A 115343-nucleotide genomic window follows, 5' to 3' on the forward strand; every position below is an offset into this window, starting at 1 on the left:
AGCCATATATATTTCTCCTTTCTAGTTAGTTACTTTGCTGTTTACATTATTGCCCGGGTAAACTTTTGCCTTTTCCTCACCACGAAGTACACGTAAAGCTCCTTCTGTTAAAGCTTGTAACTCATTTTCACCAGGATGTACAATGACATCTGCAATCCAACTAATTCGATCTGAAATTAGTTTTACGAAACCTTTTCCGTATGCTAAGCCACCAGTTAATATGATTGCATCGACTTTCCCGGACAGTACTGCGCTAGCAGAACCGATTTCTTTGGCAACTTGATATGCCATGGCATCGTAAACTAGAGCTGCATCTTCATCGCCTTGATCTATCATTTTTTCTACTTGAACAGCATCATTAGTGCCTAAGTAACCGACAAGGCCACCTTGTCCGACGAGCTTTTTCATTATTTCTTCACGATAATATTCACCAGAGAAACATAAAGAAACAAGGTCACCAACTGGAACTGTTCCTGCACGCTCCGGGCTAAAAGGTCCATCTCCGTGTAGTCCGTTGTTCACATCAACTACTCGACCATTTTCATGAACACCTACTGTAATACCGCCACCCATATGTGTCACAATTAAATTTAATTCTTCATATTTCTTCCCTAAATTTTTGGCAACACGGCGAGCAACAGCTTTTTGATTTAATGCATGAAAAATACTCTTACGTTCAATTAGAGAAAAGCCCGAAATTCTAGCGATATCCGATAATTCGTCAACAACGACCGGATCGACAATAAAAGAAGGGATATTTAGTCCTGTTGCAATTTCATAAGCTAAAATACCACCAAGATTGGAAGCATGTTGGCCTGAGTAGCCAACTTTTAAATCTTCTAGCATATCATCATTTACCGCATATGTGCCACCTTCGATAGGGCGTAATAAGCCACCACGACCACATACAGCACTTAATTTAGAAATGTTAATACCTTCCTCGTCTAACGTCTCTAAAATAGTTGATTTCCGAAATTCGTATTGATCAAAGATTGTTGCATACGAATTGATAGTATCGCTATCATGACGTATTGTTTTTTCAAATATTGATCGTTCATTATCGAAAACACCGATTTTTGTTGAGGTTGATCCTGGGTTGATTACGAGAACTCGATATTCTTTTTCATTCAAAGTTGAAACCTCCAGTAAAAACCGGAAAGAAGGATTAACCCTCTTTCCGTATCCTTTTCTGTTTATTATTTACGATGACTTAAAATATGTTTTTCGTTTTGTAGGAACTGACTACGAGAATTTCTCACTCGTTCAATTCTTTCTTCTGCCAGACGATCTGCAGCTAGGTATGTTGGGATATTGTCACGTTTAGCAATTTCAATTACACGCTCAATGTTGTTGTAGATTGTTTCTACTTTTTTCATCGCACGGTCGCGGTTATATCCATAAAGCTCATCTGCAACGTTAATAACACCACCTGCGTTAATTACGTAATCAGGTGCATAAACAATGCCCATTTCATGAATAATGTCACCGTGACGAGTATCTAATAATTGGTTATTCGCTGCTCCAGCAATAACTTTTGCCTTAATTTGTGGAATTGTTTCATCATTAATAGTTGCACCAAGAGCACATGGAGCATAAATATCGCATTCTACGCTATAAATGTCTGCTGGATCAACAGCTTTTGCTCCAAATTGTTCTACAGCTCGTTGTACAGCTTCTTTATTAATATCGGTAACGATTAATTGTGCGCCTTCTTCATGTAGATGACGACATAAGTTAAATGCAACGTTTCCTATACCTTGCACAGCTACTACTTTTCCTTCTAAAGAATCAGTACCGAACGCTTCTTTCGCAGCTGCTTTCATACCACGATATACACCGTATGCCGTTACAGGTGAAGGATTACCAGAAGAACCAAATGCAGGTGATACACCAGTAACATAATTAGTTTCCTCATAAATTAAATCCATATCTGCAACTGTAGTACCAACATCTTCTGCTGTAATATAACGTCCGTTTAAGCCTTGAATGTATCGACCAAAAGCACGGAACATTTCTTCATTTTTATCTTTACGTGGGTCTCCAATTATAACTGTTTTACCACCACCAAGATTTAATCCTGCAGCAGCATTTTTATATGTCATACCTTTTGCTAAGCGTAGTGCATCTTCAATCGCAGCTTCTTCTGATTCATAAGTCCACATACGTGTACCACCTAAAGCTGGTCCTAATGTTGTGTCGTGAATAGCGATAATTGCTTTTAAACCTGAAGTTTTATCTTGGCAAATAACTAGTTGTTCGTAATCATATTTCTCCATATATTTGAAAATTTCCATGTTAGTATTCCTCCCCAAATTTATATGTTTAAACTGCGCTAACAGCTAAAGCTAATGAATTTAATTTACTCTCTGCTGAATCAGCACGAGACGTTAAAACAATCGGTGCCTTTGCGCCTGTAATAACTGCTCCAACCTTAGCTTTGGCAAAGTAAATAAGTGATTTATATAGGACGTTGCCGACCTCAATTGTTGGTACAAATAATATATCTGCATGACCAGCTACTTCACCAGCTATCCCTTTTTGTTCGGCAGCCAACTGAGATACAGCATTGTCTAAAGCAAGAGGGCCATCAATAATACAGTTTTTTATTTGTCCACGTTTATTCATTTGAGTTAACAGTGCTGCATCAACCGTTGCTCGCATGCTTGGGTTCACTACTTCAACTGCGGCTAAGGGTGCAACTTTTGGCACTTCTACACCTACAGCACGAGCGAAGTTTACTGAATTGTTAACAATTTGAACTTTCTGCTCAATAGTTGGTTCAATATTCATTGCAGCATCCGTAACAAAAATTAACTGATCATAGCCAGGCACTTCAAATGCTGCAACATGTGACAATACATTACCTGTGCGTAGACCGTATTCTTTATTTAATACTTCTTTTAAAATAGTTGCAGTGGATACATGTCCTTTCATTAAGACATCTGCTTCTTTACTAGACACTGCCTTTACAGCAAGTGCTGCAGCTTCTTTTTCATTAGCTGCTTGTACTACTTTTATCTTATCTTCCATTACGGCTAACCCATTAACAGACAATAACTCCATTATCTTTTCTTCATCACCAAAAAGTAAGAAGGAGGCTAATCCTTTTTTTACAGCTTCTGATACTGCCACCATTACTTCCGAGTCTTCTGCAGCAGCGACAGCTACCACTTTAGGAGTCATTTGGGTTGCTTTGTTGATTAATTGTGCTAGTTTCACTTCCAACCCTTCCTTTCTTGCTTACACTTTCATAAATGCAAGAACCGTGCCAACTTTTAAATATTGAAAACGCTTCATTTTTTATTTTTTGACCGTGCATTCCTTTGCAATATATGCAAAATATTGCATGCAACTTTATTCAATTTCGTATTTTTGCATTTTATAATATAAATTACGTATAGAAACACCAAGTTCTTTCGCCGTTTTTGTTTTATTTCCGTTATTTTTACTTAACGTCTTTTTTATAATACCCTCTTCATAACTCTCTAACATTTCCGTTAAGTTTCTGTTTTCCGGGATGAACATTTCTGTTTCTTCTTTTATATCTTCTTCATTTTTCGTGTTTAAATCAGGAATGTGAGATAAATCAATATACAGTTCATGATTATTCATAAAAATGATTGCACGACCTAAAATATTTTCCAATTCCCTTACATTACCTGGCCAATCATATTTCATTAAGTAAGTAATAGCACCTTCGGTTAACCCTTCAATTGTCCTACCATAATCTTGATTAATTTTTTGAATTAAATGGTTACAAAGGGAAGGTATATCCTCTTTTCTTTTTCTCAAAGACGGGATATGAATGGGCATTCTATTTAAACGATAATACAAATCCTCCCGAAAAGTACCTTCCACTATACCTTTTTCTAAATTGACGTTCGTTGCGGCAATAACTCGGACATTTATAGAAATCGGTTTCGTTCCTCCAACACGAACTATTTCACCTTCTTGTAATACCCTTAATAGTTTTGCTTGTGTATTAGCAGATAATTCTCCAATTTCATCCAAAAAAATACTACCATTATTCGCTTCTTCAAAAAGACCCTTTTTCCCTCCATGTTTAGCACCTGAAAAAGCACCTTCTTCATACCCGAATAATTCACTTTCTAGCAACGTTTCAGATATTGCTGCACAATTGACACGGATAAATTTATTATATTTTCGTTCACTTCCATTATGGATAGCGTGAGCAAACAGTTCTTTACCCGTTCCAGATTCTCCCCTTAACAAAACAGTAGCAGGTGTTCTTGCACCTAATTTAGCTTGCTCTACTGCCAATCGCATTTCTTCGGAAGAACCGATAATATCATCAAATGAATATTTCGCTTCAAGGGTTCGGATGATTTGTCGAGCACGGTTTAATTCATTCGTTAAGTTTTGTATTTCTGAAACATCATGAATGACCCCAACACTTCCTTTAAGCTTACCGTCCACGATCACTGGCGCAACATTGACAATTACTTCTCTTTTAGAAGGACCAACTTTCATTTTCACTCCACGAACAGCTCGTCTCGTTTCCAATACTTTCATATGCATACTTTCGCCTTCTGAAATATCGGCAGTAGCTGGCTTGCCGACAACTTGTTCTTCTTTCAAACCTGTGAGCCTAGAGTATGCACGGTTGATCATTAATCCTCGACCGAATTCATCAACTACCGAGATCGCATCATCTGAAGATTGAATAATGGATTCCAGCATAGACTGGATTTCCTTTAAGTTAGTCACTTCCTCCGCTAAATTCATTACTTCCGTAATATCTTTAAATACCGAGAATGCTCCTAATACATTTCCATCTTCATCGATGATTGGACTTCTAGTACTAATTACTCGTTTTCCATTTTCCAGAAGTAATTCGCTATTCTTTTCTACCCTTTTACTATGTAATACATTTGGTAATCTACTTGATGGTATTGTCTCCAAAATATGTTTGTGAAGTGCTTCTTTTTTTCTAACTCCAACAATTTTTTCTGCACTTTTATTATAAAAATTAATAATTCCCGCTGAATCAATTCCAATTAACCCATCGTGTAAATTATTAAAGATTAAATCTCGTTTATGTGACTCTTGTTGAAGTTTCGAAATTAACGCTTCATGCTTTTCGACTAATCTTGCAAATATAGAAGCAACACTTCCTGGAACGAGCACCGTTTTCTTGCCCTTTGCACCTCTAATTGCTTGAAAGACTTCATCTGAGCCAGTTGCTTCAATAATAATGTCGAGATCATCAGACAAATAATCTTGCCACTTAACTCCTGTGTCAATTCCCAAAGTAGTTGCAAACTTTAATCCCGGTGCATCTTCTCTAATGTCAACTATCCTTTTCACTAAAAACATTTCTGAATGCATAAGCATTCTTAGCATTGCAGAACCGCCTTTACCTGCGCCTACAATTAATACAGATTGCATAACAGACCCCTTATCAACTCATAATTTATATAAACCATGAAAAATTTTTCATACCCTTTTTCATTTGATTGAAAATGTTTGCACACTTTAATAATATATGTTATTGCTATTCCTTGCAACAGAATATCTGATATACTTATTTCAGATATTCTAGCATTTATAGGAAGTGAGGCTTTATGAGCTCATGCAACGAATTATTGCATTAACTATTTTAGTGTTGCCAGCATTGTTAGCTGTATTAGGTATTAAATTAATGAGAGATATGATTTTCGGCGTTTTGCACGCTCCTATTCCTTCATTATTGTTACAGTTCGTTGTCGGTCTTTTGTTTTTAGGAATTGGCCTTTGGTTTGTGGCTGGGTTTATATTTTACCGAGATCGAAAACGAAATAAAGTTCAAAATAGGTTTCAGAAAAAATGAGGCTGTCCTAAAAGTCAGTAGAAACTGACTTTTAGGACTTTTTTTGTTCGTTACCTCAATATGGATTTTAAAAATTTTATTAGTTAAGTACAAATTTCCCTATTGCATTGACCATATCACCCCCCCAGTCGTTCCGTAAGGTAAGTCACAAATAATTAAAATAAGCGCCCTCACAAATGTGAAGACGCCGATTACAATTATTTAAGTGGACATGACTCAATTTTTTCTCTAATTTGGAGCGCTTTTTCTGGATAATCCGTGAAGAAGCCGGATACATTCATGGCAAACATCTTTTTCATCGTTCTTTCATCATTCACTGTATACGGACGCACCTGGATTCCTTTACTTCCGGCAGCTTTAACGATCGCTTTAGTAGCAACTCCTTTATTAGGGTGTAAACTTTGCGCCCCTACAACATGTGCATAATTCCACGGTTCAAACAACCCTTCAGAGTATAGAATTGCTTTTTCAATGTGAGGCGCTATCCGATGTAGTTTAGAAATACTATAATGATTAAAACTAGAAAAGATTGTTTGTTTTTCTACTTTATAGAGCTTTACTAGTTCCACTACTTTTTCTTCTAGTCCTTCATAAGCAATTACACTGTTTTTTAATTCAATATTAATAAGTAAAGTCGTCTGACTTGCCCACTCCAAAACTTCCTGTAATGTTGGGATTGGACAAAAATCAAACTGTTTAAATTTAAATACTGCGTTTAATTGTTTTAATTCTTCCATCTTTTTATCTTTTACAAAACCAGAACCGTCTGTTGTTCGGTCAACTTTTTCATCATGTATGACAACAGGAACGCCATCTGAACTCAATTGGACATCCAGTTCAATTCCATCTGCCCCTACTTTTTTTGCTTGTTGAAAACTAATCATCGTATTTTCTGGATGCGTACCAGCCGCTCCTCTATGACCAAAAATTTTAGTATCCATATTTATCCTCCTACACCCTTTATCATTTGCCATCTGCCGAATATTTTAGTACAAATATATTATAATTAGTTGAAAGAGGTGATAAAATGAGACCTTTACAAATCTCTGCAGAAACAGCGCAAAAATTAGCAAAAGCATTAGACGTACCATTAGAACAAGTGATGCACACACCTCAACATATTTTAATTCAAAAGCTTATTGAAATAGAACGCGAAGAAGCAAGTAATCGTAAATAATGTTATACACAAGACAGCCATTACGTGAGATTCATCATTAAATATGGGTGTCTTTTTACTATGCAAAAAACACCCTTCAACTTAAGAAGGGTGTTTGAATTATTCTTTATTATCCTTACCCTCTCAAGAAGCTTTATGCTCCAAGCGAAGTTTATCAGCGACCATTGCGATGAATTCTGAGTTTGTTGGTTTAGCTTTAGACATGGAAACCGTATAACCGAATAAGGAGGAAATAGAATCTATGTTGCCACGGCTCCAGGCTACTTCAATCGCATGACGAATTGCACGCTCCACACGGCTTGCAGTAGTGTTAAACTTTTTAGCGATATCAGGGTATAAAACTTTTGTGATGGAGCCTAAAAGCTCAATATCGTTATATACCATAGAAATTGCTTCTCGTAAATATAAATATCCTTTTATATGTGCCGGAACTCCAATTTCATGAATAATACTAGTAATACTAGCATCTAAATTTTTCGTTTTCGGCTCTGAATGACGTACGAATGTTTGGTGTGAACTCTTGATGATTGGTGCAGCTTTACCACTAACTTGACGAATATTACTTACTAAATGTTCCATATCAAACGGTTTTAATATAAAATAAGATGCGCCTAACTCAACAGCTTTTTTTGTCACATCTTCTTGACCGAAGGCAGTTAACATAATAACATTCGGTTGTTTAGTTAGATTTAATGCTCTCATTCTTTCTAAGACAGCTAAACCATCTAAATGTGGCATAATAATATCTAATATAAGTACGTCTGGGTTACTTTTCTCAAGAAGCTGTAAACACTCTTGACCGTTACTAGCAGTACCAACAACTTCCATATCTTCCTGAGCTGAAATGTAATCTTCAAGCAACCCAACTAATTCTCGATTATCATCTACTACACAAACTTTAGTTTTCATCAAACAAATTTCCTCCTCAGTTCCATAAACATATTTGTCATCTATTTCTATTCTACATATTCATTTCGACAACGCAACAGCATTTCCTCTTATTTTTAAAAAAAATCGTAATTTTTATAGTAAATCTCGTTTTTTCTTCAGTTATCTGCTATTTTCGACTAATTACGATATTTGACACAATGATAGCAACAACTTTGTCGAAAAATCTTTATATTATGTTCATCATACATTAATTTAATCAATAATAAAAGAAAAAACGAGCAGTTTTCAGCTCGCTTTTTCCTCATCCTCTGTATTGTAAATATCAATCCCAGCTTCATTTAACATCCATTCAATATGAACTCCGTATCCGCTTGTTGGGTCATTAACAAATACATGAGTAACTGCTCCAATTATTTTTCCATCTTGAATTATTGGACTACCACTCATCCCTTGAACAATTCCCCCGGTTTTTTCCAAAAGTTTAGGATCTGTTATTTTTATTACCATCCCTTTTGTCGCTGGAAACTTTTGTTCTATTTTGCTTACAACTTCCACATCAAACTCTTCAACTTTATCTTCATCAACAACTGTTAATATTTTTGCTGGACCTTCCTTTACTTCATGCGGTAACGCAATAGGTAAAGCTTCGTCCATTTTTCCATTTTGAATATCTTTGTGTAATTTGCCAAATATACCAAATGGACTATTCCTTGTAATATCTCCAATTGCTTCTCGATCATTTGAAAATCTCGCGAGTTTTTCACCTGGTACACCGTTACTTCCTTTTTCTATCGACGTAACAGTCGAACGAACAATTTGTCCATCTTGAACGACAATTGGTTTCTTCGTATCCATATCAGAAATAACATGCCCTAGAGCTCCATATCTCATTGTTTTTGGATCGTAAAATGTCATCGTTCCAATTCCAGCAGCTGAATCCCTAATATATAATCCTATTCGGTATGAATCTTCATCTTTATCTTTTAACGGTGTTAATTCTGTTTCAATTGTTTCTTGCTCCCTTGCAATTTCTATTTGCAGAGACTCACCTTTTTTTCCTGCCTCTTGGACAAAAGGAGCAACATCACTCATTTGTTCAACGGTTTTGCCATTAATCTTCGTAATAATGTCTCCAACTTGAATTCCTGCAATTTCCCCAGGAGAATGCTTACCGTCAACTGTGTCTACTAAGTGGTGACCAACCACTAGCACGCCAACTGTATTTAGTTTTACACCTATTGATTGACCTCCAGGATAAACTTTATATTCCGGGATTACATCAACATTCATTTGTTTAATTGGAAATCCAGCCATTTCTAACAATACTTTTCCTTGGCCAGTTTTTCTTCCACTAACTGCTACCACTCCATCGTTATGTGAGACATCGACTGATGTGTCTGTCCCACCTACTTTTGCTTGAACTGGTAATGTTGCTGGAAAAGTTATCCCTTGTCCTTCGAAGACGGTTATTTTTGTAGGGATTTGAACATACTCTTTAAATGGTTGGAACACACATAACACCATGATGGAAACAAGGAGAAATGCGCCTATCATTTTTCTCGTTATATCTTTTTTCAACTGTTTCACTCTCCTCGCTCCTAACCCACACCTTTCATGGCTACATTACTAATATTGCCTCTTCTACCCTACATTTATAACTAACTTTATGATAAAAAACATACCCTTTTTGGATAATTTATACTTAGTGATATTTTTTGCATATTTCTTAACTATAATTTCAAGAATATACGTGTGTGAAAGAAAAAAATCAGAAGCACCGAATAAATAAAAAAGTGGTTATACAGGAATGTAATATTCCTATACAACCACGTTAAGCTTTTATTTAATTTCTTTTTGGCGATTAGCGAGTTGTAACAATTCTTTTGCATGTTTTTTCGTAAGTTCCGTAACTTCTATACCTGATATCATTCGTCCAATTTCGTTAACCTTTTCTTCGGTTGAAAGAATGTTAACTCTTGTTTTTGTTCGGTCTTTATCAATTTCTTTACTAATAAATAAATGCGTATCGCTCATTGCAGCGACTTGTGGTAAATGTGAAATACAAAGAACTTGTGATTCCACCGAAACAGAATAAATTTTGTTTGCAATTGCTTGAGCCACTTTTCCACTTACACCAGTATCTACTTCATCAAAAATAATCGATGTAATACCTTGATGTTGGGAAAAGATACTTTTCATCGCTAGCATTATACGCGATAACTCTCCACCTGAAGCAACTCTCGCTAACGGTTTTAACGGTTCGCCTGGATTTGTCGTTAAATAAAATTCTACTGCATCTACACCATTTTTTTGAAATTTATTATGAGAAGTAACGTTTACTTTGAAGTTTGCTTTTTCTAAATAAAGATCTCGTAGCTGTTCGTGAATTTTCTCTTCTAATGTTACAGCAGCCTTCGTTCTAGCTTCAGTTAAAGCTTTCGCTTCTAACAAAAGGTCTGATTCAACCGATTCAAGCTCCTGCTGTAGTTTGTGGATGTGAGAATCTTTATTTTGAATCGTTTCGAGTTCTTCTTCAATTTTTGCCGCATATTCTAAAATCTCTTCTACAGTACTTCCATACTTCTTTTTTAATTGCTTTATTTCACTTAATCGACCTTCTATAAAATCTAAACGTTCTGGGTCATATTCTAATTGGTCAATCTCATCACGAATATGATAAGAAGCTTCTTCCAATTGATAATAGGCATTAGAAATGGTTTCATAAATGGTACCCAATTTTGGATCGATTGCCTTTAGCGCTTCCGTTTCACTCATAGCATGTCCAACCCAATCTAACCCTTTTTGTTCACCATGAAGACTATAATAGCTATTGTTTAACGCTTGGAAAAGTTTTTGATAGTTACTAATTTTATTTCTTTCAGCCAGTAGTTCTTCCTCTTCTTTCGGCTGTAGTTTAGCATTATTAATTTCTTCTAGTTGGAACTGAATTAAATCTAACCGATGTGCCATTTGTTGTTCATTTGTCGTTAAATCATTCAATCTTACCTCTAAACTTTTATAATGATCGTATACGTTATTGTACGCTTCCACACACTTGTTTATCGTTTCATTTCCGAATTGATCTAATAGGTCGATATGTAAATCAGCATTCATTAATTCTTGATGTTCGTGCTGCCCGTGAATGTCTACTAACGTACGCCCAACTTCTCTTAAAACGGAAATAGTTACTAATTTCCCGTTCACTCTACAAACACTTTTTCCTGATGCATGAATTTCCCTACGAAGCACGACCATATTATCATCTAATTCAATTCCAAGCTCATGACAAACGTGAATACATGGATGTTTTTCACTTTCTATTAGAAAAAGACCTTCAATTTCCGCCCTCTTTTCTCCATGCCTCACAAATTCTTGCGAACCTCGCCCACCTGCTAAAAGGTGGATGGCATCAATAATAATCGATTTACCCGCACCTGTTTCACCTGTTAATACCGTTAAACCTTTATCAAACGAAATAGATACCGCTTCGATTATTGCAAAGTTTTTTATCGAAAGTTCTGCAATCATAATACCTCACCTTATTTTTCTTTCTTGTTTTAAAGCATTCCTAAAAACTTGTCTGACAGCTGATTTGCTTCTTCTGGAGTACGACAAATAATTAAACAAGTATCATCTCCACAAATTGTGCCTAATATTTCAACCCAATCTAAATTATCTATTAAAACTCCAATTGCATTAGCATTACCAGGCATTGTTTTCATTACGATCATATGGCCAGCAACATCTAATTTCACGAAAGCATCAAGTAGTGATTTTCTTAGCTTTTGTAACGGGTTAAAACGCTGATCTGCTGGAAGGCTATATTTATAACGACCATCCTGCATTGGAACCTTTACTAAATGTAATTCTTTTATATCTCGAGAAACCGTTGCTTGAGTTACATTAAAGCCTAACCCTTTTAATAAATCGACTAATTCATCTTGTGTTTCAATTTCGCGATTTGTAATGAGCTCCCTAATTTTTATATGTCTCTGCCCCTTAGTCATTCATTGACCCCCTAATATTAAATAATAGCAATTCCTTCTAATATATACCTTTATCGTAAATCAATCATTGAATAATTAAAAGATTTTTTTCTTCAAAATAACTCTAATTTACGAAGAAAAATCAGTATTATGTCGAAAAGTTTCTTTTTTATCGTTTCATAATAATGTTTTCATTAATCTAAAAAATAGGGAATAACTTTTTATAGTTATTCCCCTTTTGCAGCTCGAAGTTGTGCATGTGCTTGGCTAACGACTTCTTCGATCGACTCATTTAATTTTATTTCATTCTTATGGTCTTCACCATAGTAAGAAAGGTGGAGTAAAAATTCAATGTTCCCATCACCACCTGTTATTGGTGAAAACGATAAGTTTTCAATTACATACTGTTGGTTTAAGGCAAATTGAATAATGTCATGTAACACTTGTTCATGTACTTTAGCGTCACGTACAATCCCTTTTTTACCAACTTGCTCTCGACCTGCTTCAAATTGTGGTTTTACTAAGGCAACAACGTCACTACCAGGAACTAAAAGTCCTTTTAAAACAGGTAGTATTAATCTTAGCGAAATGAAAGATACATCAATTGATGCAAACTCAGGCATTCCTTCTGTTAAATCACTTGGGGTAACATAACGGAAGTTTGTTCGTTCCATTACGATAACTCTTTCATCTTGACGTAACTTCCACGCAAGTTGGTTGTATCCAACATCCAAAGCATAGCTTTTTTTCACACCATTTTGCAGTGCACAATCCGTAAAACCACCAGTAGAAGCTCCTATATCTATCATCATTTTGTCTTTTATATTTAAATTGAATACTTTTAATGCTTTTTCTAGCTTAAGGCCACCTCTACTTACGTAAGGAAGTACGTTTCCCTTTATCGTAAGAGGAGCATCAATTGCAATTTTTTCTCCGGGCTTGTCTAAGCGTTCCTCATTCGAATATACTAACCCAGCCATTACGGATCTTTTAGCTTTTTCCCGAGAATCAACTAAACCTCTTTCAACTAGTAAAACATCAATTCTTTCTTTTTTTGTCATGTTGTTATGCCCTTTTTTGTTTTCTTCTTGCAATCGTCTTTATTGTCCGCACAACTTCAGGAGTTGTGAGTCCTATTTCTTCTAATAACGCCTTTACACTACCATGTTCAATAAAACGATCTGGTATACCCATACGTTTAATTGGGGAAGCATAGCCATGATCATTTGCAAATTCTAACACCGCACTTCCGAAGCCCCCTTGTAAAACGGCTTCTTCAATTGTTAATAACGGCATACAATCTTCCAATAAACTATGAAGCATCCCTTCGTCCATCGGTTTAATAAAGCGAGCGTTAATTACTTTAACAGAAACATCCTCTTTTTCTAGAAGTTCAGCTGCTTCCAATGCCATCGGAATGGTTGTACCAAATGTTAAAATTGCTGCATCGCTACCTTCTTTTAACACTTCCCAAGAGCCAATCGGAATTTGTTTAAGCTCTTCGTCCATTTTCACCCCTAGACCATTACCTCTAGGGAAACGTAGTGCAATCGGGCCATCATCATACGTTAAAGATGTATGTACCATATGTTGGCCTTCGTTCTCATCTTTCGGCATCATTAGTACTAAATTAGGCAAGTGACGTAAAAATGCTATATCAAATACCCCTTGGTGAGTTTCTCCATCTTCACCAACTAAGCCCGAACGGTCAATACCGATAAATACGTTTAAATTCGGACGGCAAATATCATGAACTACTTGGTCATACGCACGTTGTAAAAACGTAGAGTATATTGCTAAAAACGGCTTCATTTTTTGAGTAGCCAGTCCAGCAGCCATGGTGGTAGCATGCTGTTCTGCAATACCTACATCGTACATTCTTTCCGGGAACTCACTAGCAAAACCAACTAATTTAGAGCCTACTGGCATTGCTGGTGTAATCGCAACAATACGCTCGTCTTCTCTAGCCAGTCTTCTAACTGTTTCACTTATAACACTACTCCATGCAGGTGGTGCACTAACAGGTTTAATTAAATCTCCTGTTTCTATTTTATATGGACCTGTACCATGCCACGTTCCAACCTTATCTGTTTCAGCAGGCTTAAACCCTTTACCTTTTTTCGTTATTACATGAACGATTACCGGACCTTCTGTTTTCTTCGCATATTGTAAATTCTCAAAAAGCTCCTGATAATTATGACCATCAATTGGACCTAAATAAGTAAAGCCGAGCTCTTCAAAGAACATTCCGCTTACAAGTAAATATTTCACACTGTCTTTAATTCTTTCCGCAGTGGAAGCTAGCTTTCCACCAACTGCCGGAATTTTCTTCAACAGCATTTCTAATTCATCTTTTACCCAATTATACTTTCCAGCTGTTCGTAGTCTTCCTAAAACGCTATGAAGTGCTCCAACGTTCGGAGCAATCGACATTTCATTATCATTCAAGATAACAATCATGTTTTTCTTCTCATGTCCAATATGGTTAAGTGCCTCTAAAGCCATTCCACCGGTTAGAGCTCCATCACCAATAATTGGGATAACGTGCTCTTTTGTACCTTTAATATCTCTTGCCGCAACCATACCCATTGCAGCAGAAAGAGAAGTGGAGGAATGTCCGGTTTCCCATACATCATGTTCACTTTCAATCATTTTCGGGAATCCACATAGACCTTTATATTGGCGTAACGTATCAAATTCACAGGCACGACCAGTTAATATCTTATGAACATATGATTGATGTCCAACGTCCCATAAAAGTTTATCTTTTGGGCTATCAAAAACTTTATGAAGAGCAATAGTTAGTTCTACCACACCTAAGTTAGGACCAATATGTCCCCCTGTTTTGGATAACTTCTCAATTAAAAATTGACGGATATCTGCACTTAGTGCTTCCAACTCTTCCGTTGACATCTTTTTTAATATTTGTGGGCTTGTAATCTTTGTAACATCCAAGAGGGACCACTCTCTTTCCTTACTTTTTTCGTTTTCTTTTTTTCTTATTTTTATTATCCTTCAAAATAGTAATTTTAAAGTTATTTTCTAATAAATGAAACACTTTCCCAGCTTGAAAAATAATGGGAGTTGAATATTTCATTGCTAACGACTTCCCAAATGCTTTACCACCAACAGTAAGCGCAGCTACAACACTTGTAAAAACGACAGAGATAACGTAATGAAAAGCGGAATCCTCTTGATGCTGCATAGAAAGTGTAAATTGAATTACCACTATAGCTGAAGCTGTACCACTAATAATACCAGATATATCTCCAATTACATCATTACAAAAGCTCGCGAATCGGTCGGCATTTCGAACGATATGAATCGATTGTTTTGCACCAAATACTTTTTCTGATGCCATTGCATGAAACGGTGTTTCGTCAGCAGCAGTTGCTGCAATACCGACCATATCAAAAAATATACCAATTAACACAATAATAAAAACGATTAACATTCCAATCGCCCATGTTACGCCAGATAAGAGTAGCGTAGAAACGATTGAAAAAATAGCCGCTAACACAAGCGTGATAACGGCAATCGCTAGACTCCAATTTATTGCGTCTTTAAACTTATTTATCATGTATTCATTTCCTTAATTATATCTATATAGTTTTCCACGTTCCTAATAATATGTAAGTGGAGTGGTCATATATAGAGTAAAGACTGCGGCTTAGGTCCAGTAGGTTTTCCCAAGCAAGTACTCGGTGTCGCCATCCGAGCGGTTCCCCTTTAAACTCACCTTAACAGTGTCGCCAGCTGTTAGACTGGATTACCACTTAGTCCGCACTATAATCCTCTATATATGTCATAAAGGAACAGTCTAGGAGTTTTCCTCCACAACCCTTAACCTTTTCTTAGCCTCTTTTGCAGAGCAGATTTCATATAGCTTAATTAGGAAATAAAAACTGGCCTTGCTTTTAATTCCCTCTGTACCTACAATCCCCTCTAACTCCACTCAAGGCAGGCTACGCTGCATTCTTTTTCCCCATGTAAAAAGAATAAGCAGGTTTATCACCATTCCGCTCCTCTCCCTTTATAAGACGAAAAGCAAAAAATGGGCCTCCGCGGAAGCAGGGTCCACGCCCACATGCCTTTGTGGATCGCCCTACTTCCTTTACTCCCTGCATCAACCCAAAGCTGGGCGCCTCAAGCCGACACAAGAAACTTCATCGATGTGCCCTTTAGCGGATTTTTAGGCCCGCCTTCCAAAAAGGTAGATTGACTAGAATACTGCACCACTCCTGTAAGTACCATAAATTATAACATATCGTTTAAAAACACTCAATCTTGAAAGACTTTAATGGTCTCGGTTACCAATTAAGTCACAAACTTGATGAAGGAGGTCATTTTTCAGTTCGAGAGAGGAAAGAAGGGCTTTTGCCGCACTAATATGCTCTTGTAATTTATCCTTGGCACCTTCCAACGTTAACAGAGATGGATATGTCACTTTATCATTAGCTGTATCAGAACCTACTCTTTTACCTATTTTTTCTTGTTCTCCTTCTATATCTAGAATATCGTCTTTAATTTGGAAAGCAAGTCCTATGTGATAAGCAACTTCTCTTAGTTTTTTGATTTCTTCTTCTGAAGCGTTAGCAAGTGTCGCACCAGCTACTAAACTAAATTCTAATAGCTTACCTGTTTTATGCTCATGAATATAGATTAAATCATTTAAACTTAAACTTTTTCCTTCACCTTCCATATCAGCTACTTGACCACCTACCATTCCTTCAGGGCCTGCTGCCATCGCTAACTCTTCTACTAATTTCATTCCTGTTAACGGGTCTATTTTATATTCCTTTATAAGCCTAGTAATCACTTGAAAGCTGAACGTAAGTAGGGCATCACCCGCTAGGACCGCCATCGCTTCTCCGAACACTTTATGGTTCGTTAGTTTACCACGTCTGTAATCATCGTCATCCATACAAGGTAAGTCATCATGAATTAGAGAATATGTATGAATCATTTCAACAGCAGCTGCCACCGGTAAACCAATTGCTTCATCTTTGCCGAATGATTGCAAAGTAGCCAACAACAATAGTGGTCTAATTCTTTTCCCGCCCGCATCTAATGAGTATTTCATTGCATCCACAATAACAGTAGGTGCATGAAGTTCAGATATATTGGCTGTTAAATATTCTTCTACTAATTGTTTATTTTCTTTGAAAAATTGCTCTAAATTTACTAATTCCATTTATTCCTCCTCCTGTACAGAGAAGGGCTCCAGCTCCCCATTTTCGCGGAGGATTTGTTCCATTTGTGCTTCTACATGCTTTAATCGGTCATGGCAATGCTTAGAAAGATTCATACCTTCTTTATAATAAGTTATAGCCTCTTCTAACGGAACATCCCCATGTTCTAATTTTTCTACTATACGTTCTAACTGCTTTATTGCATCCTCAAATGAAAGTTCATTCTTTTTCTCACTCATCCTTTTGTTCCTCCTTAACACTTTTTACTTCACAGTTTATAAAGCCATTTTGAACATGAATGGACATTTGATCTCCAATTTTCGTTTGCTCTACTCGTTTAATAACATCGTTATTTTCGTTATAAGCAATACTGTATCCTCTATTCATAATTTTCAACGGACTTAATGCATCAATTTGAGATAGCCTTTTATCAAATTCCCATTTCTTCTTTTGCAAAACCTGTAGCATAGCTTTTTGAAGTAATTTCGTTTGACTAGCTACGAGATTTTCTCCATCCGATACTTGTTTTTTCGGATGATGGCGACGAATCAACTCGTGTCTCCGCTCCCATTCGTTTCGTTTCCGTTCTATCGTACGTTTTATGTTGTAGTCTAAAAGTTCCATCATCCGGTCTAATTGTTGCTCTTTTTGTACATATAACTGTTTAGGATTTCTAAATGCATATGATTTTTGGATAGAGGATAGCTGTTCTTTCCGCTTAGAAAGAATGTGATAAGATGCTCTATGTAATCTTGTTTTTCTATCTAATAACTTATCCATTAAGTCTTTTATGTGAGGTACAGCTAATTCGGCTGCCGCTGTCGGTGTTGGAGCCCTTAAATCAGCTACCCAATCTGCAATTGTAAAATCTGTTTCATGCCCAACTGCAGAAATAATAGGTGTTTTCGATGCAAAAATTTCTCGAGCTACTATTTCTTCATTAAAAGCCCATAACTCTTCAATCGAACCGCCTCCACGTCCGACAATTAGCACATCCATATTAAGCTCGTTTGCCTGCTTTATAGCTTGAACAATGGACGGTGCTGCATTTCCACCTTGAACAAGTGCAGGGACAACAATAATTTGAGAAATAGGATAACGGCGCTTAATTGTTGTAATAATATCACGTACAGCCGCGCCAGTTGGCGATGTAATCACACCAATTTTTTCAGGAAAAGGTGGAATAGCTTTTTTATATTTCGCATCAAATAATCCCTCTTCAGATAGCTTTTTCTTTAATTGCTCGTAAGCTAAATATAAGCTACCAATTCCATCAGGCTGCATTTCTTTAATGTAAATTTGGTATTGCCCACTGCCTTCGTAGACCGTTATTTCTCCACGTACTAATACTTTCATCCCTTCCTCAGGTTTAAAAGGAAGGTTTCGATTATTTCCTGCAAACATGACAGCCTGCAGTCTCGCATTTTCATCCTTTAGTGTAAAATACATATGGCCACGACTATGTTGCTTATAGTTGGATATTTCCCCTTTAACTAAAACATCTTGTAAATGAGGATCTACATCGAACTTTCGTTTAATATATTTCGTTAGTGCCGTAACAGTTAAATACTTTTGTTCACTCATTCATAATGCTCCTTTTTGAAGCGTTTTCCTTATAATTTTCAAACAAAAAAAGAGACGAAGAATTTTGTCGTTTTCTTCCCCTCTTAACATATCATATTATGTTGAAACCGAAAAGTAGCAGGTTTTATGTACTACTTTTACTAAGTTTATTTGCTTTTTTACTAGCAGATTGAAGCGTATTTTGAAGTAACATCGTGATTGTCATTGGACCTACACCACCCGGAACTGGTGTAATATAACTTGCAACTTCTTTCACTTCCTGAAAATTTACATCTCCACAAAGCTTACCGTTCTCTAGTCGATTTACACCGACATCAATTACAATCGCCCCGTCTTTAACAAAATTAGCTGTGATAATATTCGGTTTGCCAACAGCAACAATTAAAATATCTGCACGTTTCGTGATTTCTTCCATATTTTTTGTTTTCGAATGACAATAAGTAATGGTCGCGTCTTCTTTTAAAAATAATTGACCCACTGGTTTTCCAACGATATTACTTCGTCCAATAACAACGACATGTTTGCCAGTAATACTTACCTTTAATGATTTAATCATCTCTAAAATTCCGTAAGGTGTACACGGAAGGAACGTTTCTTGATTAATCATCATACGCCCAATGTTGATTGGATGAAAACCATCTACATCCTTTTCTGGAGAGATTTTTTCAATTATAGCAAGCTCATTTATATGTTTAGGTAAAGGCAACTGAACTAATATACCGTCAATAGCACAATCTTTGTTAAAGTCGTCTATTCTATTAACTAATTCACTTTCTGTTAACGAGGTAGGATATTGTTCTACGATACATTTAATTCCCGCTTCTTCACATGCTTTCTTTTTTGCTTTTACATACGAGTGAGAAGCTGGATCGTCTCCTACTAATATTACAGCTAGTGTAGGCTGTACAGATTTAGATGAAATTAGTTGTTCTACTCTTTCTTTAATATAGGATCGTTTTTCTGTCGCTAGTTCTTTTCCTGAAATGATGACTGCTGACATGCAGTTTCCCCCTTACCCTCTAAAGAATGATCGAGCTACTAGGTTTGTATCGTATAAAAATATATTAAGATACTGTCTGCTGAACTTTTGAAAGGACTGCATTTACAAATTTACTCGATTTTTCATCGCCGAATTTTTTTGCTAGCTCTATTGCTTCGTCCATACTCACTTTTACCGGAACGTCATCTAAATACTTCATTTCATAAACTGCAATGCGAAGTATTGTCCTGTCTACGTTTCCTAAACGGTCAAAAGACCAATTTTCTAAGTGGTTCACTATAATTTCATCGATTTCTTGTAAGTTGTTGTAAGTACCTGTTACTAAACTATGTAAAAAAGGATCTGATTGTTCATTATCCTCTAGTACATATTGAATGGCTTCATCCGGAGTTATTTCACTCTTTCCAAATTGAAAAATGGCTTGTAACGCTTTTTCTCTGGCTAAACTTCTTTTCATTTTGCTTTTCTCCTTATATTGAAGTTAAAGAGTATAAAATGATAATAGCACACTTTTTTTTAAAAAAGTATACTATTTTCTTCATTTTTTCACCCAAAACCCAAACATTTTATTATTTTTTTATTATTTTCATTCGTTTTTAGCGGAGTATCTATAAAGACTAATCACACATAAACTACCGATACAATAGATGACGGTATTTTTATAGTAGCTAACAATTTTCTCTTTAAAAAGATATATTCAACGATTCTATTCTTTTTTTCATCTTTTCCGACTATTGTTGCGTTTATACAACGATGATTCCTTCATAAATAGATAATGCACTTCAACAAAGTCAACAACTTTTAACAATAGCAAAAATAAAAAGCCTTGTAAACCGCTCAAGTTTACAAGGCTTTGAAAGTGTTACATTTCTTGATCTACTTCTACTTCTTGTTTTGCTGTTTCGAATTGAACACCAACTACATGAATGTTTACTTCCGAGATTTCTAGAGCTGTCATATTAAATAAAGCTTGACGAATATTGTCTTGGACTTTTTGTGCAACTGTTGGAATGGAAACCCCAAACTTCATTACACAATATACATCTACTTTAATACCTTCTTCTGAAAGGTCTACCTTTACACCTTTACCGTGGTTTTTTTTGCCTAGTTTTTCAACAACACCAGCTGCAAAATTACCACGCATTTGCGTTACACCATCTACTTCAGATGCTGCAATACCAGCTATCACTTCAATTACTTCTGGGGCAATTTCAACTTTCCCAAGTGATTCATGACCACTCATGTCTAACAAGTTTTTTTCAGCCATTATTTTACCTCCTTTTAAGACTCCATCACTTTGTATTTCTCTAAAAACTTCGTATTAAAGTTTCCGTCTTTAAATACTTCGTGATCCATAAGTTTTAAGTGGAACGGAACCGTTGTGTGAACTCCTTCAATAACAAATTCACTTAAAGCACGTTTCATTTTTGCTATTGCTTCTTCCCTCGTAGCACCGTATGTAATGAGCTTCGCTACCATCGAATCATAATATGGCGGAATTACATAACCAGGATAAACAGCAGAATCAACCCTAACACCGAAACCGCCTGGAGGTAAGTACATATCTATTTTACCAGGTGACGGCATAAAATTCTTCTCTGGATTTTCTGCATTTATGCGACATTCAATAGCCCAACCGTTAAAAGTTACATCTTCTTGTGTTAGTGATAGCTTTTCTCCTGAAGCTACACGAATTTGTTCTTTTATTAGATCGACTCCAGTTACCATTTCAGTTACAGGATGCTCTACTTGAATTCTTGTATTCATTTCCATAAAGTAAAACTTACGGTTTTGGTAGTCATATATAAATTCTATCGTACCTGCACCTGAATAGTCTACTGCTTTTGCTGCTTTTACTGCTGCTTCGCCCATTTCAGCACGCATTTCTGGATCGATTACTGGAGATGGAGTTTCCTCTACTAACTTTTGAAGACGTCTTTGGATAGAGCAATCCCTCTCTCCTAAATGAATGGTATTACCAAAATTATCTGCCAACACTTGGATTTCTACGTGACGGAAATCTTCAATGTATTTTTCAATATAAACTCCTGGATTACCAAATGCTGTTGCTGCTTCTTGCTGTGTGATAGATATACCTTTTTTTAATTCTTCTCTATCTCTCGCAACACGGATACCTTTCCCGCCTCCACCAGCGGTAGCTTTAATAATAACAGGATATCCAATTTCTTCGGCAATTTTCACACCATTCTCAACAGATTCAATAACTCCTTGTGAACCCGGAACAATCGGAACGTTCGCTTCCCGCATTGTTTCTCTCGCGATATCCTTTGTACCCATTTTTGTAATTGCTTCTGGACTCGGTCCTACGAACGTAATGTTACATTCACGGCATAACTCTGCAAAGTCTGCATTCTCTGCTAAAAATCCATAACCTGGATGTATGGCATCAGATTCTGTAAGTTTAGCAACGCTAATAATGTTGGTAAAATTTAAATAACTGTCCTTAGAAGATGTTGGGCCTACACAATAAGCTTCGTCCGCTAACTGTACGTGCAATGCTTCTCGATCGGCTTCCGAAAATATGGAAACGGTTTCAATCCCTAATTCACGGCAAGCGCGAATGATGCGGACAGCTATTTCTCCTCTATTTGCAATTAATAGTTTTTTTATCATAAAAGTCTCTCCTTACGCTTGCTTTACTAAGAATAAAGGTTGACCGTATTCTACTAATTGGCCATTTTCTACTAAAATTTCTACAATTTCACCTTTTACTTCTGCTTCAATTTCATTGAAAAGTTTCATTGCCTCTACAATACAAACTACTGAATTTTCGCTTACTTTATCTCCAATTTGAACATAGGCACTTGCATCTGGTGATGGGGATGAATAGAACGTTCCTACCATCGGAGACGTAATTTTGTGTAAGTTCGTATCTTCTACAGGTTTAGTTTCTTCTTTTACTGGTTGTGCTGTTGGTGTTGCTTGTGGCGTAGCTGCTGCAGCGATTGGGGCTTCTACTGCTGCTGGTTGAACTGGCGCCGGTGTTGGAGCAGAAGCAACAACTGTATGTACTTCACCTTTTTTCTTTAGTTTAAGTTTTGCACCTTCTTGCTCGTACGAAAACTCGTCTATATTCGATTGGTCGATTAGTTTAATTATTTCACGGATTTCTTGAATTTTTAACATTTTTATTTCACTCCTAGTTTAAAATGTTTCTATTACAAACAAAAAATAAAATTTCTTTTATATCATACGACAGGAAGCTATGAAATTCAACTTAAAAATAGTAATAGATATTATAACCAAGTACTAACTAGTTCTTTTTTATCTACCTTGAAAATAAACGTATTTTGGATAATACATTTCTTTTTTAGACAACAATGAATGTTGTTATTGGTTTAAGTTAGTCCGTTTCATTTCGCTACAGACACTTGCTTTCCGCGGGGAGATGGCTAGCTTCGGCGGCTAGGTCCGGCTCAAACTTCCCTTTTCCTCCGTACGATAAGTCAACATCAGCTCACTATCGTTCGCTGTGTTTCCTTTATCTCCTGCGGAAAAAGTCCAGTTTGATTGGACCTGAGCGAGCCGCCTACGCTTTTCGTGGAGTCAAGCCTCCTCGGCTTCGCCTGTGGGGTCTCGACCTTCCCTCTACCTCCCGCTGGAGTCAAGTGTCTTTCGCTCCATTCCACTCTCGGTTCTGTATTTTGTGAGGTGAAAAATTTTGGCAACTTATATGAAATCTACCCATTTTCATTCCCATAGTGCAAAATTGCCACTAGCATAGGTGTCTCCCCTTAAAAGTAGGTGCGTTTAAGGAAAATAGCACTTCATTTTTGACAACGTAGTAAGTTGAATTCTACCTTAGATTTTTATGCGATAGAGAAATTTTACTATTCGTTGAAATAGATTTGAGAATTTCAAACAACATTAGAAGCAAGGTAATTTACGGATATATATATATAAGATTCGACGTAAAATGGATATTCCTTTTTTAATTGAGTATTTTATACACAAAAAAGCGCTAGGGGTACCTAGCGCTTTTGGTTTTAGTCGTTGTTTGCAGTTGCAGTTGCTTGGAACTGGATTGCGACGTTTTCGTTACGTACATTTGGGAATTGCTCGCGAATTAAGTGATAAATTTCATTCGCTAATTTAGGTGAACTTTCTTCAGCTTTAAGCATTACTGTAACTTCACCATTAATGACTCTTACTAGAGCATCGTCAATACCACGACTTTTAATTTGTTGTTCTAACATTAATTCTTTACTTTCTATGTCGTGTAGCGCATTTAATTCTTCTTTCGCTTTATTAATTTCATCGATAGAAAGACTAGTATTTGCTGTTACTGCACTTAAATCGTCTTTTTGTTTACTTCTAATATCGTTTAGTTCAAAGCGTAAGCCAGCTAAATCTTCTGCGCTGGAAATGTGTGAAATAACTTCGTTGTCACCTGTAGTATCTGCATCAACATCTGTATCATCTTCTTTAGTAGCATCGTTGTCACCACTTGTTGCATCCATATCTTGCTGTTCTTGCTTATTTTCATCAAATGCTAATTGATCATTCGGACCACCTACGAAATAATAAACGGATAAGACAAATACTAAACTTAACATCGTTAATAACCAAACTGTTTGTTTTTTCAATAACATCTTTTATTCCCCCTTAGTTTTTTTCGGAACTACAGCAACTTTATGTTGAGGTACATCAAGTACTCTCGTTACCGCTTCCACTATCATCTGTTTTATTGTTATACTTTCAGCCCCTTGAGCCACGATTAACACGCCACGAATGGGTGGTTTTTTCGTTTCAATAATAATTGGTTGTTCGTCATTCCCACTTCTAGTTATGACGACTTGTTCATCTTTTGAAACATCCTCCACATTTCGCTTTCCACCATCACGATCTGTTTCTTCCGTTTTTTGATTATGAGTAGACTTATTTGTTTGCAGCACTTTCAGCTCAGAAGCATCGACATTTACAACAACTGTTGCTTCTTCGACACCTTGCATAGCTTCAATTGCTTCTTTTAACTGGTTTTCATAATGTCTTTCATAATCGGAAATCGTCATAGGTGTGTTTTCGGTGTTTTTTTGACTAAAGGCTGGTTGCTCGTTATCGTTTTCATTTTCTACACTTCCTAATGTTGGAACTGATGGATTTGCAGTTAAATTACTCTCTCCAAAAAACAAATTACTGAAAAGCATGAGCCCGACTCCAATTGTAAGAACGACTAGCATATATTGAAATTTGGTGGATTTTTTATCTCCGCTCGATAGGAGCCCTTTTAACCATGGAATAAAGTCTTTACTTTTCTCTTTATCTCCCACGCTCACCTTTTCCCCCCTTCCATTACAACCGTAATTTGAGTACTTTGTATTTGCCACTGCTCGGACAAAAAGCTTTGAACGTTTTCTGTTTCTTTTGCTGGCTTTGGTCGTTCTATCGGTTTGGAGGTGTCAATTGAAACAGGCTCAACTTCTCGAATGGCTGTTACGGAATCTTTTTCTACTAGATAAATTGCGATATGTTCTATTTCGTCTTCTGTATGGTTGACTGGATCTTCCTTAATATCTAAATCTATGTCTTCTACGATTAACCCATACTGCTCCATCAACTCCTCTTCTACTAAATCTTTTAGTTGGACAGCCATTTGTTCTAATTTATATGCACGAGATGAGGCTTGTATTTCTCTTTTCTTCAATTCTGTTGAATTTTTTAATTTTTTTTCTGAAATGATAGATGGATGATCGGAAAAACTAGCAAATAGCTCGTCCATATCTGTAGAAAGTAATTTAAATATTGGTGTTAAAATAATGACGATTAATAGTAATCCAATGACAAGCTTCGTATACTTTTGCATGCTAGAGTTAGGGAGTAGCATATCAATAACAGTTGCTAACAAAATAAATAAGATGATACTCGTAATCCATTCTGTTAAATAACTCATTTTCTCACCCCTAACGCACCATTACGGTAATATTTCCAGCAGCAATAATAATCGTAATACTTAAGAAAAACATAAAAGAAACAATCGCTAAAGCTGCAAAAATATAAATAACACTTTTACTAATAATATCTAAACACGCAATAACTGGACCTCCACCAATTGGTTGCAAAAGTGCAGCTGCTAGTTTATATATAATCGCTAGTGATAAAACTTTTAAAGCAGGAAACGCGGCAATTAGTAATAAAACTACTACACCAAGTATACCGACTGTATTCTTTAAAAGGAGAGAGGCGCTTATTACAGTATCTGTCGCATCTGTAAACATTCTTCCGATTACCGGAATGAAATTACCAGTGACGAATTTTGCCGTTCGAATCGTAATTCCATCTGCTACCGCAGCCGTTGCTCCTTGGACCGAAATAACTCCTAAGAAAACAGTTAAATAGATTCCGAGAATACCAACACTAATATTCCGTAACAATTGTGCTAATTGCGTGACTTTATACTGTTCACTCAATGTGCTTACAATGCTTAAAATTGCCGATAAAAAAAGTAGAGGTAAAACAACGTATTGAATTAATAATCCACTAGTATTCATTAAAAAGATGATAATTGGATGAAAGATTGATGCCGATACAAGGCCACCTGATGAAGCTATGAGAGCTAGCAGTAAAGGCACTAAAGCTAAGATGAAAGCCATCATATTTTGAATGGCATCTGTTGTGTAAGTGATTGCAATATGAAAACTATTCAGTGCGATGATGATTAACACCATAAATACGACGGAGTAGGCTATTTTGCTAACGGCTTTTTGATCAAAAGCATTTTGCAACGTCTGCAAGAACATACTAAAGATTGTTAGTAATATTAAACTTCCAAGTAATTTACCGTTTGTTAACAGTTCATGAAATAAGTATTTTAAAAATCCTTTAAACCATTCGGATAAGGAGAACGACTTGTCCCCTGTTACATAATCAATAAAATCTCCTTTTTGACTTTCTGGCAGAAACCCACCATACTCCGTCATAATTTCATCCCAATATTGTTTAATTTCATCTACTCCTACTCGATCGAGCTGCTCTGTTACAATTTCAGAAGGAGTAGTTGGAGAGGCTTGTACTACAGTAGGTAGAAAAATCAATGCGACGACGAAGAGGGCAACAATTACAACAAATCGGTTCATCTTCTCCCCTCACTTTATTATAGTTTTATGATGGAATTAAATTAATAATTGTCTCAATAATCACAGTTAAGATAGGAATTGCCATCGCTAAAATAAGAATTTTTCCACCTAATTCAATTTTGGAAGCAATGGCACCTTGTCCAGCATCTTTCGTTATTTGGGCACCAAATTCTGCGATGTAGGCAATTCCAATTATTTTTAAAATTGTTTCCACGTAGATCATATTAATGTTGGCGTTTATTGCGATTCTTTCTAGCATTCTAATAACTTCTAAAATTTGATCCACTAAAAATAAAAAAATAACACACCCGACAAAAACTACGAGCATAAATGCAAACGTCGGTTTTTGTTCCTTTACAATTAATGCTAAAAAAGTAGCAACTAAACCGAGACCAACTATTTGAATAATTTCGATAGGTCACCACCCCTTTATTGAAACAAGAAGACCGACTTTATTTTTTTAAATAAATCCTCTACGATACTTGCAACCATAAATAATATATAAATAAATCCTAGTAGCGTTACCCAGTTGGCGTACTCTTCTTTACCTAACTGTTTTAAAACAGTATGCAAAAAAGCTACAACAATTCCTATTCCTGCTATTTTAAATATGACATCAATTTCTATGCCCATCATGCTTCCCCCTATTTTTTACATCAATAAGATAACGAGCAGTAGGCCCGTCAGTAGTCCGAGGCTTTTAACCATTTTTTCGTATTTCGCTTGTCGATCTCGGGCATCTAATTCTTCTCGTTCTAAATGTGTAAGTGCAAGGATAATATGTTTTTGCTGTGTACTTCGATCATGCTGTCCTAGCGTTTCACCAAATTGCTTTAGTATTTCTAGTTCTGCCTTTTTTAGAGCGGTATTCTTCCAAATTTCATCTAAACTACTATTCCAAGCTTCCTTTACACTCTCTTCCGCCTTTCGTAATTTAGTTGCAAATTCTTCAAAAAACCAATTTAGTGGTTTATCAAGCTGTCCAGCTATATTTTTTGCTGCATCCGCTAACGGCATATGTCCATACATTATTTCTGCTTCTAGTGACTGTAAAGCAACCTTTAGCTGTCTTAGCTGTCTAGTACGTTCTGTAAAATGTCGAGCAGCCTCGAGCCCTGCCCAAGAAGTGGCGACTAAAATGAGAACAGCTCCTAATATTTTCATTTTTATACACCTACTTCCCGTAAATTACTTTTCCCTGCTCATCCAATATTCGTTCAATCGACCCAGGACCGTTTGATCTTGTTAACAGTACAAATCGTTTAATCGCCTTTAAATCAAGAATTTTTTTTATTGTTGGCCTTGTTTGCAACTCTTCAAGAGAGCTACCATGTACGGACATTAATAGCCCAACTCCTGCGTTTACAGCTTCCATCGTTGCTATACTATCTTCATCTCTTCCAATTTCATCTACAACAATTACATCAGGACTCATGGATCGTATTAGCATCATCATGCCTTCTGCTTTCGGGCAGCTATCTAAAACATCTACCCTTACACCAAGCTCATGTTGAGGAATTCCTTTCACACTTCCTGCAATTTCTGATCGTTCATCTACAATACCAACCTTACAGGATGGAATAGAACGTTCTTTGTCACCCATGCTCATTATTCTTGCTATGTCTCTTAATAGAGTCGTTTTTCCTGTTTGTGGTGCACCGATTACCATTGTGCTTTCCCATTTTTCTCCATATAAATAAGGGATGAGTTTCGTTGCAATACCTATTTTTTGTTTAGCAATCCTAATATTAAAAGATGAAATATCACGGATTGCCTTAACTTTTCCTTTTTCAGTAATAACCTTCCCAGCAAGTCCAATTCGGTGACCGCCTGCAACCGTAATGTAACCACGTTTCAACTCTTCTTCTAATGCATAAATGGAATACTGACTAATCTTATTTAGAAGTTGTTGCCCATCTTCTTCTGTGACAGTGTAAGGGGGGAAAATCGGGACTCCGTCTGTAATGATCTCTAACGGACGCCTTACTCTTATTCGTATTTCTTCCACTCTTTCTTTAGTCATTGGAGAAAGGTTTTTAATAATAGAACTGATAGAAGTAGGCAGGACTGAAACAATATCATGTAACATTTAAAGTGCTCCTTTTATACCTTTATTACTTAAATGTATGCAGGCTTGACCACCTTATATGCTATTCATCTTTAAAAAATAGATTGCTATTTATATATTCCGTATAAAATAAAACCTACACCTATTAAAATGAATATTAGTTTTGAAAACGAGATTTCATCTGCCAAACTGATTAACCCGATCATCATCGTAGAAATAAAAATTACAGGTCCGACTACAGCTAACATCGAGTTAACAATGATTGCTTTTTTCACATCATTTAACATAAAGATAACGATTGCGGCAGTTATTTCTAATAATCCTGAAAAAAGCCTCAACCCTGCCATTGATAAAACAACTTGATCTACATTTGCGAATAACTTTTTCATCTTAACCTCCGAATTAGTAAATGATTGCAAAAGCACTACTTGTACAACGTATGCATGCGCCACTTGAATAAGAAGTAGTAGGAATAAAAATGTTAATAGGTAGAATATAAATAAAGAAGAATTTGAATTATTAAGGTTTAGATGGGGTTAGGAGTATCGAAGAAATTTAATAGTTTGTCTAAATAATATGGTAATACGTTTTTGTTTATTACCATGGTGAAAAGGTGTATAATGATGAAAACTTATTTAGGGGGCTTGCCGATGAATAAAACAGTTGCCCTTATTATGATTTTTTTAATAACTTGTTACGCTCAAATACTAGTTATTAAATACGATTCACTTAAAGAAATAGTTGTAATCCATGAAAGTGATTCTTCTTTCAACCAAACAGTAAACGGACCTAACATTCTCGATAACGAGATTAGCTTTCACAATACTAATTATTTTCAATATCTTCATATTGTATCTATAACGCTAGTAATATATATTGCAATATATGCATTTGTCCAAATGTATAGACGGCTTCGTTTATTACTGCCATTGTATTATCAATCCAACTATGTGATCTTACCTCTAAACTAATTATTACTATTAAGGAGGTAACTAACATGTGGATTAGATTAATGATAAGTGTATTTTCAGTTACTGCTATCACTCTATTTTCCTATCAAGCTATTGAAATTTTCCATGCTTATGTAGAGTTTTTCAAAAGTAAAAATTAATAGAAGCTAAAGAGGTTGGGACAAAACTAAAACGATCATGTAAAAAAACGAACTATCGCAGAATTAGCGGAGGAAATATACGTAGACTCCTGCGGGAGGAAAGGCATAGGTGAGACCCCGCAGTGCAGAGCACGAGGAGGCTCACCAGCCGCCCGCGGAAAGCGTAGTATATTTCCGGAGCGACTTTCCCCCGATATTCTTTGTTCGTTTTTTACTTTGATAGAAATAGTTGTGTCCCGACCTCTTTTTTTTAATTTCAGAGATTACTCAACACATTACTATATTATGGTAAAATTAGTAGAATAACTCATAATAAATGGAGATGGTTTTATGTTTGATGAGAAAATAGTATCGATAAGAAACCTTAAAAAAAGCTATGGTCCAAAAGAAGTACTAAAAGGAGTATCCTTTGACGTTTTTCGAGGTCAAATAATTGGTTATATTGGTCCGAATGGGGCAGGGAAAAGTACTACCGTTAAATTAATATTAGGTATTGAAGAAGGCTTTAGAGGAGTTATTGAAATTTTCGGTAAAAATATTTCAGATGGAAATATCCAATTTAAGCAGAAAATTGGGTATGTACCAGAAATTGCCGAAGTTTACGATAACCTTACAGGACATGAATATCTTACATTTATAGGTGAATTATATGGATTAGACTTTGAATTGGCCGACTATAAAGCAAGAGAACTTATGGAGTTATTTGGAGTTGGAGAAGTCTATCATTCTCGCATTGCCTCTTATTCTAAAGGTATGAGGCAAAAACTTTTAATCATTTCTAGTTTATTACATAATCCCGATTTATTATTTTTTGACGAACCGATTAACGGATTGGATGCTAATAGTGTCATGATTTTTAAAGAAATAATGACTCAGTTAGCGAAAGATGGAAAAACAATCTTTTATTCTTCACATATTATGGATGTAGTTGAGAAAATAAGTAGTCGCATTATTCTATTACACGACGGGAAAATTTCAGCAGATGGCACATTTGAAGAGTTAAAACTTCAAAATAAAGAAGGAACTTTAGAAGAAATTTTTAATGAACTAACTGGATTTAACGAACATAAAGAGATTGGTTCCAAATTTGTGTCCGTCGTAAAAGAGGTGTAAAAGTGAAAGAGTTTTTTACATTAAAGTTGTTAGACCGTTTTCAATGGGTATTTAATCGTAGTGATATAGATTACAAAATGATGAGAAAACTACTTCAAGTTAAGTTTACGATGGATGGTCGTAGAGTACCTACTATTTTTCAGCAAAACAACCGGAAAAAAGTTGAAACAGATAGTAATCAATACGTTAAGTCGCTATGGATATATGTATTATTTGGTCTTTTCATGATTCCGTTTATTCTTATGGATAACAATTACATGTTTCAAATGAGTTTCGTTTACGGAATATTAATATTCATTATTAGTACATCGCTAATATCTGATTTTTCTTCTGTTTTACTAGATGTTCGTGACAGAAATATATTATATCCAAAACCTATAAATAAAAAGACTATTAGTGCAGCTAAAGCCATTCATGTTACAACTTACTTATGCTTATTAACAGTAGCTATTGTAGGTATACCGTTAATTGTCGGGTTATTTAGACACGGCCTATTATTTTTTCTACTTGCCATTTTTTCTATTATATTTATTGATATATTTGTTGTCGTTCTAACAGCACTCATTTATATATGGATATTGAAATTTTTTGATGGCGAGAAGCTGAAAGATATTATTAATTATGTTCAAATAGGTCTTTCACTTGCGATAATGATTGGTTACCAACTTTTAGCTCGTTCATTCGAACTAATGGACTACATCATTGTGTTAGAACCTGAGTGGTGGCAGCTATTCATTATCCCAATGTGGTACGGTGCATTAATGGAAATTACTTTAGGTAATAGTGTAAATAACTTTTATATACTGTTAGCGTTATTAAGTGTAGCAATCCCTATTATATCCATTTGGTTATATGTTAAATTGCTCCCTACTTTTGAAAGAAATTTACAAAAGCTCACCTATCACGGAAAAGTTAAATACAAAAAGCAACCAAAATACAAGGAATGGTTTATGAATATCATTTGTACTTCAAAAGAAGAAAAAGTATTTTTCCGTTTTGCTAGTTTGATGATGAAAAACGAACGAGATTTTAAGCTTAAAGTATATCCGTCACTTGGCTTTTCGTTTGTAATTCCTTTTATTTTTCTTTTTAATGTTTTCAAAACAGACTCTGGGTTTGATCCTCTCACTAGCAAAGCGTATCTTAATATTTACTTTAGTCTCATCATTATCCCTACAGTAGTATTAATGTTAAATTACTCCGGAAAATTTAAAGGTGCGTGGGTATTTAAAGTAGCACCGTTAGAGGAGTTAAAACCAATTTTCAGTGGAACGATAAAAGCCTTTCTCGTAAAACTTTATTTACCGATTTATTTAACGTTAAGTGTCATCTTTATGTTTATTTTTGGTGTTCGAATTTTACCGGACTTACTATTAGTTTTGGTTAACGCTTGTAATTTCAGTATTATTTGTTTTTATATATTAAATAAAGGACTCCCATTTTCCGAATCCTTTGATTCATCGAACGAAGGAAGTGGAACAATCATTTTTCTTACAATGCTCATTGTTGGACTTTTTGCAGGGATACACCTAATTAGTACACTTATCAATTTTGGACAATATATTTTTATCGTTATTTCGCTAATCAATCTAATCGTCCTCTGGAAAAAAGCTTTCAATAAATCATGGAAAACTCTCTATTCCTAGTTACACCATAAAAAACACCGACCATTATTTTGGCCGGTGTTTTTCTGTTATTTATTTTTTCACTACATAAACCCTTGTTTCATAAGGCTTAAGTTCAAAGTTCGTAATACCTTTATGAGAAGGAACCTCATAATTAGAAAGTTTTAAATTACTTGAAGAAAGTACAATGTTATCAAATTTATAAGTTGCTTCTTCTCCAGATAAGTTACTTATAACGACTGCAGTCGTATCATTTAATGTTCTTGTGTATGCGTAAACTTTATCATCGTCTTCTAAAATGAGGTTGTATATACCGTAAACGAATACTTCTTCTGACTTACGAAGCTTTATCATATCGCGATAATAGCTTAATACAGATGTTGGGTCATTCCACTGAGCTTCAACGTTAATCTTCGTGTAGTTTTCATTTACCCCTAACCATGGCGTTCCAGTAGTAAAGCCAGCATTTGGCTCACTATTCCATTGCATAGGTGTTCTGGAATTGTCTCTTCCTTTCATCCAAATCGATTCCATTACTTTTTGCGCATATTCTCGACCTTTTTTACTTTCAATTGTATATAAGTTTTTCATCGCAACATCATCATAATGATCAATTGAATCAAACTTTACATTTGTCATGCCTAACTCTTGACCTTGATAGATGAATGGTGTTCCCTGCATTAAGAAATAAAGAGAGGCTAACGATTTTGCACTTTCTCCTAAATATTCTTTATCATTCCCCCATGTTGAAACAGAGCGTGCTTGATCATGGTTTTCTAAAAACAATGCGTTCCAACCATTTCCTTCAAGCCCTTTTTGCCATTTTGTTAAAGTTTCTTTTAGTTGAATAACGTCAACTCCGCCTTCCGTTCCTTTTTCCCAAAGTCCTAGATGCTCAAATTGAAAAATCATATTGAACTTACCGTTCTCTTCTCCTACCCATTCATCTGCTTGCTCAATTTTAACTCCATTCGCTTCGCCAACAGTCATAATATCATAACGTGCAAACGTTTGCGTTTTTAACTCTTCTAAAAACGGTTGAATTCCATCAACATTCATCATGTACTCAAAGGAAGGTACGTAATCTAATTTTTTAGGATTAGGCAAATCAGGGAAACCTTGCTCTTTTTTAATATGCGAAATAGCGTCAACACGGAAACCGTCAATACCCTTATCTAACCACCAGTTAACCATATCGTACAATGCAAAGCGCACATCTTTATTTTCCCAGTTTAAATCTGGCTGTTTTTTATCAAATAGATGCATATAATACTGTTCTGTTTCCTTATCATACTCCCAAACAGATCCACTGAAAATACTTTCCCAGTTATTTGGCTCTGAGCCATCTGGCTTTCCATCTTGCCAAATATACCAGTCACGCTTCGGATTTTCTTTAGAAGAACGAGATTCAATAAACCATTCATGCTCATCACTTGTATGGTTAATAACTAAATCTATAATTAACTTCATCCCTCTTTTATGCGTTTCTTCTAATAGTAGGTCAAAATCTTCCATTGTTCCAAAGTCATCCATAATATCTTGATAATCACTTATGTCATAACCATTATCAGCATTTGGTGATTTGTACATCGGACAAATCCAAATAACATCTATTCCTAATTCTTTTAAATAGTCTAACTTTGTTATGATACCTTTTAAGTCTCCGATCCCATCTCCATTAGAATCAACAAAGCTCCTCGGATAAATTTGATATGCAACTGCTTCTTTCCACCACGTTTTTTTCAAAATAAACACTCCCTTAATATAGAAAAACTGAATTTCGCTTTTAGTTTTAAGTTGTCTATCTTCTGTTTTTCTTATAGAACTTATAAGTGCATGCACATTTTGTGATGCAAATAAGATAAAAAGAAATTGCGTAAACGTTTGCACAAATAGATAAAAAAAATTAGGCATACTGCTCATCCTTACTATATCATGTTTTACAAAGAATTCAATAAAAATTTTCAAACAGGATATTAGGACTATATTCATTAATTTTGTTTTGTATAAAGGAATTCAATCGATACTTTTATGGATGATAAAACGTGAATTGGTAAAACTAGTAGATAACAATTTATGTTGAGGATCTTGCAAAATTAAAATAGTAGGTGTTGCATCTTGAAGAAATTAATTTTACTTAGTATTGCCACTCTTATATTGTTTTCACCGATAAACGTCACTGCTCAAGAGAATGGGAAAGAAACCGGGTTAAAAGCTGCGTTTATTCGGGAAGGACATCTTTGGTTATATCACGAGTCAGAAACAACTCAATTAACAGACGACCTTTACGTATCTAGGCCAATTTGGTCTCATGACGGAACATGGTTAGCATTTGAAGCTAATTCTACGATAGAATCTGAACAACGAGAAGGATTAAATGACATTTGGCTTCATCATTTACCGACTAATAAACAATTTAAATTATCCATTCCTGGAAAAGATATTTATTGGTCTCCAACCAAAAACGAGTTAGCCTTTATTTCTGGGTCAAGCTTATCACTTGTACAGTGCACTAGTGATGGTCCAGTCATTTATCCTTTAACAGACGGCGTTTCATCTTTCACTTGGGCTTCTAATGGAAAAAGTATGGTCGTAACTGCTGCTGCAGCAATATTTCCAGATGGTTGGAGTCATCCACGTATTTACAATGCCACTTGGAAAAAAGGAAAAAAAGAAGAAGAAATTGAAGTATCTGTTTCGTCCATTTTTACCGTGCCATCTCCAGTGAAATTAGAAGATATTTCTGTACTATCCATTGCACTTAGACATTTAAAGTGGTCTCCTGATGAGCGTTGGATAAGTATGACTGTTACCCCAACCGCTTCTTGGAGCATGGATCAAAACATTGTTGGTATTTTTGCTGTTGAAAATAAAGTATTTATTCCTCTAGGTGAAATTTTAGATAATCCGTCATGGATTCAGTGGGCTCCAACAAAGCCTATAGTTGCTTCTATACAAGGTAGTGGTAGAACAACAGTTGGAATTAATAATAAAAAATTAGTTGTTCAAACTGTAATGCCTACTCAAACGAAAACGTACACACCGAAAGGCTATGCTGATATTGATTTTACATGGTTAGATGATGAAAAAATAGTCGTTGCAAGAGGAAAAGAAACGAATAAGCCTTCTGAGTTTTTTCAATCTACGTTATTTGTTGTTAATACGAAAACAGATGAACAAGTACAAATAATCCCAAATGAGGATAGAAAGGCAGATAGTGCCCCTATTTTATTGCATCGTGCCAATAAAATAAGTTGGATGAGAACAAGCGATCAAAAAACTAGTATATGGGTGAGTAACCCGGACGGTTCTGATGCAAAGATGATATTAGAGCATGTAGACGTTATTGAGTGGTACAACCCTAAAAAATGAAAAAAGGCATCCTTGGTTGGATGCCTTTTTCCATTACTAATTAAGCTCTAGAAACATAAGATCCATCTGTTGTGTTAACAATTAACACATCACCTTCGTTAACGAAGAAAGGTACGTTTACTACTAATCCAGTTTCCACTGTTGCAGGCTTCGAACCACCAGAAGCAGTGTCACCTTTAATTCCTGGTTCAGTTTCTGTTACTTTTAGTTCTACTGTATTTGGAAGCTCAATACCAAGTGTTTCGCTTTGATACATCATAATTGCAACTTCCATGTTTTCTTTTAAGAACTTAAGCTCGTATTCAATTTGCTTTGATGGTAATTCGATTTGCTCATATGACTCGTTGTCCATGAATACATGGAGATCACCATTTGCATATAAATACTGCATTTTACGGTTATCTATTTGTGCTTTTCCTACTTTTTCTCCAGCACGGAATGTTTTCTCTTGAATAGCACCTGTACGTAAGTTACGTAATTTTGAACGAACAAACGCAGCACCTTTTCCAGGTTTAACGTGTTGGAAATCCATTACACGCCAAATACCGTTATCTACTTCAATTGTTAAACCTGTACGAAAATCGTTTACTGAAATCATTTTAATTTCCTCCTACATTTAAACAAAAGTTACTTAATGGTATTGTTACCACTGTAAATAAAATCTACTCTATCCAAAAAGCACTTATAAAATAATAAGTTCCTTTGTAGAGTGGGATAGACTCTCATTTCCATCCGCTGTTACAACAGTATCATCTTCTATTCTTACTCCACCTAAACCAGCAATATATATCCCAGGTTCTACTGTTACTACCATACCAGGCTCTAATATAGTATCAGATTTTAGTGAAAGTGATGGTCCTTCATGAACTTCCATTCCAAGACCATGTCCAGTGGAATGTCCAAAATACTCTCCAAAACCTTTTTCCGTTATATAATCTCGAGTTAAAGCATCTGCTTCACGGCCAGTGATACCAGCTTTAATTCCTCTCATTCCACGTAATTGTGCTTCTAATACAACATTATAAATGTTTACTAATTCATCGCTAGGTGTACCTACAGCAACTGTTCTTGTAATATCTGAATTGTATCCTTTATAAAATGCTCCAAAATCAAGGGTAACAAATTCTCCAGATTCAATTACTTTACTAGACGCTACACCATGTGGCAACGCAGAACGATGTCCGGAAGCAACGATAATATCGAATGAGGAAGAAACGGCACCTTGTTTTCTCATGAAAAATTCTAATTCATTTGAAACATCAAGCTCCGTTATGCCAGGTTTTATGTATGTAAGAATGTGCTCGAATGCTGCGTCCGCAATTTGAATAGCTTCCTTTAATATATTAATCTCTTGTTCTGTCTTAATCAAGCGTAACTTTTCGATAACGCCACTAATCGGTACAAGTTCTGCCCCAATCTCTTTTCTAAAAGCTAAATATGTGGAAAATGTTACGTGATCTGTCTCAAAACCAAGTTTCGAAATACCAAGTACTTTTACCTGATTTGCTATTTCTTCCACAAGGCCACCTTTATGTTGAACTATTTCAAATCCTACACATTGTTTACTTGCTTGCTCTGTATATCTAAAGTCTGTAATAAATACTGCTTTTTCAGCTGTAATAATTGCTACACCTGCAGTACCAGTAAATCCAGTTAAATAGCTTCTATTTTTCCCACTAGTCACTAATAATGCATCCACGTTTGCTTCAGTAAATGCATTACGTAATTTGTTTAATTTTTCCATTATTTTTTCCCCCTTATTACATTTAACAATCCTTTTACAGCTAATTCATATCCGTCTAAACCGAATCCCACAATTTGCCCCTTGGTTACAGGTGCTGTAACGGAGAGGTGGCGAAACGACTCTCGAGCGTGAATGTTAGAAATATGTACTTCGACAACAGGAATAACAATACTATCAATCGCATCACGAATTGCGTAACTATAATGAGTAAATGCCCCTGGGTTTATAACAATACCTTCATATTGAGCATCTGCTTCATGTAATTTATCTATAATTGCTCCTTCATGATTAGATTGAAAAGTATCAATCAATAAATGATGCTCTTTTGCATATTCAGCTAATCGTTGTTCTAAGTCATTTAAAGTGTCACGTCCATAAACAGCAGGGTCTCGTTTGCCGAGACGGTTTAAATTAGGACCGTTTATTACAAGTAGCCGCATAATCATTATACTCCTTTTCTATCTCTTCAAAAAAGAAAAGAATGTTCGATTACAGAACATTCTATCATATAATACCACTTACCGACTACTCGTTCGATGTTTGTTGACCATGATTTTGGTCATGTTTCGGTTGTAATTCGTTATATTCATAAGAAACTGTATAACCCACGAATAACCCAAACAGAATAAATAAACAAAAGCTAGTGACAATCGTGTCTAATGTTAAATTTGGAACTGTTTTAATTCCTGGAAACATCGGATTTAAAATAAAAAACACAAGGCCCCAAAGAACAGCACCATAAATAAGACCCATCCAAAACTGCTGGAATTTTTTTAAAAAGGCAAAATAACCTATTGCCGCGCCAATCCCTATCACTCCTAATATAAATATACTAACAAAATTGCCAAAAACGCCATTTTTCCACTCACCGACAGCCCACGGTTGTAAAACAACATTAGGGCTAATCTCAATAAAGTTAAATACATAGGCAAGGTAACCTAACGCACTCCAAAGAAGGCCACCGACCAAACCAGTAATGACGACTCTTGTCATTAAACTCATCGGTTCCTCTCTTTGATTTTGTTCTAATTTTTCTTCACCAGCCAATTTAGTATCACCTCTTTTTCATGCTTTCTATATATCTTTCCAATTCAGAACCGCTTTCATTCAAGTACTTTACAAAAATAACAATAACTAATTTTATCCGAAACGCTACCATGAATATCATAATAATGACTGGTCAGAAAAAGGAGATTTTATGTTTCAAATCGAATATACATAATAGGGATAATGTTTATAATTATTAGGAATTGAACATTATAGATGATATAGTTAAGATGTATGAAAGGTTACACTTTTAGTGAGATAGTTTTTCTTATAAAACTAACAACATTCTCCTACTAATCAAAACTTTACAAAAAGTTTTTTAAGTTAATAGTATAAATTTTTCGAGCGAGCCTCATCCTAGTAATGTTACTAGGAATTATGCATAAATGTGCTAGTTTTTACGTGTAGCTGGGAGGTAGACAAATGAAGAGTAGAACAAAAACAATAATCTTATGGACTATATTATCATTAGCAATCATTTATCTTATTTCAGAACTATTCACGAATACAAGAGGACTGCTAACACAATTATTAATAATAGTTGGAGCTGCAACTGTCTTTTATTTAGTGTTCCGTCATTTTATCGCTGGTAGGATAGGCGGCGGAGCAAATGGTTCTAAATATAAAAAAGCGGTGAAGCAATCAAAAAAGAAATACCAAGCGAAGCCTGCACCTTCTACATTTAATATGAAAGATCGTGCAGCAGTAAAGTCGAAACCGCAAAAAGCAACGAAACCAAAAAGAAAAACAGCCACTCACCTTACTGTCATTGAAGGAAAAAAAGGCAAAAAGAAAAATCGAGCATTTTTTTAAGCTCGATTTTTTTGTTTGCTATTTTTTTGCAAAAAGTAGTGACAATCCTGTCGCCCTCTCTCATCTACCTTAATAACACCACTTTCTTAAAAACATTTCCGTTCGTATACGACCTAGTTCTACTAACGATTTTTTTCTATCCTCCGTCATTTCAAATTCAGTTGTCATTACATGCTGTGTTGGTATAAAGATTATATTTTTTTCGTGACGTCTAGAAATATATCGAGCATCATGAGCATCTTTCATCGTTTCAAACAAAGCTCCAAACATCGTAATTGCATTGTTTATCGTCTTTACTGGAACACCCTCCAGATTTGAACTTAATCGTATACCTAATGCAGGTCTTACCTTTTGTACATTATCCTTATCAAATAGCCATAAGGGAAAATTACTTAGTACTCCACCATCTACAAATAAAAACGGTACACCTTTATTTTTAATTTTAACAGGTTCAAAAAAATAAGGAATACTACAACTCATCCTTAATGCTTTAGCGACTGGAAATGTTCGTGGATCAATATTATACTTTGGGAGATCGTCAGGCAAAATGACAAGTCTTCCGCTAGTGACATCAGAAGTAATTACTCTTAACTTTTGATGCGGCAAGTCTCCAAACGTTCGAACCCCTCTTGCTTCTAATTTTTTATACAACCACTTTTCTAAACTATCTCCTTTATATAAACCTAAACGCCAATAAAGAAGTAGCCATTTTCCAACCGAGGAAGGAATAAGTGTTTTTCTTTCATCTAAAAAATTTAACATATCTGTTTCTTCTAACATCTGATACATTTCATCTGAGCGATATCCCGCAGCTATAAAGGCGGCTATAATGGATCCTGCGCTCGTCCCGGCAACGCGTACAAAACGAAAACCTCTCGCTTCTAACACTTGTAATGCACCTATCATGGCAAATCCTTTTATTCCACCACCTGAAAAAACACCATCGATGTCCAAGGAGGTCACCCCCAGTTTCATCAGTATGTTTAAATGTAGTGAAAGAGATTTCTTTTTATGACAATTTTATAGCTTGTCTTCTTATTTTTCTTGGAAACCTGACAAAAAAAGTCCCAAAAGTCAGTTCTACTAACACTTGGGACATTCCACTACTAATTATTTTCATTCTGTTTTTGAATTTGTTCTAACTCTTCGACCCGAATTTTATTATCTTCAAAATATTGTACTAGATCCCCTATTCGATCAATAGCATTCCAACTTAAATGATGCTCAATTCCTTCCACATCATTATATATGTTTTCTTCTTCAACCCCAATAATTCGTAAAAACTGTTCCAAAAGTTCATGACGTGCAACTAACCGTTTACCAATCTTTTTGCCCTTCGATGTTAATATAAGGCCTCTATATTTTTCATACACTAAGTAATCATCTTTATCTAATTTTTGTACCATTTTCGTAACTGATGAGGGGTGAACCGCTAGGGCTTCTGCTATATCTGAAACTCTCGCATATCCTTTCGCTTCTATTAGTAAATATATCTGTTCTATGTAATCCTCCATGCTCGGTGTTGGCATGATATCCCCTCCATCTAATCTGTGGTCCGAAACAAGCTTTTAATTAAAATGATACATGAACTTTTCTTTGCTGACAAGCTGATATGTGGCAGTTTTCAACACTGCTGTTTTTTGAAACCTTTTTAAAATTTGATCGTATAGATTATTAAGACAATGGAGGTATGTATATGGAATTTTTATTTATTGCTATTGGCATTGCAACTGCAGGTTATTTTATTGGAGAAGGACTAAAAAATTTCCAGTCCCCAAATTCGAAATCATTAATAGAAACTATTGAAGAAGACGATGATCATGAGCTTATTAAAGAAAATAACGTACACTACTTTTTAGGAGTGACGAAGGAGGATGCGAAACAATTAATTAGTGAGTACCCACACATTCCTCACATTCTATTAAATGGGAAGGTATATTACCAAAAAGCAAAGCTGAAGGAGTGGTTAAATACAATCGGCAAATAATTATAAAATAACTAATAGAGATCTTTTATTTATTTCAACGACTACTAGACGGAAGAAAAAAGGTATTCATCGAATCGGACACGTAGCAATTTATATAGGAAACAATAAAATGTTACACACTTACCGCCAAGGGAAAAAAGTACAAATTTCTACTATTAACACCTATTGGAGAAGTGTATTAATAGGTGTAAAGAGAGTTTTATAACAAGAAGAGAAGCAAACGGGCAGATTGCTTCTCTTTTTCTATTCCTTAATCAACGGGTATTTCTATCATATCGCCATACTCCTTCATGAAATGCATCCCGTTAATATAAATAAATTCCGGTTCAGTATTCGCTTCAAATAATAACGTCCTTTCTTTCATTTGCTGACCGTCTTCTAATTTTACATATGATTGTCTCACAATAGTTTTTAAAGGGGTTACTTCTTCCTCTGTTTCAATCGAAACACCATCTAACATTACATCATTATCTGTTCTAATTGTTATTTCTACCATTTCTGATGTTGTATTGATATCTTGTATCCATAATTCTTTTTCGTTTAACATTGTAGGGTTGTTATTAGTCGCTAGCGCTAATTTTTTATCAACATTTTCGTAACCGGCAAACTCATTAATTTTTAGCTCCAATGAGTGGAGACCTTTTGGTAGTGCATCGTAATTTAGAGAGAATTTTCTTCCTAGTAAAGATGATTGATATCCCCCACCTAATGACGTAACCTCTTTTCCGTTCGCGTATAATTGAATACCCCATAAAGCATCAGGAACACGGTCAAAATTTTCAACATTTAATTTCCCTTCCACAACTGTCATAGTAGGTGTTGCCCTAATCGTTTGAAACGTAATCGTCCCCTTATCGACTTTTATCGCTTTATTAATAGATTGTTTAATTTCCGTTTGTAACGCTTTGTTCGGATTATATGGAATAGTCACGAATTCTTCTACTGTTTGGTTGTTGTTCATACCTTGTTGAAAGTTGACCGTCAATTTTTTCGCAAAAGGGCTGACCGGTTCAAATGATTGTGTTCCCTTTATTTCTGTTTGATTATCATCAACAATAAACGTACCCGATGTCGGAAACGAATTGGTCAGAAAGCCTGAAATAGGTAAAAAACGAAAATAATCTCTTATATGATCTTTTATTCCTTTTGGATTATTTAATGAATAATAAAGAATAAGTTGATTAGAGTCGGCCATAACACCTTCTATTGTAAGCTTCGTTCCATCAACCAAAGTTACCGTTTCGTCCACGATTTGTCCAAGTCCTTCTTCATTTAATTCCATTAATGTGCCTGTCATCATTTCATCGAAACCAAATAGTTTTTTTCCATAATAAGCTAAGCCATTATATTGATAACCTATAATAACAATAAAAAACATTGCCACTGCTACTAATTTCCATAAAGGAGCATTTTGCTTTTGTTTGTTTGGTGCCTTGTTTAAAGCTTCTCTCAATCTAGTTTCTAATTCATCAGGTGCAGTGTAAGAGTCTATTCGTTTTTTTTCTTCCGCTAATTTATCTTCAATGTTACTCATTCCACTCACCTCCGTGTAGTTCCCTTAACTTTTTCAACCCTTGAAAAATTCTAGATTTCACTGTACCTAATGAGACATTTGTTAACGTTGCAATTGATTGATAATCCATATCGTGAAAATATTTAAGTTGAATAGCTTCTTTTTGATGCTTATTTAATTGTAGCAGCATTTCCTGTATGTCCATTTGATGAACACTTTTTAAATAAGGGTTACTGGTCAAAGCATGAGATATTTCATCTGACTGTTCATTCCAGTCATCAATTAAAATTAATTTTTTGTTCTTTCGAAGCATCGTTTTGCAACTATTTACTAGAATTGTTTTACTCCAACTGTAAAACGCTTCTTCTTTTTTCAATTGATCAATTTTTTCATATATCTTTACAATCATGTCTTCCATTGCATCCATTGCATCATGTGAATTCCCCATGTAGCTAAAAGCAAGTCGGTAATATGTATCCTTATCCTCCATAATCAATTGTAGAAGCGCCTCCTTATTACCCCTTTTCGCTTTGTTCACTAACCGAACGATATTCATGCTCTCACCTCTCTCCCCTATATGAGTTTTGTGTTGAGTAAAAAGTTCATTTTATTTACATTCTTTTTTATTATAAAGATACGTTATTGACCTCGTCCCCATTGTTAGAAGAAAAAAAGCCCAGAGGTTTAACCCCGAGCTTACTTGTCATCATGTTTTAAATCTGAAAAAAATTTAATTAACTAATCCATCTTCTTTAGTAGGACCCATAACACCAGGAACTTGTAAACCAGCTTGACGCAATAATACAGTCATCTGGCCACGGTGGTGAATACTGTGGTCCATAAGAACTTTAAGAAGAGCTCCTCTTGGTGTTGTACGACCAAAACTTTCAACTTCTTCTAATAGCTTTTCATCTGTTAGTTTTCTGTCTACTTCTAATTTTAACTCATCTATTATTTTGCGAAATGCATTTGCAATTTCATTAGCGGAAGTAGGGACAGATTTTTCTGAGCCAGGTGATTTTACATCAAGTTTAAGTTCTATAGTCTTATTACTTACAAACATATATTGAGGAAGACAAGTATTATAAATTGTCTTCCTCTTTTTATTAGCGGTATTAATAAGCAGCATATGAATATAAAGAATTTTGGTGGTCAATATAAACGTAAATAGGTTAATTAAGGGGTATAAACTTTGGATTGGAAAAAATATAAACGAAAATTTAAAGAGCCAAAAAAGAAAGAAGAATTTAATACAGAAGTTATCAACGTTACGCTTAAGACCATTCTTAAGAAGGTAGAAAATATAGATGATTTAGTTGTAAAAGAAATTAGCATCGAAGACCATTGTTTTACTGTAATGTATATTTCTTCAATTGTCGATGCCTCTAGTATCCAAGAGAAAATGATTGATCCTATTTCAGATAGTGAGACTACCACTAGCGTGTTCAAAAAATTAAATAAACTAGAAAAGATAAATAATCAAGATCAAAGTCTTTTACTTCATGAACTAGCAAGTGGGTTTGCCTTTTTATTTAATAGTCTGGATGAAAATATTATTTATAAACTTCCAGCGTTTAATGCCCCAGAACGATCCATTACTGCACCTGAAAATGAAACAACAATCTTAGGGCCACAAGATGCATTTGTAGAATCTATTGAAACAAATATGTCTTTGATTAGGAGAAGGATTCGATCAACAGAGTTAAAAAGCAAATCTTTCTTTTTAGGAACAGAAACAAAAAATTCTGTGAGCATTGTATATTTGGGTAACCTAGCAAACAAAGAAAATGTTGATCGAGTTATCGTTCGGCTCGAAAATGTCGAATACGATGGGTTTATAGGGATGCCAGTTCTAAAACAGCTATTAGAAGATAATCCATTCTCTCCTTTCCCTCAATTTGGAATTACAGTTAGAACAGACTGGGCTGTAAATGAGCTTTTGAACGGAAAAATTTTAGTACTATTAAACGGAAGCCCTGAGGTTGCTATTTTACCAACTACGTTCATGGAAATGTTTATGTCACCGGAAGACTTTTATAATAGATGGACGACTGCAACACTTTTAAGGACTTTACGCCTTTTTGGATTTTTCGTTTCCATTTTACTCACGTCAACATATGTTTCGGTGCTGACGTTTCATCCAGCAATGTTGCCTCCGCAACTCTTATCTATACTAGCTGATTCAAGGGCGAGAGTACCTTTTCCACCTGTATTAGAGGTACTTATCATTGAACTAGTTATTGAGATACTTCGGGAGGCTGGTTCTAGAATGCCTACAAAGATTGGACAAACAATTGGTATTGTAGGCGGTATTGTTATCGGAACGGCTGCTGTAGAGGCTGGACTTGCAAGTAATATATTAATTGTACTAGTTGCAACTACTGCTCTTCTATCCTTTATATCTCCAAACTTTTTAATGAGTAACGCAATACGCCTTATTCGCTATTTATTTATAATTGCTGCAGGTGTGCTTGGAATGTTTGGGCAAATGGTAACACTCGCTTGGTTAATAAATCACCTTTCCAACCTAACGTCACTTGGCTCTCCATTTATTTCGCCAGTCATTCCAAGAAAATGGTCTGATTTATTAAATAGTGTTCTCCGAGCGCCGGTTAAGTATATGACAAAGAGACCTGGAATTTCACGAGCAAAAAAAGATCTTGTTAAACCACTAGATGAGGAGTAATGTCCATGGACAAGGGAAGATTTAAAAAACTCAATAAGTACCATGTTATATTCCTCGTACAAAATATTATGATCGGAATTGGGCTTTTAACCCTTCCAAAGGACATTAGTAATGTCGGAAACAACCAATGGATTGTCCCCTTTTTGTTAGGTGTTATTGCCAATATTTCTATTTTCCCAATTGTCTATATAGGAAGAAAATTCCCAAATGACCCTTTTTTTATTGTTATTGAGAAACTATGGGGGAAAATTTTAGGGACAATTGTTCATTTATTAATTATATTTTATGGAATTTTACAAGTAGGTAATGTAATTCATTCATACTTAAGACTAGTCCAAACGGTTGCATTACCGAATTATACAGTATCATTTATGTCTATTGCTCTTTACATTCCATTAGTCACCATTGTCCTAGGGGGAATAAAATCTATTGCTCGGTTTTGTATGTTTTCTTTTTTCTTTACAGCCTGGATGATGATTTTTACAAAGTGGGCATTTCAAGCTGGGCACTGGGTTAATGTTATTCCTACATGGGAAGTAAGTTTATTGGAATGGGGCAAGTCTATCCATTATGGATTTGAAGCGTTTTTCGGTTTTGGCATATTAGCATTTTTCTTTCCCTATATCATGGATCAAAAAAGGGCATTTCTACATGCTAGCATTGGTATTTGGATTGTAGTTATTATATACGTTATTATATCGCTAGCTAGCGTAGTTTACTTTTCTGAATGGCAGCTTACTAATTTGCTATTTCCTCTACTTAATCTATTTCAAGCTGTAAAACTACCGTTTATAGAAAGAGTAGAGGTTTTCGGCACCTCACTTTGGGCATTTTTAATTTTATCTACTTCTGCAGCGTATTTATGGATCTCTAAAAAGGGATTTGATGCTATTTTCTCCAAAAATAAAAATCGTACTTGGCATCTTTACGCAGTCGCTTTTCTATCATGGATACTATTTAACGGCCCTATTCCCTTCCAAATACAACTACTTCTTTTCTATGAATGGAATATTTTTTATGGATACTTTATGTTAGCTATCCCTTATCTATTAATGATCACTTATTTATTAAAAAATATAATGGATAAATCTTCTCGTAAAGGAGGGTTCACTTCTTGAAACCGAAACTTCTTATCGCCTTTTTGTTATTACCTATTGTAGTTAGTTGTCAAAATCCAAATGTAGAGTATCCGGTTATAGAAGATTTAGGGATGGTTGGGATAATGGGTTTTGATTATGTTGATGAAAGACAAGTAAAAGTAACTATGACACTTTCTCCTACGAGAGAGGAAGAAAAAGAAAAAGTACAGCAAGGGACATCAACAGTGGAAGTTCCACATCAGGCAGTGTTAGAAATGTCAACAATATCTGAAAAAATACTATCACTAGCTCAATTAAGGGTATTATTGTTTAGTGAGGAGTATGCCGCTAAAGTTGGAATATGGGAGACTATTGAACATCTTTATAGAGATCCTAACGTCGGGGCTAATGTGTTCGTCGCTGTTATTAGTGGTTCTGCTGAAGAAGCTCTCTCGCTACCATATGAAGACAAGCCTGAAATTAATGTGTACCTTAATGAACTATTAACACCGCGAATAGCAGTCGCGTTTAATCCTTTTACTACAATACATGATTTTATTTATCGGCTTACAGACAATATCTCAGATCCTACCACCCCTTACTTAGAAGTAATCAATGAAAACTCGCTAAAAATTACGAGAGTAGCATTATTTAAAGGGGATAAATTTATTTCCACTATAAGTCCCGAAGAAGCAAAATTAGTAGAAGCATTAAAAAAAAGAAGAAACATTCCTGATATGAGCATTTCATTAAATGAAGGGGTTACGACATTACGATTTGTCAAAACCCGAATATTAATTGAAACAAATGGAGATTTACAAAACTTAACTATTTCAACTAATTTATTTGTTAACGGAAGTGTAATTGACTACGAGGGGCATAAAAAGTTGGATACGTTACAAAACCAAGTGGAATTAGAACAAAAAGTGAGCGAGCAGCTGAATGAACAGCTAAGAAAAGTAATTAAGCACTTTCAAGAGTTAGAAATTGATCCAATTGGGTTAGGAGAAAAAGTAAAAGTACGAAATAGTAGCAACTGGACAAAAGAAAACTGGAACAAGGTTCTAAAGGATGCTGAAATTAAAACGAATGTAAAAGTAACAATTGTCTCACCTGGAACAATTAGTTAACTTTTCAGTAGAGGGTTGTTAATAAAAACCATTAGAATAAACCGTTACCTCCCACCTAAACAGATGTTATATATACCGTGGAGGTGGGAGAACACTAATTCTTATACATGGCAAAACGCGGGAAGGAATTATAGAATTTCTTCTAGTCTTATATCGAATATTAATTATAAATCAACTATACGATTAGTTAATACTATATGATTGATCTCTAACCACTACCGTCTCAGGTTTGAAACGTATTAAAACATTACTGTCATCCAAATGTTTAAATCGTGGATCCCATTGTTCCATATTCTCTCCTAAATATTTCGCCAACAATCGATTTGCAATTGTATGATTAAATGGCTCAACAGTGGCAACACCTCTAAAACCCGCATGCAATACGAGACCGGTTTTCACGTCGAAATCTACGATACCGATAGCACAGTTTCTATTTACCCTTATTCTCTTTGGAAAACTATCGGAAGAAGTCCCTATAATCCAAAGTATGTTATTATTCCAAAGAAACCAAACTGGGGAATCTCTTGGAAAGTCCTCTTCGACTGTCGACAAATGCGCGAACAAAGGCTTAGCTAGGAACTGTTCCAAATCGAAACTTCTTTTCTTATCTTTAATAATTTTCACTTTTAAAACCTCTCTTTAAAAAAAGTTCATTAATTATCATTTAAAGTTATTTGTTCTTGTACCTCTTACTTCTAATCGAACTTTAACATTATTATGAACTATTCGAAATATTTTGTAAAAAACAACTTGACGAGATTAAACTTCTTATAAGATAATACTCTTGAGTAATATAATGGAATGAGGGGTTTACATAATGGGAAAAAGGGGCCGTAAGCAAGGTTCCAGTGGCGAGCATAGTAAGGCTCAATTACTATCGATAGCAGCTGATGAATTTGCAGAACATGGATATTTCTCAACGAAAATAAGCACAATTGTGAAAAAAGCTGGAGTTACGCAACCTACCTTTTATCTTTATTTTCCTAGTAAAGAAGCAATATTTCAGGAATTAGTTGGCTTGTTTCGAAACAAATTTGCTCTCCTTACGAAAAAAAGCCGACTAGAAACAGGGCTAGAATTAGATTCCCTTCCAGGAAGAATTGCCATCGGCTTAACTGCAATTTTTCAATTTTTTTATGACAATCGAAGCTTAACTAAAATTGGACTTTATCTGTCTGATGATGCAGAAGAGATAAAAAATGATATTGTCCAGCTAATCACGGAAAACTTAGAGTCTGAACAGAGAGATGGATACTTTCGGACGAATGTGGAAATGCGTACGGTTGCAGAGAGTTTAGTTGGTATTATGGAACGTCTTACTGCCACTTATTTGTTTCAAGATAAAAAAAAGCCTGAGGAATTAGCAAGAGAAATTGTTGATCTTTTATTATACGGGTTGCAAGTTAAATAACATATTTCGTTTCTACTAGAGAAAGACTGTGCTTAGGTTGTTTTACTAGCCTTTAATATTGGGGATGATTTGAATGGAAACGGTAAAGGAAAAAAGTTATGATATGCTAGACCCAGACTGGATTGAGCTTCTTTTAATCGCGAAAGAAATTGGCTTAACGATAGAACAAGTGAAGGAATTTTTGGACGAAAAGAGCATAAATGACCGATAGAATTCAGATGATTGTGGTGCAATAAGACTAGAATGAACATCTAGTATTCTAGTCTTTTATTTACTGTATATTTCCCTATCCCCAAACTTTCTTATTCCCCTTTAATCTCCTATTAATCTTCCTTTTAATAAAGACAAACATCCCATAACCAATCATAACTCCAATTGTGTTCAAAATAACATCATCAATATCTGTACTTCGTCCGATAAATAATTGTGTTATTTCGATGAAACATGTAACCGCTAGAGCAACTACTGATATCTTTTTAAGCGAACGCACTCTTCGATAAAGAAGAGGAACGAAAATTCCAATCGGTGTAAAAACAAACATATTCCCAAATATATTAACCATTGATAAACTACTCCAATTGTCTATGTTAGGATTTGCTTGAAGATATAGGAAAAGTGTCCGAAACGGGATGATATTGACGCTAGCTATTTCATTTGACCATTGTACATTAAAATAAAATTCTCCCGTCGAACTAATAATCCCCGCATCCCATTTTGGAATAATCGTTTGGGATGCTACTGCAATGATGTAAAGAGAAAAAAAGCCTAATAGCAACTCTCGCCCTACACTTGCTTGTTGTTTTTTCCTTTTCATATAAACAAATCTACCTATTATATAAAAAGGGACAGCAATTACCATATACTCTATCATTTTGTATACATATAACAGTATTAAACTCATATTCCCTCCGTTACTTCATCTTATATGTAATTTAATTGCAGTTTTAATAATACCACAATTTGGAATATTACTTTTAAAAAAGTAGCTCGTCCTAACATCTTTTTTCGTTAGGACGAGCTACTTAATTTCTCAAACGTTTATAAACCACATTTTAATTGCGCGCCGCAATCCGTACACGTGTTACAGCCGCCAATTTCTTTTACTTCCCCTACACGACAAACTGGGCAAGTGTTACCAACTTCAGAACCGAAAGTAACATTAGTCGAGCGCAGGTCATGAATTGTTTCAACTAGTACTACTGGCTTTTTCTCTTCTTCCACCATCTCTAATTGTTCTGTTACATCTCCAGCAAAGTTTTCCTCTGCTTTTAAAGTTAGAACTTGTGTGTCACGGCTACCATCCACGTAAACCGTACCACCTTTTGCACCACCTTTATATAGACGCTCGTATACTTTCTTTACTTGATCTACTGAATATCCTTTAGGAGCATTAACTGTTTTACTAATAGAGCTATCAATCCAATTTTGGATAATACATTGAACATCCGCGTGCGCCTCTGGGGATAATTCCATTGCGGAAATAAACCACTCCGGTAATTCCTCTGGATTAGCTTCAGGATGACGATCTAAATATTCTTGAACGATATCAGCTTTTACTTCCATGAACTTCCCTAAACGACCACTACGGAAATAAGAGAAGGAGAAGTATGGCTCTAATCCTGTCGATACTCCAACCATCGTTCCAGTAGAACCTGTAGGAGCAACAGTTAACAAGTGAGAGTTACGGATTCCATAAGCTTTAATGTTTTCTTTAACATCTTCAGGCATTTTACTCATGAAACCAGTTTGTGTAAACGCCTCACGTAATTTAGCTGTCTCTTCCTCTGTTTCGCCAACTAAGAATGGGAAGCTACCTTTTTCTTTCGCAAGCTCAATCGAAGCGCGGTATGCAGTTGTTGCGATCGTTTCAAATACTTCATCAACTAATTTGTTACCTTCATCTGAACCGTAAACAGATTCACAGTAAATGAGAAGATCATGTAACCCCATAACACCTAAACCAACACGTCTTTCTCCTAACGCTTGCTTTTTGTTTTCTTCTAAGAAGTAAGGTGTTGCATTAATAACGTTATCTTGCATTCTTACTCCGACTTCTACTGTACGCTTTAGTTTTTCGAAGTCGACTGTTTTTGTTTCTTTATTTGCCATTTCAGCAAGGTTTACCGCTGCTAAGTTACATACAGAGTAAGGAGCTAGCGGCTGTTCTCCACATGGATTAGTTGCTACAACTTGTTGACCGTATGCTTTTGCATTTGTCATGTCATTCGCATTATCCATGAAGAAAATTCCTGGTTCTGCGGAGTATGTTGCACAAATATTAACTAAATTCCACAGTTCACGAGCTTTAATTGTGCGATACACACGTACGCCGTGACCTTGCTTTTCCCACTCACGAACGTCACCTACTTGATGCCATTCGTTGTTGTAGTGTTCCATTTCTTCTTTGGAATAGTTTTCAACACTTGGGAAACGAAGGTCGTACTCACTATCGGTATCAACTGCTTCCATGAACTCTTTTGTTAAGCAGATGGAAATGTTTGCTCCTGTTAAGAACTCCGAATTGTGAACAGAGTATGTTCCGCCTTCTCTTAACTTAAGTTCTGCATCTCTAATAATCCCTTCACTGAAACCACCGTATCCAGGAATATGTTTGTAATTTACAATACCTTGATACATTGACTCTTCTTGTAGAGTTAACGGTGTAAATTTCAGCTTATCTTCCGCTGCCTTTTTTATACCTTCATCGTTTGTGTTTTCAATTAAATAACGTAGTATTCTAGGATTTTGCATTTTTGAAATAATGAACTCAATAATATCAGGATGCCAGTCGGCTAACATGATCATTTGAGCTCCGCGTCTGGATCCACCTTGCTCAACAAGATGTGTAAGTTTAGCAATGTCATCTAACCATGAAACAGAACCAGATGATTTACCGTTTACACCGCGAGCTAGTGTATTTCTTGGACGAAGTGTCGATCCGTTTGTACCTACACCGCCACCACGGCTCATGATTTCCATAACTTGTTTACGGTGCTCTGAAATACCTTCACGTGAATCTTGAACGAAAGGCATTACGTAACAGTTAAAGAATGTAACTTCCGTGCCTGAGCCAGCCCCATATAATACGCGCCCAGCTGGTACAAAGTTCATTGATACTAGCTCCTGGTAAAACTTCTCAGTCCATTCTTTACGTTTTTCTTCCGTTTTTTCTACTGATGCTAAACCTGTTGCATTTCTTTTTGCAATTTGTTCGTAGAAGATCTCAAGAGGTTTTTCAATAACATCAAGAGACCGTTCTACGATTCCTGTTTCTATTTCTACTTCTTTTGATAGTACACCACGATATTCTTCTTCTACTAAAACTTTTGCTTTATTGGTAGTCCAATCTATACTTTGTATAAATCCTAATCCTCTTGCTGGGAATTTTGGATCTTCTTTTATCGTTAGCACAACAAAGTCGCCTTCCGACAGTGTACGCTTTTCTGTATCTTTAAAAGCGTATCTATCTAACATTACTAAACGAGAAACACCTTTATGAGTAAGCTTCATGTCGTCAGTAATTTCATGTACTTGAGGGAATTGCTGAATATCTTTATTTAATTTCTCTCTATTCAGCTTTGATTGTTCATTAAGTGATATAACCATCATCACAACTCCTTATTCTACTAATCTTCTATATGACTATTTAAAAGTATAATCATAAAATAACACATCTATTGATGAACTTTCAACATAAAACAACTATATATAGTATATATTTTATCAACAAGAACACAACATATTGATTCAAGACCTACTATTTCTCTATTTGTCAAATCGCTAAATAATAAAAAAACAGAGATAAAATGAGAGAAATTAAGATTTAATCCTTTTCATGACGAATTTTGCGATATTTTGTAGGTTGAAAAATATCCACTACTATTAATAACTTGATGTATCAAGCTTTCTCGAAATCGATATCCAAAATATAAATAAATATTTTTTTCGTCAAAACATGTTTACTTTTAATTGTAATCATGTTAACGACGGTAAAAATAAAAAGGTACCGAGAATTAACTCGTTACCTTTTAAAATTCCATTCTTTTGTAGCGTATTTTTCATTTGCTAGCTTTTCTACATATTGTATTTCACTTTCAGAAAGTTCATAACGTTCTAGATGAATGTTTAACCCTTTTTCAAATCCTTCTTTAAAAGCTATTTTAGCTTCTTCCATCGAAACAGGAGTTTTTCTTAAAGCATTAATTGCAACTGCTTTATTTTTAAAATTCCGTTTCATTCGTTCTTTTACACGATCGTTTGGATATACAAAAAGACTAAACAACAAATCTTCATCTATATCTAGTAAAATCGAGCCATGTTGTAAAATAACACCTTTTTGCCTCGTTTGGGCACTTCCTGCTACTTTTCTACCTTCAACAACTAACTCGTACCATGAAGGCGCATCAAAGCATACTGCTGACCGGGGATTTTTCAATCCATCTTTTTCTTCCTCAGTTCTCGGAATGGCAAAATAAGCGTCCAAATCAAGCTGTTTAAACCCTTCTAATATGCCTTCTGAAATGACTCGATAAGCTTCTGTAACAGTTTTAGGCATTTCTGGATGTTCTTCGGACACAATAACGCTATATGTTAATTCTTTGTCATGTAAAACACCTCGTCCACCCGTTGGTCTTCTTACAAACCCTAACGTATTTTGATTGACTGCATCCATGTTAATTTCTTTATCTACCTTTTGAAAGTAGCCAATCGAAAGCGTAGGTGGGTTCCATCCGTAAAATCGAATGGTAGGAGGGATTTTCCCTTCACTATGCCAATCTAATAAGGCCTCATCAAGAGCCATATTAAAAAATGGGGATTGGTTGCCAGAATCAATATATCTCCAAGTTTCTTTCGCCATTTATGTTTTCCTCTCTTACTATGTATATAATGTAAGTCTAGCAAAAGATATACTAACTAGCAAAATTTTTAGTTAGAAGATGACTTTTTCGACAACCTTTTATATAATTATTTAGTACACATAGAAAAGAGGGGTTGAATACGTTGACATCATTATATGTTTTACTTGCAATAGTAGTTGCGATTATTATCTATTCTGTTATTGTTTATTTCTATCAAAGAAAAATATTAAAAACACTATCTGAGGAAGAATTCCGTGCAGGGTACCGTAAAGCACAGTTAATTGATATAAGAGAACCTAAGGAATTTGATGGTGGCCATATTTTAGGTGCTAGAAATATTCCGTTATCTCAGTTAAAAATGCGTATGAATGAGATCCGTCCTGACAAACCAGTTTATTTCTATTGTCAAAACTCTATGCGTAGTGGCCGTGCAGCACAAATGCTGCATCGTAAAGGCTATAAAGAGCTTTACCAATTACAAGGCGGATTTAAAAAATGGACAGGAAAGATTAAAACGAAATAATTACAAAGGCGGAGGCGGCTCGTTCAGGTCCAATCAAACTGGAGCTTTTCCGCAGGAGATAAAGGAAACACAGCGAACGATAGAGAGCTGATGTTGACTTATCGTACGGAGGAATTGCGAAGTTTGAGCCGGACCTAGCCGCCGGAGCTAGACGTAACAAAGTAAAATTGTAATTACAAATATTATAAGACTGCTCAAAACCTTGAGCAGTCTTTTGTTATTTCGATGATTGTAATATTTCTTCTATTTGATGTATATGGCGTTTTTCATGAAAACCGATTAGTTCAATCCACTTTCCAACTGTTAATTCCCCCATCCATCGGTGGGGACTAGTATACTGGTTCCAATCATTGGATGGAGTTGATCTTACAAACTCATCTAGTTCTTCCCTTGATTCACTTAATAATTGGATTAATTCATTTTTGCCATACGTATTACTGTTGGACAAATGTCATTAGGAGCACTAATCTTACGCGTACGGTCCATAAGAAAAGACAAGTCAAAATCGGGGTTAGCTTTTTCTTTCTGATTCATTTGTATTGCTACAGCTTCCTTTATAATGCCAACAAATTTCCTTTCCGTAAGATATAAGTGCTCTAATATTTCTCCTATCGTCCATCCGTCGAGTTTTTTAATAAGATCTTGCTCATTTAATTTCTCAATATTATGTAATAAATCTTGTCGAATCTGTTTGGTTTGTTCATAGTACATTTTGACTCATCTCCTTTAATAAATGATTACGCTTACTTTATTATAATTGATTTTATGTACGTTTTAAGAAGAATAATACTCAATGTTTTAGCCTGAACACAGATGTTTATAAGCCATCTCTAATGTTATCGAAAAGATGCGTGCCTCCACATATAAAAAGAAGACCGATCATATTAATCGGCCCTCTTTTTTTATTATTCTGGTTGATAACGTAATATTGGTTTACGCGCAGCCATCGTCTCGTCTAAGCGACCAATTACAGTAGTATGTGGTGCTTCTTGAACGATTTCTGGGTTTTCTTCTGCTTCCTTTGCAATTTGAATCATCGCTTCAATGAATTCATCTAGCGTTTCTTTAGACTCTGTTTCAGTCGGCTCAATCATAATACACTCTTCCACGTTAAGCGGGAAGTAGATTGTTGGTGGATGATAGCCAAAGTCTAGTAAACGTTTCGCGATATCAAGCGTACGTACTCCTAGTTTCTTTTGGCGCTTCCCTGATAGAACGAACTCATGCTTACAATGACGATCAAATGGTAGATCATAATGTTCCGCTAAACGACGCATCATGTAGTTCGCATTTAGTACGGCATATTCTGTAACAGCTTTTAGCCCATCAGGACCCATTGTACGGATATAAGTATATGCACGAACGTTAATGCCAAAGTTTCCGTAATAAGGTTTTACACGACCGATAGATTGTGGACGATCATAATCAAAGCCATACTCACCATTTTCGTGTTGTACTACTAATGGTTTAGGAAGATACGGAATTAAGTCAGCTTTCACTCCAACTGGACCAGAACCTGGACCACCACCACCATGAGGGCCAGTGAATGTTTTATGCAAGTTTAAGTGAACAACGTCAAAGCCCATATCTCCAGGACGAGCTTTACTTAAAACAGCGTTTAAGTTAGCACCGTCGTAATATAATTTACCGCCAACACCGTGGATAATTTCTGCCATTTCTAAAATGTTCTCTTCAAATAGTCCTAGTGTATTCGGGTTCGTTAACATTAAAGCTGCTGTATCAGGACCAACAACACGTCTTAAATCTTCTAAATCTACTAATCCATTTTCGTCGGATTTAACTGTGATAGTTTCGAATCCTGCCACAGTTGCTGAAGCTGGATTCGTACCATGTGCAGAGTCAGGAACGATAACTTTCGTACGGTTTGTATCTCCGTTGTTCTCATGGAAAGCACGGATCATCATTAATCCAGTCCATTCACCGTGTGCCCCTGCAGCTGGTTGAAGTGTTACTTCATCCATACCAGTAATCTCTTTTAAGTGCTGTTGTAAATCATACATTAATGCTAACGCACCTTGTACAGTACTTTCATGTTGTAACGGGTGAATATGGGCAAATCCTGGGAAGCGCGCCACGTTTTCATTGATTTTAGGGTTGTACTTCATTGTACAAGAACCAAGTGGATAGAAGCCAGAATCTACACCGTGGTTTCGGTTAGATAGTGCTGTGTAATGGCGCATAATATCTAGCTCAGATACTTCTGGTAAATTTGGTTCTTCTTGGCGTATATAATCGGCAGGAATAACGTCTTCCACATTAATAGTTGGAACGTCCATTTCCGGCAAGCTGTAGCCAATTCGGCCTTCTTTCGATAGTTCAAAAATTAACGGTTGGTTTCCTTGCTTATTCATTGCCATCCCCCAATTCTTTCACAAGTGTATCAATCTCATTTTTTGTACGTAGTTCAGTTACGGCAATTAACATGTGATTTTTCAAGTTTGGATCCGTTTGACCTAAATCATATCCTCCAATAATTCCTTTAGAGAGTAAATGTTCATTTACTTCTTCAATTGGTTTATTTAAGCGCACTACAAACTCATTGAAGAATGGTCCCGAAAACGCTATTTGAACACCGTGCTGCTCAAGCTGTTGTTTCGCATAATGAGCTTTTTGTATATTTTGGGTAGCCATATCTTTTACACCTTGTTTCCCAAGGGCTGTCATCGCAACAGATGCAGCTAGTGCATTTAATGCTTGATTTGAACAAATATTAGAAGTCGCTTTATCTCGACGAATATGTTGTTCACGCGCTTGTAATGTTAATACGAAGCCTCGTTGACCTTTTTCATCTACTGTTTGACCTACTAATCGGCCAGGTACTTTTCTCATTAATTTAGATGTTACAGCAAAGTAACCACAATGTGGTCCACCGAATTGTGTTGGAATACCGAATGGTTGCGCATCTCCAACAACGATATCTGCCCCTAGTTTACCTGGAGGTGTTAACGCACCTAAAGAAAGTGGGTTAGACGAAACAACGAACATAGCTTTTTCTGCATGTACTATTTCTTCAATATCTTTCAGTTTTTCGATTTGTCCAAAGAAGTTAGGATATTGAACAAGTACTGCTGCCACGTCACTATCCATTAACTCTTTTAAAGCGTCAAGGTCTGTTACACCGTCAACAGAAGGGACCTCTACTACTTCTACGTATTGACCACTTGCGTACGATTTTACAACATCTTTCGATTCTGGATGAACTGCGCTAGAAATTAATACTTTTTTCTTTCGAGTTTGACCGCATGATAGCATTGCTGCTTCCGCCAACGATGTTGCTCCATCGTACATAGAAGAGTTCGCTACTTCCATTCCTGTTAATTCACAAATCATCGTTTGGAATTCAAAAATGGCTTGTAATTCACCTTGAGAAATCTCAGGCTGGTATGGCGTATAAGCAGTGTAGAACTCGGAACGAGAAATAACATGATCCACAATAACTGGCATGTAATGGTCGTATACACCAGCACCTAAAAATGATGTATATTGCTTTAAGTTTTTGTTTTGATCTGCAAGTTGCTGCAATTCCTTCATTAATTCCGTTTCAGGTTTTGCTTTTTTTATGTTAAGTTCTCCTTGAAATCGAACTTTTTCTGGAATATCAGCAAACAATTCATCAATTGATGTAACACCAATTGTTTCTAACATTTCTTTTTGGTCAGTCTCTGTCATCGGTAAATAACGATGTTTCATGTTAGCTTCCCCCTTAATTTTTCGGACGTTTATAAAATGGAGTTTTTATAATCACTGCTTTTAAACGTTTCTTTCTCACTTGTACTTCTACTTCACGACCAAGCTCTGTGAATTCAGCTTTTAATAATGCTAAACCAATATTTTTCCCTAAAGTTGGTGATTGAGTACCGGTAGTAATTTCACCAATTTTCTCATCACCCACAAATACTTCATAGCCATGACGTGGAATTCCTTTATCAATCATTTCGATACCAACTAGTTTACGAGGTGCACCATTTTCTTTTTGTTCTTTTAACACTGCTTTTCCGAGAAAGTCTTCCTCTTTATTCGGTTTAACAGCAAAACCAACTCCTGCTTCAATTGGAGTAATGTCTTTTGATAATTCTTGACCGTAAAGAGCAAGATTTGCTTCAAAACGAAGTGTATCTCTTGCACCAAGACCAATAGGAAGTACACCCAATTCTTTCCCAGCTTCTAAAATAGCAGACCATAGTTTCGGAGCTGCCTCGTTTGAACAGTAAATTTCAAAACCGTCTTCTCCTGTATAGCCAGTTCTAGAAACTAATGTAGTTTCTCCAGCAACTTTAACACCATCTATAAATTTAAAAAACTTAATTTGTGATAAATCAGTCTCTGTTAGCTTTTGTAATGTTTGTTCTGCTAGTGGACCTTGAAGTGCTAATTGTGCAACGTTACTAGAGATGTTTACTATTTCAACATCTTCCGTTATATGTTCTATTAACCATTCATAATCTTTATCTGTATTCGCAGCATTAACAACTAGTAAATAGTCGTTGTCCGCCTTTTTATATATTAATAAATCATCTACTGTACCACCATTTGGATAGCACATTGCTGTATATTGCGCTCCACCGTCTTTCATTGTGGAAACGTCATTTGTCATCATTTTTTGTAAAAAGCGAAGACTTCCTGTACCTTTTACTTCAATTTCGCCCATGTGGGATACATCGAACAATCCAGCTTTCGTACGGACCGCTTCGTGTTCTTCTTTAATACTTGAAAACTGGACAGGCAATTCCCATCCGCCAAAATCGATTGTCTTACCTCCGTACTCTTTGTACAGGTCAAATATTGGAGTTCTACTTAATTGTGACACAGATTTGGCCCCCTTCACATTTTTAAAAGATTTACATTTTTTAAACAATTTGATAGAGATTTTTGTTTCTTTGATCAAAACAAAAAAGGACAGAACCCCCCCTTGTAAAAGTGAGTTCTCTGTCCTTGCACCTGAAAGTTTACCCTATTCGAATCGAATAAAGGCTTTCCCCTTTGGTGGTTCCCTAATTATGGAACGCTCTCCAGAGTTGCGTCCAGCAAGAGTCTTTTTACCTGAGAGATTCACAAATAATTTGCTTGCTCCTTCGGTGCTGTTAAACTGACAGTCTCTCCCCTTGCCATCATTCGCTACATATTTAACGATAAAATGGGTCATACTAGAATGTATCAAATTAGTAAATAAATATTTGTAACATTCTATCGAATACTCACTATTATCCTACCACTTACACTAATAAAAAGGCAACAATAAATCCCTTAACATTTTTATTTTTTTATGACTATAAAGTTCGTCTTTTGTTCTTAGGAAACGATTACATATAAGCATATTATTAAATTTACAGCAAAAAAACACTATTTTTTTATAGAAAGGATGCTCTTCAATGAATTTAGAAATAAGCTTCGACTCGAGTTGGCAAGAAGATTTAATGAAAAGAATGGAGGATGATGGTCCTTGGTCGAACTTTGATTTATTTCAGCTTGCACTGGAAGCAGAGGAGCATATGGCGATTGAACAGTTTGAAGGGTTACAAGCTCCTAATTATTTACCAAACTTAACTCCATTGCCCCATCAATTAGAAGTAGCTAAAAAAGTAGTGGGTGAAATGAACGGAAAAGCAATTTTAGCTGATGAAGTAGGGCTCGGCAAAACGATTGAAGCTGGTCTAGTACTAAAAGAATATATGATTCGTGGCCTTGTAAAAAAAGTACTAATATTAGTACCTGCATCACTCGTTTCGCAATGGGCGATTGAATTAAATCAAAAATTTTATATACCTGCAATTGCCCAGAAAAAAAGCTATGTTTGGGAACAATGTGACGTAGTTGTTTCTTCTATTGATACCGCAAAAAGAAACCCTCATCGTGATATTATATTCGAACAACAATACGATATGGTCATTATTGATGAGGCTCATAAACTAAAAAATAATAAAACAAAAAACTATGAGTTTGTGCAAGCGCTAAAAAAGAAGTTTTGTTTATTATTAACAGCTACACCTATTCAAAATAAAGTCGAAGAAATATTTAACCTAGTTTCTTTATTAAAGCCTGGACATTTAGGAAGCGAACAATACTTTGAGGAAATATTCAAAGCGAAAGAGAGAAAACTCGAAAATGATGAGTATTTAAAAGAGCTAGTGAATAAAGTTATGATACGAAACCGTCGTGGTGATACAGGTATTGATTGGCCCAAACGACATGTGGAGTCTTGCATAATAGAATTCAACGAACAAGAACAACAGCTTTATCAAACAATTTGTGATTTAAAGCATAATGAAGAACTTCCTATTACGAGTCAATTTTCCATTTTGACATTGCAGCGAGAAGCGTGTAGTAGTCGAGAAGCCGTATTTTTCACATTAAAAAACATGGTTGAGCGCAAGACAAAAGAAGATCCAAATTATGAAGTTCCAGCAGTACTTCATAATATAAAAGAAAAAATTGATGCAGTTTCAGAAAACTCTAAAGCTCAGAAAGTATTAGAATTAATCCAAAAAATTGATGATAAAGTTATTATTTTTACGGAATACCGTGCAACACAGCTTTATTTACAATGGTTTCTTCAACAAAATGGGATTACGTCTGTACCGTTCCGCGGGGGATTTAAACGAGGAAAAAAAGATTGGATGAAAGAGCTCTTTAAAAACAGAGTACAAGTATTAATTGCGACCGAAGCTGGTGGTGAGGGTATTAACCTTCAATTTTGCAACCATATTATTAACTATGACTTGCCTTGGAATCCGATGAGATTAGAGCAACGAATTGGTAGGATTCACAGATTGGGGCAAGAAAAAGATGTTCATATTTATAACTTTGCAACGAAAAACACCGTGGAAGAACACATTTTAAAGCTATTATATGAAAAAATTCATCTATTCGAACGGGTTATTGGAGAGCTTGATGAAATTTTATCTAAGCTTGATATTAAAGATTTTGAAGATCAGATGGAAGACATTCTTCTTAACTCTAAGTCTGAAGGAGAAATGAAAATTAAAATGGAAAACTTATCATCGGTAATCCAATTTGCCGATCAGTTACGAAAGGAGTCACTAAATCATGCAGCAGCAGGAGATTCATAATTATTTAGAACGATATTTCACTGCGAATAATTGCGAAATTATCGAAAACGAGCAACACCATTTAACCGTGCAACTGACGATTGAAATGGATAAAGAATTAATAAATCGCCCCTTTTACTGGCATTATTTAGAGAAAACAGGTGGCGTTCCGAATCCAATGAAATTGACGCTAATAACGAATCAAAATGAAGCACCTGATGATATTAAAGGAGATGTCGTTCATTTCGGCTCTCCTCGCCTTCGTCAAATTTTTGAATCAACGAGAAAATTAGGTAACTACATTCGTCTTTATGAACATGTAAAAACAGTCCCACCTAACGGACATTTAGCACTACACCCTTGGTTAAATGTAAACTTGAAAATATCATATAAATGTGACCGTAAAAAAGATATGTTGAAATCTCTTGGCATCCATTTAATTTCCGGAGCAATTGTCGAACAATTCCAAGAAAAGATGAAAAACATTAGTGTAACTCCAAAAATTCCGGACTTTTGTTTTACGATGTCACCAATCATTAAACCGCAAAGTGGGCTATCAAGATTGGAGCATTACGTAAGAGGGTTTATTGCTAGCGATGATCATACATGGGCAGAAGAGGCACGTGAAAGATGGCAAAAGGATTTGAATTTACTCAATCACTTTTACGAGAATTTGGAGGAAAAGCCTGAAGTATACGAAACGGAAATGATCGCATTACAGGAACAATATGAACCAAAAATAGAAGTAGAAATTATTAATGGTGGGCTATTTTACTTAACACAGAATTTTATTAAATAAAAACAATAACAGGGCTGTCCAAAAAATGAGTATCGACTGATTTTTTGGACCCTTTTTTATGTTAAATCCAGTAATAAATCCAACTAAATGGAGACAAGTTACATATGAATAACTAGCAATTGCAAAAATGGATAGTATTTTTACTAACCTAGTATTAGGTATTTGTTTTCTAATAAGAAAAATGAGTAGAAGGAAAGATAGAGTAATTTTTATAATTAAAAATAAATATGGATTGTGGGTGAATAGGAGTGACATAAGCGGATTGGCCTCTTCGATCATATTAAATTTCAACCCAATAAAAGTGAGAACTCCATCTATGCCGTTTAATATTAATAAACTTAAAAATAATCCGTACATAGTTCACCTCTTTTTTTCTTTCTATTCATTGTTCTTAATTAAGAACGATTGTAACGTATTAACTTGAATTTATCCAGATGTCGTTCGTAAATAAGAAATATTTCATCCTTTAAAAATCGACACCGTCTCTTATTTTCCGTTATAATGTGTGTGATAAACATAATAAATTTATTAGAGAGGCATTGCGATTATGAAAAAACTTTTCTTTATTACTACTATTCTATTTCTTCTTATTTTATCCAGTTGTGGGCAGTCTAATACTATTACAACTGACGAAATAGTAGAAGTAGATAGAGAGATAACCATTACAGGTTATACCGGACCGGACATCGAAGATTTTCGATTTGAACCAGAGGAAATCGTACTAAAAAAAGGAGAAACAGTAAAATTCACCTTAAAAACTGACAATAACGTTTCTCACGGTATACAGTTTCATGGGACTAAGCTCATTCTTTCAGAAAGAGCTCCAGAAGTTTATACCGCAAACGAAGTTGGTGAATACAAAGGACTTTGTACAAAACTATGCGGTATCGGACATGCAACAATGACAATTTCGTTAATTGTAGAAGAATAAGTTTTAACCCTTACTTGTAGGAAGTGAGGGTTTTTCGCTTGTAAAAATACAGATTATGATATTTGTATAACCTATAAAAACCGCTATACTATTATTAAAATAATTGAAGAGTATTAAAGGAGATTTCCTATGTTCGAGCTATTAATTACAATGGTAGAAAGGTTAGGAATTATCGTAACCATCGCCTTTATCCTAACCCGATTCACTTTTTTTAGAGGAATGATATACCAAGATGAACTAAATCGAAAGCAACAATACATTGCCATTCTTTTCTTCGGCTTCTTCGGTATTATCGGAACCTATACAGGCTTAAGTTTAAGTACGGAAAGTTTACAGTTTAGCCGCTGGACCTCCGATCTTTCTACTGATGAAGCAATAGCAAATTCACGGGTAATTGGTGTTGTGTTAGCAGGTCTCTTAGGTGGATATAAAGTTGGTATAGGCGCTGGACTTATTGCAGGAATACATCGTTTTACGTTAGGTGGGTTTACTGCCTTTGCATGCGGTTTTGCTACAATTATCGCTGGAGTACTTTCCAGTTACTTTTATCGAAAAAATAAACATGTTAAATTACGTTCTGCCTTCATTATTGCAGCTTTTGCAGAAGGTATTCAAATGCTGGTAATTCTTCTCTTAGCCCGACCATTTGAACAGGCATGGACTTTAGTTAATATCATCGGGATTCCAATGATTATTGCGAACGGTCTTGGTTGTGCTCTTTTCCTTATGATTATAAAAAGTGTCATTAACGAAGAAGAAAAGGCAGGAGCTATGCAAGCACAAAAAACGTTACGAATTGCCGATAAAACGATTTCCCATTTAAAAAATGGACTCCACCTTCATTCGGCCCAAGCAGTATGTCAAATTATTCACGAAGAATTAAAAGCAAAAGCAGTTTCAATAACGAATACAACGGAAATATTAGCTCACGTAGGAGATGGAGATGATCATCATCGTGCAAAAATGCCCATCCAAACTCAGATTACAGTAGATACTATTCGTCAAGGTAAAATAATTGTTGCAACAAAAGAACAAATTCATTGTCGAGAAGCGCATTGTCCATTAGGAGCTGTAATAGTCGCACCATTAAAACAGCGTGGAAAAACGATTGGAACGTTAAAATTTTATTTTGGCTCGCAAAAAGAAATTACACCTGTCATCATGGAGCTTATTACAGGATTAAGTGCTCTGTTAAGTAATCAGCTAGAGGTTGCGGAGGCGGACAAGGCATATCAACTTGCTAAAGAGGCAGAAATTAATGCGTTACAAGCACAAATTAGTCCACATTTCCTTTTTAATACACTTAACACCATTTTATCTTTAGTTCGCATTAATCCTGACAAAGCTCGAAAGTTACTCGTATCGCTCTCGCATTTTTTACGGCAAAATCTTTCAGCAACAACACAAACTAAAACAACGCTTGAGCAAGAATTAAAACATGTGAAAGCTTATTTAGCGATAGAATCGACTAGATTTTCGAATAAACTTACCGTTTCATATAAAATAGAAGAGGAAGCATTACAATCTCTCATCCCTCCTCTTACTCTTCAGCCACTTGTAGAAAATGCGATTAAGCATGGGATGAAGGAAAAAGAGAATGACTATAACGTTTCTATATGTATTGAAAGAGTTAAGGATAACGTTATCGTTGAAGTAAAAGATAATGGCAACGGAATGACAAAAGAACGATTAAAGGAAATTGGTACTACACCGATAGAGTCTGTTACAGGTAGTGGAGTTGCTTTATATAATGTAAATCGCCGTCTCACATTTTGTTATGGTGATGATTCAGCTTTGAAAATTATAAGTGAAGAAAATAAAGGTACGGAAATTTCCTTTTCTATTCCCTATGCGGAGGTGCAAAATAGTGGACCAAAAAATTAAAATACTCGTAGTCGATGATGAACCATATAGTCGTGAGGAATTAAAACATTTATTGAGCTTATTTCCTTCTACTCACATAGTTGGCGAAGCAGATTCTGGTGAGAGTGCTATTATGAAAACAATGCAACATCAACCAGATGTAGTCTTTCTAGATGTTGAGATGCCTAAGATGGATGGGATGACTGCAGCAAAATCGTTAATGGAGCTCAAAAAGCCGCCACTAATTGTGTTTGCAACTGCTTATCCACAATTCGCTGTCGAAGCGTTTCGATTTAACGCAATGGATTATTTACTTAAGCCTTTTGATGAAGAACAGCTGAAGGAAACGATTAACCGATTGGAACAACACTATCGTTCTATTGAAAAACAAGATGTTTCCAGGCCTACTGGAAAGCTAGCAGTAGAATGTGATGGAGAAATATTTTATCTTGAACCTAAAGAGATACTATATATATCTCGCGAAGAAAAACTGACAAAAATAGTAACAAAAAATAAAGAATTTGAAACAAAGACTCCATTAAAAGACTTAGAAACGAGACTAGTCACGTTTGGGTTCTTTCGAATTCATAAAAGCTTCCTCGTTAACTTGCACTATGTTTCAAGGTTGACTCCGTGGTTTAATGGAGCATACCAATTAGAGCTAGATGGTCGAGAAGAGCAGCTTTCTGTTAGTAGAAACTATGTAAAAGCGTTAAGAAAAAGGTTAGAAATATAAGCCGTATCTGTTTATTACTTTTTGCATGTTAATTGTATTTTTGAACATATTAAACTAATATTTCTACCTGTTAATCAAAATCCCTCCCTATTATCTCTTATTTATTTATACTAAATGTAAACGCATTCATTCATTTGATAGATAACAAAGGAGGAATTTTCATGTATACATTTTTAATATGTATTGTACTTTTAATTATCGGATATTTTACGTACGGAAAATTTGTTGAAAAAGTATTCGGCGTTAAAGAAGAGCGCCCTACACCAGCTTTTGTTAATGGTGATGGTGTTGACTACGTGCCGATGAGCACACCGAAAAACTCAATGATACAATTATTAAACATTGCCGGAACAGGTCCTGTATTTGGACCTATTATGGGAGCTTTATACGGACCAGTAGCATTTATTTGGATCGTGGTCGGCTGTATTTTTGCTGGTGCTGTTCATGATTATTTAACTGGAATGATTTCTATTCGTAACCGTGGCGCCCACCTTCCTGAACTTGCTAGTAAGTTTTTAGGAAAAGTAATGAAGCATGTTGTAAATGCCTTCGCTGTCCTTTTACTTTTATTAGTTGGTACTGTATTCGTATCAACACCAGCTAGTTTATTACATGTTTTAGCAGACGGAAAGATTGCACTAGGTATTATCATTGCTGCAATATTCGTTTATTATATTTTAGCTACATTAATGCCAGTTGATAAAATTATTGGTCGTCTTTATCCTTATTTTGGTGCAATCCTATTGTTAAGTTCCGTTGGAGTAGGTATTGGTTTAATAGTAAAAGGTGCTCCAATTCCAGAAATCTCTTTAACGAACTTCCATCCTGATAACGCGCCAATTTTACCGTTATTATTCTTTACTATCACTTGTGGTGCCCTATCTGGATTCCACGCGACACAAACGCCAATTATTTCACGTACTACTCAAAAGGAGAAACAAGGCCGCAAAATTTTCTACGGTATGATGATTGCAGAAGGTATTATCGCGATGATTTGGGCTGCAGCTGCAATGAGCCTTTTTGGTGGTTCTAACGGTTTAGGTGATGTGCTAGCTGCTGGTGGACCTGGTGCTGTTGTTAGTGAAATTTCAACAGTTATACTAGGAGCTGTTGGTGGAACAATTGCAGTACTTGGGGTTGTTGTTTTACCTATCACATCTGGTGATACAGCATTCCGTAGTGCTCGTATGATTATCGCAGAATATTTCAACGTTGCTCAAAAGAAATTTTCAAGTCGTTTATGGATCGCCATTCCAATATTCGGTATCTCTGTCGTTTTAACACAAATTGATTTTAATCTACTTTGGAGATATTTTAGCTGGGCAAACCAAGCAACCGCTGTTATCGCTTTATTTGTAGGTGCTATGTACTTATATATCGCAAGAAAAAATTACTGGATTGCCTTAATTCCAGGAACATTTATGCTAGTTATGGTTCTAACGTATATACTGAACGCACAAATTGGTTTCCGCTTACCGATGAACATAGCTTGGGTTGGTGGAATCATTGGAGCAACTGTTCTAGTCGTTATTTTCTTCCTTGCTGCAAGACGAGCACGAGCGAATAATTTACCATTGGAAGTAGATATTTCAGATTATAATAAAGTTGCATAATGGGACCATGTAATCCCCGATATCGCGAAATCGTAAGCGAAAAAGAAAAGAAAGTTAATGAACAGAAAAATCAAACGGTTCCATTGTTTGTAAAAATAAGTAGTATCGTAATTGTCGTAGCAGTATTATTAATTTTAATAACAAAATAAAAGACAAAGCACATCAAGTTCATGATGTGCTTTGTCTTTTATTTAGCTGTAAGTTATGATTTGCCTTCCATCATTACATTTCTCTTTCCGTTATAAAAATCAATGGTTTCATCATTAACAGTTCGTAACATTTTATTTAATTCAATACCGAATTGTACATAGGCATGACCTTGAGCTGTTAATATATTTCCTGAAGCTACAATTGGCTTATATACGAAATACTCTTCAGGAAAAACTCCTAAAAACTCTCTTTGGTATTTTGCTAATGTTACAGTGTATGGAACATCTTGTAGTATCCCTGCTTTTGCTAACACAAACACTCCACTACAAATAGCAGAAACTACCTTACCTGCCATATGAAAAGCTTCTACAAGTTGAAAAAACTTCTCAGCTTCCGCAATAGGCTTTAAGTCTCCGCCTGGAATAATTAAAGCTTCATAGTCTACAATTTTAATGTCACTAACTGTCAAAGAAGGAAGTGTTAACAAACCCGCTTCTGATAGTTTCGGAGCTTTATCCATTGCGAACGTAGTGATTTCATGAGTCCCTCTTAGCATCGAAATCGCTGGAGTAATTTCAAATTCACAATATCCATCGAACAAAAATAGTAATGCTTTTTTCATCTTATCTATCCCATCTTTTTCATTATCTAGCTAACTATCATAGTTCAGCTTCATTTAATTTTTTCTTAACGTTGAAACAAGTTAACACTGTTAAAATTGCATATAATATTAAAATTGCTGCTGCAAGGATAGGTGACGTTTCATAAATGCTAATTAACAAGGTGGCGGAACCAGCAATAAGCATCAAGATGTATATATATCCTTTTGCTCTACTTTGTACAAAAATAGATGTAAAGATAATTAATGCAATGGTCATGCCGACTGCGGCACATAGTAATAAGACGATAAACATAGTAACATCTAGAGAACCCAAATTAAGTCTCCTTTCGATTATATTCCTTAAGTGTTTCTTTCTACACTATCTATCTAAATATTACCATAAATATTCTCAATAAAAGAACATTCTGTTAATACCTTTTAAATATTTTTGTAGGTTGGGTGTCTCGGCTCACATGCAGGATAATACAATATTATGCTTACGGAGTCGACTATAGTAGAAGTAATAAGAAAGAAAAGGTACAATAGTAAATACATTTAGGATCTTGTAATTCGAACATGCTCTTTCATTTAAAATAATTCCTTTACTAAGGAGATGATAATATGGATTATTCGTCTTTAGTTTTGAAGCAGAAGCAGTTTTTTCTTTCAGGGAAGACGAAGGAGATCGATTTTCGAAAAGCTGCACTTCAGAAATTAAGAGGTGCTATTAAGAATAATGAGCAACAACTTATTGATGCATTAAAGGCAGACTTAAATAAATCAGAATTCGAGGCGTATACTACAGAAATTGGTATCCTTTTAGAGGAAATACGATTTACGTTAAAGCATTTGCCATCTTGGGTAAAACCTCAAAAAGTAAAAACACCAATTACACATATTGGATCTACAAGTTATGTATACCCAGAGCCATATGGAGTAACCCTTATTATCTCACCATGGAACTATCCGTTTCAACTCGCTGTCGCACCTTTAATTGGTGCAATAGCAGCAGGGAATTGTGCCATCATAAAGCCTTCTGAGCTAACACCTAAAACTTCTCAATTATTAAGCCTTATTATTTCAAGCATTTTTCCCAGAGAGTTCGTTGCAGTAGCAGAAGGTGATGTTGAAACAAGTCAAGCTCTGTTAAACGAAAATTTTGATTATATCTTTTTTACTGGAAGTGTTCAAGTTGGTAAAGTCATAATGGAGGCTGCTGCTAAAAACTTAACTCCTGTTACACTAGAATTAGGTGGAAAAAGTCCTTGTATTGTTCATGAAGACGCTAATATAAAAATTGCAGCAAAACGAATCGCTTGGGGTAAATTTATGAACGCTGGGCAAACTTGTGTTGCTCCAGACTATCTTTACGTACATAAACGGATTAAAGAGGATTTTTTACTCCACTTTAAGAAGGCTACGGAAGAGTTATACAGTGAAAATCCATTAAGTAATCCTAATTTCACAAGAATTGTGAGTGAGAGACATTTTAATAGATTGCAATCGTTCTTAAACAACGGTACTGTGACCATTGGTGGGAATGTCAACAAAGAGGGATTAACTATTGAGCCAACTGTTTTAACGAATATATCGTGGGACGACCCTATCATGCAGGATGAAATCTTCGGCCCAATTTTACCTGTTATGGAATATGAACAACTTTCAGACATTATCGAAGGAATACACAATCACCCTAACCCACTTGCTTTATATGTCTTTTCGGAAAATGAAAGTATACAAAAAGAAGTTTTAAATAATATTTCATTTGGTGGGGGATGTATTAATGATACAGTCTACCACTTGGCATCTCCTTACTTACCTTTTGGGGGTGTTGGAAATAGCGGTATTGGATCTTATCACGGAAAAGGTAGTTTCAATACGTTCTCACACAATAAAAGTGTTTTAAAACAAACGACTAAATTTGATCTTCCGTTTCGATATCCAAATGTAAAAGATGGACTGAAAAAAATTAAGTTATTTTTAAAATAATCGTAAAAGCTCGAAGTTCCCTTCCTTCGAGCTCATTATTTTTAAATTAGTACGTTATGATGAAGTCCACTCTCCACCATTTACATGAAGTGTTTGACCAGTAACAAACCTTGAGTCATCAGATGCAAGGTAAACATACGTAGGAGCTAACTCAAATGGTTGACCTTGTCTTTCCATAGGGTTATTAACGAGTGGAACTTGGTCTGCTGAGAAGCTAGAGGGAATTAATGGTGTCCACACTCTACCAGGAGCTACTGCGTTTACTCGAATACCTTTATCAATAAGATTGTTGGCTAGTGCTCTTGTAAAGCCAATATTAGCGCCTTTCGTGGCAGTGTAATCAATTAATTGCTTGTTCCCAACGAATGTAACAATGGAAGATGTATTAATGATAGAACTCCCAGCTTTTAAATACGGGAGAGCCGCTCTTGTAGTATAAAAGTGAGAATATATATTAACTTTGAACGTATCATCAAATTGCTCATCAGTAATATCAAGAAGACTTAGTTGTTGAAATTGTATTCCGACATGGTTACATAAAATATTTAATTGACCTAAGACACTCACTGTTTGTTCTACAATGTTTAGACATTGCTCTTTATCTCTTACATCCCCAGGCAATAAAATACATCTTTGTCCAAGTTCTTCAATTCTATCTTTAGTTCGTTTAGCGTCCTCATGCTCATCTAGATATGAAATAGCAACATCGGCACCTTCCTTTGCAAATGCAATGGCTACCGCAGCACCAATCCCACTATCTCCTCCTGTAATTAAGGCCACTCTTCCTTTTAATTTGCCACTACCTACATAATTCGGGTTTTCAATAATTGGTCTTGGTACCATCATTTTTTCTAAACCGGGCTGTCGAACTTGGCGTTGCTCCGGAACCGTTAACGGGACCTCCTTGTATTCCGTTATTTTTCCATAGTTAGGGTACAACGGATATCCACTATCCTTCTGCTCCATATTTAACTCATCTTTTCCCATATGAAACCTCCTAGATAAAAAAACTATACTACTTACAGTATGAAAGATGGGCTATTAAAGTGACATAGGAAGGGCTCCTCTATAAGCAGAATGGAATAATGTATGATAAGGAGGTTGAATCATGAAACACTATTTTTATTTTTATCCCGAGGCCCAAATACTGTTATTAAATGATTCAGAAGAAAAAAATCAGTTAATCTATAATGGGACGATATTAGAGGTACCAAAAATCGGACCAAGACCACCGTATTATTGTAATCCAGGGTATGATCAATACTATCCAAAGATTTAACCAACAAATTTAGAGAAGATTAGGCATTCCATATTTCAGAATAGAATGCCTATACAACTATTTTTACTTCACAAATCTTCATATCCTATTATTTCTTCAATTGTACTCAAGTGATTGGTGGAGTTTATTATTTTGTGGTCATTTAAATATTTTTCATCAACATTAAATGAATAGCTTCCTGTAACGACATATTTACCATCACTTGCAGGATTAGTTACAGAGAACATGACATTATATCTTCTTTCCCAGCCTGTAGTATTTAAATCTTTTTTCAATTTGACTTGTGAAAAGTCCTGTAAAAGCTTGTCAATAACTTTCTCATCCTCTATCGTTATACTAGTAGAATCTAGTCTCATCCCTCTATCATCTAAATCATTTACTGTAATGGTAACATTGTTAATAGTCGTTTCTTCGTTAATATATTTAGAAGCATACTTTGTAAAAGACGTATACGCTAATAAATTTGCCAACATAAATAGGCCAACTATAAATACAAATGTTATGACGATTACTTTCATCCGATCTTGAATAAACCTACTTATAATGAATGCTACTAATACAACTAATAAACTCCCAAGTACTAAACTCGTAAGATCCAACAATTTATCATTACCCCCATTTACCTTTTATAATTATCTTTGAAATCCACCTTCTGAATGGATTATTTGCCCGGTTATCCAATTTGCATCATCACTTACTAGAAACTTTATCGTTTTTGCAACGTCTTGCGGCTCTCCTATTCTACCGAATGGAAACTTATTTAATAGGTAATCTTTTAAATCGTTTGTCATCCATCCCGTATCTGTTGGGCCTGGATTAACAGCATTTACCGTTATCCCCTTATGAGCAAGTTCTGCAGCTAGTGTTATGGTGAGAGCATCAACAGCACCTTTTGTTGTGGCGTAAGCTAACTCTCCAGGCATTGGACCTTGAAATTGCCCTGATGTTATATTAACTATTCTTCCACCAGATTTCTTATGAAACAATTGCCCAAATTTACTACATAATAAAGTTGTGGCACGAACATTTACCATATAATGCCTATCTAACTCGTTTGCTGTTATTGTAGAAAAATCATTGTTCGTTGAATAGGCTGCGTTATTGATTAAAATATCCGGCTTACCTAACTTTTCTATTGCTGTACTAAAAAGTTGATTAGCAGCTTCTTGCTCCGTTAGGTCCAACTCCATAGCATAAACATTCACACCATAATTGTCTAAGCGTTCTTTTATTTGTTGCGGTTCGTTCACTTCTATACTCCAGGGCATAGACAGATCATAATCTGTCCAATACGTAAAAAATATGTCACATCCCGCCTTAGCCAGCTCTCCACATATTGCTGCCCCTATCCCTTTAAGACGACTTACACCAGTAACAACAGCGACCTTCCCTTTTAATTGGTTCATTCTATTTCCTCCGAAAAATGATTTCGACTTGATGAGTTCATAAATTAAACTTTGCTAACTGTTCTCCCCACGGAGCAATAGAAGTTTCTATAAAACCAGCTTTTTTATATACCTTCCTTGCTGCCCCATTATTAGGATGGTAACCAATGAGGATGAATGGCCTGTCATTATTTTCCCTTTTAATTTCTTCTATTACCAACTTAATAGCCTTTAAACCGTAACCATTGCCTTGATAGTTTTTATCGATCATTAATCGATATATCCAATAGTTTTGATCATCTTCATCTATCCCGTACATCGTAAAACCAATCATCGTTTCGCTGTTGTATACGCCTTTTACATAGAAGTTATCTAAAAATTGCACTTGTGCGATAGAGTATAAATTAGTGGCGATAAAGCGCTTTTGATCTTCATTTACTGACAATTCAATTGCCGTTTCCCAATTATATTTATCAATTGATTTTAATGTTAATTTTTCCAGATGGTTCACCTACTTCTCTAACATCATTTAGTTACTCACTTTAATATTAATTTGCGCCTCCATTTCATATTCTTCTTTTATGTGGTTGCCTTTCTCTACATAAAAATCAGTGAAACCATTTATTGTATAAAAACCTGAAGGAAATCCTTCTTTATGTAAAAATTCTTTTATAAATTCCACAAACTCCTTTTCAGATTGATCACTATATCCTCCACTTTTACGATAAGGCTCTACTAGTGGTTCTCCCCTTTTTAGTGTAGTGCCAATTAATGGTGTGTCCATAGCATAATCAATTTCATAACCGCGAACTTCTTCCGTTATTATAAAATAAAACGGGGAGGCAGCATGATAGATGACTACTTCCTCTTCTTCCCCAACATATTCTATTTCCCCGTAGACTTGTATCTCTTCATTAGGTTCATAAACTCTTTCTTTACTGTACAGTCGGTATACGAAATCACCTTCCATAATTTCAGCATTTATGTTTGTAACTTCATAGTCATCTAGAGTGGATGAACGTGTTTCTTTTTCCGTTCCACAGCCGATAAGTGCTACCATAATTACTATTATTATACAAAATAGCTTTTTCATTGATATTCCCCCTCCTATATATCTCACCATTAAACAACTGGTCTCACGCAAATCAAATAAAATATATACATGAAATAAGAGGCTATTATGTGCTAAACTTCGTTAATTTAGCTATACTTAGAGAAGAATTAATTAAAACAAAATAGTTTTAGTTACATGTCAGGAAGGATTGATTCATAGTATGGCAAATACTCATACATTTTCGAAAGGCGAGGAAATCGCTAATGCCATCATACATGGGATAGGTGCCCTTTTAAGTATTGCTGCATTAGTAATATTAATAGTATTATCATCATTTCATGGTACCGCTTGGCACGTTGTCAGCTTCACACTATTCGGGGTAACGATGGTACTACTATATACTTCCTCAACTCTTGTGCATAGCTTTCCACCTGGTAAAGCAAAAGACGTGTTTGAAATTTTAGATCATTCCTCCATTTATTTTTTCATAGCTGGAACGTATACACCGTTTTTGTTTGTTGCAGTAAAAGGGACTTTAGGTTGGACGCTTTTTGGTATCGTATGGGGTGTTGCTATTATCGGAACGGTGTTTAAATCTTTTTTTGTAAAGCGGTTTTTGCATATGTCTACCGTTCTTTACATTTTTCTAGGCTGGCTTATTGTGTTTGCGTGGGGAACGTTAGTAGAAAATGTCTCTTCTCAAGGGATTATTTATTTAGTAATCGGTGGTGTGTTATACACTGTTGGTGCAATTTTCTATGTGTGGCGCGGCTTTAACTATCATCACGCAATTTGGCATTTATTCGTTATGGCAGGATCGATTATGCATTTTTTCTCTGTATTAACACTTCTGCATTAATCATGAAGGGCAGTCCTACTCGGCTGGCCTTTTACTTTTTTTCTTTTCGGAAAAAGGATAGTGATAACTGTTCATTAATTTTTTCTTCCTTTTCCTTGTAGAAGCCATGTTTTTCGTAAAATGTAATAGCCGGAGTATTCAACGTTGCTGTAGAAACGACTATCCCTTCAATATTATCCAAATCATATATATATGTTAACAGTTTACTAGCAATACCTTTACGAAATTGGTCAGGATGAACGACTAAACGATGTATATCCATTATGTTCTTTTCCATTTTAAATGATATTGCTCCACATAATTCGTCGTCTAAGTAGAACCCATAAAATGATTCACCACAATGTTGCAGTGATTCAATCGTATCATGAAGAGGTGGAATATCGTCATAACCGATTATTCCTGCTTCAACTTTATAGGATGCTAGTTGTATGTTTAATACCGTTTTTGCAACGTCACGATTTTTTATGTCAATTTTTTTTATAGCCATTTTGTCTCGCTCATTTTTGCTGTTTTTTTGCATTGATTTATCCCCCCTTCCACATAATCATAGTTAAAACCTCTGACCAAGGTTGAGGCGTTTAAGCTTTAAATGTATATCGTTAAAGCTATTGATTCTCCTCAATTTCCAAATAATTTAACACGCTTAAACGAATATTGTCAGGTGTATAGACAGAAACTTGCTTAATATCACCTTTCCAATTAACATGATAAGAATATTGTATTTCTAGCTCTTTACTAAAAGTTACATGTAAATGATACGGATTGTACTGTCGGTAAGTTGTATGGTCAATACTTGAAATTTCCCATGATTCCCCTGGATAACGCTCTTTTAAATATTCATCAAGTACTACGATACGCTCTTTAATTTGGTAATCTATCCAATACGGACGAATAAAGAAAAAGGCAAATGTTATAACCAACAAAACAGAAGTAAGAATTAGCCCGTTTTTTCTCCACTTTTTTCTTAAAATTACAGAAACCATCAAAAGTAGAAGAATGAAGATACTAGCAATCATAATTTCTATTAAAGTGATGGGATGCATCTAATCACTTCCTTAATTAGATTTATATGCTCCTTACATTTTGTTAGAAAACTGCCCTTTAAAAAATGGACTAAGCTCACTCCATACATCGAACTTATTTCCGTTTAAATCATAAAAGACAAAATTTCTACCGATATGTCCTCTGTCTTCCAGTTCCCCGACCTTAACTTCTTTCTGACATAATTCATCTCTTAATTGAACTAAAGCCTCTTCCCCAGCCACTTCAAAAGTTAACGAAAACCGTTCTTCCCCATAGGCATCAATAAAGTTTGCTGTTCCATTTTCCACAGCTTTCACAAGAAAAAAGCTTTGATTAGCTAAATTAATGATTGCTTTATCTTCGTCTTTATACGATAGCACTGCCCCTAGCTTTTCTACATACCATTCGGCTGATTCATTTACATTGATTACAGGTAAATAAGTAGTACCTACTCTTACAAGTTTCTCTCCCATTGTTCATCCACCTTTGCTAAATTTTTTATTTACCTGGTTATTTCCCTAATGGTAGAATTAATTTCTTTCACTAAGAACTCATAACCTTTAATAGGTTCATACTTTTCTTTGACATATTGTAGAGCCTTTTTGTAACTATAATGAAATGCCTCTTCATTTTTCATTTGCACATTAGGAAACACCCCTGTCCCTTCCCAATTCGTATTCGTAATCGGATTAATTGACCTTCTATTCGGAATTCGGATATGAATGTCTCCCTCAACACGTGCAAACATTACTGGATGAGCCCCTCCTCCAGTTACCTCACCAACTACTTTCGCTCTGTTTAACTGTTGTAAACTATACGCAAATGCTTCTCCACCTGAAAAAGTAAAATCACTCGTTAAGAGAAAGATGGGTTTATTTACATACCGTTTTCCAGGAACAAAAGGTTGGGTCCATTCTTGTATTAAAGTATTTTCCGATCGGTTATAGACGCTATTGACATGTGTTGATGTTTCGAAAAAAAAGGAAGCAAGGAATGTGATCATTTCTAATCTTCCTCCCCCGTTTTTTCTTAAATCGATAATTAATGCATCTGTATTTGCAATGTAGTTCATTACGCTAATTACTGTTTCCGCCCCGAGTTGTACACTGTAAAATTTACGGATATCGATATAACCTACGTTTCCTGTAAGTCGTTCCATTTTATGAAAACCGTAGTTATCTACCTTACCTTTTTTCATTTCATCTTCTATCAATATTTGATCCAAACTCTGATCTACAGAGAGACCTGGACGGTAAAAAACAGTTAAATGTTTATCCTTTGTAACTTTTTGCAAATCTTCAGTAATTACTTTACAAAGCGATACAACATCTAATTGGTATTTGCTATTTGCAAAGTTTTCTTCCAATAAAGCACGGACTTCGTTAACTTTTTCTGGAAAAATATAATGCTGTTCTAGTTGAGAAAGGATTCGTTCCATTACATATTTCAAATTATCAATTGTCATTGGATCCCCCATACAACTTTAGTAATTGAAACATAAACTGTTAACCTTTTATTTACTTAAACTAAGTTCATATTGATAAAAATGTTCGTCCCGTTCGTATCCGTTTTTCTCGTAAAGCCTTTGGGCAGTATAATTGTCAAGTGCAGTACTTAGACTTATACTTTTAGCACCCGTTTGAACGGCTAACTCCTTTGCCCTTTGTAATAGCTTTTCTCCTACGCCTTGCCCTCTTGCCTGTTCATCTACGTAAAGATCGTTTAGAATCCACGCTTTTTTCATCGAGATAGAAGAAAAAGTCGGATAAAGTTGAGTGAAACCGACATACTCATCATCAATTTTTGCAACAAAAATAACAGATTCACCTTTCTCCATTCTTTCTGTTATGTAAGAACGTGCTCCTTCCAAATCGAAAGGTTGGTTATAGAACATCCGATATAAATTAAACAAGTTTGATACACCTTCAAGATCATGATTTGTAGCTTTAAAAATATTCATTAATTTCCCTCCGTTTCTGCCCTACCAAAGGGGCTCTTCCTCGTCCGACAATTCCATAATAAAAGGGATTATCGAAAGAACTAACAAACATAAACTTATTAACATACTTAAAATAAGCAATCGGGAAATAGTAAAAAGAGATGGAACAATAATAAAAAAGGGAATAATCATAGTAGAAAAACTTACCTTTCTCCGTGACTTTGTTGTCCAATATTGCTTTTTACCGCAGTAAGGACATTCCAACGCTGAATGAAAGGTGAACGATTTTTTAATCGTTTGCTTCCAGCCCCATTTTGTTCCACAAGATTGACAAGTAGGCATCGGCATCCTCCTTATGTACTTTTTTCATTATTGTTGGTTTGTTTTTCATTAAAAGCTATTAAATCGTCTAACTTCTTTTCGATGTCATTCAATTTATTTTTTACATTGTTAAAAAAGTGTGCAACTCTTGATAATAAATAAATAGCTATAAAGAAACCAACCAATGATATAATTACTTCAACACCATCCATCCCACTACCCCCCTAACATTTCATCACACTATATTTAAGTAACTCTTTGCTTAACTATATTTCAACCTGTACAATCCCATAACGAGTATAACGACACCAACAATTAAAAATATCGGAAACGTTACCATCATTAACGCCATAGCTGCAAAGCCACTTTCCTCATATACTCCGTAAGAGATCGATAATAACCATGATACTAGTGGAGCAAATGAGAAGATGGTAAATACACCCCATACAATAAACTTTTTATCTTTAAAGCGCGTACTACTTAAGTAAAAACAAGCAACAAAAGAAGCAATTAATATTCCGATTGCAATTCCCACCGTTTTTCACTCCCTCCGACGTTCACATATATATTTTTAAGAAATTATAACATTATTTTCTATATTTTAGTGCAAGTTAGAAAATTTTGGTGAAATTTCATTACCTTTTGTTTAAAGTAAGACTTAGGGAGCTTTTATAGTACTTGTAAATAAGGTGAGGGGATATGAATGAGCAAAAAGAAAAAAACGAGAGAATGGCATAACTGGATAGACATCATCACTTTCTCAATTGAAATTTTAGCTACCCCATTACGTTTATTATTAAGAGGCATCTGGAAGGTATTGAAGCATTGGAACTAAAAATAGTTTAGTACCTTTCATTGCCATTTCCCACCAAATGGAAATTTAATTAAGAAAAGGATGGACATAATAATTCCGACTAATTGAAAAGGTGGGATACTATGTCTTTAGAATGGTTTGACCGGGTAACTGGAGAGTTGCAAGATAATTTAGAATCAATTTGTGATAAGTATGATCAAACTGGGCATATGTCTATTGAAAGAGGGGCAAAACATCCCAGAATTGAGTTTTACACAGAGATTGATGATGAATTAGAGAGAGATTATTTTTGTACTTTGTTTTTCGACCCTAGTAATGAAGAGTATTATATGGAAACAGTTGACCCCGAATATGGTCATTTAAGTAAAGTAATATTACCTGACATTGAAGATATTGTAGATGCAGTGCATGAAAGTTTTCACGATTATATGAATGGCGACATGAATGAAGTCTCGTATATGGACAACGAGGATTATACAGAGACAGATATCGTTGTTTATGATTCAGATTATGACGAAGTAGAAAATAATGACCAAATTTACGAGGAAATTGATGTAGAGTGGGAAACACCAGAAGTAACTGCTTACTATGAGGAAGATGAAGTGGAGGTTACGTATCAATTTGGGGTTGTTCAAGAAACCGGTGATGGTGTATTGAGAAGAATTAATCGGATTAGAACTGGGGATGATGAAATGTTAAAGGATGAAACCAACTTTATTTTCAGTAAAGAAGAAGCCGGCACAATCATCGCTCTAATAGCTAGCCATCTAGATTCAATGGGTGATACAGGCGATTACTTTTAAACATGAACATCCCCTATACTATTTATGGGGGATGTTTTTCATATCACAATCCCCTTCAACACTTTTTAGTTGTTAATATAATGAATCCTAACCTCACTACATTTCAAAACTCCTTCCCTCAAGTACATATATTAAATTGTTTTTATTCTGTAAATTGTACTGTTATTTTCCCTTTATGTTGTATGATAAAAGTAGTATGAAGAAGGAACACGGAGGGATTTGGATGTATTACAAAGAATTTGGAATAGAACATTCAACACTGATGGTTTTTATCCATGGCGGTGGAGTAAGTGGTTGGATGTGGGATAAACAGGTTGAATATTTTCGTTCGAAGTTTCATTGTTTAGTACCCGACCTTCCCGAACACGGTAAAAGTATTCATGAAGGCCACTTTACGATTGATGGGGCTGCCGATAAAATTATTAACCTAATTAATGAGAAAAGTAATGGTAAACGTGTTATTGCAATAGGATTTTCGTTAGGTGCTCAAGTTTTAATTGCTATGATAGGAAAGAAACCACAGCTAATTGATTTCGCTATGATTAATAGCCCTTTAGTTAAAAAAATTCCTTTCGCTAATGCTTTAACTAACTCGATGATGTTTGCATTTCCTTTAGTGAAATATAAAGCATTTTCCAAAATTCAAGCGAAATCCATGTACATAACAGAAGATTATTATGACATTTATTATGAAGAAAGCTGTCAACTAACTAAGGATAGTTTTCTGCGGGTTATGAAAGAAAATATGTCATTTACAATACCACATAAGTTTAATACTTCTAACAGCAAAATTTTAGTAACAGTCGGAGAAAAAGAAAGAAAAATCATGAAAGATTCAATGAAAGAAGTTACAAACAATAGCTCCAATAGCAAAGGTGTAATTTTACCTAATATCGGTCATGGTTTTTCTTTAGCCCACCCAGACCTTTTTAACCGCGTGCTCGAAGAATGGATTGAAAATGATGTTAATACCTTATAATGGATAGAGTTATAGTGTTTTAGTTATACAAAAATGACATTGGATATTTATGTTAATCACTACATAATAGAAAAATAGATACAATTATTTTTAAGGATGGTGATAACGTATGGATGAAGCGTATCGAAGGGCTCCTAAACCACATAAATACGCTGTATGCGCTTATGAAGGTACCTCAATAAAGGAATTTTATAAAAATGTATTTGAAGAAGTTTATATTTTTTTTCATCCATTTTTAAAGCCTAAAAGTAAAGAGTTGCAAGTTAATGGCTTTCCAACTACTAAGGAAACAAAGCAAAATTACGAGGTAGTTACATGGAGGGAATTTATAACATTGTCAGGTTTAAATAACATCCAACAATTGGATATCGGTCTGCGAACGAATATTTTAGGGCTAAGTAAAGAATATGCAGATCAAGAGGCAGCAACGATCATAAAAGATGTGTGTCAAAAGTACGGCCTTCTTGAACCAAGCGAGGGTGTTTTTCCAAATATCTTAATCGAAAATGTACTTAACGCTGTAAAAGAAGTTGGCCATGGTTGGATATGGTGTGGAGACGAACATTGTACAAAAAGAAAGCTTGAATATATTAATGATTTAATAGATGGAACTGTAGAAATCTATTTAAATCGAAACCTCTTCACACATGATCATAAAATTTTAATAACAACCCACTGGGACAGTCACTTTTCTTTTTTGTGCTCAGATAAGGCAACGGTAAAAAGAATAGTAGAGTCTACTAATCTAGAAGGGTTTTACTGTACAAACAAAACAAAAATATACTGGAGTTTAGAAAAATAAGACTAAGGCTTTTAGTTTGGGGCCTTAGTCTTTAATTTTTAATCCAAGCAGCGTAGCAAACCCAACCGCTTGTTCCACAGAAACTTCACAACCTCTTAAGTCTTCCACTGCAACGGTAAGTCGTTGGAACGTAGAAGAACTTAAATCAATTCCTTTTAATGGGGTACCAGTGAAGTTAGCATCATTTATTTCACATTGTTGAAACTGAACTTTACTAAATGTACATTCATAAAAATCAGCATTTTGTAATGAACAGGTAAGAAAAGAAACTTGCTTTAAATTACCGTAACCAAATCCACTTAAATTTAGATTGCAGTTCGTAAACAATACATTTTTCAACGTCGAATCCGAAAGGTTTAACCCGATTAATTTACAGTCAATGAATTCCACTCTATGTAAACTACCTTCTATTAACTGGACATTAGATAAATCGCAATTTTCGAAAATAACATCTGTAAGCTCTATTTTTCTAAAAGATACATCTGTAAATGTAACGTTACGAAATACAACTTGATAGAATTCCACTTTTTCTATTTGTTTACTTTCCACTATGGAACTCTCCACTACACTTGAGCCTAAGTATGGCTCTTCATTGGAGAATACGTCTTGAAAACTTGCACTCGTTAACCCCATTGGTATTTTGGGTTTATCAATCTTAATTTCGGCTACCATTTTAGACAATCTCCTTACATATTCTTTTTTACTCTCATTTTCTTATGTTTCTACCAATAAAATTTGCAGGAACTGGTCTTTTTCCTAACTCCCTCGCCCATACTGATAATTGTCCGATATGATGAATTTCATGTGCGACGAGATGATGCAGTATATCATCAACTATATATGTATTTTTGTCCCACGGAATGTAAACATGTTCATTTTTCATCTCAAACAAATTACCATTTAAAAATTCGGTTATTTCTTCTTCGTATCTTTTAGATAAAGACATGATTTTGTCCAACGTATCATATTCTTTGAAGGTAACGACAATATCCTCCTTACGTTGAATAGCTCGTATCCAACTATATTCAACCTCTACTATATGAAACAGTGTTTCTAATATACTCCCAACTCCACCAACTCGAGATTTAGTCAATTCTTCTTCTTTTATATGCTTACACCACTCGAACCATTCTTGACGAACTTGCCAGTTATACGTAAAGAAGTTTTTCAATAATAACTCCCCGTTCCTAATAATTATCTTGTACTTTTTTGATTTTACCATATAAAAGCGTAAACCTTTTACCAATATGGTATATTGGTAAAATAGAAATGAGGGATACTACATGTACAAACACCATCTTTTTGCTCTATTCACCGTTATCCTCTTAATCATTACAGGATGCGCACAAGAGTCTACAAATTTAGGAAATAATACAAGTGTACACAACCAAGAGCAAAACTCTATTGATAAAGAACCTCCGAGTATAAAGGAGGAAATAGAAGTTGAAAAAAATGCAAACGAAAAAGAAAGTCAATCGTTATCTGAGTTAAAAGTTCATTACATGAATGTTGGTCAAGCTGATTCCACATTATTGCAATTCACTGTTGAAGGTGAAGCGTTTCATATACTAATTGACGCAGGAAATTGGAACCGAAATGATGTTGTAAACTATTTACATGCTCAAAACGTATCACATATCGACATTGCGATTGGCACTCATCCAGATGCTGACCATATTGGCCAACTGGATAAAGTAATTAATACATTTGACGTTGGGGAAGTTTGGATGTCCGGTAATACGAACTCTTCGCAAACGTTTCAACGGGTACTAGAAGCCATTGATAAAAGTGGTGCAGATTATTATGAACCGAGAATGGGCGATGAATTTGAAATAGGATCATTAGAAATTGCTGTCTTATATCCAAAAACAATCACAGAAAACGACAATGAAGAGTCCATTTCTTTAAAAATTACGTACGGTGATATTCGTTTTATCTTTACTGGAGATGCTAGTAAGAAAAACGAATTAAATATGATGCAAAGTGGATTTGATTTAGATGCAGATATTTTACAATTAGGTCACCACGGTTCATCTACTTCAACAGACCCTGCGTTTCTTAGTACAGTAAATCCATCTATTGCTATTTATAGTGCTGGTGTTGACAATAGTTATGGACACCCTCATGATGAGGTCGTTAACCTTGTCCAAAATGCTGGAATCGACTTATACGGTACGGATGTTCATGGTACTATTATCGTTTCAACAGATGGAAGAGATTACAGAGTTTTCACGAACAGGGATGGAACAATTACCCCTAGTAGCAAAAAAGGAACTCCTTCTGGGAACGATAAGACAGAGAAACCTAAACAAGACTCTAATGTAACTAACGGCTGTCTTAATGTGAATTCTGCATCTATTGATGAATTACAAGGGATAAAACATATTGGCATCGAACGAGCAGAACAGTTAGTCAATATTAGGCCTTTTAAATCTATTGATGATTTATCTCGTATAAATGGAATCGGTCCAGCAAGAATAAAGGATATTAAAGAACAAGGACTAGCCTGTATAGGAGGGTAGTATCATGAAAGGATATTTAGACCGAATAGAAGATGATAAATATGCCGTTATTTTAGTTGAAGAAATCGGAAAAGAATATGTTCTTTCTAAAGACCAATTACCAGATGGAAGTAGTATTCATTCTTATTTTGACGTTAAGATTGAAGATGATCGTATAACTTCGTTAACACTGGATGAGAAGACGTCTATCTCCGAACAACAAAAAGTAGATTCTATGATGGCAAAGCTGCGATCAAAAAGTAAAGGTAGTAAGTTTTCCAAAAAATAAAGGTAGTACGAGGACTAATCCATAAGCTGTAGGGTTAGTCCCTTTTTATGAAAGTTATTTACCTTTTCTTCACTACCATTCGAATGCCATGCTTTGGTCTTAATGTAATCAAAGGTTGTGGTTTTACCGTGTGATGTTTCGGTGCAAGTCTAAGACTATATTGTTGGATAATACATACAAGAGTTAGAACTGTTTCCATGAGAGCGAAATGGTTTCCGATACATACTCTAGGACCACCCCCAAATGGAAAATATACGTAAGGCGGGAGACTTCTCATGAAGTTATTTTCAAATCTCTCTGGTATAAACGTATCCGGGTTCTCAAAATATTCAGCGTTTCGATGCATCACATATTGACTTATTAAGATCATGTCTCCCCTTTTTAATGTATGTCCACCTATTTCTACATTTCTATCTACTTCTCTACCAACTACATAAGCCGGTGGAAAAAGGCGCATAGACTCCCACACAACATTTTGAGCAAATGGTAATTTCATAAAATCTTCTGCCTGGGGTTCACGCTTTAACACTACTCTGGATATTTCATCTTTAAGCTTTTCTTCTTTGTCTGGATGCTGTGATAGTAAATAAAGCGTCCAAGATAATGCATTGGCTGTCGTTTCATGTCCTGCTAAAAAAATGGTCATAAGTTCATCTCGAAGCTGCGTATTGGTCATCCCAATACCATCTTTTTCATCTCGAGCTGCCATTAACATTCCTAGTAAATCTTCCATTTCAACACCTTGATTTTGACGTTTTTCAATTATCTCATAGAGAACTTGATCAAGCTTCTTAATAGCATTTTTAAACTGTTGATTTTCTTTTGTAGGAATCCACAAAGGTAAAGGAAAAATAGCTCTCATTCGTTTAATTGCTAGTGTCATTACAGCTTCCATTGGCTCCCCAATCATACTATGCCCTTCTTCTAGCTTCATACTGAACATCGTTTTACTTATTATACCTAATGTTATATTCATCATATCCTCTGTTATATCCCGTTCTTCTCCATCCTGCCACTTTGCAATGTATTGTAACGTTGTTTCAATCATATCTTGTCCGTAATTAATAATATGCTGCTTTTTAAAAGCAGGTTGGATAAGCCGACGTTGATACATATGCTTTTCTTTTTCACTTGTGAGTAATCCATCTCCAACCACTGTTTTCAAAGACCGAATATCATTAGATTTAATAAAATACTTTTGTTTTGTTACTAGTATTTCTTTAATTAACTTTGGGTCATTTACGAGGTACACTTTTTGAAAGGGACCAAATCTTAACAACGATATTCCGCCAAATTGTTCCGTTGTTTTCCTCATAAATTGCAGTGGGTCTGCTTGGAACTCACGCAAGTTCCCATTGAAAAACTTTCCTTTTGGTCCTGGAGGAGAACTAGACTTTCTACCTATCATTTTTTTAAAACCTCCATTCTCTAGTGAAAGTATCACTACCTATCTTCTGTAGTGTATGTGTAATTACTAGATTTGCTTGTATAGAAGCGGAAGGTTATGAATTATAGGTGTGCACAAAATTCATTTCACTTTTAATGGATTTTCTACCTAATTTGCATAGTATGTTAAAAACCAATAAATATTTGGAGGTGGTTTCACTGATTCATACGGTAAAAGTTGGTGAAACGTTAAATCAAATCGCTATCGACTATCGGAAGCCCTTAGCTACTATTATCAGTGCCAATCCTGGCATAAATCCAAATATGATCTATCCAGGTCAATCCATTGTTATTCCAGGCTTTCCATCACCTAATACAATCCCATATCGAATAGAAGTCTCCATTAATAATCGGCATTTACGTTTATTGAGAAATGGTTCTCTTCAAAAGCAGTATCCCATTGCTGTTGGTAGAATTTTGTATGGAACTCCAGTTGGTGATTTTATCATTATTAATAAGGCACCAAACCCTGGTGGTCCTTTTGGGACAATGTGGATGAGTTTATCGAAGCAACATTACGGTATTCACGGCACTAATGACCCAAGTTCGATTGGAAAAGCAGTATCTAGAGGATGTATTCGTATGTATAATCGGGACGTGGAGGAGTTAGCAAGCATCGTTCCGATTGGTACATTAGTTTCTATTCGACCTTAATTAAGCACTATCTAATAATATTGGATAGTGTTTTTTAATCACCTCTCTGTTATTAAATTAAACGGTTTGTTCTTTTTTACGTCATATCAGTAGAAATTATTTGATGCTATCATATATATAAGCTATTACTAGAAGAAATGGAGGTTTTTTAATGAATTTTGCACTAAAAGAGGCAGTTGAAATTTTGGAAAGAACACCAAAGTCACTAGAAGCCTTTTTAACAGGATTATCAAGCAATTGGCTACAATGTAACGAAGGAGATGCGACATGGAATGTAACAGAAGTAATTCTTCACCTTATTGAAGCTGAGAAGCATAATTGGATCACTAGATTAGAATTTATATTGCAGGAAGGTGAGAGTAACCCCTTCCCCGCCTTCGATCGTTATTCCCATCTAAGTATTAATAAATCAAGTTCCATAACAGAGCTAGTTGAACACTTTAAAGAAATACGGGCAAAAAATATCGAGAAACTACTTCAACTCATCGAATCAGAAGATCATCTTGAAAGAACTGGATATCATCCAGCTTTTGGTGTAGTAAAAGTACGTGAATTAATTTCAACATGGGTTGTACATGATCTCACTCATATCGCCCAAATCGTTCGAGTGTTAGCAAATAGATATAGTAACGATGTTGGACCGTGGATAGAATATTTAAGCATTTTAAAAAGAAACTAAAGTAGTTTAAAACCATTTTTTCCAATTATTTTTACTATCACTTACAGATTTGACTACATATATTAGAGAAGCAACTTTGATATGAATGGTGGTTTATCATGATCTCTGTTAGAGTAGGTAATAATCATTATGAATTGGAAACAGAACTTGAGCAATATTTTCATCCATTTCGTCAACATATAATCGGGTTAAATTATAGCTACGAAACGCCTTATGGCAGACAGAAGATTATTTACGCAGATTGGACAGCTAGCAGCCGCTTATATAAACCTATTGAGAAAAAAATAACAGAACAATTTGGTCCATTCATGGCCAATACACATACAGAGTCCAATACAACTGGCTCTTTCATGACTGTTGCATATAAAGAGGCGAAACGTATTATAAAGGAGCATGTTCATGCAGATGAACATGACGTAATAATTTTCGATGGATTTGGTATGACTGCAGTTATTAATAAACTTCAAAGAATATTTGGCTGGAGATTGCCTGAACAATGGAACAACAAAACTTCTTTACCTTCAGATGAAAGACCTGTTGTCTTTATTACACATTTTGAGCACCATTCCAACCAAATAACGTGGGAAGAAACGATAGCAGATGTGGAAATTATCCGGCCCCAAAAGGATGGAAATGTTGATCTTTCGCACTTAGAAGAGCTTCTAAAAAAATATCGTCATCGAAAACATAAAATTGGTTCGTTTGCTGCATGTTCTAATGTAACAGGTATCATTACTCCCTATCACGAAATGGCTAAAATCATGCACAAACATGGCGGCATATGTTTTATAGATTTTGCCGCTTCTGCCCCCTATGTAGAGATAAATATGCACCCAGAAGATCCACTTAAAAAATTGGATGGTATCTTCTTTTCACCGCATAAATTTTTAGGTGGACCTGGTACGAGTGGTGTATTAATTTTTGATTCTAGATTATATAAGAACCAAATTCCTGATCATCCAGGGGGCGGTACTGTTACTTGGACGAATCCTTGGGGAGAACACCAGTATATAGAAAAAATTGAATATCGTGAGGATGGTGGGACACCAGGAATTTTACAAGGTATTAGAATTGCATTATGTATAAAGTTGAAAGAGCAAATGGGAATAGAAAAAATAAAAAAACGCGAAAAAGAATTAGTGAAATTAGCCTTATCGAAATTAAAAAACATTCCAGATGTATATGTTTTTGAAAAAGAACAAACTAACAGATTGGGAATTATTTCTTTGCATGTTAACGACATGCACTACAATCTAGTTGTAAAACTATTAAATGATCGTTTTGGTTACCAAGTTCGTGGTGGATGCTCCTGTGCAGGCACTTATGGGCATTATTTATTTCAAATTACAGAGAACGAATCTAAACAGATTACAAATAAAATAGATACAGGCGATTTATCTAGTAAACCCGGTTGGGTACGGTTTTCCATGCATCCAACAATGACAAATAGTGAAGTACTAAGCTTTATAAACGCATTGAAATCTATTATACAAAATAAAGAAGAGTGGATGAAAGATTACGTTTATGACGAAACAAAAAACGATTTTTTTTATATTCGACACGAAAGAGAAGATATGCAAAGACTATTTCAATTATAGTCTAGAAGCAAGGAGCTAAGTTTCCTTGGCTCCTTATCCCGAAGAGTTTTTAGCCACTCCTGTTTGATGACTTTTACTCTTTTTAAGAATTCCACCGACTGATAACCACGAAACAAAAATAATCATCAGAAGTACCCCGTATAATTGCACAGTCTGCAACATCATCCCAAACCAAAGAGCCGAGATCATCATCGCGGTCAAAGGCTCCACACTTGATAATATACTTGTCTCAACTGCACTTATATATTTTAAACTACTCAAAAATAACACAAATGCCATAGTACCGAAAATGATTAATATTACTAACTTGGAAAGAACTAGTGGTTCAACAATGATAGACCATTCATTGGAACTCCAAACTCTATTTATAACTCCTAGCACAATTCCACCACATAACATTGCCCAGCCAACAACTATTAATACACCCCACTCTTTCATCAAACGTGCAGGATATAACGTATAGAAAGCAAACGTAATACCTAACGCTAACCCCCATAATAAAGCTTTATTACTAACTAGAAGGTTAGAAAAGTTTCCATTTGTCATTAAAAGAAACAAGCCGATTAACGTCCCAATAATTCCAATTACTTGATAGCCTGGTGGTAACTTTTTATGTAACAAAGATACGTACAGTACTACAAAAATTGGTGCAGAAAACTGCAATAATGTTGCCACAACCGCGTTACTTTCCTCGATCGCTGCTACAAACGTATACTGAATTCCTAGCATCCCGAAAACACTGAATAAGACGAGCTGATTTCTAGAACTTGGTTGTTTCCAAATTGAAAAAACATCTGCTTTTTTTATACATAGCAGTGATAATAGCACTATGCCCGCAATTGTTAAACGTAACGTTAGTAAGAATGGGACTGATAGATTAGTATTTTGTAAAATATATTCAATTAACGGCCCAGTTGCTCCCCACAAAGTAGCTCCCGAAATGATCATCAATATGCCTTTTATACGTAACATTTCTATGACTCTCCTAATGTAAACAAATTATATATCATCATAGCATGCTCATTACTTCTATGCCACTTTACTTTTAAATTTACTTTGTTCTTACTGGAGAGATTAGGTGTTTATGATATGTTTCATCTACTGGTTGTATCAAAACAGGCTTTAAAGATCCATTGAAACGAATACTAATTTCGTCTTCTTTCATAACCTTTAAAACATCTATCAATAATTGTCCATCTAACGTTATATTTACATCGTTTTCTCCCTGAAGTGATGTTATCGACTGAATTTCCTTTATATCCCCAATTTCTGTAGATTTAGAGCTTATTTTTAGCGTAAAGTCCGGTAATAGCTCGAAATGGATATTGTTATTTCTCGAATTCTTTGCAAAAAAATTCGCTCTTTCTATTCCTTGAAGGAGTTGTTTTCGATGTATAGTAACGATTGTTTTAGCATCACCCAATAATAGGCTTGTAACATCTGGATATTTTCCATCTATTATTCTAGTGTGAAAATGAAAGGTAGAAGTAGAGAAAAGTATTTCATGATCGGTTATCGTAATATTTACTTGTAATTCATCATGACTTAATAATTTTAACAGTTCATTAAGTGCAGATTTTGGAACTATGCAGCATGTATTTACGTTCGAGTTAATAGCCATCCTTCTATATGCTAATCGATGGGAATTTGTGGCGGTACATGTGAGTTGATCTTGTTGGAAGGAAAACATAATTCCTGTTAGTACAGGTTTAGTAATGGTGTTAGATGCCGCATACATTGTAGATTTTAAAATTTCAATAAGTTTACTACTAGTTATAGTTATGCTTATTTTACTATTTTCATTTATTTCTAATAGGGCTGGATATTGTTCAGGATTTAACCCTTTAATGTTTATGGAAATACCTGTTGCATTCAATGTTACTAGAAAATCTTTTTGCATTTTCATTGTTATTTCATCAGGAAGCTTTTTTAATAACTCTAGTAAGTGTTTTGCCGGAATAACAACGGTACCCGCACGATATATTTGTAACTGCTCTGTACCATTAAACTTAGTTGGAATTTGCTTTTTTATTGAAAAAGTGGAATTACAACCAACTATTGTTATTCGATCTGCTCCCGCTGTAATTTTTATCCCTGCTAAAATAGAATCTGTTTTTGTAGACTCGATCGCTTTACTAACATGAGAGACTGCTTGAAAAAAATAATCTTTGTTAATGGTAAACTCCATTATTTTAGCTTCCCGTTTATTTGTTCGATATGATGAGCGTCATGCTTTAAAAACATTTTTATAAAGCTTTCAGCTGAGTATTGGCGTTTGCCTTTTCCAATTGTGAATTTAATATCGCTAGGTACGTTCTTTATTTTTTGTAACAGTTCGTTCCTTGTTTCCACAAAGTATTGAATAATAGTATGTACGGTGTATTTCTCAAGTGTATCAATTGCTAATTTATTATATTCATCGTGATCAGGAAACTGCGGTAAGTTCGCTCCATCACTCATTTTCGGAACCATTACTTCTAAATTAAATTTATCCCAGTAGTATAAATGAGCAATAATTTCCTTTTGGGACCATTTTCCTTCTCCGATAGGCTCTAACAATATGCTCTCATCTTTATTACTTAACATTTGTACAGCGTTTAGTGTTTCTGCAAATTGTTGAAAAGTTTTACTCATATTTTCTCCTCCTAATATATTGAATAATTTCATTATATCGAATCTTCCGAGGAAAGGGAACGTATATTCTCTATTTGCCAAAAAATAAAATAGAAGCGATCAATGAAGAACGCTTCTTCTATATTCCTTTTATAAACTTACCCTCAGATTAAATCATTAAATAGCCCATTCTCCCTTTTCCATAAGCAATTCCTTTTTACCGTCCTGAGCAATACCATAAATGGTCAACTCGCTAGAACCGATCATAAAATCAATGTGAACGACACTTGTATTAATTCCGTTCTCCTCTAACTGGTTCTTTGTCATTGCTCCTCCACCATTAATACAAATCGGATATGCAGAACCTAATGCTAAATGGGAAGATGCGTTTTCATCAAATAACGTATTGTAAAAAATAACATTTAACTTTGAAATTGGGGAGCTGTTTGGCACTAAGGCAACTTCACCTAAATACATTGCTCCCTCATCTGTTTCTAATAGTTTTTGAAGCACATCTTGACCAACCTCAGCACTGTAGTCAATAACTCGTCCTTCTTTAAAAGTTAGTGTGAAATTATTAACTAATTTTCCGTTTAAGTTTAAAGGCTTCGTAGAAGTAACTGTTCCATCTACTCCTGTTTTTACAGGTGCTGTAAAGACTTCTTCAGTTGGTAGATTGGGGACAAAGTAAGTACCTCTTTCATTATGTATTCCCCCACCTAACCATACTTGCTCTGTTGGTAGTTCAATCTTTAGTTCAGTACCTGGCCCTTCATAGTGAAGTGCTTCATATTTCTTATTATTTAAATAGGTTAGTTTCTCTTGTAATGATTGCAGATGACTTTCCCATGCAGCAACGGGGTCCAGCTCATTGAGCCTTGTTACAGCAAATATGTGATCCCATAACGTATTCAATGCTTCTTCTTTTGGGAGATCGGGATATAATTTACTCGCCCACGCTTCTGATGGCACAGAAATAATGGACCAACTAACTTTACCTGTTTGTATATAAGAACGATATTTCTTTAAAGCTGTTGCTTCAGCGATATTGGCAGTAGATACTTTTTCAGGGGCTACTTCTTTTAATAAGTCTGGATCCGAAACGACTATCCGTAAAAATGCTGCACCCTCTTCTGCCATTTCCTCCATACCTTTTACTTTCCACATTCTAACTTCTTTTAAGGAATCTAGTGACGCACCCTCGTATGCAATTTTTGTGATTTGTGAATCATGCCAGTCGATATGTACGTATTTTGCGCCAAATTCATAGGCTAGCTTAGTCACTTCTCTTACGAGTGTTGCTGCAGTAATTGGTGCTTGCACTACTAACGGCTGACCTTGTTGTAAATTGATACCTATTTTTAATGCTAATTCAGCATATTTTTTTAAGCTTTCTACATTCATCATTTCAACTCCCCTTCTTTAGAATATTTTAACATATAGTGTTTTGTGTTGATACGGAATGGAGATGAAAGTTCATTAAGTGTCGGAGGTTTTTTATGTTAATTTTGGGCGTCAATGAGGCTTTATTTCTGTTTTATTTATGTTAAGCAAGATTTTATTTGCGGTAGCAACGAATTCGTTTATTAATAAAAAAACTAGCCAAGGAATTCGACTCCTTTAGCTAGTTTTTAACAATTACTTTATAAATTTATCTCTAACAAGTGCCTCTACTTCAGCTTCGGTACTTAATGAAAGAATTTGTTCACGCAATTGTGCTGCTTCTTCTTTAGATAATCCTTTTAACTGAGTACGTGCTGGTAAAATGCTTGTTGCACTCATACTGAATTCATCAAGGCCAAGACCTAGTAAAATTGGAATTGCGATTGAGTCTCCAGCCATCTCTCCACACATACCAGCCCATTTACCTTCTTTATGAGCTGCTTGAATAACATTATCAATTAAGCGAAGGATTGCAGGGTTGTATGGTTGATATAAATAGGACACTCGTTCATTCATACGGTCAGCTGCCATTGTGTATTGAATAAGATCGTTTGTACCGATACTGAAGAAATCTACTTCTTTCGCAAACACATCTGCCATTACCGCTGTGGAAGGAATTTCCACCATCATTCCAATTTCAAAGCTTTCAGCAACTTGTACATTTTCAGTTACAAGCTTCTCTTTTTCTTCTAAAAGAATCGCTTTCGCTTGGCGGAATTCTTCCACTGTTGCAATCATCGGGAACATAATTTTCAGATTCCCATGCACACTAGCACGAAGTAATGCACGTAATTGTGTACGGAAAATATCTTGTTCTTCTAAACATAAACGAATAGCACGATATCCTAAGAATGGATTCATTTCTTTCGGTAAATGTAAGTATGGCAGTTCTTTATCCCCACCGATGTCTAACGTACGAACAACGACTGGTTTTCCTTCCATACGCTCTAGTACTTCTTTGTAAGCAGTATATTGCTCTTCTTCCGAAGGTAGTTCTGTACGGCCCATATATAAAAACTCTGTACGATATAAACCTACTGCTTCTCCACCATTCTTTAATACACCAGCTACATCTTCCGGAGTACCGATGTTTGCTGCTAGTTCTACGTGATGACCGTCAGCTGTAACTGTTTTTTCAGAAACAAGCTTCGCCCATTCTTGCTTTTGTTGTTCATATTTTTGTTGTTTTTCTTTATACTCTTCTACTTGTTCAGGCGTTGGATCAATAATGACTACACCGTCTAATCCATCAACGATTAACATCGTATCATTTTGAACAGTGGAAGTAATATTTTTTGTACCAACAACAGCTGGAATTTCTAAAGATCTCGCCATTATAGCTGAATGTGATGTACGTCCCCCAATATCAGTAGTAAACCCTTTTACAAACTGGCGGTTTAACTGCGCTGTATCAGATGGAGTTAAATCCTCTGCAATGACAATTACTTCTTCTGAAATTAAGCTTGGATTTGAAATCGTAACACCTAAAAGATGAGCTAGCACACGTTTTGTAACGTCACGAATGTCAGCTGCACGTTCTTTCATATATTCATTATCCATTGATTCAAACATAGAAATGAACATTTTTGCCGTTTCATCTAATGCGAATTCTGCATTCACTTTTTCAGTTGTTACTTTATCTTTAATTGGGTTTATCAATTCTGGGTCACTTAGAACTAATAAGTGTGCTGCAAATATTTCGGCCTTATCTTCCCCAAGTTCTTTAAGTGCATGTTCTTTAATTTTCTCAAGCTCTTGTTTAGAAATTTCTACTGCTTGAACAAAACGTTTAATTTCTTCCTCAATCGCTATTACTTCACGCTTTTCAACGTGAAGTTCAGGAGCTTCCAAGCGGTATGCTTTCGCAATGGCGATACCACTGGAAGCAGCAATACCTTGAATAATAGATGACATTATTCGCCTAGGCCTTCTCTCTTTAAAGTTTCCTCTAATGCACTAATTGCTTCTGTAGCGTCAGAACCTTCTGCCACAATTTTGATTTCGGAACCTTGGGGAATTCCTAGAGACATAACACCCATGATGGATTTTAAGTTTACACTTTTACCGTTATATTCTAAATTGATATCTGCATCAAACTTACTAGCTGTTTGTACCAATTGAGTTGCTGGTCTAGCGTGAATTCCTGAATCTGCTGTTACTTTAAATACTTTTTCTGCCATGTTTTTCATTCTCCTTTAGTAATAATTTATTTTGTTGGCGTTTCCTATAGTTTCTACAAAATATGTCCACTTATTTATATATTCCCATTATCGTGTAGAAAGAAAACAAGCTTTCGCAAATACTAAATGTAACATTATTACAAAACATTTTTGCAACTAAAAAAGGCATGAGTAAATAAGCATAGAGATATCCTATCTCTATAAAAACTTATTACTCATGCCTGATCGAATCAGTAACACGTATATATTTAATGCGTTAACAGTATTTGCAATGAATTATTTACATTAGAATAGTAGCATATACTTTTCTAAGTTGGCAAGTAAAAAGTACTACTTTTGCCATTAGCTCTCCTTCTTCTTGAACATAAGTTTTAACGAAAGTGGAATGACCCCTAACCATTGGTTTGAAAGTGGAGCTTGTTCTTGCTTTCGGACTATCCTCTGCTCTTTACGTACATCTTTCGGCTGATCCATATAACTTACAAGCTGTTGGGTTACATATTTTACATAATCATTCGTTTTCAACTTATACCACCACCATTATATTAATAGCAGTATTAGTTTAGCCTTCTGTACCTTTTTTAATCATCCGTTCTATTTCTGTCACAATTTCTTCAATTTTTTTACCATTTGTATTTACTGTATAATGGGCATCTTTATAAAAAGGTAATCGACTTTGAAACAGAGCTTCTACCTCTTCTATACTTTTATCTAAAATTAAAGGTCTTGTTATATCGCCTTCAAGCCTTTTCATTACTTCTGTAATATCTGCATATAAGAAGACAATGAGGCCATGTTGTTTCATCCACTGTCTATTTTCTTTGCTTTTAATTATTCCCCCACCAGTGGTTACGATAGCGTTTTCTAACGGTAATTCTTTTAAGGCGCTTGATTCTTCCAGTCGGAAAAAACTCTCTCCTTGATCGCGAAAAATTTCTTTTACTGATTTATTCATCTTTTTTTCAATATATGTATCCGTATCAAATACTGGTAAGTTTAAATGTTGACTAATTGCCTGGCCAACTGTTGTTTTGCCCGAACCCATAAACCCTGTAATATAAATAGTCTTCATTTTATCTCTCCTTCAAATGGAGGTTGGGACATAACTATTTTTATCAAAGTAAATAACGAACAAAATAGAAAAGTAGAGATAATCCGCTACGGAAATATACTTCGCTTTCCGCGGGCGTGTCTAGTTACGGCGGCTTGGCCCTCGAGACATAAGCCAGTCACTTCCGTTGGGCAAAGAGCGCCCAACTGCAGCGTCTGTCTTATGCTTGTCGGGCCAGAGCGAGCCGCCTGCACTTTTCGTACTGGTGAGCCTCCTCGTGCTTCGCACTGCTATCTTCTCACCTATGCCTTTCCTCCCGCTGGAGTCTACGTATATTTCCTCCGCTAAATCTGCGATAGTTCGTTTTTTAAAAGATGATTTTAGTTTTGTCTCAGCCTCACTGTTGTTGCCAAGAAATTACCTTTTTCTCGTTTTGATCATATATTACTTTCACATCATTTACTCTACCAGAAAGTGCCCGTGCCCGAAGCACAATCGTTAGGAGAGGTTCTTTTTCTGAAATATTAAATTCGACCTCTCCAGTTGAAAAATCTTTTATTCCAGATTCCACGTATTCATCGTTTACAATTTGAGCTTCAAGCATATCCCAAACATATTTTATCATGATTTCTAGATCATGAACTTGATTAGTTTCAAAATAAAATCTTTTCTCTAAATTATACAATTGAATATGATGAAGTAAATAGGCAGTCATAATCATAGCCATTGCGATAGTGATCGGAAAGATGAAGCCACGCTCCGTCATTTGTTGCTCCTTTCGTCCACTTATGAACATTAATTTCATACGTCTCACCATTTAATCCTGTTATTTGTAAAATAGCTCCATTGCTTGTTTCCGTTACAAAAAACGAATAAACGTTTTGGAGAGCAATCACATGACCTGTCCCGTTAACCCTTCGTCTAATGCGATTTTGATAATATTCATACGTAATTTTATCACCTTCGTTGTTCACAACCGTTAACACGTTTCGTACAACATACGATTCCTCACCAGCCCGTATTTCTTTATTTACTTGCTGTACGAAAACGTCTAATTCAAGCGGATGAATCGTAACTGGCGTAAACGTTAAATTGTGTAACGATTTTAGTAATAGCGGTAAAGCAGCACAAACTGCTAACAAAACGGAAAAACTAATTAATAATTCAACTAAAGTAAAACCATATTCATTATTTTTAATCTTCATAATATATAGCACATCTTTCACGAGATACGTTACGATAATCGTCGTATATTATACATACTGCCTTGTTTCCTTCTACTGTTCGTTCTACAATTTGCATCCCACTACTATAATTCTCATTATCAAATTGCATTTCCCCTGCACGTCTTTTTTCCAGCTCATTCGTCAAGGTATACCTTATAGACTGTTCCAGTTGTAAGTTTTTCCTCTCCAATACAATAAACAGAAAATTCGGCAATAAAAAGGTAGCAATCATTATCCAAATAATAAGGGAAGATACCGTTTCTGCCAGTGTGAAACCGTTACAATTTTTGAACATAAAATCTTCCAAAGCCTATTTGAAAAACTAAAGAATATCGTTCTCTTCCCTTATAAGAAATAGCATAGGTACCTGAACTAGAAATGGTTCCTGTTCGAGTAAATGTTATCGTATTTCCGATTGTCCAACTTCTTATCTCAATTGCAGGATCATATTTACGATTGACTAGTTCTGTAGGCGTTTTAGTTCCTACAATTCGATAATAATAATCTGACGGAAAAAAAATTACTCTAACTGATTGATTAGAACTCATCGCATATTGTTGTGCATACAATAAATCATCTGTAAGTTGTTGAATAAAATGTGTCATTATTTGACGCTCTTTTACAGGTGATAACTTCACAATGGATATAGATATTATAACGGTCACAATGGACAAAACGAGTAGCGATTCTAAAAAAGTAAACCCGTCTTGACCTCGCAAATAAATTCTCATTGTGACCCCTTAGGTACAACCGCTTTGTTGTTAACTAGTTCGATACTTTGACCACCAGGACATTTTAATTCGCCATTTTCTTCGAACTTTTCCTTCAAATATTCTTCTGTATTTAAATCAGTTAATTGTTTCGGATATTCTCCTTCATCTATTTTGTACGCTTCTACTTGTGATTGAACCATCGCTAAAAAGGCATCACAACCTTTACTGTCAATCATCGTTGAATTTTTGGAAACGTTCGGAATCATAACAAGAAGTAAAACAGTAATAACTAACATAACAAGTAACATTTCAATTAAAGTGAAACCTCGTTCATTCTTGAAAATCTTTCTCATATTATATCCCTCCTAATAATTGAAACATCGGTATGAAAATACATAAGTATAACAGCATCACAAAAACACCAATGCTAGATAAAATCACCGGCTGTAATATTGAAATTAGCTTTTCCATTTTTTGCTGAGATAGCTGTAATAGAAGTTGGCTATAATCTTGAAGCTCTTTTGACAATGCCCCGTTTTTTTGACCATGTACTAATACAACAGCTAACCCGTCGTCGAATACTTTCTCTCTTGCTATTGCAGCTTCTAGTGATTCTCCGTCAACGAGTGACGCGTGAATTTGTTTCGTGATTTTTTGAAAGTAAGGAGAATAGCTTTGTTGTTCAAACACTTCAAGCGATTCATTTATGCTTAGTCCGGCATGAAGCAACTGACTTAATTGGTCGGCAAAAAATTGGGTGTAATAGTAGGACGTAACAGTAGTAATGAAAGGAAGTTTTAATAGTAGATGTATTTTTTCTTCAGGTGAAAGTTTTTTCTTCCAAATTGGGTATGTGATAAAAATAATTAAAACGAGACAAAAGAATAATCCAAAAATTGTTGGTACGTTCGTCACTAGAAGGAGCATTCCGCTTATTAACAAATTGTTATTAATATTAAGTTGTAAAAATAATTGTTCAAACTGTGGCACTAATACAATTTTCACAAACAAAAGCATAAGAAAAACAAAGAAACAAAGAAAAAATGGGTACCTTATTGTTTTCATTATTTTTTCACGCGTCATTCTTCGGTTTTTTAGTAGCTCACTACTAGTTTTTAAGCTATTACCTAAATCACCATGTTGTTTAGAAAAAAATAATAGTGACAAAACTAAACTATGAAATTGAAGCTTAGAAAGAATGGCGTGAAAGGAATGTCCTCCTTTTAAGCAATCAATTATATATTTTAAATCACTTTGAATTTCAGGCTTTGCATGTAAACTAAATAGCTCTATCGCTTCTAGAATTGTGTAACCATTACTATATAATTGTCCGATTCTTTGAAGAAACTGCTCTTGTTGATTTAGTGACCATGTATTTTTAGCCAACGGTCTCCCCCCACTTTTGTATTTCAAATGGGTGCAAATAACCATAAACTATTCCTTTATGAATACAATCACTGATCGTGTGGAACTTTGGACTAGAAGCAGAACCTTTCACTTCTTTAAAAACTTCTTTTAGCTCCTTCCCGTACAATAATTCGTATACACTAGCAAGGCGATGCTTCCGATATTTTCGGCAGTATGGTGAACAAGTTTGCTCACAGTATGGACATTTAATTTCAACAAGTCGCTGGGCTGATACTGCAATAAGGGTTTGTTCTAACTCATGAAAAGGTACACCAAATTCCAATAGCCTGTATATTGCACCTTTTGTATTTTTAGAATGCAGTGTGCTTATTACTAAATGTCCTGTTAACGCTGCACGAATGGCAATTCTAGCCGTTTCCTCATCACGGATTTCTCCAACCATGATGACATCAGGATCATGGCGTAAAATAGCTTTTAAACCTGTCGAATAAGTGATTCCCGCTTTTTCATTTACTTGTACTTGTAAAACGACGTCACTTCTTCTTTCAACTGGGTCTTCTAACGTAATAATATTTCGCTTTAGCATTTTTTTACTAGCATCAATAAGTGAATATAGTGTAGTTGTTTTGCCACATCCAGTTGGTCCAGTGAATAAAATTAAACCGTGAGAATGTTTCATCCAAGTTAATAACTTTGTAGTGGTCGATGGGAACAGAGATAGGTATTTTAAAGGAAAGACGGATTGGTTGGGTAGAAGTCGTATTACTAAACTTTCGTTCGTATAAATCGTAGGTAATGTAGAAAGGCGCAAATGAACGGTCTGTTTTTTTAGCAATAGTTTCATTGAGCCATTTTGAGGTTTTCTTCTCTCTCCAATATCCATTGATGCTTGAAATTTAAAGTGAGAAAGTAATCGTTCATATAAGGGTAGAGTAATTTTCTTTTGATCGTACAAATAGTGATCCATTCGAAATGAGATGGTAGCGTGTTTTTCGTACGGTGTAATGTGTATGTCGGACACCTCTAATTGGAGAGCTTCTAGAATTAATGCTTCACTAATTGTTTCTATATTCAATTTTTCACCTTCTTTTTTCATACTAAAGAGTACTACCTGAATACTTTTAATAGAAACATCAAAATGTAATCTTTCGTCACTAATATTCTACAAAATTTCACAATTTTCTTCCACACTTTTTTAAAATATTTTCAGCAAATTTATTATAAATCCAAACAAAAGCTCCTAACAAAGAAAAAGACAGAACCGATAAACGGAACTGTCTTTAACGTGTACGCGAAAGGAGAAGGAAGTTGCACACAATACATTGTATGCATTGTGTTCTAGATTGCTTGGTCATCTATCACCTATGTGTTCGTCCATTTTTGCAACTGGTAGAGTAACCGTTACCGTTGTTCCTTCCCCTTCAGCACTTTCGAATTTAATATCGCCTTTAAAATCGTTAATAATCTTTTTTGTAATGGTTAATCCTAATCCCATTCCTTTTTCTTTAGAAGTAAAAAAAGGCTCTCCTAAACGTTCTAATCTACTTTTCGGCATACCTTTACCATTATCTTTGACGATAATATTTACCGAATCTTCCACTCTTCGTTCACAATATATCTCAATTTCTCCGCCGCAGTCCATTGCATCCATGGCGTTTTTAACAATATTTATAAAAACTTGCTTTAATCCATTTTCATCTCCAACTACCATGTGTGGACAGTCATCAATATTCAAATGGATCTTTATTTTATGTAGCGTCGCTTCATGACTGAATAATTGATTTACGTATTTCAACACATCATTCAGTGGGAATTTTTTAATTACTTTAGGTTGTGGTTTTGATAAGATAAGTAGTTCACTAACTATTTCGTTAATTCTTTCGATTTCGGACATGATAAGCTCGAAATGTTTTGGATCAGGATCTTTCGTTTCTCGTAGTAATTGAATAAATCCTTTTACAGAAGTAAGTGGGTTACGAATTTCATGTGCAATTCCTGCAGAAAGCTCGCCTACAACGGATAATTTTTCTTTTGTTAACAGTAATTGTTCTGCTTCCTTCAGCACAGATATGTCTCTTCCCAATGTGAGTAAACCTTGTCTCTTTCCATCAGGGTAAAAAAGAGGGACTTTTATTACATCAAACGTCTTTATTTTTCCGGAGGGGAGTGGAAAAGATTCTTCATTCCTCGTTAAAACGCCTTCCTTCCATGCGTTTTCATCCGTCACAACACAAAATTCTAATGCTTCTTTAAAAAATGGAGTATACTTCGCAAGCTCTGCATCTGTTTTTCCTTTATAATTTACATGTTTTAAATTATAAAGTTCTAACCCAAAATCGTTCGCTTGGACCCATCTACCTTCGCCATCTTTAAAACAAACAAAATCCGGCATAGAGTTTATAAGTGTTGTTAATTCATTTTGTTTTGCTTCTAATTGCTTTAAGTCCGTATGTTTCTTTAGTAATAAATAAATTAAAAAAGTACTAAATAAGATAAATAATACTCCTTTAGTTAAATCTAAATATATGATTGCTGCATAAGTTAAACTTTGATGTAAATATATATCTGTGAAAAATAACCAAACGATACCGAAAATAAAATAAATAATAGGAATAAAGTATTTTTTTTGTTTCACTTTTAAGAACCTCTATTAAATATATTTTAACCCACTCTTCATTATAGTATTTTCTATAATCAAAGCACAATTCATTTCTTTCAATCATTTTTTTAAATGCAAAATAAGAGACTATCTACATGGAAGAAGATAGTCCCTTTCACCTGGATATTAATGTGTTGCAAATAAGATTGGTGATAGAAAAATAAATACAACGCCTACTATGCCTGTTATCCCTATTAATGCTAGACTGATTGACTTAGCTTTATTTTGGTACAAAATAGCAATTAAATAATAGAGCACTGTTGCCATCCCTATAAAGATAAGAGCTTCTAACTGAGTTGTCCACCCTTTTCCTTGTAATTGAATAAACGTTTGTAGTAACAGTCCGCCAAATACGAAAACACCAATCCAAAGTGTAATAGCATTTAATTTCATTCGTTGCTCCCCCAATATGTAAGTCTTTTGCTACTTATAAAATTAACACAATTAACTGCAGAAGTAAAAACATGCCGTCTTGCTGAGTTCTTCCTGAAAATTTAAGGCTTATGTCAATAAAACGCTTTGTTAAAAACAAAGAACTTTTTTTGGACATTAGTCTTTTTTTAGTTTAACCACTAAGAGGAAGAATATGATTTGAGAACTATCAGTGTAGGATAACATCCGTAAAAGTTATTCACTCGAAAAAACTTGGCTAGATGCCAAGTTTATCTCGAATAGTACGTTATTTCGTCTACAATTAAGTCTACTGTATTTTGTGTACTCGTTTGTTCCATTGCATGAAGAAAAACTTCGCTTTTGCTCACTAGCGAATCAAGATTTAATAACAATGATTCTTTCGTAAGTTCTTCCTCCATTAGCACTTGTGCATATCCTTTTTTACGGAACGATTTCGCATTTAATATTTGATCGCCTCGGCTCGCATTTTTAGAAAGAGGAATGAGCAACATTGGAATTCGTAATGCTAAAAACTCAAAAATAGAATTCGCACCCGCTCTTGAAATGACAAAGTCAGTAGCTGCAAGGACATCGGGTAACTCAGAAGAAATATACTCAAACTGTTTATATCCTCTAACATGCATTAAACTTTCATCAACATTTCCTTTTCCTGTCAAATGCACAATTTGATAAGAATTAGTTAAAATGTCTAACGATTCACGGATTGTTTCATTAATTTTTCTCGCTCCTAGACTGCCACCCATTATCGTTATAATTGGTTTATTCTCATGTAAGCCTAGTATAGCTTTTCCTTCTACTTTGTTCCCTTCGAATAGCTCTTTCCTAATTGGAGAGCCAGTGTGTAAAACCTTTTCTAGCGGAAAATATTTAGCTGTTTCCTCAAAAGTAACAAAAATTCTAGTTGCAAACTTTGTTGCAATTTTATTTGCAAGTCCAGGTGTAATATCCGACTCGTGAATAATTACTGGGATTTTCAACAATTTAGCTGCCATTACGACAGGCACTGTTACAAATCCGCCTTTTGAAAAAACTACAACTGGTCTTAATTTCCTTAATATGCTATATGCCTCTCCAACCCCTTTTAAGATACGAAATGGATCGCTAAAGTTTTTCCAGTCAAAGTAACGTCTTAGTTTTCCACTAGAAATACCATAAAAAGGTACATTTTCTTTTTCAACTATTTCCTTCTCGATTCCATTCTTTGAACCAATATATGTAATATCCCAACCACTTTCACGTAATGGATTCATAATTGCTATATTAGGAGTAACATGTCCTGCCGTTCCCCCACCAGTAAAAACTATTTTTTTATTTGCCATATAAACATCATCCTTTTTTCATTCCTCTTTTATCATATTATAGTCATTATGGAAAAATGGCAAAAATTATTTCAATAAATGAACGACTTTTTATTAACACGAAATCTTGTAATAACAATAATAGACTATAACATGAAATTCTTACTGTATTGTTCATCGGTTTTTGAGCATATTCTGTGACATTTTTTAGTCTTTTTCCATAAATTAATCTATAATGACATTCGCTGTATTATAATGTATTACAAAGAAGTGGGGTGAAGTTGCTTGGAAAATGTACTCAAAATTACAAATGTATTAGCGGATCCGACGAGATATTCAATTTATGAGTATTTAATTACTAACAAAAAAGCTGTCGATGTGCAAGAAATAGCCGATCAATTTTCCATCCATCCTAATGTTGCACGTCTACATTTATCGAAATTAGAAGAAATAAAGCTAATTCTCTCTTTTTCCTACAAATCAGGAAAAGGAGGTAGACCAAGTCGGAAATATAAATTATCTAATTATGCGATTGAGCTAACATTTCCATATAGAGATTATGCCTTACTCGCTAAAATTGCTATAGAGTCTATGGCCAGCCTCGGGGAAGCGGGAAAAGTTGCACTTTATAATACTGGGAGGAAATTTGGCGAAGAACTGTCCCAACGTTACTTTATAAAAAATAATACGACTACTTTTTCTTCTTTATATGAAAAAGTTAATGTAGTAAAAGAAATTACATCAAGCTGTGGATTATATCCTTCATTTGATGTGAACGAAGAAAGTAATGTTGTACAGCTTGCTATTAATAATTGCCCTTTTAAAGAAATTATACATAGCGGTGATGAATACTCTTCCATCTGTAACATGCATTTATCTTTCCTTCAAGGCATTTTTGAAGAAGTGTTTCCAGGAACGGAGTTAAAAGAGCTAGAAATAATGCCAACTGGTTGTGAGCAATGCATTTATCAAGCAACTGTCACAAATGTCACAAACTAACTTCAATCTTATATTTACTTTTAAACAAATTGTACATTATAATAGATAAGTGACATACTAAATAAAATGGATTACGTGTGTAAGGAGGGAATACATATGGATCGTATGTACCGTGTGTTAGGGTTCTGGACAGGGATTTTTGCTGTTATGTTCTACCTTGGACATATGCCGCAAACTGCATTATTATTCTTTGGACAAACGGTATTCTTTGTTTTACTAAGCTATTTAAAACTTACCGAGCGTATGTACATTTATATTTTTGGTGCATACTTAACAGTTTTCTTTGTAGGATTCACGTACTGGACAACATTTATGATGGTTCCAGGAGGTCATTAATACCTCAAAAAAATGAAAGCGGTGACCTTCGTCATCGCTTTCTTTTTTATAAATTGATTAAACTGCTCCAATGTGCGCTTATGTTTTTCTGCTGAGCTACAACTGTAAATGAGTTACTTAAACTGCTATCCATAATTAAACTGCGAATAGCCCGATTTTGTTTACTTATTTCTGAAAAAGGATTAGGATCATAATTATCTTGTAAATATTGTAATATACCTGCGGAAATGAGAAATTCACCTTGCTTCATCGTGAACACATGTGATAAACCATATTTCTCTCCAAAGTGTTCTAGACCATTTAAATGAATATGTGTCGTTAAGTCCATCTCTCCAACATATTGTAGGGGATCACTTACTAATTGATGTTGATAATATCCACGTAAACTTCCATCTCGATGTTCTGGACGCTTCCACTCTTCAAACGTATATCCGTAATCTACTGTAAACACTATCCCTTTTTGCAATATTTGTGACAGGGACCGAATAGTAGGTTCCATAGCTAATGGGATTTCTATCCTCTGACCTTCCCCGAGCTCTAATCCCATTTCTTCGATATATTTCTCTATTTTGTCGTTCTGTAAAGGCTCCATAACTTCCACTAATTTTTCTTCATCATTCAACGTAATAAATATTTCATATACTGTTTCGTTTTGTTTTTTAACAACCGAAACTGGTAATGCATCGAATAACTCATTTGAAAAAATAATCCCTTCAAAAGGTGGTACATCTTCTATTTTTTCATAATAAATTATATTCGCATCTTTAGGTAATAGCTGTTGCTGTAGTTTAAGATGATACGGACTTGTTTCTACTATGATATAGGATAACTGAGAATAAAAGGATGGAGACTCTTTTTTAATTTCTGCTAACACTTGATTCGCAAATCTCCCCGTACCTGCACCGATTTCACAAATTACTGGTGGGAGTTTTTCAGTAGCACAAATGGATAAAAATAATTTTGCAAATAGCTTACCATAAATGGTGTGCACATTACTTGATGTAAAAAAGTCTCCTTCTTTCCCTATTTTTTGCTTTGGTTTCATATAGTACCCTAGTTGTGGGTGATAGAGAGCTGCCTCGATAAATGTTGAATATGTTATTTTTTTTGACGGGTCTTGTTCCATTATACTTTTAATATAGGACTTCATTTCAGTCATCCTATTAAAAACCATTTAAAAACGGATTTTGGTCCATTTCTGAAGCAATTGTAGTAGCTGGTCCATGACCTGGTAACACAGCAGTCTCTTCAGGTAGGGTTAACAACTTATCGTGAATGCTAGCTAATAGTGTTGCATGATTACCACCTGGTAAGTCTGTTCTACCAATACTTCCAGCAAACAATGTATCACCTGCAAATACAATGCCTGATGGTTCATGATAGTAGCTCACACTTCCAGGAGAATGTCCTGGAGTAAATAGTAGTGTAAAAGCAAAATCTCCTATAACAAGCGTTTTTTCTTCAGTAATAACATGTTCTGCTTTTTTTGTTTTAATAGAGCCTTGCTGGAAAAATTCTGACCTATTTAAACTAGGTGATTCTAGCCAGTCATTCTCAAGTTCATGTATGTATACCGGAATACTCCACTTATTACGCACTTCCTCTACAGCGCCAATATGATCAAAATGAGCATGGGTAAGTAGGATGGCAAGCGGCTTTAAATTTTGTGATTCCATATAAGAAACGAATGCTTCCCCTTCACTTCCCGGATCAAATACGATACATTCTTTTTTATCGTTAATTAATAAATAAGCATTCGTCTGTAACGGACCTAAAGGAATTTGTAACCATTGCATGTAAAGTTTCCACCTTTCAATAATTTTTGAACTATTCATCATTCTATTCTACACTAATTAATATATCGTAGACGAATGAAAGGGATTATTTTGGATGAAAATAATGTATGGGATAGAAGTTTTGTCGGATCAGAACTCCGTACAATCTTTTAGTAATACGGTACAGTCATTAAAACAGACAGTTAACGTTTTTGATCATGATGACGATTTTATTATCGTTTTTCCGGCTTTATATGCTTCTGATGTAGATCCACATAACAGCCGCAATATTGGAGATACACATCCATTAATTTTGCTTGAAAATGAAACATGTACATCGCTTTTTTCTGATTATGGTTTTCAAACAAATTTTTTTTCCTACCTCTTTAAAGACATAGTTAGCTCCTTTTACTTTACAAGTGGAAAAGAAGAGGAAATAGCAATGGCAATTCTTCAAATGGACGACTGTTTACTTGCAGTTGAACACGGGGTCAAAGAATGTTATTTTATCGACAAAGAATATAGACCTTTTGTTGAAAAAGTAGGAAAAGCATATGACATAGAAGTGTCATTTTTGGACCTCGACAAATTGTAATAAAACAGATAAAATGGTATGAGAGTGTAATATGTCATTACATATATTGGGTATGATACTTCTATAATAGACCGTAACAAGAGGGGGTTAAAACCATGCTTTTAGTTGTATTTTTTGCACTCGTAACAGTACTATCTGTATTTAGTACAATTCATACTTTCCGTGAAATGAATTTACTAGGTATTGGCTTCTCATTAGCAACACTTGGTGTTTTCGGATGGTTTACTGTTATGACAATCCTTAAATCAGGATATCCTGTAGCTCACTAAAATGTTTTATCTGAAGAACATCTCTTTCAAGAGGTGTTTTTTCTTTTTTTATCCCACTTCTATAAAAACTAGTATATTTGGACATATTGTTTATAAAAGCCCTACATGAAGGAGAAAAATGATGTCCATTATTACTATTTGCGGCATTTGTGATGGACGGGGAAAACTAAAAGGAAAACTAAAAGGAAAACTACTCCCTTTCACAAAAAAGTGTTACAAATGCAATGGAAATGGCAAAATAAAATTATAATATATCTCTCCTGGTAAGCGAAATTAAACACTCAAAAAAGCTATTTTTCCTAATAAAGGAGAAATAGCTTTTTGTCGGTTTTAGATAAATTTTAAAATATTTATTTTCGCGTGAATTTGCCAGTCTTAATTGGTTCGATGTTTTTGCACGGATTCCATTTTGCTTACCATTGTTGACTTTTTATCGCGCCTGTCATCAATACGTATGTTCGTTGCTACTCTTTGTATACCATGTTGAAACGGTACTTCATGGATTGCTTGTATTACCTTTAATAACTGTGAAAGTTCGCCTTCAATAATAGTATTCATTGGAGTTAGTTGATATTCAATAACTCCTTCTTGTTTAAATTGTTCAAGAACTGATTGTATCGTAGCTACATACTTACTAACACTTGGCCCTTCCGTACCAATCGGAATGACCGTTACATCAACGATTGCCAATTGCAAAACCTCTTTTCTGCTCGTTCTCTCTTTCTTTTATTGCGTCTCCATTATGTTCACAATTTGTTGATTATTTATATCGATAATTTTCTCATACTGATAACCATATAAACAATAGCCACCGGATGGCGCACACCGTAATGGTAAATTTTCAACGTCATCAAACAAAACTTCCTCTTCTGTCATTGAAATTGATTTTAGTTGATACTTGTTTGCGTAATTATCTACATTACCACCATCATAAGGTTGAAAAATAAAAAGACTTCCTTTGGAAGGTACGTACTCTATAAAAGGAATTAGATACGTGGAATACATAGAAAGAATTGGTGCAGTATATGTTTTTTTTACCTTCATATCAGGTAATAAATATAAGGTGTAATCCGCAATATGATCTTCTAATCGGTTATTAGAAATTGTAAATAAATAGTTTGAAAATGTTGCAAAGCTAATTACATCTTCTGTTAATAGTTGCATAGCGTTTGTTTGTAAATCAAAGGCATAAAGTGGCGCTGTTAAAGACGGCTCTTCGGTATTCCATTCAAGAAATGCTACCTTTTGATCATGAACCCAGTGAACAAACGGATTTGATAATAAGACTTTTTGAACTTTCTCACTATCTACTTCCATCATATAGTTTTCGAAAGACCAATCTTCTTGAAACGAAGTAATCATTATCTGCTCTGGATTAAAAGGGTTCCACTCATACGTTAAATCATACGAAGGAAAAGTATACTCCATGACTGGGATTCCATATTTATTCACTACAATAACGTTTGCTTCGTAAGAAGAAGGTGCTGTATGAAGAGCAAATAAATCGTAATTTTTGTTTGCTCGTACTGAGAGGACAGGATTATTGGTGGAATAAAATTCTGTTATATCCCCTGTAAACAGGTTGTAAGCATAAATATTATTCTCCAAAGGGGTTTCTTCCATATACAGTATCAATTCATCGTTAAGCCATTCCAACACAGAATAATTATAAGTTGAATTCACTTCTAGCACTTGAATTTCATCGAGATGAAAAAAAGCGCGTTCTCCAGGTTCTTTATAAAAATAGCGATTTTCCATCAATTTGGATGGTTCTACAACTTTATGCTGATGAGAGTTTTGGCATCCAAGAAGAAGAAGCATGCTGAGCAAAACTACAATAGCTTTCAATTCACCTCATCAACTCCGTTTCATTGTTACTCCTTTTGTATTCGATTATGAAGGTTAATACGTTTCATTTCAAGCAAAAACCATTAAAGAGAAGATATTAATTTCTACCTATTCTTATTATAACTTTTGTCCTGTTTTTGTACTCTATATTAGGTAATATATTCCCATCTTTCTAAAAGTGAAAAATGAAAAACTCGTCATATTGACGAGTTTTTCAACTAAATATACATAGAGGCTAAAAATATTCCTAGCGATTTTACGTATATTTCATCAAACTGGGAAAGAGGTAACGGGTTTACGCCTTTACCTAATTCAATTGTAAAGCCTGGTTTTTTATATTTTTGAATAAACCAATCTTTGTAACCTGCATGACTATCAACATATCGAACTGCTTTATAACTACTCACTAGTTCGAATTCCTTTGCAAGTGCTTCGCTTTCAGTTGGCTCGCACCCTTCGTATCCCCAATACAATTCCTCTCCTTGCGTATGAAAAGCTAAAACCATATCAAACTGTTCTCTATTCGCTAACTCTTCCATTATAATCGCTTCAGGCTCCGTCAATGGAGCATTACCTGGATAATCACGGAAAGCTGGTGCCTTTGGAATTTTCCGTTCCTTTTCTATATCCCAATTGGCTGGGTATTGATTATTCAAATCTACCCCTCTAATGTTCGCTTTCCAACCTGTAAAATCTTCACTACCACCATTTATAGCAACAACCTGTTTTTTATAGCTAGCATCCGCTCCATGCAATACGAGATCAACTCCGTCTGGATTAACCATCGGCACAAACGATAATGTAACTTCGTTATAAAATGGATACATATATAGACCTCGTAAACTCGTTTTATTCGTGAGTGATAATAAAAGGTCATTGATGAAAGTCATAATAATAGCCGTTGTAATCCATTCATTCGCATGAAAACTTCCATTAATGTGTATATGCTTTTGGCCATTTCCAATTTTAATGTGGGGGATTGCTCTCCCTAAAACGGAATGACCAATTATTTCAGTTTTAATAAACGGGTATATTTCTTCTAATCGCTTAATGTCTTTCATCATCGTTTCATAGCAATATTTCTTTTTACCATATATTAATTTTGATTCAATTCTTACAGGAACTTGAACCGGTACCCCGATTTCAATCTGGGGTACATTTTGTAAATGTGGGTTTAATAAATATAGAGAATCCACATGCAGTTTTCTCGACGCAGCAATTGTCCACAAAGTATCTCCAGGCTGAAAATCCACTGTCACTTTCCTATACGCTGGAATTTTAACCGTACTTCCTACTGGGAGATGTTCGCATTTACCTTCTTTATTGGCGTCTTCTATCATTTCAAGAGGTACGGAAAATAACTGGCTATAATACCATAAAGAATCTCCTTTTCTAACTTGTACTAACATTGCTATCCCCCTATTTTAAGGCTCTAATACACCCTATGAGAAAATTTCAATGTTAGAACTTTAGTTAAGTACTATCTACAAAATTTCCAAGTTCTAATAATACTAGACGATAAAAAGAGGCTACAAAGTATATATTACTCTGTAGCCTCTTTTACTTATTAATCTGGGATAACTGTATCTTCAAAACCATCTACTTGTATTGTCGTTCCGTTATAAAAACGTAATAAATCACCGTAGATTATTTTGTCAGAGTACTGTAATTCTTTTTTTGCTTGTTCAATAAACGGCTCACAGCTTGCTTCGTCTGTTTCTTGTTCCGTTTCTTTGTCATAGCAAACTTGTTTTGTATAAACAAGTTCGTCTGTTATAAAGCTTCCGTCACGGAAAACGATGAACTCACTTCTGTCTTCAGCAAATAAATCTTGACCGAATTGAATGTCAAATTTCGTTTCAATTCCTAATAAGTGTTTAATAGTTGGTTTAATGTCAATTTGACCTCCAACGGTATCAAATGTTTCCGGTTTGACATCCGTAACACCAGGGATATGAATAAACATTGGAACTCTTTGCAATTGAGCTACTTCAAAAGGACCAATTTCTTTACCTAAATATTGCTCCATAGCTTCGTTATGGTTTTCAGAAATTCCATAGTGGTCACCATATAAAATGATAATGGAATCTTCATAGAGGCCAGATGCCTTTAATTCTTCAAAAAACACTTTAATAGCTTCATCCATATAACGAGCCGTTGGGAAGTATCGGTTTAACGTTCTACTCTTAGAATCAAACTCATCTACAAACCTATCTTCTTCATCTAAAACGAATGGGAAATGGTTCGTTAACGTAATAAATTTAGCATAGAAAGGTTGAGGTAATTCTTCCATATACGGAATAGACTGCTCGAAAAATTCGATGTCTTTTAATCCCCATCCTATAGAATTTTCTTCTGTAATTTCATAATCATTGATTTCGTAAAAATGCTCATAGCCAAGTGATTGGTACATCACATCACGATTCCAGAAACTTTGGTTATTCGCATGGAACACGACAGGGTGATAGCCTAATTCCTTAATAACATTTGGTGTTGCAGTATGATAGTCGTTTGTTGCATGCGTAAAGAAAACCGCTCCTCGTCCTAACGGATATAGTGAGTTATCCAATAAAAACTCTGAGTCAGAAGTTTTTCCTTGACCAGTTTGATGATAGAAGTTTTCAAAATAGAAACTTTCATTTTTAAGCTCATTTAGAAATGGTGTAACAGGCTCACCATTAATCTCGTTATCAATAACAAAACTTTGCAATGACTCTAATTTAACAACAATAACATTTTTACCTTCTGCAATTCCGAACAATTCATCATTCGGCTCTTTATGTTTTGCATTAATATAGTTTTGAATTTCTGTTAATTCACTACCATCCGCTAATGCACGTTGAGCAGTAGTTTTTGTTTGTAGAATAGCGTCATATACATGGTAATTGTACGTTCCTAAATTTTTCACTAATATTTCTCTGTCAAAAGTACGTGTTAATAACTGCGGTCTTTCTGTTTCAGCTAATCCTAAGTTGAATAAGAAAATGCCGACAATGGATAAGAAATACATTTTGCGCACCTTAGGTCTCCATGTAGTAAAGTTAATGAAGTTCGGTGTCCATTTCATTAATGCAATTAAAATAACAACGTCAAGGAACATAAATAGATCCGTTGGTTTAATTAGTTCTGTAATACTGCTTCCTAAGTCACTCATATTTCCTGTTTGGAATAAAAGCGGAATTGTAATGAAATCGTTGAAAAATCGATAGTAAACAGCGTTCGCATACAAGACAAAGGAAACAATTATACTTGTAATAATAATAAATCTCTTTGCACCTTTCTCTTTAAAGAAAAGAGCCAACCCTAACACTAATAATATTGAACTTAATGGGTTAATGAATAAAATAAATTCTTGTTTAATGGATTCAATAGTTATATTAAAGCTAGTTTTATAGACAATATACGTTTTTATCCATAGTAAAGTTACCGCTACTAGAATAAAAGGAATGTTTGTTTTTATTCCTTTTTTCATTTTTGAAACCTCCTTCAATGCAAAACCAATTAGATAGTATTTTGAGGTATATTTTCAACAATATGCCTTTTTCCATTTTTATGGAATAAATATTAAAAGGAATAACACATATCTTAAATCTTTTTTTAAAATCAGTCAATGGTTATTTCATACTGTTCTAATTGGTTGAATATTACGCCTAATTTTTCATTCAAAAAATAAGCAACTATAATAATAGACGTAGGACAACCTAAAAAGTTTCATTGAATATTTAAGTTTAAATTTTCTAAATATTAAAACACATGAAAAAGAAGCTTCTTTTTGAAGCTTCTTTTCATAGCTTCCGTTATATTTTACCCATCTTTTTCATTTGAAAAACACGGTAACAACGGGCTTTTTTATATTTTTGTTTTGGCGATATAAGCCGCACCTATTACACCCGCATCGTTACCTAAAGTTGCTAACTCTAATTTAACTCCTTTTTGAGCGCGCGGAAATAAATATGGTAAAAAGTGAGATGTAATACTTTGAACTAAATGTTCCCCAGCTTTCGATACGCCTCCACCGAGAATTATTTTTTCTGGATTTAATGCATTTGCTAAGTTGGCAAGAGTTAAGCCTAACTGAGAAGAAATATAATCAATAACAGAAGAAGCAATCGGTTCCCCTTCTTTCGCAAGATCAAACACTAATTTTGCCGATAGGCCTTCTTGTTCTGCTCTGATGGCAAGCTCACTATCTCCATTTTTAGCGATGGCTTCTTTAGCAAGGCGAACGATTCCAGTAGCGGAAGCAATTGTTTCTAAACATCCTTTTTTTCCACAATTGCATTGGTAGCCATTTGTAGGCTCTACTGTTATATGTCCTATTTCTCCTCCAGCGCCGTTTACTCCTACTACTACTTCACCATTTGAAATTATTCCTCCACCAACACCTGTTCCAAGTGTTACACAAATTAGCTCCTTTGAACCGTCACCGGCACCTTTCCACATTTCACCAACAGCAGCTAAGTTGGCATCATTGTCAACTATAACCGGTAAGCCTGTTTCTACTTCTAGCCTGTCCTTCAGAGGGTAATCCGACCACCCTAAATTTACAGCTTCATAAATGGAACCGTTTGCGGAATTAACAGGGCCTGGAGCACCTATGCCAATTGCATGTAATTTACTTTTAGATTCTGCTAGTTCTGATAACTTCCTATCAATTGATTTTGCAATATCAGTTGTAATGTATTTTCCGTTTTCGTTAATATTTGTAGGGATTTCCCACTTGTGAATAATTTCTCCATATACATTGACAAATGCCATCTTAATTGTAGTTCCACCAAGATCGACACCAACATACCATTTGTTTTCCATTTTCGTCACTCTTTCTACATCAGTTTCGATAGTTCATTACGAATAATTATCATCGCAGATTGAAAATCAGAAGCTTCTAATATATTTGATCTATATAGCTCTCTCAGTTCATCTTGCATTAGCTCTAGGTCTGCTACTCTATCACCTATATAAATAATTGCGCCATACTTAATTAATAATTTTCTTACATCTGTAATCGATTTCATTTTATCACCTTTTACGGTATAGTCCATTCACTTTCAAGTATAAAGTAATTGCTTTGTTCGTCAAGTTTTTTTAGTCTATCGCTAAAATAGTCATACAATTTAAGTTAATCTGTCCGCTAAGTACGGTTTTATTTTATCTACATAAGGTAAAAGCGACTGTCTCTCTTTAATCTTTAAGAGACAGTCGCTTTGATTTTATCTATCCGGGTCTTGTGGATGTAAGACGGATGGTCGTCGGTTTTTTAATGGAATTGGAGACCGGAATAATACATCTCGAAATGCACGTAAATCAAATGGAATGAACGGCCATAAGTATGGGACATCATAAGACTTCATTCTTGTTAACAATACTAATAGAACAACTAAGCCAATCATAAACCCTGTAACTCCAAATGCAGCTGTCGCAAGAAGTAACACGATGCGGAACAATCGATTTGCCAGACTCATTTCATAACTAGGTGTAGAGAACGTTCCAATCGCTGCAATTGCTAAATAAAGTATGATTTCCGGAACAAACAATCCAACAGTTACA

The 115343-nt window shown here is 35.1% G+C and carries 132 protein-coding genes and 2 riboswitches (2 of these 134 cut by a window edge); of the genes, 37 read left to right on the top strand and 95 right to left on the bottom strand.

Features of this window, described 5'->3' with window-relative positions; translation table 11 throughout:
• The 5 genes from lpdA to BC6307_RS14620 all read right to left on the bottom strand — a co-directional run.
• Window positions 1–6 carry the beginning of a dihydrolipoyl dehydrogenase gene (gene lpdA / locus BC6307_RS14600; protein WP_066412988.1) on the bottom strand. 1416 nt of this gene lie to the left of the window's left edge, so 6 of the gene's 1422 nt are visible here — the first part of the coding sequence; its start codon is at window positions 4–6; its stop codon lies beyond the left edge, outside the window.
• A gap of 15 nt (window positions 7–21) precedes the next feature.
• Window positions 22–1131: a butyrate kinase gene (gene buk, locus BC6307_RS14605; protein WP_066412986.1), complete on the bottom strand. Its 1110-nt coding sequence runs from the start codon at window positions 1129–1131 to the stop codon at window positions 22–24.
• Between the two features lie 65 nt (window positions 1132–1196).
• Window positions 1197–2294: a branched-chain amino acid dehydrogenase gene (gene bcd / locus BC6307_RS14610; protein ID WP_066412985.1), complete on the bottom strand. Its 1098-nt coding sequence runs from the start codon at window positions 2292–2294 to the stop codon at window positions 1197–1199.
• A gap of 28 nt (window positions 2295–2322) precedes the next feature.
• On the bottom strand, window positions 2323–3219 hold the full coding sequence (yqiS, locus tag BC6307_RS14615) for a phosphate butyryltransferase (protein ID WP_066412984.1): 897 nt from the start codon (window positions 3217–3219) through the stop codon (window positions 2323–2325).
• 135 nt (window positions 3220–3354) lie between these two features.
• Window positions 3355–5409, bottom strand: a complete 2055-nt coding sequence (locus BC6307_RS14620) for a sigma-54 interaction domain-containing protein (protein ID WP_066412982.1) — start codon at window positions 5407–5409, stop codon at window positions 3355–3357.
• Window positions 5410–5593: 184 nt separating this feature from the next.
• Here BC6307_RS14620 and BC6307_RS14625 point away from each other — a divergent pair, with 184 nt between their 5' ends.
• Window positions 5594–5830, top strand: coding sequence for a DUF2627 domain-containing protein (locus BC6307_RS14625; RefSeq protein WP_066412980.1), 237 nt, complete (start codon window positions 5594–5596; stop codon window positions 5828–5830).
• A 197-nt stretch (window positions 5831–6027) separates the two neighbouring features.
• Here BC6307_RS14625 and BC6307_RS14630 read toward each other — a convergent pair whose 3' ends face one another.
• Window positions 6028–6771 carry a glycerophosphodiester phosphodiesterase gene (locus BC6307_RS14630; protein ID WP_066412977.1) on the bottom strand — a complete coding sequence of 248 codons (744 nt, stop codon included), beginning with the start codon at window positions 6769–6771 and terminating at the stop codon, window positions 6028–6030.
• Window positions 6772–6857: 86 nt separating this feature from the next.
• On the opposite strand from BC6307_RS14630, the gene BC6307_RS14635 reads away from it, so the two are divergent.
• Window positions 6858–7007, top strand: coding sequence for a YycC family protein (locus BC6307_RS14635; RefSeq protein ID WP_084380230.1), 150 nt, complete (start codon window positions 6858–6860; stop codon window positions 7005–7007).
• A gap of 123 nt (window positions 7008–7130) precedes the next feature.
• Here the strand turns inward: BC6307_RS14635 and spo0A are convergent, their stop codons facing one another.
• From spo0A to BC6307_RS14755, 24 genes are all read right to left on the bottom strand, one after another.
• Window positions 7131–7919, bottom strand: a complete 789-nt coding sequence (spo0A, locus tag BC6307_RS14640; protein WP_066412973.1) for a sporulation transcription factor Spo0A — start codon at window positions 7917–7919, stop codon at window positions 7131–7133.
• A gap of 264 nt (window positions 7920–8183) precedes the next feature.
• Window positions 8184–9476, bottom strand: a complete 1293-nt coding sequence (spoIVB, locus tag BC6307_RS14645; RefSeq protein ID WP_094366141.1) for a SpoIVB peptidase — start codon at window positions 9474–9476, stop codon at window positions 8184–8186.
• A 261-nt stretch (window positions 9477–9737) separates the two neighbouring features.
• Entirely contained in the window at window positions 9738–11426 is a 1689-nt protein-coding gene (recN, locus tag BC6307_RS14650; RefSeq protein ID WP_066412971.1) for a DNA repair protein RecN, read from the bottom strand.
• A 29-nt stretch (window positions 11427–11455) separates the two neighbouring features.
• Window positions 11456–11905: a transcriptional regulator AhrC/ArgR gene (ahrC, locus tag BC6307_RS14655; RefSeq protein ID WP_066412969.1), complete on the bottom strand. Its 450-nt coding sequence runs from the start codon at window positions 11903–11905 to the stop codon at window positions 11456–11458.
• Window positions 11906–12111: 206 nt separating this feature from the next.
• Window positions 12112–12945, bottom strand: coding sequence for a TlyA family RNA methyltransferase (locus BC6307_RS14660; protein ID WP_066412967.1), 834 nt, complete (start codon window positions 12943–12945; stop codon window positions 12112–12114).
• Window positions 12946–12949: 4 nt separating this feature from the next.
• Entirely contained in the window at window positions 12950–14839 is a 1890-nt protein-coding gene (dxs, locus tag BC6307_RS14665; RefSeq protein ID WP_066412965.1) for a 1-deoxy-D-xylulose-5-phosphate synthase, read from the bottom strand.
• Window positions 14840–14858: 19 nt separating this feature from the next.
• Window positions 14859–15464 carry a hypothetical protein gene (locus BC6307_RS14670; RefSeq protein WP_066412962.1) on the bottom strand — a complete coding sequence of 202 codons (606 nt, stop codon included), beginning with the start codon at window positions 15462–15464 and terminating at the stop codon, window positions 14859–14861.
• Between the two features lie 717 nt (window positions 15465–16181).
• Window positions 16182–17078, bottom strand: a complete 897-nt coding sequence (locus tag BC6307_RS14675) for a polyprenyl synthetase family protein (RefSeq protein ID WP_066412959.1) — start codon at window positions 17076–17078, stop codon at window positions 16182–16184.
• Window positions 17079–17315 (bottom strand): exodeoxyribonuclease VII small subunit, encoded by a 237-nt coding sequence (locus BC6307_RS14680; protein ID WP_066412956.1) that lies wholly within the window; start codon window positions 17313–17315, stop codon window positions 17079–17081.
• Entirely contained in the window at window positions 17308–18660 is a 1353-nt protein-coding gene (gene xseA / locus BC6307_RS14685; RefSeq protein ID WP_066412953.1) for an exodeoxyribonuclease VII large subunit, read from the bottom strand. Before xseA ends, BC6307_RS14680 begins: the two co-directional genes overlap by 8 nt.
• Window positions 18661–18784: 124 nt before the next feature.
• Window positions 18785–19660 (bottom strand): bifunctional methylenetetrahydrofolate dehydrogenase/methenyltetrahydrofolate cyclohydrolase FolD, encoded by an 876-nt coding sequence (gene folD, locus BC6307_RS14690; RefSeq protein ID WP_066412948.1) that lies wholly within the window; start codon window positions 19658–19660, stop codon window positions 18785–18787.
• Between the two features lie 64 nt (window positions 19661–19724).
• Window positions 19725–20117 carry a transcription antitermination factor NusB gene (gene nusB / locus BC6307_RS14695; RefSeq protein ID WP_066412947.1) on the bottom strand — a complete coding sequence of 131 codons (393 nt, stop codon included), beginning with the start codon at window positions 20115–20117 and terminating at the stop codon, window positions 19725–19727.
• A 405-nt stretch (window positions 20118–20522) separates the two neighbouring features.
• The gene (locus BC6307_RS14700) at window positions 20523–20927 is read right to left on the bottom strand and encodes an Asp23/Gls24 family envelope stress response protein (protein ID WP_066412946.1); all 405 of its coding nucleotides are present in this window, start codon (window positions 20925–20927) and stop codon (window positions 20523–20525) included.
• Between the two features lie 14 nt (window positions 20928–20941).
• Complete coding sequence (gene accC / locus BC6307_RS14705) at window positions 20942–22294, bottom strand: acetyl-CoA carboxylase biotin carboxylase subunit (protein ID WP_066412945.1); 1353 nt, start codon at window positions 22292–22294, stop codon at window positions 20942–20944.
• A gap of 12 nt (window positions 22295–22306) precedes the next feature.
• On the bottom strand, window positions 22307–22807 hold the full coding sequence (gene accB, locus BC6307_RS14710; protein WP_066412943.1) for an acetyl-CoA carboxylase biotin carboxyl carrier protein: 501 nt from the start codon (window positions 22805–22807) through the stop codon (window positions 22307–22309).
• An 860-nt stretch (window positions 22808–23667) separates the two neighbouring features.
• Window positions 23668–24273: a SpoIIIAH-like family protein gene (locus BC6307_RS14715; protein WP_066418451.1), complete on the bottom strand. Its 606-nt coding sequence runs from the start codon at window positions 24271–24273 to the stop codon at window positions 23668–23670.
• A 3-nt stretch (window positions 24274–24276) separates the two neighbouring features.
• The gene (gene spoIIIAG, locus BC6307_RS14720; protein WP_235858200.1) at window positions 24277–24957 is read right to left on the bottom strand and encodes a stage III sporulation protein AG; all 681 of its coding nucleotides are present in this window, start codon (window positions 24955–24957) and stop codon (window positions 24277–24279) included.
• Window positions 24954–25571: a stage III sporulation protein AF gene (gene spoIIIAF, locus BC6307_RS14725; RefSeq protein WP_066418453.1), complete on the bottom strand. Its 618-nt coding sequence runs from the start codon at window positions 25569–25571 to the stop codon at window positions 24954–24956. The genes spoIIIAG and spoIIIAF overlap by 4 nt, the downstream gene beginning before the upstream one ends.
• 10 nt (window positions 25572–25581) lie before the next feature.
• Window positions 25582–26754 carry a stage III sporulation protein AE gene (gene spoIIIAE, locus BC6307_RS14730; protein ID WP_066418455.1) on the bottom strand — a complete coding sequence of 391 codons (1173 nt, stop codon included), beginning with the start codon at window positions 26752–26754 and terminating at the stop codon, window positions 25582–25584.
• Window positions 26755–26779: 25 nt separating this feature from the next.
• Window positions 26780–27169: a stage III sporulation protein AD gene (gene spoIIIAD, locus BC6307_RS14735; protein WP_174522382.1), complete on the bottom strand. Its 390-nt coding sequence runs from the start codon at window positions 27167–27169 to the stop codon at window positions 26780–26782.
• 14 nt (window positions 27170–27183) lie between these two features.
• Window positions 27184–27387 carry a stage III sporulation protein AC gene (spoIIIAC, locus tag BC6307_RS14740; protein ID WP_066418459.1) on the bottom strand — a complete coding sequence of 68 codons (204 nt, stop codon included), beginning with the start codon at window positions 27385–27387 and terminating at the stop codon, window positions 27184–27186.
• Between the two features lie 18 nt (window positions 27388–27405).
• Window positions 27406–27918 (bottom strand): stage III sporulation protein SpoIIIAB, encoded by a 513-nt coding sequence (gene spoIIIAB / locus BC6307_RS14745; protein ID WP_066418462.1) that lies wholly within the window; start codon window positions 27916–27918, stop codon window positions 27406–27408.
• 10 nt (window positions 27919–27928) lie between these two features.
• The gene (spoIIIAA, locus tag BC6307_RS14750; protein WP_066418464.1) at window positions 27929–28843 is read right to left on the bottom strand and encodes a stage III sporulation protein AA; all 915 of its coding nucleotides are present in this window, start codon (window positions 28841–28843) and stop codon (window positions 27929–27931) included.
• A gap of 86 nt (window positions 28844–28929) precedes the next feature.
• Window positions 28930–29211 (bottom strand): YqhV family protein, encoded by a 282-nt coding sequence (locus BC6307_RS14755; RefSeq protein WP_066418466.1) that lies wholly within the window; start codon window positions 29209–29211, stop codon window positions 28930–28932.
• 261 nt (window positions 29212–29472) lie between these two features.
• Between BC6307_RS14755 and BC6307_RS14760 the strand changes: the two genes are divergently transcribed.
• From BC6307_RS14760 to BC6307_RS14770, 3 genes are all read left to right on the top strand, one after another.
• Window positions 29473–29793, top strand: coding sequence for a hypothetical protein (locus BC6307_RS14760; protein WP_066418468.1), 321 nt, complete (start codon window positions 29473–29475; stop codon window positions 29791–29793).
• 470 nt (window positions 29794–30263) lie between these two features.
• Entirely contained in the window at window positions 30264–31046 is a 783-nt protein-coding gene (locus BC6307_RS14765; protein WP_066418471.1) for an ABC transporter ATP-binding protein, read from the top strand.
• A 2-nt stretch (window positions 31047–31048) separates the two neighbouring features.
• Entirely contained in the window at window positions 31049–32692 is a 1644-nt protein-coding gene (locus BC6307_RS14770; protein WP_066418473.1) for a hypothetical protein, read from the top strand.
• A 51-nt stretch (window positions 32693–32743) separates the two neighbouring features.
• Here the strand turns inward: BC6307_RS14770 and BC6307_RS14775 are convergent, their stop codons facing one another.
• Window positions 32744–34417 (bottom strand): glycoside hydrolase family 13 protein, encoded by a 1674-nt coding sequence (locus tag BC6307_RS14775; protein ID WP_066418535.1) that lies wholly within the window; start codon window positions 34415–34417, stop codon window positions 32744–32746.
• A gap of 372 nt (window positions 34418–34789) precedes the next feature.
• On the opposite strand from BC6307_RS14775, the gene BC6307_RS14780 reads away from it, so the two are divergent.
• The gene (locus tag BC6307_RS14780) at window positions 34790–36043 is read left to right on the top strand and encodes a TolB family protein (RefSeq protein WP_066418475.1); all 1254 of its coding nucleotides are present in this window, start codon (window positions 34790–34792) and stop codon (window positions 36041–36043) included.
• A gap of 40 nt (window positions 36044–36083) precedes the next feature.
• Here BC6307_RS14780 and efp read toward each other — a convergent pair whose 3' ends face one another.
• The 4 genes from efp to BC6307_RS14800 form a co-directional block, all read right to left on the bottom strand.
• Window positions 36084–36641, bottom strand: coding sequence for an elongation factor P (efp, locus tag BC6307_RS14785; RefSeq protein ID WP_066418477.1), 558 nt, complete (start codon window positions 36639–36641; stop codon window positions 36084–36086).
• 84 nt (window positions 36642–36725) lie between these two features.
• A complete protein-coding gene (locus tag BC6307_RS14790; protein WP_066418479.1) occupies window positions 36726–37787 on the bottom strand; it encodes a M24 family metallopeptidase in 1062 nt (353 codons plus the stop codon).
• A complete protein-coding gene (gene aroQ / locus BC6307_RS14795) occupies window positions 37787–38227 on the bottom strand; it encodes a type II 3-dehydroquinate dehydratase (protein ID WP_084380552.1) in 441 nt (146 codons plus the stop codon). Before aroQ ends, BC6307_RS14790 begins: the two co-directional genes overlap by 1 nt.
• Before the next feature lie 85 nt (window positions 38228–38312).
• The gene (locus BC6307_RS14800; RefSeq protein ID WP_066418483.1) at window positions 38313–38834 is read right to left on the bottom strand and encodes a YqhR family membrane protein; all 522 of its coding nucleotides are present in this window, start codon (window positions 38832–38834) and stop codon (window positions 38313–38315) included.
• Between the two features lie 423 nt (window positions 38835–39257).
• Here BC6307_RS14800 and BC6307_RS14805 point away from each other — a divergent pair, with 423 nt between their 5' ends.
• Window positions 39258–39647, top strand: coding sequence for an SA1362 family protein (locus tag BC6307_RS14805; protein ID WP_066418485.1), 390 nt, complete (start codon window positions 39258–39260; stop codon window positions 39645–39647).
• 69 nt (window positions 39648–39716) lie between these two features.
• Here the strand turns inward: BC6307_RS14805 and BC6307_RS14810 are convergent, their stop codons facing one another.
• Window positions 39717–40601, bottom strand: a complete 885-nt coding sequence (locus BC6307_RS14810; RefSeq protein ID WP_066418487.1) for a patatin-like phospholipase family protein — start codon at window positions 40599–40601, stop codon at window positions 39717–39719.
• 152 nt (window positions 40602–40753) lie between these two features.
• Window positions 40754–41176, bottom strand: coding sequence for a transcriptional regulator MntR (gene mntR / locus BC6307_RS14815; protein ID WP_066418489.1), 423 nt, complete (start codon window positions 41174–41176; stop codon window positions 40754–40756).
• Window positions 41177–41343: 167 nt separating this feature from the next.
• Here mntR and BC6307_RS14820 point away from each other — a divergent pair, with 167 nt between their 5' ends.
• Both BC6307_RS14820 and BC6307_RS25365 read left to right on the top strand, forming a co-directional pair.
• Window positions 41344–41634, top strand: coding sequence for a hypothetical protein (locus tag BC6307_RS14820; protein WP_066418491.1), 291 nt, complete (start codon window positions 41344–41346; stop codon window positions 41632–41634).
• Between the two features lie 7 nt (window positions 41635–41641).
• Window positions 41642–41839 (top strand): C40 family peptidase, encoded by a 198-nt coding sequence (locus BC6307_RS25365; protein WP_268874280.1) that lies wholly within the window; start codon window positions 41642–41644, stop codon window positions 41837–41839.
• A 45-nt stretch (window positions 41840–41884) separates the two neighbouring features.
• Here the strand turns inward: BC6307_RS25365 and BC6307_RS14830 are convergent, their stop codons facing one another.
• The 3 genes from BC6307_RS14830 to BC6307_RS14840 all read right to left on the bottom strand — a co-directional run bounded on the left by BC6307_RS14830 (window position 41885) and on the right by BC6307_RS14840 (window position 44210).
• Window positions 41885–43168, bottom strand: coding sequence for a DUF4179 domain-containing protein (locus tag BC6307_RS14830; protein WP_066418494.1), 1284 nt, complete (start codon window positions 43166–43168; stop codon window positions 41885–41887).
• Complete coding sequence (locus BC6307_RS14835) at window positions 43161–43703, bottom strand: sigma-70 family RNA polymerase sigma factor (protein ID WP_066418496.1); 543 nt, start codon at window positions 43701–43703, stop codon at window positions 43161–43163. Before BC6307_RS14835 ends, BC6307_RS14830 begins: the two co-directional genes overlap by 8 nt.
• A gap of 174 nt (window positions 43704–43877) precedes the next feature.
• Window positions 43878–44210: a DinB family protein gene (locus BC6307_RS14840; RefSeq protein ID WP_066418499.1), complete on the bottom strand. Its 333-nt coding sequence runs from the start codon at window positions 44208–44210 to the stop codon at window positions 43878–43880.
• A gap of 129 nt (window positions 44211–44339) precedes the next feature.
• Between BC6307_RS14840 and BC6307_RS14845 the strand changes: the two genes are divergently transcribed.
• Genes BC6307_RS14845 through BC6307_RS14855 form a run of 3 tightly spaced genes read left to right on the top strand, consistent with a single transcriptional unit; the run spans window position 44340 to window position 48042 of the window.
• Window positions 44340–45833, top strand: coding sequence for a spore germination protein (locus tag BC6307_RS14845; protein WP_066418502.1), 1494 nt, complete (start codon window positions 44340–44342; stop codon window positions 45831–45833).
• Window positions 45834–45838: 5 nt separating this feature from the next.
• On the top strand, window positions 45839–46951 hold the full coding sequence (locus BC6307_RS14850; RefSeq protein WP_066418505.1) for a GerAB/ArcD/ProY family transporter: 1113 nt from the start codon (window positions 45839–45841) through the stop codon (window positions 46949–46951).
• Window positions 46948–48042, top strand: a complete 1095-nt coding sequence (locus BC6307_RS14855) for a Ger(x)C family spore germination protein (RefSeq protein WP_066418509.1) — start codon at window positions 46948–46950, stop codon at window positions 48040–48042. The genes BC6307_RS14850 and BC6307_RS14855 overlap by 4 nt, the downstream gene beginning before the upstream one ends.
• A 183-nt stretch (window positions 48043–48225) precedes the next feature.
• Here the strand turns inward: BC6307_RS14855 and BC6307_RS14860 are convergent, their stop codons facing one another.
• Window positions 48226–48666 carry a pyridoxamine 5'-phosphate oxidase family protein gene (locus tag BC6307_RS14860; RefSeq protein ID WP_066418515.1) on the bottom strand — a complete coding sequence of 147 codons (441 nt, stop codon included), beginning with the start codon at window positions 48664–48666 and terminating at the stop codon, window positions 48226–48228.
• A 193-nt stretch (window positions 48667–48859) separates the two neighbouring features.
• Between BC6307_RS14860 and BC6307_RS14865 the strand changes: the two genes are divergently transcribed.
• Together BC6307_RS14865 and BC6307_RS14870 are read left to right on the top strand one after the other, a co-directional pair.
• On the top strand, window positions 48860–49453 hold the full coding sequence (locus BC6307_RS14865) for a TetR/AcrR family transcriptional regulator (RefSeq protein ID WP_066418518.1): 594 nt from the start codon (window positions 48860–48862) through the stop codon (window positions 49451–49453).
• 73 nt (window positions 49454–49526) lie between these two features.
• Complete coding sequence (locus BC6307_RS14870; protein ID WP_084380562.1) at window positions 49527–49664, top strand: anti-repressor SinI family protein; 138 nt, start codon at window positions 49527–49529, stop codon at window positions 49662–49664.
• Window positions 49665–49739: 75 nt separating this feature from the next.
• On the opposite strand, the gene BC6307_RS14875 is transcribed toward BC6307_RS14870, so the two are convergent.
• The 3 genes from BC6307_RS14875 to BC6307_RS14885 form a co-directional block, all read right to left on the bottom strand.
• Window positions 49740–50354, bottom strand: a complete 615-nt coding sequence (locus tag BC6307_RS14875; RefSeq protein ID WP_066418520.1) for a VanZ family protein — start codon at window positions 50352–50354, stop codon at window positions 49740–49742.
• 137 nt (window positions 50355–50491) lie between these two features.
• Window positions 50492–53059: a vitamin B12-dependent ribonucleotide reductase gene (locus BC6307_RS14880; protein WP_066418527.1), complete on the bottom strand. Its 2568-nt coding sequence runs from the start codon at window positions 53057–53059 to the stop codon at window positions 50492–50494.
• A 415-nt stretch (window positions 53060–53474) separates the two neighbouring features.
• Window positions 53475–54311, bottom strand: a complete 837-nt coding sequence (locus BC6307_RS14885) for a lipoate--protein ligase family protein (RefSeq protein ID WP_066418528.1) — start codon at window positions 54309–54311, stop codon at window positions 53475–53477.
• A gap of 143 nt (window positions 54312–54454) precedes the next feature.
• Here BC6307_RS14885 and BC6307_RS14890 point away from each other — a divergent pair, with 143 nt between their 5' ends.
• Window positions 54455–54835, top strand: coding sequence for a rhodanese-like domain-containing protein (locus tag BC6307_RS14890; protein WP_066418530.1), 381 nt, complete (start codon window positions 54455–54457; stop codon window positions 54833–54835).
• A gap of 217 nt (window positions 54836–55052) precedes the next feature.
• On the opposite strand, the gene BC6307_RS14895 is transcribed toward BC6307_RS14890, so the two are convergent.
• The 5 genes from BC6307_RS14895 to gcvT all read right to left on the bottom strand — a co-directional run bounded on the left by BC6307_RS14895 (window position 55053) and on the right by gcvT (window position 59663).
• Window positions 55053–55283, bottom strand: a complete 231-nt coding sequence (locus BC6307_RS14895; protein WP_084380447.1) for a DinB family protein — start codon at window positions 55281–55283, stop codon at window positions 55053–55055.
• Entirely contained in the window at window positions 55247–55546 is a 300-nt protein-coding gene (locus BC6307_RS14900; protein WP_066416498.1) for a DinB family protein, read from the bottom strand. Before BC6307_RS14900 ends, BC6307_RS14895 begins: the two co-directional genes overlap by 37 nt.
• A gap of 194 nt (window positions 55547–55740) precedes the next feature.
• Window positions 55741–57207, bottom strand: coding sequence for an aminomethyl-transferring glycine dehydrogenase subunit GcvPB (gene gcvPB, locus BC6307_RS14905; RefSeq protein WP_066416497.1), 1467 nt, complete (start codon window positions 57205–57207; stop codon window positions 55741–55743).
• On the bottom strand, window positions 57200–58546 hold the full coding sequence (gene gcvPA / locus BC6307_RS14910) for an aminomethyl-transferring glycine dehydrogenase subunit GcvPA (protein ID WP_066416496.1): 1347 nt from the start codon (window positions 58544–58546) through the stop codon (window positions 57200–57202). Before gcvPA ends, gcvPB begins: the two co-directional genes overlap by 8 nt.
• A 13-nt stretch (window positions 58547–58559) precedes the next feature.
• The gene (gene gcvT / locus BC6307_RS14915; protein WP_066416494.1) at window positions 58560–59663 is read right to left on the bottom strand and encodes a glycine cleavage system aminomethyltransferase GcvT; all 1104 of its coding nucleotides are present in this window, start codon (window positions 59661–59663) and stop codon (window positions 58560–58562) included.
• A 117-nt stretch (window positions 59664–59780) separates the two neighbouring features.
• Window positions 59781–59871: riboswitch (glycine riboswitch) on the bottom strand.
• 3 nt (window positions 59872–59874) lie between these two features.
• Window positions 59875–59968, bottom strand: a riboswitch (glycine riboswitch).
• Window positions 59969–60225: 257 nt separating this feature from the next.
• Between gcvT and BC6307_RS14920 the strand changes: the two genes are divergently transcribed.
• On the top strand, window positions 60226–61923 hold the full coding sequence (locus BC6307_RS14920) for a DEAD/DEAH box helicase (protein WP_066416493.1): 1698 nt from the start codon (window positions 60226–60228) through the stop codon (window positions 61921–61923).
• Entirely contained in the window at window positions 61901–62701 is an 801-nt protein-coding gene (locus tag BC6307_RS14925) for a YqhG family protein (protein ID WP_066416491.1), read from the top strand. The genes BC6307_RS14920 and BC6307_RS14925 overlap by 23 nt, the downstream gene beginning before the upstream one ends.
• On the opposite strand, the gene BC6307_RS25735 is transcribed toward BC6307_RS14925, so the two are convergent.
• The gene (locus BC6307_RS25735) at window positions 62678–63058 is read right to left on the bottom strand and encodes a DUF5658 family protein (RefSeq protein ID WP_066416490.1); all 381 of its coding nucleotides are present in this window, start codon (window positions 63056–63058) and stop codon (window positions 62678–62680) included. The genes BC6307_RS14925 and BC6307_RS25735 overlap by 24 nt on opposite strands.
• Before the next feature lie 190 nt (window positions 63059–63248).
• On the opposite strand from BC6307_RS25735, the gene BC6307_RS14935 reads away from it, so the two are divergent.
• From BC6307_RS14935 to BC6307_RS14950, 4 genes are all read left to right on the top strand, one after another.
• On the top strand, window positions 63249–63632 hold the full coding sequence (locus BC6307_RS14935) for a cytochrome c oxidase subunit II (protein WP_066416487.1): 384 nt from the start codon (window positions 63249–63251) through the stop codon (window positions 63630–63632).
• 129 nt (window positions 63633–63761) lie between these two features.
• Window positions 63762–65516 carry a sensor histidine kinase gene (locus BC6307_RS14940; protein WP_066416486.1) on the top strand — a complete coding sequence of 585 codons (1755 nt, stop codon included), beginning with the start codon at window positions 63762–63764 and terminating at the stop codon, window positions 65514–65516.
• Window positions 65482–66231: a LytR/AlgR family response regulator transcription factor gene (locus tag BC6307_RS14945; protein ID WP_425319500.1), complete on the top strand. Its 750-nt coding sequence runs from the start codon at window positions 65482–65484 to the stop codon at window positions 66229–66231. The genes BC6307_RS14940 and BC6307_RS14945 overlap by 35 nt, the downstream gene beginning before the upstream one ends.
• A gap of 161 nt (window positions 66232–66392) precedes the next feature.
• Window positions 66393–67844 (top strand): carbon starvation CstA family protein, encoded by a 1452-nt coding sequence (locus tag BC6307_RS14950; protein WP_066416483.1) that lies wholly within the window; start codon window positions 66393–66395, stop codon window positions 67842–67844.
• A 202-nt stretch (window positions 67845–68046) separates the two neighbouring features.
• Here the strand turns inward: BC6307_RS14950 and BC6307_RS14955 are convergent, their stop codons facing one another.
• Complete coding sequence (locus BC6307_RS14955; protein ID WP_066416481.1) at window positions 68047–68616, bottom strand: DJ-1/PfpI family protein; 570 nt, start codon at window positions 68614–68616, stop codon at window positions 68047–68049.
• 37 nt (window positions 68617–68653) lie between these two features.
• On the bottom strand, window positions 68654–68929 hold the full coding sequence (locus BC6307_RS14960; RefSeq protein ID WP_066416480.1) for a hypothetical protein: 276 nt from the start codon (window positions 68927–68929) through the stop codon (window positions 68654–68656).
• Between the two features lie 287 nt (window positions 68930–69216).
• Between BC6307_RS14960 and BC6307_RS14965 the strand changes: the two genes are divergently transcribed.
• Window positions 69217–70584, top strand: coding sequence for an aldehyde dehydrogenase (locus BC6307_RS14965; RefSeq protein WP_066416479.1), 1368 nt, complete (start codon window positions 69217–69219; stop codon window positions 70582–70584).
• 54 nt (window positions 70585–70638) lie between these two features.
• On the opposite strand, the gene BC6307_RS14970 is transcribed toward BC6307_RS14965, so the two are convergent.
• On the bottom strand, window positions 70639–71571 hold the full coding sequence (locus BC6307_RS14970; RefSeq protein WP_174522373.1) for an SDR family oxidoreductase: 933 nt from the start codon (window positions 71569–71571) through the stop codon (window positions 70639–70641).
• 121 nt (window positions 71572–71692) lie between these two features.
• On the opposite strand from BC6307_RS14970, the gene BC6307_RS25115 reads away from it, so the two are divergent.
• Window positions 71693–71863, top strand: coding sequence for a hypothetical protein (locus BC6307_RS25115; RefSeq protein ID WP_169714888.1), 171 nt, complete (start codon window positions 71693–71695; stop codon window positions 71861–71863).
• Between the two features lie 68 nt (window positions 71864–71931).
• Here the strand turns inward: BC6307_RS25115 and BC6307_RS14975 are convergent, their stop codons facing one another.
• The 4 genes from BC6307_RS14975 to BC6307_RS14990 are packed head-to-tail and all read right to left on the bottom strand — an operon-like array spanning window position 71932 to window position 74341.
• Window positions 71932–72465, bottom strand: a complete 534-nt coding sequence (locus BC6307_RS14975; protein ID WP_066416477.1) for a hypothetical protein — start codon at window positions 72463–72465, stop codon at window positions 71932–71934.
• Window positions 72466–72495: 30 nt separating this feature from the next.
• Window positions 72496–73269 carry an SDR family oxidoreductase gene (locus BC6307_RS14980; RefSeq protein WP_066416474.1) on the bottom strand — a complete coding sequence of 258 codons (774 nt, stop codon included), beginning with the start codon at window positions 73267–73269 and terminating at the stop codon, window positions 72496–72498.
• A gap of 37 nt (window positions 73270–73306) precedes the next feature.
• Window positions 73307–73750 (bottom strand): GNAT family N-acetyltransferase, encoded by a 444-nt coding sequence (locus BC6307_RS14985; RefSeq protein ID WP_066416512.1) that lies wholly within the window; start codon window positions 73748–73750, stop codon window positions 73307–73309.
• A gap of 27 nt (window positions 73751–73777) precedes the next feature.
• Window positions 73778–74341 carry a hypothetical protein gene (locus BC6307_RS14990; RefSeq protein WP_066416469.1) on the bottom strand — a complete coding sequence of 188 codons (564 nt, stop codon included), beginning with the start codon at window positions 74339–74341 and terminating at the stop codon, window positions 73778–73780.
• Between the two features lie 181 nt (window positions 74342–74522).
• Between BC6307_RS14990 and trhA the strand changes: the two genes are divergently transcribed.
• Window positions 74523–75161 (top strand): PAQR family membrane homeostasis protein TrhA, encoded by a 639-nt coding sequence (gene trhA, locus BC6307_RS14995; RefSeq protein ID WP_066416466.1) that lies wholly within the window; start codon window positions 74523–74525, stop codon window positions 75159–75161.
• A 31-nt stretch (window positions 75162–75192) separates the two neighbouring features.
• Here the strand turns inward: trhA and BC6307_RS15000 are convergent, their stop codons facing one another.
• From BC6307_RS15000 to BC6307_RS15035, 8 genes are all read right to left on the bottom strand, one after another.
• Window positions 75193–75681: a GNAT family N-acetyltransferase gene (locus tag BC6307_RS15000; RefSeq protein WP_235858133.1), complete on the bottom strand. Its 489-nt coding sequence runs from the start codon at window positions 75679–75681 to the stop codon at window positions 75193–75195.
• A gap of 85 nt (window positions 75682–75766) precedes the next feature.
• Window positions 75767–76204: a DUF4118 domain-containing protein gene (locus BC6307_RS15005; protein WP_066416464.1), complete on the bottom strand. Its 438-nt coding sequence runs from the start codon at window positions 76202–76204 to the stop codon at window positions 75767–75769.
• Between the two features lie 33 nt (window positions 76205–76237).
• Entirely contained in the window at window positions 76238–76657 is a 420-nt protein-coding gene (locus BC6307_RS15010) for a VOC family protein (RefSeq protein ID WP_066416461.1), read from the bottom strand.
• Window positions 76658–76686: 29 nt separating this feature from the next.
• Window positions 76687–77649: a S41 family peptidase gene (locus BC6307_RS15015; protein ID WP_066416458.1), complete on the bottom strand. Its 963-nt coding sequence runs from the start codon at window positions 77647–77649 to the stop codon at window positions 76687–76689.
• Between the two features lie 48 nt (window positions 77650–77697).
• A complete protein-coding gene (locus BC6307_RS15020) occupies window positions 77698–78144 on the bottom strand; it encodes a GNAT family N-acetyltransferase (protein ID WP_066416456.1) in 447 nt (148 codons plus the stop codon).
• Window positions 78145–78165: 21 nt separating this feature from the next.
• Window positions 78166–78465: a TIGR04104 family putative zinc finger protein gene (locus BC6307_RS15025; RefSeq protein ID WP_066416454.1), complete on the bottom strand. Its 300-nt coding sequence runs from the start codon at window positions 78463–78465 to the stop codon at window positions 78166–78168.
• An 11-nt stretch (window positions 78466–78476) separates the two neighbouring features.
• A complete protein-coding gene (locus BC6307_RS15030) occupies window positions 78477–78656 on the bottom strand; it encodes a hypothetical protein (RefSeq protein WP_066416452.1) in 180 nt (59 codons plus the stop codon).
• Between the two features lie 50 nt (window positions 78657–78706).
• A complete protein-coding gene (locus BC6307_RS15035) occupies window positions 78707–78979 on the bottom strand; it encodes a hypothetical protein (RefSeq protein WP_066416450.1) in 273 nt (90 codons plus the stop codon).
• Window positions 78980–79147: 168 nt separating this feature from the next.
• On the opposite strand from BC6307_RS15035, the gene BC6307_RS25555 reads away from it, so the two are divergent.
• The 4 genes from BC6307_RS25555 (at window position 79148) to BC6307_RS15050 (ending at window position 81842) form a co-directional block, all read left to right on the top strand.
• Window positions 79148–79279 (top strand): hypothetical protein, encoded by a 132-nt coding sequence (locus tag BC6307_RS25555; RefSeq protein WP_268874274.1) that lies wholly within the window; start codon window positions 79148–79150, stop codon window positions 79277–79279.
• A 101-nt stretch (window positions 79280–79380) separates the two neighbouring features.
• Window positions 79381–80061 carry a hypothetical protein gene (locus BC6307_RS15040; RefSeq protein ID WP_066416447.1) on the top strand — a complete coding sequence of 227 codons (681 nt, stop codon included), beginning with the start codon at window positions 79381–79383 and terminating at the stop codon, window positions 80059–80061.
• 217 nt (window positions 80062–80278) lie between these two features.
• A complete protein-coding gene (locus tag BC6307_RS15045; RefSeq protein WP_066416502.1) occupies window positions 80279–81040 on the top strand; it encodes an alpha/beta fold hydrolase in 762 nt (253 codons plus the stop codon).
• Between the two features lie 109 nt (window positions 81041–81149).
• Window positions 81150–81842 (top strand): DUF2711 family protein, encoded by a 693-nt coding sequence (locus BC6307_RS15050; RefSeq protein ID WP_066416446.1) that lies wholly within the window; start codon window positions 81150–81152, stop codon window positions 81840–81842.
• A gap of 24 nt (window positions 81843–81866) precedes the next feature.
• Here the strand turns inward: BC6307_RS15050 and BC6307_RS15055 are convergent, their stop codons facing one another.
• Together BC6307_RS15055 and BC6307_RS15060 are read right to left on the bottom strand one after the other, a co-directional pair.
• On the bottom strand, window positions 81867–82514 hold the full coding sequence (locus BC6307_RS15055) for a pentapeptide repeat-containing protein (RefSeq protein ID WP_066416444.1): 648 nt from the start codon (window positions 82512–82514) through the stop codon (window positions 81867–81869).
• A 34-nt stretch (window positions 82515–82548) separates the two neighbouring features.
• Window positions 82549–83013, bottom strand: a complete 465-nt coding sequence (locus BC6307_RS15060; protein ID WP_066416441.1) for a DinB family protein — start codon at window positions 83011–83013, stop codon at window positions 82549–82551.
• 112 nt (window positions 83014–83125) lie between these two features.
• Here BC6307_RS15060 and BC6307_RS15065 point away from each other — a divergent pair, with 112 nt between their 5' ends.
• Both BC6307_RS15065 and BC6307_RS15070 read left to right on the top strand, forming a co-directional pair.
• Entirely contained in the window at window positions 83126–84364 is a 1239-nt protein-coding gene (locus BC6307_RS15065) for an MBL fold metallo-hydrolase (protein WP_066416438.1), read from the top strand.
• 4 nt (window positions 84365–84368) lie between these two features.
• Window positions 84369–84632, top strand: coding sequence for a DUF3006 family protein (locus tag BC6307_RS15070; RefSeq protein WP_066416437.1), 264 nt, complete (start codon window positions 84369–84371; stop codon window positions 84630–84632).
• 58 nt (window positions 84633–84690) lie between these two features.
• Here the strand turns inward: BC6307_RS15070 and BC6307_RS15075 are convergent, their stop codons facing one another.
• Window positions 84691–86040 (bottom strand): cytochrome P450, encoded by a 1350-nt coding sequence (locus BC6307_RS15075; protein WP_066416436.1) that lies wholly within the window; start codon window positions 86038–86040, stop codon window positions 84691–84693.
• Window positions 86041–86237: 197 nt separating this feature from the next.
• Between BC6307_RS15075 and BC6307_RS15080 the strand changes: the two genes are divergently transcribed.
• The 3 genes from BC6307_RS15080 (at window position 86238) to BC6307_RS15090 (ending at window position 89009) form a co-directional block, all read left to right on the top strand.
• The gene (locus BC6307_RS15080; RefSeq protein ID WP_066416500.1) at window positions 86238–86732 is read left to right on the top strand and encodes a L,D-transpeptidase family protein; all 495 of its coding nucleotides are present in this window, start codon (window positions 86238–86240) and stop codon (window positions 86730–86732) included.
• Window positions 86733–86883: 151 nt separating this feature from the next.
• Window positions 86884–87411 carry a DinB family protein gene (locus BC6307_RS15085; RefSeq protein ID WP_066416435.1) on the top strand — a complete coding sequence of 176 codons (528 nt, stop codon included), beginning with the start codon at window positions 86884–86886 and terminating at the stop codon, window positions 87409–87411.
• 98 nt (window positions 87412–87509) lie between these two features.
• The gene (locus tag BC6307_RS15090) at window positions 87510–89009 is read left to right on the top strand and encodes an aminotransferase class V-fold PLP-dependent enzyme (protein WP_066416428.1); all 1500 of its coding nucleotides are present in this window, start codon (window positions 87510–87512) and stop codon (window positions 89007–89009) included.
• Window positions 89010–89042: 33 nt separating this feature from the next.
• On the opposite strand, the gene BC6307_RS15095 is transcribed toward BC6307_RS15090, so the two are convergent.
• From BC6307_RS15095 to BC6307_RS15180, 18 genes are all read right to left on the bottom strand, one after another.
• Window positions 89043–89981, bottom strand: a complete 939-nt coding sequence (locus BC6307_RS15095; RefSeq protein ID WP_066416417.1) for a DMT family transporter — start codon at window positions 89979–89981, stop codon at window positions 89043–89045.
• 79 nt (window positions 89982–90060) lie between these two features.
• Window positions 90061–91197 (bottom strand): DNA polymerase III subunit beta, encoded by a 1137-nt coding sequence (gene dnaN / locus BC6307_RS15100; RefSeq protein WP_066416409.1) that lies wholly within the window; start codon window positions 91195–91197, stop codon window positions 90061–90063.
• Window positions 91197–91643 (bottom strand): DinB family protein, encoded by a 447-nt coding sequence (locus tag BC6307_RS15105; protein WP_066416407.1) that lies wholly within the window; start codon window positions 91641–91643, stop codon window positions 91197–91199. Before BC6307_RS15105 ends, dnaN begins: the two co-directional genes overlap by 1 nt.
• A gap of 156 nt (window positions 91644–91799) precedes the next feature.
• Window positions 91800–93029 carry an aminopeptidase gene (locus tag BC6307_RS15110; RefSeq protein ID WP_094366143.1) on the bottom strand — a complete coding sequence of 410 codons (1230 nt, stop codon included), beginning with the start codon at window positions 93027–93029 and terminating at the stop codon, window positions 91800–91802.
• Between the two features lie 231 nt (window positions 93030–93260).
• Window positions 93261–94979 (bottom strand): phosphoenolpyruvate--protein phosphotransferase, encoded by a 1719-nt coding sequence (gene ptsP, locus BC6307_RS15115; protein WP_066416400.1) that lies wholly within the window; start codon window positions 94977–94979, stop codon window positions 93261–93263.
• Complete coding sequence (locus BC6307_RS15120) at window positions 94979–95245, bottom strand: phosphocarrier protein HPr (RefSeq protein ID WP_066416399.1); 267 nt, start codon at window positions 95243–95245, stop codon at window positions 94979–94981. Before BC6307_RS15120 ends, ptsP begins: the two co-directional genes overlap by 1 nt.
• Window positions 95246–95587: 342 nt before the next feature.
• On the bottom strand, window positions 95588–95770 hold the full coding sequence (locus BC6307_RS15125; RefSeq protein WP_066416398.1) for a YqzE family protein: 183 nt from the start codon (window positions 95768–95770) through the stop codon (window positions 95588–95590).
• A 37-nt stretch (window positions 95771–95807) separates the two neighbouring features.
• Complete coding sequence (locus BC6307_RS15130; protein WP_066416396.1) at window positions 95808–96317, bottom strand: shikimate kinase; 510 nt, start codon at window positions 96315–96317, stop codon at window positions 95808–95810.
• 376 nt (window positions 96318–96693) lie between these two features.
• Complete coding sequence (gene comGG, locus BC6307_RS15135; RefSeq protein ID WP_169714889.1) at window positions 96694–97011, bottom strand: competence type IV pilus minor pilin ComGG; 318 nt, start codon at window positions 97009–97011, stop codon at window positions 96694–96696.
• Entirely contained in the window at window positions 96974–97501 is a 528-nt protein-coding gene (comGF, locus tag BC6307_RS15140) for a competence type IV pilus minor pilin ComGF (protein WP_066419798.1), read from the bottom strand. Before comGF ends, comGG begins: the two co-directional genes overlap by 38 nt.
• Window positions 97491–97817, bottom strand: a complete 327-nt coding sequence (locus tag BC6307_RS15145) for a type II secretion system protein (RefSeq protein ID WP_066419800.1) — start codon at window positions 97815–97817, stop codon at window positions 97491–97493. Before BC6307_RS15145 ends, comGF begins: the two co-directional genes overlap by 11 nt.
• The gene (gene comGD / locus BC6307_RS15150; RefSeq protein ID WP_066419802.1) at window positions 97801–98253 is read right to left on the bottom strand and encodes a competence type IV pilus minor pilin ComGD; all 453 of its coding nucleotides are present in this window, start codon (window positions 98251–98253) and stop codon (window positions 97801–97803) included. Before comGD ends, BC6307_RS15145 begins: the two co-directional genes overlap by 17 nt.
• Complete coding sequence (comGC, locus tag BC6307_RS15155) at window positions 98250–98588, bottom strand: competence type IV pilus major pilin ComGC (RefSeq protein WP_066419803.1); 339 nt, start codon at window positions 98586–98588, stop codon at window positions 98250–98252. Before comGC ends, comGD begins: the two co-directional genes overlap by 4 nt.
• A 1-nt stretch (window position 98589) precedes the next feature.
• Window positions 98590–99621, bottom strand: a complete 1032-nt coding sequence (gene comGB, locus BC6307_RS15160) for a competence type IV pilus assembly protein ComGB (RefSeq protein WP_066419805.1) — start codon at window positions 99619–99621, stop codon at window positions 98590–98592.
• Window positions 99614–100678 carry a competence type IV pilus ATPase ComGA gene (gene comGA / locus BC6307_RS15165; protein ID WP_235858242.1) on the bottom strand — a complete coding sequence of 355 codons (1065 nt, stop codon included), beginning with the start codon at window positions 100676–100678 and terminating at the stop codon, window positions 99614–99616. The genes comGB and comGA overlap by 8 nt, the downstream gene beginning before the upstream one ends.
• Before the next feature lie 276 nt (window positions 100679–100954).
• Entirely contained in the window at window positions 100955–102238 is a 1284-nt protein-coding gene (locus BC6307_RS15170) for an ATP-binding protein (protein ID WP_066419809.1), read from the bottom strand.
• A 150-nt stretch (window positions 102239–102388) separates the two neighbouring features.
• A complete protein-coding gene (locus BC6307_RS15175; RefSeq protein WP_066419810.1) occupies window positions 102389–102655 on the bottom strand; it encodes a hypothetical protein in 267 nt (88 codons plus the stop codon).
• A gap of 269 nt (window positions 102656–102924) precedes the next feature.
• Window positions 102925–103995: an undecaprenyldiphospho-muramoylpentapeptide beta-N-acetylglucosaminyltransferase gene (locus BC6307_RS15180; protein WP_066419813.1), complete on the bottom strand. Its 1071-nt coding sequence runs from the start codon at window positions 103993–103995 to the stop codon at window positions 102925–102927.
• 264 nt (window positions 103996–104259) lie between these two features.
• Here BC6307_RS15180 and BC6307_RS15185 point away from each other — a divergent pair, with 264 nt between their 5' ends.
• Together BC6307_RS15185 and BC6307_RS15190 are read left to right on the top strand one after the other, a co-directional pair.
• On the top strand, window positions 104260–104973 hold the full coding sequence (locus BC6307_RS15185; RefSeq protein WP_066419815.1) for a helix-turn-helix transcriptional regulator: 714 nt from the start codon (window positions 104260–104262) through the stop codon (window positions 104971–104973).
• Window positions 104974–105069: 96 nt separating this feature from the next.
• A complete protein-coding gene (locus BC6307_RS15190) occupies window positions 105070–105309 on the top strand; it encodes a DUF2626 domain-containing protein (RefSeq protein ID WP_066419817.1) in 240 nt (79 codons plus the stop codon).
• Between the two features lie 46 nt (window positions 105310–105355).
• Here BC6307_RS15190 and BC6307_RS15195 read toward each other — a convergent pair whose 3' ends face one another.
• Together BC6307_RS15195 and BC6307_RS15200 are read right to left on the bottom strand one after the other, a co-directional pair.
• A complete protein-coding gene (locus BC6307_RS15195; protein ID WP_066419819.1) occupies window positions 105356–106459 on the bottom strand; it encodes a class I SAM-dependent methyltransferase in 1104 nt (367 codons plus the stop codon).
• A gap of 13 nt (window positions 106460–106472) precedes the next feature.
• Complete coding sequence (locus BC6307_RS15200) at window positions 106473–107105, bottom strand: MBL fold metallo-hydrolase (protein ID WP_066419821.1); 633 nt, start codon at window positions 107103–107105, stop codon at window positions 106473–106475.
• 94 nt (window positions 107106–107199) lie between these two features.
• Between BC6307_RS15200 and BC6307_RS15205 the strand changes: the two genes are divergently transcribed.
• Together BC6307_RS15205 and BC6307_RS15210 are read left to right on the top strand one after the other, a co-directional pair.
• On the top strand, window positions 107200–107679 hold the full coding sequence (locus BC6307_RS15205) for a hypothetical protein (protein ID WP_066419822.1): 480 nt from the start codon (window positions 107200–107202) through the stop codon (window positions 107677–107679).
• Between the two features lie 95 nt (window positions 107680–107774).
• Entirely contained in the window at window positions 107775–107948 is a 174-nt protein-coding gene (locus BC6307_RS15210) for a DUF2759 domain-containing protein (RefSeq protein WP_084380651.1), read from the top strand.
• Between the two features lie 375 nt (window positions 107949–108323).
• Here BC6307_RS15210 and BC6307_RS15215 read toward each other — a convergent pair whose 3' ends face one another.
• The 7 genes from BC6307_RS15215 to BC6307_RS15245 form a co-directional block, all read right to left on the bottom strand.
• Window positions 108324–108638 carry an MTH1187 family thiamine-binding protein gene (locus tag BC6307_RS15215; RefSeq protein WP_066419823.1) on the bottom strand — a complete coding sequence of 105 codons (315 nt, stop codon included), beginning with the start codon at window positions 108636–108638 and terminating at the stop codon, window positions 108324–108326.
• A gap of 36 nt (window positions 108639–108674) precedes the next feature.
• Window positions 108675–109796, bottom strand: a complete 1122-nt coding sequence (locus BC6307_RS15220; RefSeq protein WP_066419824.1) for a YqgU-like beta propeller domain-containing protein — start codon at window positions 109794–109796, stop codon at window positions 108675–108677.
• A 218-nt stretch (window positions 109797–110014) separates the two neighbouring features.
• On the bottom strand, window positions 110015–111205 hold the full coding sequence (locus BC6307_RS15225; RefSeq protein ID WP_066419829.1) for a M14 family metallopeptidase: 1191 nt from the start codon (window positions 111203–111205) through the stop codon (window positions 110015–110017).
• A 158-nt stretch (window positions 111206–111363) separates the two neighbouring features.
• Entirely contained in the window at window positions 111364–113268 is a 1905-nt protein-coding gene (locus BC6307_RS15230; RefSeq protein ID WP_066419830.1) for an LTA synthase family protein, read from the bottom strand.
• A 377-nt stretch (window positions 113269–113645) separates the two neighbouring features.
• Window positions 113646–114605, bottom strand: a complete 960-nt coding sequence (locus BC6307_RS15235) for an ROK family glucokinase (RefSeq protein ID WP_066419831.1) — start codon at window positions 114603–114605, stop codon at window positions 113646–113648.
• A 14-nt stretch (window positions 114606–114619) separates the two neighbouring features.
• Window positions 114620–114811, bottom strand: coding sequence for a YqgQ family protein (locus BC6307_RS15240; RefSeq protein WP_066419833.1), 192 nt, complete (start codon window positions 114809–114811; stop codon window positions 114620–114622).
• Between the two features lie 195 nt (window positions 114812–115006).
• Window positions 115007–115343 carry the 3' portion of a spore germination protein gene (locus BC6307_RS15245; RefSeq protein WP_066419837.1) on the bottom strand. The gene runs 1076 nt beyond the window's last position, so 337 of the gene's 1413 nt are visible here — the last part of the coding sequence; the start codon falls outside the window, past its right edge; it ends in the stop codon at window positions 115007–115009.

This window comes from Sutcliffiella cohnii (assembly GCF_002250055.1).
GTDB classification, from domain to species: Bacteria; Bacillota; Bacilli; order Bacillales; family Bacillaceae_I; genus Sutcliffiella; species Sutcliffiella cohnii.

Bases quoted from the DNA above. Each gene is read 5' to 3' on its own strand.
- bcd (WP_066412985.1), bottom strand. From the start codon at position 2,294: ATGGAAATTTTCAAATATATGGAGAAATATGATTACGAACAACTAGTT.
- BC6307_RS14620 (WP_066412982.1), bottom strand. From the start codon at position 5,409: ATGCAATCTGTATTAATTGTAGGCGCAGGTAAAGGCGGTTCTGCAATG.
- BC6307_RS14625 (WP_066412980.1), top strand. From the start codon at position 5,594: ATGCAACGAATTATTGCATTAACTATTTTAGTGTTGCCAGCATTGTTA.
- BC6307_RS14630 (WP_066412977.1), bottom strand. From the start codon at position 6,771: ATGGATACTAAAATTTTTGGTCATAGAGGAGCGGCTGGTACGCATCCA.
- BC6307_RS14635 (WP_084380230.1), top strand. From the start codon at position 6,858: ATGAGACCTTTACAAATCTCTGCAGAAACAGCGCAAAAATTAGCAAAA.
- recN (WP_066412971.1), bottom strand. From the start codon at position 11,426: ATGATTGCAGAACTTTCGATAAAAAACTTTGCAATAATCGAAGCGGTA.
- ahrC (WP_066412969.1), bottom strand. From the start codon at position 11,905: ATGACTAAGGGGCAGAGACATATAAAAATTAGGGAGCTCATTACAAAT.
- BC6307_RS14660 (WP_066412967.1), bottom strand. From the start codon at position 12,945: ATGACAAAAAAAGAAAGAATTGATGTTTTACTAGTTGAAAGAGGTTTA.
- BC6307_RS14670 (WP_066412962.1), bottom strand. From the start codon at position 15,464: ATGATAAATAAGTTTAAAGACGCAATAAATTGGAGTCTAGCGATTGCC.
- BC6307_RS14675 (WP_066412959.1), bottom strand. From the start codon at position 17,078: ATGGAATTAGTAAATTTAGAGCAATTTTTCAAAGAAAATAAACAATTA.
- BC6307_RS14680 (WP_066412956.1), bottom strand. From the start codon at position 17,315: ATGAGTGAGAAAAAGAATGAACTTTCATTTGAGGATGCAATAAAGCAG.
- xseA (WP_066412953.1), bottom strand. From the start codon at position 18,660: ATGAGTGAACAAAAGTATTTAACTGTTACGGCACTAACGAAATATATT.
- folD (WP_066412948.1), bottom strand. From the start codon at position 19,660: ATGTCAGCAGTCATCATTTCAGGAAAAGAACTAGCGACAGAAAAACGA.
- nusB (WP_066412947.1), bottom strand. From the start codon at position 20,117: ATGAAAAGAAGTTTAGCCAGAGAAAAAGCGTTACAAGCCATTTTTCAA.
- BC6307_RS14700 (WP_066412946.1), bottom strand. From the start codon at position 20,927: ATGGCTGAAAAAAACTTGTTAGACATGAGTGGTCATGAATCACTTGGG.
- accC (WP_066412945.1), bottom strand. From the start codon at position 22,294: ATGATAAAAAAACTATTAATTGCAAATAGAGGAGAAATAGCTGTCCGC.
- accB (WP_066412943.1), bottom strand. From the start codon at position 22,807: ATGTTAAAAATTCAAGAAATCCGTGAAATAATTAAACTAATCGACCAA.
- BC6307_RS14715 (WP_066418451.1), bottom strand. From the start codon at position 24,273: ATGTTATTGAAAAAACAAACAGTTTGGTTATTAACGATGTTAAGTTTA.
- spoIIIAF (WP_066418453.1), bottom strand. From the start codon at position 25,571: ATGAGTTATTTAACAGAATGGATTACGAGTATCATCTTATTTATTTTG.
- spoIIIAE (WP_066418455.1), bottom strand. From the start codon at position 26,754: ATGAACCGATTTGTTGTAATTGTTGCCCTCTTCGTCGTCGCATTGATT.
- spoIIIAC (WP_066418459.1), bottom strand. From the start codon at position 27,387: ATGGGCATAGAAATTGATGTCATATTTAAAATAGCAGGAATAGGAATT.
- spoIIIAB (WP_066418462.1), bottom strand. From the start codon at position 27,918: ATGAAAATATTAGGAGCTGTTCTCATTTTAGTCGCCACTTCTTGGGCA.
- spoIIIAA (WP_066418464.1), bottom strand. From the start codon at position 28,843: ATGTTACATGATATTGTTTCAGTCCTGCCTACTTCTATCAGTTCTATT.
- BC6307_RS14755 (WP_066418466.1), bottom strand. From the start codon at position 29,211: ATGAAAAAGTTATTCGCAAATGTAGATCAAGTTGTTTTATCAATGGCA.
- BC6307_RS14760 (WP_066418468.1), top strand. From the start codon at position 29,473: ATGAATAAAACAGTTGCCCTTATTATGATTTTTTTAATAACTTGTTAC.
- BC6307_RS14765 (WP_066418471.1), top strand. From the start codon at position 30,264: ATGTTTGATGAGAAAATAGTATCGATAAGAAACCTTAAAAAAAGCTAT.
- efp (WP_066418477.1), bottom strand. From the start codon at position 36,641: ATGATTTCAGTAAACGATTTTCGTACAGGTTTAACAATTGAAGTAGAT.
- BC6307_RS14790 (WP_066418479.1), bottom strand. From the start codon at position 37,787: ATGGAAAAATTAAACAAATTACGTAATGCATTTACTGAAGCAAACGTG.
- aroQ (WP_084380552.1), bottom strand. From the start codon at position 38,227: ATGCGGCTACTTGTAATAAACGGTCCTAATTTAAACCGTCTCGGCAAA.
- BC6307_RS14805 (WP_066418485.1), top strand. From the start codon at position 39,258: ATGAAGAGTAGAACAAAAACAATAATCTTATGGACTATATTATCATTA.
- mntR (WP_066418489.1), bottom strand. From the start codon at position 41,176: ATGCCAACACCGAGCATGGAGGATTACATAGAACAGATATATTTACTA.
- BC6307_RS14820 (WP_066418491.1), top strand. From the start codon at position 41,344: ATGGAATTTTTATTTATTGCTATTGGCATTGCAACTGCAGGTTATTTT.
- BC6307_RS14830 (WP_066418494.1), bottom strand. From the start codon at position 43,168: ATGAGTAACATTGAAGATAAATTAGCGGAAGAAAAAAAACGAATAGAC.
- BC6307_RS14835 (WP_066418496.1), bottom strand. From the start codon at position 43,703: ATGAATATCGTTCGGTTAGTGAACAAAGCGAAAAGGGGTAATAAGGAG.
- BC6307_RS14840 (WP_066418499.1), bottom strand. From the start codon at position 44,210: ATGTTTGTAAGTAATAAGACTATAGAACTTAAACTTGATGTAAAATCA.
- BC6307_RS14850 (WP_066418505.1), top strand. From the start codon at position 45,839: ATGGACAAGGGAAGATTTAAAAAACTCAATAAGTACCATGTTATATTC.
- BC6307_RS14865 (WP_066418518.1), top strand. From the start codon at position 48,860: ATGGGAAAAAGGGGCCGTAAGCAAGGTTCCAGTGGCGAGCATAGTAAG.
- BC6307_RS14870 (WP_084380562.1), top strand. From the start codon at position 49,527: ATGGAAACGGTAAAGGAAAAAAGTTATGATATGCTAGACCCAGACTGG.
- BC6307_RS14875 (WP_066418520.1), bottom strand. From the start codon at position 50,354: ATGAGTTTAATACTGTTATATGTATACAAAATGATAGAGTATATGGTA.
- BC6307_RS14880 (WP_066418527.1), bottom strand. From the start codon at position 53,059: ATGGTTATATCACTTAATGAACAATCAAAGCTGAATAGAGAGAAATTA.
- BC6307_RS14885 (WP_066418528.1), bottom strand. From the start codon at position 54,311: ATGGCGAAAGAAACTTGGAGATATATTGATTCTGGCAACCAATCCCCA.
- BC6307_RS14900 (WP_066416498.1), bottom strand. From the start codon at position 55,546: ATGTACTATGAACAAACCAAACAGATTCGACAAGATTTATTACATAAT.
- gcvPB (WP_066416497.1), bottom strand. From the start codon at position 57,207: ATGAATAAGCAAGGAAACCAACCGTTAATTTTTGAACTATCGAAAGAA.
- gcvPA (WP_066416496.1), bottom strand. From the start codon at position 58,546: ATGAAACATCGTTATTTACCGATGACAGAGACTGACCAAAAAGAAATG.
- BC6307_RS14920 (WP_066416493.1), top strand. From the start codon at position 60,226: ATGAATTTAGAAATAAGCTTCGACTCGAGTTGGCAAGAAGATTTAATG.
- BC6307_RS14925 (WP_066416491.1), top strand. From the start codon at position 61,901: ATGCAGCAGCAGGAGATTCATAATTATTTAGAACGATATTTCACTGCG.
- BC6307_RS25735 (WP_066416490.1), bottom strand. From the start codon at position 63,058: ATGTACGGATTATTTTTAAGTTTATTAATATTAAACGGCATAGATGGA.
- BC6307_RS14935 (WP_066416487.1), top strand. From the start codon at position 63,249: ATGAAAAAACTTTTCTTTATTACTACTATTCTATTTCTTCTTATTTTA.
- BC6307_RS14940 (WP_066416486.1), top strand. From the start codon at position 63,762: ATGTTCGAGCTATTAATTACAATGGTAGAAAGGTTAGGAATTATCGTA.
- BC6307_RS14945 (WP_425319500.1), top strand. From the start codon at position 65,482: ATGCGGAGGTGCAAAATAGTGGACCAAAAAATTAAAATACTCGTAGTC.
- BC6307_RS14950 (WP_066416483.1), top strand. From the start codon at position 66,393: ATGTATACATTTTTAATATGTATTGTACTTTTAATTATCGGATATTTT.
- BC6307_RS14955 (WP_066416481.1), bottom strand. From the start codon at position 68,616: ATGAAAAAAGCATTACTATTTTTGTTCGATGGATATTGTGAATTTGAA.
- BC6307_RS14965 (WP_066416479.1), top strand. From the start codon at position 69,217: ATGGATTATTCGTCTTTAGTTTTGAAGCAGAAGCAGTTTTTTCTTTCA.
- BC6307_RS14970 (WP_174522373.1), bottom strand. From the start codon at position 71,571: ATGGGAAAAGATGAGTTAAATATGGAGCAGAAGGATAGTGGATATCCG.
- BC6307_RS25115 (WP_169714888.1), top strand. From the start codon at position 71,693: ATGAAACACTATTTTTATTTTTATCCCGAGGCCCAAATACTGTTATTA.
- BC6307_RS14980 (WP_066416474.1), bottom strand. From the start codon at position 73,269: ATGAACCAATTAAAAGGGAAGGTCGCTGTTGTTACTGGTGTAAGTCGT.
- BC6307_RS14990 (WP_066416469.1), bottom strand. From the start codon at position 74,341: ATGAAAAAGCTATTTTGTATAATAATAGTAATTATGGTAGCACTTATC.
- trhA (WP_066416466.1), top strand. From the start codon at position 74,523: ATGGCAAATACTCATACATTTTCGAAAGGCGAGGAAATCGCTAATGCC.
- BC6307_RS15000 (WP_235858133.1), bottom strand. From the start codon at position 75,681: ATGCAAAAAAACAGCAAAAATGAGCGAGACAAAATGGCTATAAAAAAA.
- BC6307_RS15005 (WP_066416464.1), bottom strand. From the start codon at position 76,204: ATGCATCCCATCACTTTAATAGAAATTATGATTGCTAGTATCTTCATT.
- BC6307_RS15010 (WP_066416461.1), bottom strand. From the start codon at position 76,657: ATGGGAGAGAAACTTGTAAGAGTAGGTACTACTTATTTACCTGTAATC.
- BC6307_RS15015 (WP_066416458.1), bottom strand. From the start codon at position 77,649: ATGACAATTGATAATTTGAAATATGTAATGGAACGAATCCTTTCTCAA.
- BC6307_RS15020 (WP_066416456.1), bottom strand. From the start codon at position 78,144: ATGAATATTTTTAAAGCTACAAATCATGATCTTGAAGGTGTATCAAAC.
- BC6307_RS15025 (WP_066416454.1), bottom strand. From the start codon at position 78,465: ATGCCTACTTGTCAATCTTGTGGAACAAAATGGGGCTGGAAGCAAACG.
- BC6307_RS15030 (WP_066416452.1), bottom strand. From the start codon at position 78,656: ATGGATGGTGTTGAAGTAATTATATCATTGGTTGGTTTCTTTATAGCT.
- BC6307_RS25555 (WP_268874274.1), top strand. From the start codon at position 79,148: ATGAGCAAAAAGAAAAAAACGAGAGAATGGCATAACTGGATAGACATC.
- BC6307_RS15040 (WP_066416447.1), top strand. From the start codon at position 79,381: ATGTCTTTAGAATGGTTTGACCGGGTAACTGGAGAGTTGCAAGATAAT.
- BC6307_RS15050 (WP_066416446.1), top strand. From the start codon at position 81,150: ATGGATGAAGCGTATCGAAGGGCTCCTAAACCACATAAATACGCTGTA.
- BC6307_RS15055 (WP_066416444.1), bottom strand. From the start codon at position 82,514: ATGGTAGCCGAAATTAAGATTGATAAACCCAAAATACCAATGGGGTTA.
- BC6307_RS15065 (WP_066416438.1), top strand. From the start codon at position 83,126: ATGTACAAACACCATCTTTTTGCTCTATTCACCGTTATCCTCTTAATC.
- BC6307_RS15070 (WP_066416437.1), top strand. From the start codon at position 84,369: ATGAAAGGATATTTAGACCGAATAGAAGATGATAAATATGCCGTTATT.
- BC6307_RS15075 (WP_066416436.1), bottom strand. From the start codon at position 86,040: ATGATAGGTAGAAAGTCTAGTTCTCCTCCAGGACCAAAAGGAAAGTTT.
- BC6307_RS15085 (WP_066416435.1), top strand. From the start codon at position 86,884: ATGAATTTTGCACTAAAAGAGGCAGTTGAAATTTTGGAAAGAACACCA.
- BC6307_RS15090 (WP_066416428.1), top strand. From the start codon at position 87,510: ATGATCTCTGTTAGAGTAGGTAATAATCATTATGAATTGGAAACAGAA.
- BC6307_RS15095 (WP_066416417.1), bottom strand. From the start codon at position 89,981: ATGTTACGTATAAAAGGCATATTGATGATCATTTCGGGAGCTACTTTG.
- dnaN (WP_066416409.1), bottom strand. From the start codon at position 91,197: ATGGAGTTTACCATTAACAAAGATTATTTTTTTCAAGCAGTCTCTCAT.
- BC6307_RS15105 (WP_066416407.1), bottom strand. From the start codon at position 91,643: ATGAGTAAAACTTTTCAACAATTTGCAGAAACACTAAACGCTGTACAA.
- BC6307_RS15110 (WP_094366143.1), bottom strand. From the start codon at position 93,029: ATGATGAATGTAGAAAGCTTAAAAAAATATGCTGAATTAGCATTAAAA.
- ptsP (WP_066416400.1), bottom strand. From the start codon at position 94,979: ATGTCATCTATTATTCAAGGTATTGCTGCTTCCAGTGGTATCGCCATT.
- BC6307_RS15120 (WP_066416399.1), bottom strand. From the start codon at position 95,245: ATGGCAGAAAAAGTATTTAAAGTAACAGCAGATTCAGGAATTCACGCT.
- BC6307_RS15130 (WP_066416396.1), bottom strand. From the start codon at position 96,317: ATGAAGACTATTTATATTACAGGGTTTATGGGTTCGGGCAAAACAACA.
- comGG (WP_169714889.1), bottom strand. From the start codon at position 97,011: ATGACTGCCTATTTACTTCATCATATTCAATTGTATAATTTAGAGAAA.
- comGF (WP_066419798.1), bottom strand. From the start codon at position 97,501: ATGAAGATTAAAAATAATGAATATGGTTTTACTTTAGTTGAATTATTA.
- BC6307_RS15145 (WP_066419800.1), bottom strand. From the start codon at position 97,817: ATGTTCAAAAATTGTAACGGTTTCACACTGGCAGAAACGGTATCTTCC.
- comGD (WP_066419802.1), bottom strand. From the start codon at position 98,253: ATGAGAATTTATTTGCGAGGTCAAGACGGGTTTACTTTTTTAGAATCG.
- comGC (WP_066419803.1), bottom strand. From the start codon at position 98,588: ATGAGAAAGATTTTCAAGAATGAACGAGGTTTCACTTTAATTGAAATG.
- BC6307_RS15175 (WP_066419810.1), bottom strand. From the start codon at position 102,655: ATGAAATTAAATGCTATTACACTTTGGATTGGTGTTTTCGTATTTGGC.
- BC6307_RS15180 (WP_066419813.1), bottom strand. From the start codon at position 103,995: ATGGCAAATAAAAAAATAGTTTTTACTGGTGGGGGAACGGCAGGACAT.
- BC6307_RS15190 (WP_066419817.1), top strand. From the start codon at position 105,070: ATGGATCGTATGTACCGTGTGTTAGGGTTCTGGACAGGGATTTTTGCT.
- BC6307_RS15195 (WP_066419819.1), bottom strand. From the start codon at position 106,459: ATGAAGTCCTATATTAAAAGTATAATGGAACAAGACCCGTCAAAAAAA.
- BC6307_RS15200 (WP_066419821.1), bottom strand. From the start codon at position 107,105: ATGCAATGGTTACAAATTCCTTTAGGTCCGTTACAGACGAATGCTTAT.
- BC6307_RS15205 (WP_066419822.1), top strand. From the start codon at position 107,200: ATGAAAATAATGTATGGGATAGAAGTTTTGTCGGATCAGAACTCCGTA.
- BC6307_RS15210 (WP_084380651.1), top strand. From the start codon at position 107,775: ATGCTTTTAGTTGTATTTTTTGCACTCGTAACAGTACTATCTGTATTT.
- BC6307_RS15225 (WP_066419829.1), bottom strand. From the start codon at position 111,205: ATGTTAGTACAAGTTAGAAAAGGAGATTCTTTATGGTATTATAGCCAG.
- BC6307_RS15230 (WP_066419830.1), bottom strand. From the start codon at position 113,268: ATGAAAAAAGGAATAAAAACAAACATTCCTTTTATTCTAGTAGCGGTA.
- BC6307_RS15235 (WP_066419831.1), bottom strand. From the start codon at position 114,605: ATGGAAAACAAATGGTATGTTGGTGTCGATCTTGGTGGAACTACAATT.
- BC6307_RS15240 (WP_066419833.1), bottom strand. From the start codon at position 114,811: ATGAAATCGATTACAGATGTAAGAAAATTATTAATTAAGTATGGCGCA.